Raw genomic sequence first — 115343 nt, 5'->3', positions numbered from 1 at the left:
GCAAGCTGGCTTTCGGCTACCTGCGCAAGGCGCGCGCGCTGGGCGCCAAGGTACATCCATCGAGTCCCGTGATGGGCTGGGAAACGCGCAACGGCGTGCATTATCTGCAAACGCCGGGCGGCGTGGTGCGTGCCCGATCCGTGGCCGTGGCCACGGGCGGCTACACCTCGCCCCATCTGCATCCGCAAGTGAAGAACCGCCTGCTGCCGATTTTGTCGAACTCGCTTGTCACGCGTCCATTGACCCCGGCGGAAATCGAGGCGTGCAACTTCCGCACCCATCAGGTGATCACGGATACGCGCATCCTGCGCCACTACTACCGCTTGATGCCGGATAAGCGCGTGCAGATCGGCAGCCGCAGCGCCATCACGGGCGCCGACGCACCGGAAGACAAATACAAACAGTCTTTGATCAACGATCTGCACCGCAAGTTCCCCGCGCTGACGGGCATCGCCATCGATTACTCGTGGTGGGGCTGGGTCGACGTCAGCCACGACATGATGCCGCGCATCGTGCAACCGGACCCCAAGCAATCGATTTTTTATTCACTCGGTTACGGCGGCAACGGCGTCATGTACTCGGCGCAGGCGGGGCGGCGCATGGCCGAGCGCATCGCCGGCAAGGCCAGCGACACGGGCTTGCCGATCTTCAATTCGCAACTGCCGTATCCCAACATGATGGAACTGGTCGAGTCGCAAGCGTTCGCGCCGTTCCGCCGCCTGGGCCAGCGCTTCCTGTACCGCTGGTATCACTTGAAGGATGAAGTTTTCTAAAAGCAGCACTGTAGTTCAAGTCGCCGCATGAGCTGGCATCAGACCGGCCAGCGGCGCCATCCGCAAGGATGTTACTGCCCGCACGTTCACACATAACAATAAATCTTGGAGTGAGACATGAACACAATTACGAGCAAAACCCCGAGCAAAAACGCGGTTTTTTCAACGATGCGCCGCGCCGTCCTCGGCACCCTGGTGCTGGGCGTTACCCTGGCCTTCAGCGCTACGGCTTTTGCGCAAAGCAAGGAAGTGACGATAGCCTACCAGGAAATCAACGGTCCCTTCCTGGTGGCGATTGCCAGCGGCGAAGTCGAGAAAACCACCGGTTATAAAATCAACTGGCGCAAGTTCGACTCGGGCGCCAAGGTGGCCACCGGCATGGCGTCCGGCGACGTGCAGATCGGCGTCATCGGGTCCAGCCCCCTGACGGCGGCCGTCAGCCGCGGCGTCGACCTGCAGCTGTTCTGGATCATCGACGACATCAATGAAGCCGAAGCGATGGTGGCCCGCAATGGCGCCGGCATCACCAAGCCCACCGACTTGCGCGGCAAGAAGATCGCCGTGCCTTTCGTTTCCACCACGCACTTCCACACCATGTTCGCGCTGGAAACGTGGGGCATCAAGCCCACGGAAGTGAAATTGCTGAACATGCAGCCGAACCAGATCGCCGCCGCCTGGGAGCGGGGCGATATCGATGCCGCCTTCGTTTGGGACCCGGCCTTGAGCAAACTCAAGCAAAACGGCAAGGTGCTGGTGACTTCCGGTGAACTGAGCAAGAAGGGCAAGGCCACGTTTGATGGCATGGCCGTCGAGCGCGCCTGGGGGGAAGCGAACGCGGACTTTATGGCCAAGTTCGTCAAGGTGATGGCCGCTGCCGACGCCGACTACCGCGCCAATCCCAAGGCCTGGACCGTCGATTCGCCGCAAGTGAAAGCCAACGTCAAGCATTCGGGTGCGGCCGCCAAGGACGTGGCCGCTTCCGTGGCCCTGTACGCCTATCCTTCCTTGCAGGAGCAGGCGTCGCCGGCCTGGCTCGGTGGCGGCGCGAAGGGCGGCGTGGCGCAAGCCTTGCTGGCCACGGCGCAATTTTTAAAGGGCGAAGGCAAGATCGACACCCTGGCAAGCGATTACGCCAAGTATGTGACACCCAGGTATGCACAGGCCGCTGGCCTGCTGAAGTAAACGTTGTGCGATGGCGCGCCTACGGGCGCGCTGACTGAACAGATGCGTTGAACTGAAGTACTACCTATGCGGGGACATCATGGAAAATCTGGACGTCAAGGATGTCAGCGTGATTTATCCGGGCAAGACGGCCGGTGAACGCGTACATGCCTTAAATAATATCAACCTGACCATCAATAGCGGCGACTTCGTCGTCGCGCTGGGCGCCTCTGGTTGCGGCAAGACAACCTTGCTGAGCCTGATGGCGGGCTTTATTGCCCCGTCCAAGGGCGAAATCATGCTCGGCGACAATAAAGTGGAAGGGCCGGGCGCCGACCGTGGCGTGGTGTTCCAGAAACATGCCTTACTGCCGTGGCTAAACGTGATGGAAAACGTGGAATTCGGCTTGAAGCTGCAAGGCGTGCCGAAAGCCGTGCGGCGCGAACAGGCGGCCAAGAATCTGGCGCTGGTCGGCTTGAAGGACTTTCACGACAATATGATTTATCAATTGTCGGGCGGCATGCAGCAAAGGGTCGGCATTGCCCGTGCCCTGACCAGCAATCCCGCCATGCTGCTGATGGATGAACCGATGGCGGCGCTCGATGCGCTGACCCGCGAAACCATCCAGGAATTGCTGCTCGATATCTGGGCCAAGTCCAGCACCATGTTCTTCTTCATTACCCACAGCGTCGACGAGGCGCTGTTCCTGGCGAACCGGCTGATCGTCATGTCGCCCCGTCCGGGCCGCATCACGCACACGTATGAACTCGATTTCAACAAGCGCTTCCTCGAGTGCCGCGATGCGCGCGCCGTGAAATCGAGCCCTGACTTCATCAAGATGCGCGAAACGGTGCTCAACATCATTTATGGCGACGAGCGCGCAATGAACCAAGAGCGCGCAGTCAATAAAGAGCTGGAGGTGTCCCATGCATAGCCCATCCATCGTGGGATTTCCTCCCACCACCGCCAAGCGCGCCGGCTTTTTTGCGCGCCTGTTCGCTCCCCGCTGCGCCATGCCCGGCGAAGCGTTCGGCGCGCCGGGACAGGGCAATTCCAGCCGCATCGCCACGGTCACCGTCATCGCCGTGCTCTTGCTGTGGTTAGCCGTGACGGCCAGCGGCATGGTCAAACCGCTGTTCCTGCCGTCGCCGCAAGCCGTGTACGAGAAATTCATCATGGCGGCCACGACCGGTTTCGGCGGCGCCACCCTGTGGGAACACACGGTGGCCAGCCTGGTGCGCGTGTTCGGCGCCTTTGGCCTGGCCTGCCTGTTGGCCATTCCCATCGGCGTGATGATGGGCGTCAATCGCGTGGCACGCGGCATCTTCGATCCCTTGATCGAGTTCTACCGCCCGTTGCCGCCGCTCGCTTACTTGCCACTGGTCATCATCTGGTTCGGCATCGGCGAATTTTCGAAGGTCTACCTGATCTTCCTGGCCATCTTCGCGCCGATGGCGATTGCCGCCCGCGCCGGCGTCAGCTCGGTGTCGCTGGAGCAAATCCACGCGGCCTATTCGATGGGCGCCACGCGCTTCCAGGTGATTGTGCACGTGATTCTGCGCGCCGCGATTCCGGAAATCCTCACCGGCATGCGCATCGGCATCGGCGTGGGCTGGACCACCCTGGTGGCTGGCGAAATGGTGGCGGCCACGCGCGGCCTCGGCTACATGGTGCTGAGCGCCTCCGAGTTCCTGGCCAGCGATGTGGTGATCATGGGCATCATCGTGATCGGCTTCTTTGCTTTCCTGTTTGATTTGATGATGCGCTACCTCGAACGTACCCTCGTGCCATGGAAGGGCAAGGTGTAAGACGTTCCCGGGAGTGGCGCCGGTGCCACAAGTGTTGCCGCCGCTCCTCTTTTTAACCGCCATACCCCGTACGTATCCTCCAGCGCGCTTGCCCCATGGCCGCCGCGCCGGGCCGCTGCATTTCCAGATTGACTTATGGCTTGCAGCCAACCAGACTGATTTGATGATGTATCGATGCTGCTTGACGGTGTTGCCCAAATAAAACAAAGCCGCGCGGCAGAAACCCGCCGCAGCAGGCCAGGGCGCACCGAGCTTCAGAGATTTTCAGGAGACAAAACATGATTAGCGAATCGCATAACAGTACCGGCTTGCAGCACTCGCTCAAGCAACGCCACATGAGCATGATCGCCATAGGCGGCGTGATCGGCGCCGGCCTCTTTGTCGGCAGCGGCGTCATCGCCAAGGCCGCCGGCCCTGCCGCCATCCTTTCCTTCTTGCTCACGGGCGGCCTGGTCGTTCTGATCATGCGCATGCTGGGCGAGCTGGCTTCATCCCTGCCCGTGGTCGGCTCCTTTTACGAATATGCGCGCCTGGCTTTCGACGACAAGCCGAAAGTATCGAAATTCCTCGGCTTCATGAGCGGCTGGATGTACTGGTATTTCTGGGTTGTCGTCGTGGCGCTGGAAGCCATCGCCGGCGCCAAGCTGGTCAACTTCTGGCTGCCCGACGTGCCGTCGTGGTCGATCAGCCTGGTGCTGCTCGTGTCGATGACCGTGCTCAATTTGTTCTCCGTCAAGGCCTTTGGTGAATTCGAATTCTGGTTCGCCTCGATCAAGGTGGTCGCCATCGTCGTTTTCCTGTTTGTGGGCGCCCTATTCATCACGGGCAGCTTGCCTAACAGCATCCCGACCCTGGGTTTCTTGACCAGCAACGGCGGCTTCATGCCGCACGGCTGGGGACCGGTACTGAGCGGCGCCGTCGCCGCCACGGCCTTTTATTCGGGCGCTGAAATCGTCACCATCGCGGCCGCCGAAACCTCGGACCCGGCCAAGGCCATTGCCCGCGCTACCAATTCCGTCATCACGCGCGTGCTGATGTTTTATGTGGGTTCCATGTTTGTCGTCGTCTGCATCGTGCCCTGGGATTCGCTGGCCATCGCCACGCCTTTCGTCAGCGCCTTGACCGTCATGAACATTCCGTACGCGGCCCACATCATGAACGCCATCATCCTGACGGCCGTGCTGTCGGCCTTGAATTCCAGCCTGTACGCCTCGTCGCGCATGATTTTTGCGCTGACGCGCCGCGGCGATGCCCCCACGGGCTTGGTCAAGTTGAGCAAGAACGGCGTGCCCATTCGCGCCATCCTGTTCAGCACCTTGTTCGCCTATTTCGCCATTGCCGTCTCGTATGTGTCGGCCGACCTGGTGTTCCCCTTCATCGTCAATTCCTACGGCATCCTGATCCTGTTTGTGTACTTGCTGATTGCGATATCTCAATTGCGCCTGCGCCGCCGCCTGGAACGCGAATGTCCGGAACGCATCAAGGTGCGCATGTGGCTATTCCCTTACCTGACGTATTTCACCATCATCGCCATGCTGGTGATCCTGGGTGCCATGAGTGTGTCGTCCGATACGGAGCAACGCGTGTCGTTCTGGTTCGGCCTGTTGAGCGTGGTCATCATGAGCGTCATGTACTACATCAAGAAGCTGGTCAACGATGACCGCAACGGCGGTGAAACGGCCGACACCAAAGTGGAGCTCAAACATGTCTGACACGATCTTCTTGCCCGCCGGTCGGCGCTGAGCGCCTCCATCACTTTGCCGGTTGAAAATGGCGAGCGCGAACTGGTGGCCTTTCCGCAAAAGCGCCCGCTGATCCTGCTGATCCTGCTGATCCTGCTGACCAGCGGAGCACGGGCTAGCGCATTCCCGACGCCGGCTCCGGTTTCATCGAGCCAGGCGCGTCTGTGGGCAAGACGACGCCCATCAGCCGCCTCAACGTGCGCTCCTTCATTGCCAGCGTGCAAGATGGCGCGCAGGTAAAAGCGGGGCGCGACCAGCGCTTGCGCGGCTTCGCCTTCGACAGCGGCCATGGCATCAGCGAAGTGACTGTGTCGTTTGACGGTGGGACAAGGGCAAGGACGGTGTCGCTGCCGTGGTAGCCAACATCCTGGCGGCGTCGGCAAATAAGCGCCCGTGCCCATGCCTCGGTTCAGCCAGCTCAGTGTCGCTGATGCGGCGACCCCGTAATACCACTTGCCACCGCGAGCCCTGTGCGGTATTGCCCGCTGCCATGCTGCAGCGGTCTTTTTTTTACTTCCCTCATTCGCCGCCGCATCGCTTGACTATGCAGTGATCGCCAGCACTGGTATTGTGAAAAACACCACTATATAAAACCACTTGACTACCAATTTTTAGCGTCGCATTCTCTGTGCAGAAAGCCGACGCTTCGCTGTGCTTTCTTTACGTACAACATAAAAAGCTACTTCGATAGTTTTCGTATAACGTTCAGGAGACAATGTGAAGACACGGCAATCAAGCCGGCTGGCTACGCCATTCATGGCTGGCCTGCTGGGCAGCGCGCTGCTCGCTTGCGGCGGCAATTCCACCACCGAACCCCCATCGACCCTGCTGGCCGCGATCACCGCAAGCGACAGTTGCGCGGCTTGGAGCGCCAGCGCCGTCTACACGGCAGGGCAGTGCGCCGTCTACGACGGCAAGGTCTACCGCGCCAAATGGTGGGTGCAGGGTACGGCGCCGAACCACGACCAGTGGGGACCGTGGAGCCTGGATACCACCACACCGACCCCAACACCGACCCCAACGCCGACACCCACGCCGACCCCAACCCCAACGCCCGGCATTCCCACCAAGGCCCAGGCCGAGGCGAACGAGGCGGCGCTGACGAACAATGATTTCTTCCGCAAGGTCAAGGCCTCGATCCGAACCCTGGGCAATACGGCCGTCGAGGCCGTGCAGCCTGGCCTGGCCAGCAATCCGCTCAACGTCAAGCGCGTCGAGCGCCTGTTGCCGGCGGCGAAGTGGGATTACTATTTTGCCGCGCGCGACGCCAGCTACACCTACCAGCGCTTCCTGCAAGCCGTGGCCAAGTTCCCCGCCGTGTGCGACGACTATGGCGATGGGCGCAATGCGGATGCCATCTGCCGCCACAGCCTGGCGACCATGTTTGCCCACTTCGGGCAAGAGACGGGCGACCATAACGCCAGCAGCCCGCTGCCGCAATGGCGCCAGGGCTTGAAGTATTTGCGCGAGCTGGGCTGCGACGAGACGGGCGCTGGCTGCGGCTATAACATCGAATGCGCCGACCCCGTCTTCAACAAGGTGTGGACGTGCGGCAAGAACGCCGATGGCAGCTTCAAGAAGTATTTCGGCCGCGGCGCCAAGCAACTGTCGTACAACTACAACTACGGTCCCTTCTCGCAAGCCATGCATGACGGCGACCAGTCCGTGCTGCTGAAGAATCCGGACCTGGTGGCATCGACCTGGCTGAACCTGGCGTCGGCCACGTTTTTCTTTGTCTATCCGCAACCGCCGAAACCGTCGATGTTGCATGTGCTCGACGGCACTTGGGTACCGAACGCGGCCGATACGACGGCCGGCGCGGGCAATAATTTTGCCACCACCATCATGATCATCAATGCCGAATGCGGGCAGGGCACGGAAAAACAGGCCGCGCAAAACCGCATCGATTACTACAAGCAATTTGCCGCCGACATGGGCTGGGATTATTCCGCCGAACAATTGTCGTGCGCCAATATGCAACGCTTCACCCCGGCCAGTTCCGCTTCCTACAACATCTATTGGGAAAAGAACTGGAGCGCCGGTGGCGACAATCAATGCCAGCTGGTCAGCTATCAAACCCCGTACAGTGCTTTGCAGGCGGGGAACTACGTGAAATGCGTGGAAGCCAACTGGAATGTGAAGTTGCAGTAGCAGTCAATGCAGGACTAGCCGGCCAGGGATAACAGTTGACAAGAGCCCCTCGAGGGGCCTGCAACAAGCTCACAATGTACAAGCTGTATAACCATAATGGAGACAGACACCACATGAAATCGAATGCATTATTGATGGCCTTGCTCAGCGGCGTGCTCGTCGCTTGCGGCGGCGGCCAGGAAGGCACGACCGCCACCCCAAACACCTTGCTCGCTGCCGTCGAGGCGTGCGCCGTCTGGGATGCCGCCACCGTCTACACGGGCGGCCAGTGCGTGCTTTACCAGGGCGTCACCTACAAGGCCAAATGGTGGACGCAGGGCAATGTCCCCAGCGCCACCGACCAATGGGGCCCGTGGGCCGTGACGGATACCCCGACACCGACCCCAACGCCGACGCCAACGCCAACGCCAACGCCAACACCGACGCCGACGCCGACGCCGACGCCGACGCCGACGCCGACGCCGACGCCAACGCCGACCCCGACACCAACACCAACGCCAACGCCCACGCCAACGGCCTGCCGTCCCGACGGCTTGATCTCGGCCGTGCCGAATGTGCCGTATTGCAAGGTGTATGACGCGAATGGCCGCGAAGTGCTGGGCAATGGCTTGAACCGGCGCATCGTCGGCTATTTCGCCAGCTGGCGCACGGGTGTCGATGGCAGTCCCACTTACCTGGTGAACAACTTGCCGTGGGATAAGATCACGCACCTGAACTATGCGTTTGCTTCCGTTGACCCGGCCACGTCAAAAATCGCCATCGGCAGCGGTGCGGCTAATCCTGACACAGGCCTCACGTGGCCGAACGTGCCGGCCGCCGCCATGGACCCGTCCCTGCCGTACAAGGGCCACTTCAACTTGCTGGCGCAATACAAGAAGAAGTATCCGGGCGTGAAACTGATGATTTCCGTGGGCGGCTGGGCCGGCAGCGGCGGCTTCTACACGGCCACGACGAATGCGGACGGCAGCATCAACACGGCCGGCATCAATACCCTGGCCGATTCCATGGTGGCGTTCGTGCGCCAGTACAACTTCTTCGATGGCGTCGATGTCGATTACGAACACCCGACCACCAACAATGAAGCGGGCAATCCGAACGACTTCGCCGTCTCGAAACCACGGCTGGCGGGCTTGATGACGAGCTACAACGTGCTGCTGAAAGTGCTGCGCCAGAAGCTCGACGAAGCGGCCGTGCAAGACAATAAATACTATCTGCTGACCATCGCCGGTTCCGCCTCGGGCTGGGTCTTGCGTGGCGAGGAAAACATGTCCGGGTTGAAATACCTCGATTACGCCAGCCTGATGAGTTACGACTTGCACGGTGCGTGGAACCAGTATGTGGGGCCGAACGCGGCGCTGTTTGACGACGGCAACGATGGCGAGCTGCGGGCCGGCAATGCTTACCAGTATCAGAACATCGGCTACCTGAATACGGACTGGGCCTATCGCTACTACCGTGGTGCCATGCAGGCGGGACGCATCAATATCGGCGTGCCGTTCTACACGCGGGGCTGGAAGGATGTGACGGGCGGCACCAACGGCTTGTGGGGCACGACGCCACTGATCAGCTCTACCGTCACCTGTGCCGGCACCAAGACGTGCGGCACGGGCGCCACCGGCATCGACAACGTGTGGTTCGACCTCGATTCGCAAGGCAAGCCCACGCCAGGCGGCGGCAACCCCATCTGGCATGCGCTGAACTTGCAGAACGGTATCGTGCCAAGCTACCTGGACGCGTATAAAGTCACGGACAAGACCCTGGTAGGCAGCTATGTGCCGTACTACAGCAGCACCATGGTGGCGCCGTGGCTGTGGAATGCGACCAAAAAAGTGTTCATTTCGACGGAAACCACGCAATCGATCGCGGCCAAGGCCCAGTACATCGTCAACAACAATATCGGCGGCGTGATGATCTGGGAAATGGCGGGCGACTATGCCTGGGATGCCACGCGCAATGGCGGCAAGGGCGAGTACTTCATGGGCACTACCCTGACGGACGTGCTGTACCAGGCCTTCCGCACGGCTGGTGTGTACGGCAACAAGCGCGCCGAAATCGCCATGCCAGGCACGGCGGCCAACGTCAGCATCAGCCTTGGTGGCTGGAAGCTGGGTGACAATAACTTCCCCATCAATCCCGTGATGACGGTGAAGAACAACACGGCGTCGACCTTGCCGGGCGGCACCGTGGTGGAGTTCGACTATCCCGTCTCGGCGCCATCGGACATGAGTGACCAGTCGGGCTTCGGCTTGACGGTGATCAATGCCGGCTACACGGGGCCGAACAATATCGGCGGCTTCACGAAGAATTACAACCGTGCCCGCTTTGCGATTCCCGCCTGGCAATCGCTGGCGCCGGGTGGCTCCGTGGCGCTGACCCTGAACTACCGCTTGCCGATCTCGGGGCCGGCCAACTATACGGTCACCGTGGGCGGCACCAAGTATGCATTGACGCAAGAGTACCCGGAATTGCCGGTGGCCTTGCCGTAAGGGATGACGCGTTAGTGTCAACAGCGAAGGGCGGAACCGCGGTTCCGCCCTTTTTAGTTTTTACCGCTGATCCCGTTTAAAACCAGGTTTCAACCTGGAATCCATACGATGTGCCGCTGGTATTGTTGTTGTAGATCGGGCCGCCGTTGTTCGACGCGTTGACCGAGGCGGTGGCCGCATCGTTCCATTTGCCGTAGGTCACAAAAGCGCGCAGTTCAGGACGCGACCACAGGCCGGGACCGGCGGAGATCGTCGGTGCGATGGTCAGCTTGGTCAAGCGCTTGGCCGGCAGGCCGCCCGCTTGCGTCACGCGGTCCGTGCCCAGTTCGCCCACCAGCTTGAAGTTGTCGGTGAATGCATATACAGGGCGCACGCCGACCGAGGTCCAGGTCGAGGAACCTTTGGCGTTCGACTCGTCTTTTTGCCACAGGGCGACGAATTCCATGCCGAAATTGGCCATCGGCTGGATCGCCATATCATTGAAGATGCGCGTGCGTTTCACGTCCGAACCGAAATTGGTGTCGCCCGAAGCGCCGAACTGCGCGCCCTTGCCTGTGCCAGGACCGACGCCGTATTGCACGCCGAAGGTATTGCCGCCGCCAAATACTTTACCTTGACGGTGGAAGGCCGACAGCTGCCAGCCGTTATTGCGCTTGCCAGTGGCGACGTCATCCTTGCCTTCGCCGATGATGTAGGTCGCGGCCAGGTCCAGGGTGCCGTTTTCATTGACGGGAATCTCGCCAAAGATGAAGTTCTGGCGCACGGCCGATTTGGTGTTGACGCCGCCGGTCGGCAACGCGATCTTGATGTCGTTGTCCTTGAAGAAGGCATACGAGAATTTACCGGGACCGGCAGGAATACGGTCCAGGCCGGCGCCCGTGCCGTTCATGTTGATGTATTGCAGATCCAGCATGTGGATGTCAGGACGGTAGTAGAAGCGTTTACCGATCCAGGCCGTGCCGCCGTTCAGGAAATCGAGTCCCTGCGCTTCGACATAGGCCTTGACGATGCCCAGTTTGTTGTCGCCGAAATCCGAATTTGGCGCGTAGGCGTTGACCCAGATGGTGGCCAGGTAGTTCACGCCGCCGGACTTGGCGACGGACTTGGTGTAGCCAAATTCCGTGTAGGCGTCGCACTCATTGCCCAGACGGTATTTCATGGTATTGCCACCCAGGCCGAAGCAGCCTTGCGAACCGCCGCCGCCCGATGTATTGCTGCCAGCGCCGGCGCGCAGGTAGCCGTGGAAGCCTTCGGCATCGCCTGGGTACATGGGGTCGGCAAGGGCGGAAGCGCTGGCGATGGCCAGGAGCAGGGCAGGTAAGGTTTTCAATGCAGTGCGATTCATGCGGTCTCCAGAAAGATGTAGGTGGTAGCGGCGGCGCCCCGGAGGACGGCCATCGCATACGGTCTAATGCCGAAAACCAAGTCTAGCAGCGCTTTTTTAAGCACCCTGATACAAAACGAACAAGTAGCGATACTTTCTTTCAAAGTGTTGTTTTTACTCAATATCGATACTCTGGTGCATAGAGGGGCTGCAAAAGAGTATTGAATTGCGGTTTTGGAGTATCAGAAAGTATCAAAGTCCGGTGATACATTGTGGTCGTGGTGCTAAGTACCTGAGCATTGCCAACGACAAAAAACACTGGAGACACACAATGAAACTTTCCGCCATTGCCGCGCTGTGCGCCGGCTGCCTCAGTTCGTCCGCCTTTGCCGCCACCGACCTGGTCATCGCGACCGTCAACAACGGCCACATGATCGAAATGCAAAAGCTCAGCAAGTTCTTCGAGCAAGCCAATCCCGACATCAAGCTCAAATGGGTGACCCTGGAAGAAGGTGTCTTGCGCCAGCGCATGACCACCGATATCGCCACCAAGGGCGGCCAGTTCGATGTGATGACCATCGGCCTGTATGAAACCCCCATTTGGGGCAAGAAAAACTGGCTGATCCCCATCAAGCCGGACGCCAAATACGATATCGACGACTTGCTGCCGGCCATCCGTGAAGGGCTCTCCGGCGATGGCAAGCTGTACGCGTCGCCATTCTATGGCGAAAGCTCGATGATCATGTACCGCAGCGACCTTGTCAAAAAAGCCGGCGTGATGATCGAAGACCGCCCCACCTGGAACCAGTTGCGCGATGTAGCGGCCAAGCTGCACGATCCGGCCAACGGCGTGTATGGCATCTGCCTGCGCGGCAAGCCGGGCTGGGGCGACAACATGGCCCTGATTACGACCATGGCCAATTCCTACGGCGGTCAGCTGTTCGACATGCAATGGAAGCCGCAATTTACCAGCAAGCCGTGGAAAGACGCGGTCACCATGTATGTCGATCTGATGAAGAAATACGGCCCGCCGGGCGCGGCCGCCAACAGCTTCAATGAAAACCTGGCGCTGTTCAACCAGGGCAAGTGCGGCATCTGGATCGACGCGACGATTGCCGCCTCCTTCATCACGGACCCCAAGCAAAGCAAGGTAGCCGACAAGGTGGCGTTCGCCCAATCACCCATCGGCGTGACGGAGCGGGGCGCCAACTGGTTGTGGATCTGGTCGCTCGCCATACCCGCGAGTTCGAAGCACCCGAATGAAGCGCAGCGCTTCATCAACTGGGCCACGTCGCCCGACTACGTGAAACTGGTGGCCAAAGAAACCAGCTGGGCCAACGTGCCGACGGGCACGCGCAAGTCGACGTATGCCAGCCCCGAATTCCAGAAAGCGGCGAAATTTGCCGCGGCCGAAGGCAAGGCCCTGGCCACCACGCGCGCCGTGCAAAGCACCATGCTGCCATCGCCCTACGTGGGCGTGCAATTCGCGTCCATCCCCGAATTCCAGGTGATCGGCGTGGCGGCAGGCCAGCAGATGGCGGCAGCGCTGCTGGGCAAGGTGACGGTGGACCAGGCGCTGGAATTGTCGCAGCAGACGGCGGAGCGCGAAATGCGCAAGGGCGGCTACTACAAATAAGGCAGCTACGTCTTAGTTGCACAGTTTGCTTACCCCAACGGCGTAAATCTGGGGTCGGACCTTCGGATCGGAATGCATCCCATTGGGACGCATTCCCCCTCAGGGTCCGACCCCGGTACTTTAGCTTTGCGGGTTATCGGTTCACCTGCCCCAAGAGAACATTATGAAACGCATTATCCCCCGGACTTTGCTGACGCCGGCCGTCGTCGCCGTCTCCGTCATTTCCGTGATTCCGTTGTTGATCACGCTGTATTACGCGTTCGTGCGCTATTCCATGCTCGATCCGAGCGGCCATCCTTTCCATGGCCTGGCCAATTTCCACTTTTTCTTTACCGATGCCTCTTTCCTGCCGGCATTGCAGAATACCTTCACCCTGCTGTTTTCCGTCATGCTGATCACAGTAGTGCTGGGCACGGCGCTGGGTTTGCTGATCAATGAAGCGTTCCCCGGGCGCGCCATCGTGCGCGTGCTCTTGATCTCGCCGTTTCTCGTCATGCCGGCCGTGAATGCCCTGATGTGGAAGAACATGCTGCTCAATCCGATCTACGGCCTGTTCGCGCAAATCAGTCTGTTCTTTGGCGCCACGCCCGTCGACTGGCTGTCGGCCCACCCCCTGTTTTCCATCATCATGATGGTCTCGTGGCAATGGTTGCCGTTTGCCTGCCTGATCTTCATGACGGCCCTGCAATCGATGGACCGCGAACAGCTGGAAGCGGCCCGCATGGATGGCGCCACCTATCTGCAGCAGTTGCGCTACCTCTATATTCCCCACCTGGGCCGCGCCGTTTCGGTGGTGCTGATGATCGAGATGATCTTCTTGCTATCGATCTTTGCGGAAATCTTTACCACCACAGGCGGCGGTCCCGGTTTCGACACGACCACCATCACCTTCATGATTTACCAGCAGGCACTGCTGTCGTATGACGTTGGAGCGGCCTCTGCCGGTGCCCTGTTCGCCGTGCTCATCGCCAACATCGCCGCCTTCTTTCTGATGCGCGTCATCGGCAAGAATTTGTCGAAATAAGGAGACCTTGATGCATAGCAAACTTAATTTATATAGCCGCACGGCCGCCGCCTGGCTGTGCGCGTTACTGCTGTTCTTTCCCATCTTCTGGCTGGGCCTGATGGCCTTCAAGACGGAAGGGCAAGCCATTTCCACGCCGCCCCTGCTGTTCTTCACACCCACGCTCGACAGCTTCCGCGAAGTGCTGGCGCGCGACAATTACTTTGGCTACGCGTGGAACTCGCTGTTTACCAGCGTGGTGTCGACGGCCATAGGCCTCCTGATCGCCATCCCTGCCGCGTATTCGATGGCCTTCTTTCCCACAAGCGGCACCATCGGCTTGCTGAAATTCATGCTCAGCTCGCGTTACATGCCCGGCGTGGGTGCGCTGATGCCGATCTATATCTGCTACCAGTATTTCGGCCTGCTCGACACGCGCATCGGCCTGACCATCATGTTCATGCTGATGAATCTGCCCATCATGATCTGGCTGCTGTACACCAGCATGAAGGAGTTGCCGCGTGAAATCCTGGAAGCGTCGCGCATGGATGGCGCCACCGTGTGGGATGAATTCCGCCACGTCGTGCTGCCCCTGTCCGTGGGCGGCATCGCTTCCACGGCCCTGGTGTGCATGGTGTGGTCGTGGAATGAATCGTTCTGGTCGCTGAACCTGGGCGCCTCCAACGCGGGCACCCTGGCCTGGCTCATCGCTTCGTATTCCAGCCCGGAAGGCTTGTTCTGGGCCAAATTGTCGGCCGCCTCCCTGATGGCCATCGCGCCCATCATGGCGCTGGGCTGGTTCTGTCAAAAACAATTGGTCCAAGGTATGACCTTTGGCGCTGTTAAGTAAAAACTATTGGATGACATCATGGCTTACCTTCAACTGAGCAATATCGAAAAATTCTTCGGCGAGCACCGCGCCATCAAGGGCATCGACCTGAACATTCAACAAGGCGAATTCGTCGTCTTCGTGGGGCCGTCAGGTTGCGGAAAATCAACCCTGCTACGCCTGATCGCGGGCCTGGAACCTATCGACGGCGGCAAGCTGTCGCTCGACGGGCGCGACATCACCGGCTTGCCCTCGTCCAAGCGCGACCTGGCGATGGTGTTCCAGTCGTATGCGTTGTATCCGCACATGACGGTGTTCCAGAACATGTCGTTCGCGCTGAAGCTGGCCGGCGTCGATCCCGCCATCATCCGCGAAAAAGTCGACAAGGCGGCCGCCATCCTCGACCTGGGGAAATACCTGGAGCGCACGCCGAAGGAGCTGTCGGGCGGCCAGCGCCAGAGGGTGGCCATCGGCCGCGCCATCGTGCGCGACCCGAAAGTGTTCCTGTTCGATGAACCGCTGTCGAACCTCGATGCGGCCCTGCGCGTGCAGACGCGCATCGAGATCGCCAAGCTGCACCGCGAGCTGGGCGCTACCACCATCTATGTGACGCACGACCAGGTGGAGGCGATGACCCTGGCCGACCGCGTGGTGGTGCTGCGCGACGGGCAGATCGAGCAGCATGGCTCGCCCCTAGAACTGTATGACCGTCCCGCCAACCGCTTTGTCGCGCAATTCATCGGCACGCCCAGCATGAACGTGGTGCCGGCCGACGCTGCGCCGCAGTTGCTGGCGCAGGCGGGCAGCGCGGCGCAGGCCGACGGTTTTGTCGGCATCCGTCCCGAGCACGTGCACCTGGGCGCGGCGCAGCCGGGCAGCGTGCCCGTCACCGTCGACCTGGTGGAATCGCTGGGCGTGGAAACGCTGACCTATGTGCGCTTGCCGAACAATGTGCAGGTAGTGTCGCGCGGCGCCGAACGCAGCAGCCTGCAGCCAGGCCAGCAGACGCATTTGACGTTCGAGCCGGGCTTCGTCCACTATTTTGACCGCGCCGGCAAGACTTACGCGGCCGCGAAAGGAGGGCTGTAATGGACGCCATCGCATTGAAGCAGGCGAACCTGGCGCAGCTGCCAGCCAACGTTGCCGTGCCCGCGTATGCGCGCGGCGCGCCCGTGGCCAGCATCGTGCATATCGGCGTGGGCGGCTTTTTCCGCGCCCACCAGGCCGTGTACCTTGACGATTTGCTAGCCTTGCCCGGAAATGAGCAATGGGGCTATTGCGGCGTGGGCTTGCTGCCGCATGACGCGGCCATGCGCGACGCCATGCAGGCGCAGGATGGCTTGTACACGGTGGTCGAGCGCAGCGCGGCTGGCGATACGGCGCGCATCATCGGCAGCATCGGCGAGTATCTGTATGCGCCCGACGAGCCGCAGGCCGTGCTGGAAAAGCTGGCCGATCCTGGCACGCGCATCGTCGCGCTGACCATCACCGAGGGCGGCTATTATGTGAACCAGGGCACGGGCGAATTCGATGCGCAACACCCCGACATCGTGCATGAACTGGCACACCCGCATGCGCCGCGCTGCTCTTTCGGCTACCTGGCCGCCGCCCTGGCCCTGCGCCACCAGCGTGGCCTGGCGCCGTTTACCATCATGTCCTGCGATAACCTGCAAAACAATGGCGATGTGACGCGCAAGATGCTGCTGGCTTTTGTCGCCTTGCGCGACGCGGAACTGGCGCGCTGGCTGGCCACGCATGGCAGCTTCCCCAACAGCATGGTCGACCGCATCACCCCGGCCACCACGGATGAACACCGGGCGCTGGTGCGCGAGTCCTTCGGCATCATCGACGCCTGGCCCGTGGTGTGCGAGCCGTTCCGCCAGTGGGTCATCGAAGACGAATTCCCGCAGGGCCGGCCGGCCTGGGAAAAGGTGGGCGCGCAGATGACGCACGACGTGCTGCCATATGAAAAGATGAAGCTGCGTCTGCTCAATGCCAGCCACCAGGCCCTGTGCTACATCGGCATGCAGCTCGGTTACACGTTTGCGCACGAAGCGATGAACGATCCTGGCATCCGCCTGCTCGTGCGGCGCATGATGGATGACGAGGTCACGCCTCTGCTCGACAAAGTGGACGGCATCGACCTGGAATTGTACAAGGACACCCTGATCGAGCGCTTTTCGAATCCTGCAGTGCGCGACCAACTGGCGCGCATCGGCACGGAAGGCTCGGCGCGCATCCCGAAATTCGTGCTGCCGTCCGTGCGCGAAGCGCTGGAGCAGGGCGGCGCCATCACGCTGCTGGCTTTCACGGTGGCGTGCTGGTTCCGTTACCTGGAAGGCCACGATGAGCAGGGGCGCGAGATGCCCTTGAGTGACCCTTATGCGGTGCGCCTGCGGGCGCTGGCGCTGCAGGGCGGGGCGGACGCCACGGCGCTGCTGTCCTTGCGCGAGCTGTTTGGCGACCTCTCCGACGCGCCCCCGTTCACGCAGGCGGTGGGCGAGGCGCTGGCCAGCCTGTACGGGCTGGGCGCGCGCGCGGCGCTGGAACAGAGCGTCGCCTGACGGGGAGGGCGCGCCATGCCACGCAAAGCCGATGTTTCGTTGCCGCAGATGGAGCTGGAACAGCAGCGAGACGCCACACCCGGTTTCGAGCCGAAAGGCAGTTTCGGCTTCATCCGCTACCTGCAGCACGGCTTTCCGAATGCGCTGGTGCGCTGGCACTATCACGACGAGTACGAACTGCACCTGATCGTCGAAAGCAGCGGCAAGGTCTTTGTCGGTGACTACATCGGCCAGTTTGCGCCCGGTCATCTGGTGCTGACGGGGCCGCGCGTGCCGCATAACTGGGTTTCGCTCGACACGCCACCCGAAGGCGTGGCCCTGCGCGACATGGTGATCCAGTTTTCGCATGTGCCGCTGGCCTCGATGGCCGCCGCCATTCCCGAATTGAAGGATATTTTCCCGCTGCTGCAGCGCGCTTTGCACGGCGTGGAATTTTTTGGCGTCAGCGAACAGTCTTTGCGGCGCTTCCAGTGCATCCGCGACAGCAGCGGCTTGCCGCGCTTTATCGAATTCTTGACACTGCTGGGCGAACTGGCGCAGATCAGCGACTACCAATTGCTGTCGACGGTGCCGATGCAGTCGAGCGACGACGACGTGGCTTTGGCGCGCATCAGTTCGGCCATCAACTTCATCGTGCACAATTACAGCAGCCAGTTCTCGCTGAAACAGCTGGCCGAGCAGGTGGACATGCCAGAGCGGACGTTTTCGCGCTTCTTCCGCAGCGCCACGGGCAATAGCTTCACGGACTTCGTCAACCGCCTGCGCATCAACAAGGCCTGCCAGCTGTTGATGGAGACGGAGCGTTATGTCAGCAACATCTGCTACGAAGCGGGATTCAATAACGTGGCCAACTTCAACCGGCGCTTCCTGGAGTTGAAAGGCATGACGCCGAAGGAGTTTCGCCAGCAGGCGTTGGGGCGTTTTGGCGCGTGAGGCTTTTTGAGGTACATTGGATGGCACAGGCGGGGACAGCCTGGGAGAGACGCGCATGGAACACCTGTGGCAAAAGGACAGCGAGCGCAAGGCGCCCGAACTGGAACGCGAAAGCTACGATGGCATCATCAATTACCTGGAACATGGCTATCCCAGCTCGCGCGTGCGCTGGCACTGCCATGAAGAGTATGAGCTGCACCTGATCGTCGCCACCAGCGGACGCCTGTTCGTGGGCGACTATATCGGCGAATTTTCGCCCGGCCACCTGGTGCTGACAGGCCCGCGCCTGCCGCACAACTGGATTTCCAACCTGGTGCCGGAAGGCGGCGTGGCACTGCGCGACATGATCGTGCAATTCGCCCATACGCCACTGGCCGGCGCCGCGCGCGTCATCCCCGAACTGCGCGAGCTGCTGCCCCTGCTCGAGCGCTCCAGCTACGGCGTGGAGTTTTTCGAGATGGGCCATGAGGCCGAGCAGCACCTGGCGCGCATCCGCACCACGCATGGCGCCGAGCGCTTCGCCGCATTCGTCCAGTTGATGAGCAAGCTGGCGCGCACGGCCAACTACCGCCTGCTGTCGAGCGCTTCGCTGCGCTCGTACGACGATGACGCCACCCTGGCCAAGGTCAACTCCGTCCTCAATTACATCACGGACAATTACCGCGAGCCGATTTCGGCGGAAATGCTGGCCGAGCAGGTGGGCATGTCGCTGAGTAAATTCTCGCGCTTCTTCCGCAAGGCGACGGGCAATAGCTTCACGGATTTCATCAGCCGTTTGCGCATCAACAAGGCGTGCCAGCTATTGATGGATACCGATCACTATGTGTCGAACGTCTGCTACGACGTGGGTTTCCAGAACGTGGCCAACTTCAACCGCCGCTTCCTGCAGGTGAAGGGCGTCACGCCGAAGGAATTCCGGCGCCAGGCCGATGGCCGCTTTGGCGGCATCGGCGGGCCTGTTGCGGATACGCCACTGGCGTGAAGGCTGTCATGGGCTTGTCACTTTGCCCAGTTACTCTCCACGGCTTCAATCCCACCTTAGCCGAGGAATGCATGAAGACTGCCGTAACGTCCACCCCGAAACTGACCCTGCTGGCCATCGCCGCCGGCCTGACCCTGGCCGCTTGCGGCGGCAGCGACAATACGCCGGCGGAGCCTTCCAAGCCCGTGGCGCAAACGGGCGTGTTCCTCGACGGCGCGGTGGAAGGTCTCGATTACGTGGCCGGCAGCGCGGCCAAGGCCAGCACCAATGCCAAGGGCGAATTCATGTGCAACCCGGGCGATACCGTGGCCTTCAGCGTGGGCGGTCTGGCCCTGGGCTCGGCGCCATGCGGCGCCGTCGTCACGCCGCTGGCGCTGGCCGCCAGCACGAATGTGGCAGACGACAAGGTCGTTAACCGCCTGCTGGCGCTGCAATTGCTCGATGAGGACAGCGATCCGTCGAACGGCATCAAGCTGACGACCGAAGTGAAGGCGGCGCTGGCCGGCAAGACGCTGGACTTTGCCGGTGCTCCGGCCGTCTTCAACGCGGCCCTGGCTGCACACTTGAGCAGCGTCGGCGGGAAATTTGCCAGTCGCACGGTCGATGCGGAGCGGCGCGCGCTGGTGCGCGAGCATTTCGAAGATACCCTCGCTTCCAAGGCGGGCGCGCCCGTCAACGAGGCCCTGACGCAGGCCAATCCGGTGGGCGAAGTGAAAGTTACCGTGACGCGCTACCAGATCCAGGCGGCGGACAAATACTATGTGCCGTACGAAGGCGCGAATGCGAAGATCAAGGGCGAATTTCCGAACGGCTTCTTGCCTTCCTACGGTTCGGGCCTGGCCTACAAGGGCAAGAATGCAAACGGCGACCTGGAATTTTATGGCTTGACGGACCGCGGCCCGAACGGCGACGGCCCGCTTGTGCCCGACCCATCGGGCAAGGGCACCAGCGGCAGCAAGATCTTCCCCTCGCCCAGTTTTACTCCCTCGTTCGGCGTGATCACGGTGGGCAAGAACGGCGCCGTGCTGGCATCGAGCACGCCGATCAAGGTGTCGGCCACGGTCAACAGCTCGGGCTTGCCCGTGCCTGTGGGCGCGGTGGGTAATTCGGCCGAGATTCCCGTCATGGATGCGATGAAGTTCGATGCCGCAGGCAAGGCTGTCTTCAATGCGGGCGGCCTCGATTCGGAAGCCATCGTCGTCGATGCCAAGCGAAATGCGCTGTGGGTGTCCGACGAATACGGCCCGTTCATCATCAAGATCGATGCGGCCACGGGCGTCATCCAGGCCAAGTATGAGCCGGGCAAAGGCTTGCCGGCGCTGTTTGCCAAGCGCCGCGCGAACCGCGGCATGGAAGGCATGACACTCGACACGAGCAACGACAAGCTGTACGCCTTCTTGCAAAGCCCCTTGTCCGACGGCAGCGCGCCATACACGGTGACGAAGAAGAATGAACAGGTCGAGCGCTTCGCCCGTTTCACGCGCTGGATCGAATTCGACCCGACGACGGGCAGCAGCGGCAAGATGTATGCGTATCCGCTGAATGCCGCCGACTACCAGGATGGCCGCACGGGCAACGCCAAGCTGGGCGACATGGTGGCGCTGGGCGGCGGCAAGTTCCTTGTCATCGAACAGGGCGCCGCGCCATCGGGCAAGGTCTTCAACAAGCTGATGCTGGTCGAATTGAAGGGGGCCACCGATATCGCGGCAGCCGCCTTCAATGCGACGACGTCCGACCTGGAAAAAAGCAGCATGGGCGGCGCAGCCGTGAATGGCGCTGACTGGGCGGCTGTCACGCCGCTGAAGAAAACCCTGCTGCTGGACTTGAACGCCATCGGCTGGGCGGCGGAAAAGGCCGAAGGCCTGACCCTGATCGACGACTCTACCATCGCGCTGGCCAACGACAACGACTTCGGCCTGAAGACGAAGATCTTTGACGCGAATGGCGTGGAAGTGGCGGACGCCGACGTGACCAAGTGCACGGTCGATGCCAACGGTACGATCGTCACCAGCGCTGCCGTCGGCTGCAATGCCGCCAACACCATCCGCGTGGCGCGCGGCGACGACCGCGAGCGCCCAAGCCGTTTGTGGATCGTGAAGTTCGCCAAGGCGCTCAATACGTATTGATGCAGCCGGACGGATGAAAAAAAGCCGCACAGTGTGAACTGTGCGGCTTTTTTACTGTGGGCCAGGCTTACTTTTTGGTGTAGGTGCTCAACCAGTCCAGCACCGTGTGATGCCACAGCAGCGAATTGGCCGGTTTCAGCACCCAGTGGTTCTCGTCCGGGAAGACCAGCAGCTTGCTCGGGATACCCTGGCGCTGCAGCGCCGTGAAGGTGCCCAGGCCTTGCGCCGTAGGGATGCGGAAGTCCAGGTCGCCCTGCACCACCAGCATCGGCGTCTTCCAGTTTTTCACGAAGTTCACGGGATTGAACTGTTCGTGCTTGGCTGGCGCGTCGTAGTACGGGCCGCCGTTTTCCCACTCCGTGAACCACAGTTCTTCCGTCGCGTAAGCCATGCCGCGGTTGTCAAACACGCCGTCGTGGTTGACCAGGCATTTGAAGCCGTCCGGCCAGTTGCCGGCGATCCAGTTCATCATGTAGCCACCGTACGAGGCGCCCAGCGCGCAGCTGCGTTCGCGGTCCAGCCATGGGAACTTCTTGGTGGCAGCTTCCAGGCCTTTCTGCAGGTCGACCAGTGGCTTGCCGCCCCAGTCGCCGCTGATGGAGTCCGTGAACTTCTGGCCATAGCCGGTGGAGCCGTGGAAGTCGATGAAGACGGTGGCGTAGCCGGCGCCCGCATACACTTGCGGATTCCAGCGGTAGCTCCAGCTATTGCCAAAGCTGCCTTGCGGGCCGCCGTGGACGAGGAAGGCGACCGGATACTTTTCACCGGCCTTGGCATTCCATGGCTTCATCACGTGGCCATACACGGTTTCGCCATTCGCGCCCGCGAACGAGAACTGTTCATATTCGCCGAAGCGCACGTCGGCCAGGGCCGCCGCATTCTGCTTCGTCAGTTGCTGCATCGGTGCGTTTTCCGACTTCGCGTCGAGTTTACGCGTGTACAACTGCGCGCCCGAAGCCAGGTTGGCTTGCGCCAGCACGATGGTATTGCCGCGCACGTCGAAGTCGCCCACGGCGCCTTTTCCCGTGAGCGCAGCGACCTTGCCGCTGGCCGCATCGATGTGGAACAAGCGGTGCTGGCCCACGTCATCGGCGGCGACCAGGAAAGCCTTGCTGTCCGGCGTCCAGCGGAAGTCGGCCACGGAACGGTCCCAGTCGTCGGCCAGGGTGCGCTTCTTGCCGGTGGCGACATCCATCAGCACCAAATGAAAGCGGTCCGCCTCGAAGCCAGGCTTGGTCATGGCGACATACGCCAGGGTACGGCCATCGGGCGAGTAGGTGGCTTTCGCATCCCAGGCCGGATTGTCGGCGGTGAGATTGCGCGGCGCCTGGCCACCGGTGGCAGGTATCGTGTAGACGTCGAAGTTGGTCGACCACGATTCCGTGCGGCCGGCCACGCGCACCGAGAAGGCCACGGTCTTGCCGTCCGGGCTGAAGTGGTATTCGCTATTGTCGCCGAACGGTTTGGAAGGCGCGTCGCCGTCCAGGGTGCCGCTCAGGCTGACAGGCGCGGCGCTGACCTTGCCGGTGGCGTCGATGGGCGCCGAGTACAGCGCGTTGCGGCGGCCATCGGCCCAGGTATCCCAGTGGCGCACGAACATCTGGTCGTAGACCATGCCGGTCGCCTTGTTTTTCGCTTTTTCATCGAGGCGTTTTTTGGTGCAGGCGAGGTCCGCGCAATCGAGGAAGACGCCCATGCTGAAGGCCAGGCGGTCGCCCTGCGGCGACAAGCGGTAGGTGTCGACGTCCAGCGCCAGGTCGGTGACCTTCGCCGCTTCGCCGCCGTTCAGGGGCAGTTGCCACACTTGCGAGGAGCCGGAACGGCCGGACAGGAAGTAGATGGCGTCGCCGTTCGGCGACCATTGCGGGTCGCTGGCGCTGGCATCACCGCGCGTGAGCTGGCGCGGCGCCGCGTTCGGTGCGCGCAGGTCGATCATCCACAGCTGCGTGTTGCCACGGTTTTTGTCCAGGTTGGTCGTGCGCACCGTGTAGACGACGCGCGTGGCGTCCGGCGACAGCACGGGGCTGCCTACGCGTTCCATGGCCACCATGTCTTCCACGGTGAAACCGCGTGGCGCGGCCAGCGCAGGTTCTGCAGCGGCGGCGGTGGTGGCCATGGCGGCACTGAATGCTCCCAAGAGCAGCAGACGTAAACTCATTCAAACTCCCGTTTTATATTGCGACGTTATCGATATGGTATTGACGTGGCCGGCTGTACCGCCGGCAGCCCGACATCATAGCAATAAAGACGTGCCTGCTGCGGGAGTTGACCGCCGGTTAGCCGGCCGGAGTTGCCAGTTGGTCGAGCGCCACGTGGCCCAGGAAACCTCGCTGGCTGGCCGCTGGCAAGCCTGCTTCGATGGCGTGGGCAAAGCGGATGCCGAGGTCTTGTTCCAGCGTCGCCAGCAGGCGCGCCACGTTCGGATAGTCGGCCAGGCTGGCCAGTTGCAGCGGTTCGGCCCAGCGCGCCGTGGCGGCCAGGTAGGCGTCGGCTACGCTTGGCGCGGCCTTGCTTGCCAGCCAGCGGCGCCCATCGAGCAGGCGCTCCAGGTGCGCCAGGCTTTTGTTGACCTTCTCGACGGCCATTTCGCGCCAGACGGACGCGCGCGCATCGTCAGGTGCCGCGCGCGATGCCTGGAAGGCGGGCATGAAGGCAGCGTGGAAGGTCGTGTGCAGGAACGACAGCGCGCTGTTCAGGCGGTCGTATTCCGGCGTGCCCTGTGCAAAACCCAGGCCGCTGTCCGGCGCGCGGGCGGCCAGGTGCAGCAGGATCGCCATGCTTTCCAGCAGCGGTGCGCCCGCGTGCGTGAGCAGGGCCGGCGTCTGGCCCAGCGGATTGATGGCGAGAAAGGCGGCATGCTGCTTGCTGGCCGGGTCGCGCGCTTCCACGCGGGCCAGGCGATAGGGCAAGCCGCTCCATTCGAGGGCGGCGATGGCGGCAAACGAGCAGCCGAACGGCACGCTGTAGATCAGGGTGGTTTCCAAGTCGAAACTCCAATGGGGTGAGGGAAGGGCAGTCTAAGGGCAATGATTACTATTTGGAAGAAGGCAGAATAATGTGGTATGGGTACATTTTTTATACCAGGTGGGAAGCGAACCATGAAAGACAATGTCTCCGGCTGCGCCGTGGAAGAAGCCATGCGCCTGCTGGGCGGGCGCTGGCGCATAGTGCTGCTCAGCTATCTGATGGCGGGGCCGAAGCGCTTCAGCGAAATCCGCCGCGCCGTGCCGAATATCTCGCAGCGCATGCTGACCCTGGACTTGCGCGCGCTGGAAGAGGCGGGCTTGCTGACACGCACCATCTACGCGCAAGTGCCAGTGAAGGTGGAATACCGGCTGACGGAGGAGGGCCTGCGCTTGCAGGAACTGGTGGAAATGCTGCGAGGCATCGGCCTGCGCCTGCGCGGACAGGCGGATGGGGGTGGCGCTTTTCTCTTGTCCGATGGCGAGGAACATTCTCAATAGAAACAGCTGTCTTTATGTAAAGTGCTAGACTGCCGGCCTTTCATCACTACTCTTGATACCCATGCGCCTGACTTCCTTCGCCCTGACCGCCGCCGCCCTGTTTGCCGCCTTGCCGGCCCAGGCGGCCACCATGCCGACGCTTGAACAAATCCACGCCGCCGTGCAGGTGGGCGTGGCCAAGACCCGAGCCAAGATGCAATCGACTATGCCGGTACCGATCGCCGTCAAGGTTACCAGCTTGACCGGCTGCCAGGATTCGCAGGAAGTGCCCGGCGAAGTGGTGTGCCTGGTCGCCATGAGCGCCGGCATGCGCGATGGTTTTATGGTGCTGCCGCTGCGTAACGAGAACGGTACATGGGTGGGCGTCGAGCGCAAGGATGCCAAGTTCGAGGGACCGTCGCCGGCCGAGGCGCAAGCGATGATACGCGCCTGGGCCAAGGAAGAATTGGCGCGCGATCCGGAGGCGGCCAAGGATGTGCAGATGCAGGAAGCGCAGAGCACCATGCAGGTCAAGGCCATCAACGAGTGCGACGTCAAGCGCAAGACGGGTTACCTGGAATGCGATACGGAATTGAGCATGCCAAGCCGTCCTGAAGGCATCAAGACGAAAATGACCTTCATGCTGGAAAGCGGTAACTGGCGTTACGTGCCACGTTAAACGCCACGCCCCTGCGCGCATTGAGCGCCGCGCTACAGCAGGCGCTCTGACAGCGCCTTGAAGGGAACCTCGGGCACAAGGAAGGCGAACGGGCTGGACACGGGGGGCAACTGCCCCAGCAAGGCGCAGTCGGCACGCAAGGCGGTCAGCGCTTGCACTTGATCTAGATCAACGGGCAGGTCGATTTCACCGAAAACCAGCTTGTCGTTGCGTGGCACGTGCGCGATGGCCGCATCCTGGCAAGCGAGGAAGGCGACGGCATCGTGCCAGTTGCCGAACAACTGCTGCCAATCGCCGTCGAGGGTCTGGCTACTGGCGATGTCCGCTTGCACGTCCAGTGCCGGGGCGCTACCGGCACCGCCAGCAATGCTGCAGTGGGCCTGCGTGGCACGGACCTCCAGCGTCATGCCGGCGGCCAGGTGGGTCGGCAAGATATCGCTGAACAACCGCGTGCCCAGCGCGTGGGGCAGGCTATCCATGATGTTTTTCAGGAAGTAGACGCAGGGCACGGCGGGCGCACCCGGAGGCGTGTGGTCCAGGTACAAACGCCAGTTGCTTTGCAGGGGCGATGGCAGCAGGCGGCGCAGGGGAGTGGGCAGGGCTGGGCCGAAATGCCCATGGCGGTAGGTCAGCACGGTAAACGGCGTCTTGCCCTCGCGCTGCCACAAGATGACGCCGGCAGGCAGCAATTTCTGCGCGGCAGCGGCGTCGACCAGCCAGCTCACATACACGACATCGCGCACGTCGCTGTGCAGGGTCAGGAAGGGCAGGCGCGACATGACGGCCTGGCGTAGGTTGGCAAAGTGCGTACAGTTGGCGAGCGCGGCAAACAGGCGCCCCGGCCAGCCCGCGCGCGGGTGGCGGTATGTGTTGTCGTGCAATTGGGAAGTCTTTCGGTTGCGGTGATGCAGGCGGACGGCGCCGCCTGCCGGATGCGTTACGTGTTTATTGCATGTGCCAGCCGTGGCTGACGACGATCGACTGGCCGCTCAGTGCCGTCGATGGGAAGGCTGCCAGGAAGACGGCCGTTTGCGCCACGTCCTGGGTGGTCGTGAATTCACCGTCGATGGTGTCTTTCAGCATCACTTTCTTGATCACGTCTTCTTCGCTGATGTTCAGCTGGGCCGCCTGTTCGGGGATTTGCTTGTCGACCAGCGGCGTGCGCACGAAGCCCGGGCAGATGACGTTGGCACGGATGCCATCCTTCGCGCCTTCCTTGGCCACCACCTTCGCCAGGCCCAGCAAGCCATGCTTGGCGGCCACGTAGGCGCTCTTGAAGGGCGAGCCTTCGTGCGAGTGCACGGAACCCATGTAGATGACGGCGCCGCCGCGGCCGGCCTTGATCATTTCGCGCATGCAGGCGCGCGTGGTGAGGAAGGCGCCGTCCATGTGGATGGCCAGCATCTTTTTCCATTGATCGAACGGGTAGTCGACGACGGGGCTGATGATCTGGATGCCCGCGTTGCTGATCAGGATATCGATGCCGCCGAAGTGTGCCGCAGCATCCGCCACGCCCTTGTCGACTTGTTCTTCGCTGGAGACATCCATGGCGACGGCAAACGCCTGGCCGCCCGATTGCTTGATTTCCTCGGCCGTCTTGCTGGCCGCTTCCAGGGCCAGGTCGGCGATGACGACCTTGGCGCCTTGTTTCGCGTATTCCATGGCCATTTCCTTGCCGATACCACTGGCGGCGCCGGTAATCAGTGCGACTTTGTCTTTGAGTTGCATATTAATCCTTTGCATTGCGGGTTGGAGTGATCGTGGGAAGTCAGACTATGCCAGTATAGCCAGAAAACGCGCCGGGCATGGCTTGCGCACGCCTACAAACCGGCTTGCCTCGCCTGCAATTCCTGCAGGCGCCAGGCGCCGGGATTGGTGCCCGCCCAGACGCGGAACGCGTGGTTGAACGCGCTTTGTTCCTGGTAGCCCAGCAGAAAGGCGATATCGACCAGCGACAAGTCTTGCTCGCGCAAATAGTCACGCGCCAGGCCGTAGCGGGCCTGGTCCAGCAGGGCCTGGAAGCTGGTACCCCCGTTGGCCAGCTTGCGCTGCAGGGTGCGCGGCGTGACGGCCAAGGTGGCGGCAACGGTGGCCAGCCGGGCCGAACCCTGGCGCAAGCCCGCCACGATGGCCGCGTGCACCTGCGCCTCGATGGCGCCGCCGCCCATCTCCGCTGCGGCTTGCCGTTGCGCCAGCAACTGTTCCGCATGCTGGCACAGCACGGGATACAGGCTGACGTCGGCGTTCGGCACGGGCCAGTCCAGCAATTGCGCATCGAAGGTGGCCGTGTTGGCGCTGGCGCCAAAGGCGGGCAGGCTGCCCAGCACGCGCACGTATTCGTCGCGGTGCGCCGCGTGGCGCAGCAAGTCGCCGCCGCCATCGTGGGTAAACGCCAGCCGGGCCGGCGGTAGCGGCAGGCCAGCCAGCCAGTCGCCGCAGACGCGGATGCCGGCAAAGACGCTGTCGACCAGGTGCCGGCTGGCGCCCGGGTAGTGGCTGGCCCAGCGGTAATGCGCGACGGCGCCATCGCGCTGCAGCGTTGAGCGGCCCAGGTCGTGCGCCAGCCGTTCATAGCGGGCCGTCTGTTCCAGCGCGTGGCCCACGTTCTTGCAACTGAGCAAAATCAAGCCATACGCGCTGTAAGTGCCCATGCGCACGCGCTGGCCCACGTGCAGGCCGAAATGCGCATCGCCCGCCAGTTGCGAACCCGCATCGAGCAGGCGCACGTAGTCGCGCGCGGCCAGGCTGGCCGCTGACGCTTCCAGGCTGTGCGGCGCCACGCCGGCCGCGTGCGCCAGGGTGGCGGCAGCGATGCCGTGCGCGCCTGCCGCTTCCAGCAGCGGCTGCAGATAGGCGCCCGCGACCCTGCCTTCCGCGTGGTGACTGTCAGTGCCTGGCATGATGGAACAATGCATTTGTCATGAAAAACCAATACCCTTCGTCTCTGGCGGCATATGCTATTGATCTAGCAAGAAAATCAGGTAAGGACAGTATAGCAAGCCGTCGTGGCGCGCAACTGGCCAAACACAGGGGATATCGATGCAACGCTGGAATGGCTGGGGGGACGAGAGCGTCACGTATGCGCTGAGCGCGGAGGCGCTGGCTTTTTTGGGCGATCGCCTGGGACCGGGCAGCGGCATGCTCGATGCCACATTTGACGAGGCCTGCGCGCTTGTTCCCGTCTCGCGCCTGGCGCCGCATCCGCTGATCGACACCACGCCTGCCACGCGCGTGCGCCATGCGCTAGGTCAAAGCCTGCCCGACTGGTTCAAGCTGCGCCATGGCCGCATCGGCGCGGTGCCCGATGGCGTGGCGTTTCCCGACAGCGCGCTGCAGGTGCGCCAGCTGCTCGCGCATGCGCGCCAGGCGTGCGTGGCCGTGATACCGCACGGTGGCGGCACCAGCGTGGCCGGGCACCTGACGGTGGCGGCGGGCTCGCGCCCCGTGCTGTCGCTCAGTCTCACGCGCCTATGTGCGCTGGGCAATCTGGACCGCGAGGCGCAGCTGGCCACGTTCGGTGCGGGCGTGTATGGCCCCGACCTGGAAGCGCAACTGCGCGCGCATGGCTATACCCTGGGTCACTATCCGCAGTCGTTCGAATATTCCACCCTGGGCGGCTGGATCGCCACGCGCTCGTCGGGCCAGCAATCGCTGCGCTATGGCCGCATCGAGCAGTTGTTTGCGGGCGGCGAAGTGGAAACGCCGTCCGGCACCCTGAGCATCCCAACGTTTCCGGCCTCGGCGGCCGGCATCGACCTGCGCGAAATGGTGCTCGGTTCCGAAGGGCGGCTGGGCATTCTGACGCAGGCAACCGTGCGCATCTCGCCGCTACCGCCCCATGAAGCATTCCACGCCGTGTTTTTCGCCGACTGGGGCCAGGCGCAAGCGGCTGTGCGGGCGCTGGCCCAGTCACGCCTGCCCCTGTGCATGCTGCGCCTGTCGAACGCGCTCGAAACGCAAACCATGCTGACTCTGGCCGGCCACAAGAAACTGGTGGGATTGCTGGAGCGCTACCTGTCCCTGCGCGGCTGCGCAGAAGAAAAATGCATGCTGATGGTGGGCGTCAGCGGAGACGCAAAACCGGCGCGCGCAGCCCTGCGCGGCGCCCTGGCGCTGGCGCGGCGGCACCAGGGCGTGCACGTGGGACGGCACATGGGCGACAAGTGGAAGCAGGGGCGCTTTCGCAACGTCTACCTGCGCAATGGCGCCTGGGAACATGGCTATGTCATCGACACGGTGGAAACTGCCGTCGACTGGCCGCGTGTCACGCTCATGATGGCGGCGCTGGAGCAGGCGGGCGCTAATGCGCTAGCCGCGCATGACGAACAGGTGCACGCCTACACGCATCTGTCGCATGTGTATGCGCAGGGCGCCAGCGTCTACACCACGTATGTGTACCGGCTGGCGCCCACGTATGAAGAAAACATGGCACGCTGGCGCAGCCTGAAGGACGCGGCCTGCGCCGCCATCGTGGCCAACGGCGGCACCATCAGCCACCAGCATGGCGTGGGCACGGACCACGCGCCGTGGCTGGCCGCCGAAAAGGGCGAGCTGGGTATTGCGGCCATGCGCGCGCTGCTGCGCCAGTTCGACCCGCAGGGCATGATGAACCCCGGCAAACTGCTACCCGAGGCTGGGGGCGGATTGTGAGCAGGGAGGATTTGCCTGGCGTCCTGGCGCGCGACTGGGATGTGCTGATCGTCGGCGGCGGCATCACGGGCGCCGGCATCCTGCTGGAAGCATCGCGGCGCGGCTTGACGGCGCTGCTGGTGGAACAGCGCGATTTCGCCTGGGGCACGTCGAGCCGTTCATCGAAGCTGGTGCATGGCGGCTTGCGCTACCTCAAACAGGGCCAGTTCGCGTTGACGCGCGAATCGGTGCATGAGCGGCAAGCCTTGCTGACGGATGCGGCCGGGCTGGTTGAGCCGCAAGGCTTTGCCTTTGGCGACTACGTCGGCAGGAAGCCGGGGCGGCGCCAATTCATGCTGGGGCTGGCCATCTATGACGTGATGGCGGGCCGGCGCGCGCGCCGCTATGTCGATGCGGCGGACTTTGCCATGCTGGCGCCGCACATCCAGCGCGAAGGCTTGCAGGGCGGTATGCTGTACCAGGACGCCAAGACGGACGATGCGCGCCTGGTGCTGCGCGTGCTGCAGGAGGCGCGCCGCCATGGCGGCGTGGCCGTCAATTACCTGGGCGTGGCATCGCTGCTGCGAGAGGGGCAGCGGGTCGTCGGTGCCACCTTGATCGATGGCGTCGGCGGCGAAACGCCAACGGTGCGCGCGCGCCTGGTGATCAGCGCCACGGGCGCCTGGGCCGACGGCTTGCGGGGGCAAGTGGGCGCGCCGCCGAAACTGCGGCCCCTGCGCGGCAGCCATCTGCTGCTGCCGGCTTGGCGTCTGCCGCTGGCGCAAGCCGTCAGCCTGATGCATCCGCACGATGGCCGGCCCGTGTTTGCCTATCCTTGGGAGGGCGTGACACTGGTGGGTACCACCGATGTCGACCACGGCGCCAGCCTGGACCTGGAACCGGCCATCACGCGCGGCGAACTCGATTACCTGCTGGTGGCGCTGCGCTGGCAGTTCCCGCAACTGGCGTTGGGCGAAGACGACGTAATGGCTACGTTTGCCGGTGTGCGCCCCGTGATCGACAGCGGGCAGCTTGACCCGTCGAAGGAAGCACGCGAACATGCGCTATGGTTGGAAAACGGCTTGCTGACGGTGGCGGGCGGCAAGCTGACGACGTTTCGCGCGATCGCCCTCGACGCATTGCGCCGCGCCGCGCCGCTGCTGCCGGGCTGGCAGGCGGATTTGCGCCCCTTGCCCATTTTTGACGCAACGCCGCCCTTGTCGGGCAAGGCCTTGCTGCTCGATGGCGAACAGCGCGTGCGCCTGCTGGGCCGTCATGGCGCGGCCGCGCAGGCACTGTGCGATACGGCGCAGGAGGGCGAACTGGCGCAGATTCCCGGCACGCAGACCCTGTGGGCGCAGCTGCGCTGGGGTGCGCGCATGGAGGACGTGCAGCACCTGGATGACCTGCTGCTGCGGCGCACGCGCCTCGGTTTGCAGCTGGCCGGCGGCGCGCTTGCTATCATGCCGCGCCTGCGCGCCATGTGCCAAAATGAACTGGGGTGGGACGATGCGCGCTGGGACGCGGAACAGGCGCGCTACCTGGCCCTGTGGCGCCGCCATTACAGCGTGCCGCAGGGCGAGTGAAACAAGCATAAGAATAAACAAGAGGAGAGTATTATCGAGACCACCCTGTTTGGCCAGCCCCTGACGCTGGGCGATGCCCGCATCACCTATGACAGCCTGTCGCCGCTGGACTTGCGCCAGCCCGTGGATACCCTCGTCGAGGACCTGGGGGAAGATTTGCTGCAAATCACGTGTGCGAATGGCGACATCGTCGACGTGGGCTGGTATCCGGCCTGGAATGCGCAGGGACGCTTGCGCGTGGTGGCCGTGCGCGGGCAGGACTGGCAAGCGCCCGTGTTCAGCGCGCAGCCGGAAAAAGATCCGCAAGCGCTGCTGCAGGCGCTGCGCGCCGCGCTGGCCAGTGTGGCATAAGTGATGGCCTCCGCAGCGGGCAATGGCCCCTATATCCTCTCCATCGACAATGGCACGCAAAGCGTGCGCGCGCTGCTGTTTGACAGGGACGGCAATCTGGCGGCCAAGGCGCAGGTGTTTCTCGAAGCGTATTACTCCGAGCACCCCGGCTGGGCCGAGCATGACGCCGACGGCTACTGGCAAGCCGTGTGCGAAGCGTGCCAGCAGTTGTGGCGTAGCACCGCCATTGAAAAATCGTCGGTCGTAGGCGTGGCCGTGACCACGCAGCGCGGCACGGTGGTCAACGTGGATGAACATGGCGCTACCCTGCGCCCCGCCATCACCTGGCTGGACCAGCGCAGCACGCGCCAGATTCCCCCACTGTCGCCATGGTGGCGCGCCGCTTTTCGCGTCATGCGCCTCGATGGCACGATGACGTACTTCCGCCGCGAGGCCGAGATTAACTGGATCAGCGCGCACCAGCCTGACATCTGGTGCCGCACGCACAAATTCCTGCTGCTGTCGGGTTTTTTGAACCACCGCCTGTGCGGGCGCTACGTCGATTCGACGGGATCGCAAGTGGCGTATATTCCGTTCGACTACAAGCGCCACGCCTGGGCCGGGCGCTTCGACTGGAAGTGGCAGGCGCTGGCGATTCAACGCTCCATGCTGCCCGAGCTGGTGACCCCGGGCACGCGCATGGGCGCCATCACGGCCGCGGCGGCGACGGCGACGGGTATCCCGGAGGGCACGCCCTTGCTGGCGGCGGCCGCCGACAAGGCGTGCGAAGTGCTGGGTGCCGGTTGCGTCGAGCCGCATGTGGCGTGCCTCAGTTACGGCACCACCGCCACCATCAATACGACCAACCGCAAGTATGTGGAGGTGACGCGCTTCATTCCGCCGTATCCGGCCGCCATGCCGGGGGCCTACAGCACGGAAGTGCAGATCTTCCGCGGCTACTGGATGGTCAACTGGTTCAAAGAGCAGTTCGGCGACCGTGAACGGGCGGCGGCGGCCGAAGATGGTGCGGGCTTGTCTGCCGAAGCGCTGTTCGACCGCCTGGTCGAGGCCGTGCCGCCCGGTTCCATGGGCCTGATGTTGCAGCCGTACTGGAGTCCAGGCATCAAGGTGCCGGGCCCGGAAGCGAAGGGCGCCATGATCGGTTTTGGCGACGTGCACACGCGCGCGCACATCTACCGCGCCATCCTCGAAGGGCTCGCGTATGCGCTGCGCGAAGGCAAGGAGCGCATCGAGCAGCGCAGCGGCATTGCGATTACGGAGCTGCGCATCGCGGGCGGTGGCTCGCAAAGCGACGCTGCCATGCAGCTGACGGCCGATATCTTCGGTTTGCCCGCCGCGCGCGCCCACGTGTATGAAAGTTCGGGCCTGGGCGCGGCCATCGCCGCTAGCGTGGGCCTGGGCTGGCATGCGGATTTCCCCACCGCCGTGCAAGCCATGACGCGCAAGGGCAAGGTATTCCAGCCGCACTCCGGGCACAGCAAGGTCTATGAGCAACTGTACCGGCGCGTGTACCAGAAAATGTATGCGCGGCTGCAGCCCCTGTACCGCGAGATCGCCGACATCACCGGCTATCCAGAATAGCCATCCCTTAAATCGTATTGCGAATCATTCGCATCCGATATATGATGTATTCCGCATTTCACTAAGGCAACTCATCCAGGTGACTGCAGTGCGCCGCCGGCCATGCGCCGGCGGCGTGTCCGCGCGGGCAGAGTTCCGCCGCAACGCTTCCTTCAACGCCGCCGCTTGATCGTGCACCGCCTATCCTCTGCCCCAGTGTTTTTTCATTCCAGAAGCATCAAATAGTAAGCAAACCCAGGCAAGGATAGCGATGAAGAGCAGCAGCAAAAAAGGATGGACCCCGCTGGCCGCCGCGCTGGCGCTGGCATTGGGCGGCGCGCATGGTCATGCGTGGGCGGCAGCGATGGCCGCCAAGGCCGCCAAGGCCGATGCGATGCAAATGCCCGCCATCAGCGTCTTTGGCGACGCCATCAGCGCCGGCACGGCCGGGCGCTCGTACATCAACAGCGCCGACATCGAGCGCCAGCAGGCCGACAATGTCGCCTCGCTGCTCGACACTTTGCCCGGCGTGGACCTGGCGGGCACGGCCCGTCCCAGTGGACAGAGCCTTAATATCTGGGGCTTCAATAAAGTGCAGGACGTGAAAGTCATTCTTGACGGCGTGCCCAAGGGCTTTGAAAAATACCGCCAGGGCTCCATCTTCATCGAGCCGGAATTGATCAAGCAGATCGAGGTGAACAAGGGCGCGCATACGAGCCTGTATGGTAATGGCGGCTTCGGCGGCGTCATCACGGTCGAGACCAAGGATGCGCAAGACTTGCTGGAAGGCGGCGAAAACGTGGGCGCCATGCTGAAGTATTCGCGTCATTCGAACAATGGAGAAAATGACGCCACCGTGGCCGTGTATGGTCGCAGCGCAGATGGTCGCTTCGATGCGATGGCATTTACCACCCAGCGCAAGTCGGATGATTTGCGCAAACCCGATGGCAAGCCATTCCGCTTCTCCGCCATCGATGCGCCATCGAGCCTGGTGAAGCTGAATATCCGCCTGACGCCGGAGCAGCTGCTGACCCTGACGGCCATGAAGAGCGGTAGCACGGGCTGGGGCCCGTTCGCCGCCATGGGCGAGGACGTGCCCACGCCGACCGAAGCGGAAATCAAAAAGTATGGCCTGGAAGAAGCGTGGCAGCGCAAGGCCGTTTACCGCGACCAGGACGACGATACCTATTCCGTAAAGTGGCAGTACGCACCGCAGAACAATCCATGGATCAAGCTGACGGCAAGCGCCGGCTATTCGCACACGGACCAGCATGACAAGCGCCTGCCGTCTGCTTCGCTGGGTTCCTACCTGGGATCGCTGGGCAACGAGAGTTGGGCTTCGTACGTGGACCGCATCGCGGAGGTGCGCAACGAAAGCGTGTTTATGACGGGCGCCATTTCGCACGTGCTGCAAACGGGCCTGCAATGGCACAAGAACGTGCGCGACACCCTGATGTATTACCCCTCGTCGACGGCACTGAAAGACCCCAGCTACAACTACGGCTACTTCCAGCCTTACTACATGCCGGCCGGGCGCCAGAAAACAACGGGCCTGTATTTGCAGGATGCGATGACGTATGGCGACCTGACGGTGACGGCGGCCCTGCGCCACGACCGGGTCGTCTCCGCAGGTGTGCCGAACAAGGCCTCGCGCTACAACAGCCCCTTGGCGGCGGCCGGCCACGACTTCAGCGAAAAGGCGCACGAAGACTGGTCGCCCCGCCTGGGCCTGTTCTGGAAGGCGTCGAGCAGCGTGGCGCTGTTCAGCGACTTGAGCCGCACCTGGCGTGCGCCAACGATCGACGAGATGTATTCGAACGAATACTATGTGTCGTCCAGGCTCGGTTCATCGACGCCGGGCACCAGCCGCGACTTGGCCGTCGAGCGCGTGACGGCCGTGCGCACGGGCGTCATGCTGCACCGGCAGAACGTGTTCATGGAGCGTGACGACGTGCAACTGCGCCTGACGGCGTACCGCAACCGCGTCAGCGACAATATCGGCCCGCGCCTGGGCATCTTGATCGAAGGCTATGTGCCTGGCTCGGGCAAGGTGCCGCCAGCCCTGTCGTCCTACCGCAACCTGGCCGGTTTCCGCACGCAGGGCGTGGAAATCGAGTCCTACTACAACTCGCCGCGCCTGTTTGCCAGCGCTTCGCTGTCGAAGCAGCGCGGCACGCGCACCGGTTCCCAGCGCGACCCATGGGGCCATGACGAACCCGTGTCGACCATCGCGCCGGATAAATTGATGGCTGGCCTGGGCTGGCGCATGCCCGACCTTGGGGCCAGCATCGGCTGGCAGGGCCGCTTCGTGGCGAAGCAGGACCGCGTCCTGCCGGTGGGGAGTGTTTACCGCCTGCCACCGTCAAAAGGCTATGCGCTGCACACCTTGTTCGCATCGTGGAATGGCAAGCAGGGCGTGTGGCGCGGCACAGAAGTGCGGCTGACGGTCGATAACGTCTTCAACCGCAACTACATGCCGTACCTGAGCGAAGCGGTGACAGGTGTGGGACGCAATGCGAAGCTGAGCGTGTCGAGGAAGTTTTAACGTAGTACGAGCGCCTTGACCGTTTCCCTGGCCGCGCTGCCCGAATGCGTGGCGCGCACCTGGTTGCGTCCCCCTTCCTTGGCCACGTACAGGGCGCGGTCGGCGGCGACGAACAGCGCTTCGCGGTCGTCCAGCTGGTGCGGGTGGATGGTCGCCACGCCGATGCTGACGGTGATCCACGGCGAGGTGGCGGAGCGCGGATGCGGCAGTTGCAGTGCTTCGATGTGCATGCGGATGGCTTCGGCCAGATGCAGGGCGCCGTCGGCGTCCGTGTCGGCGAAGAGCATGACGAATTCCTCGCCGCCGTAGCGGGCCGCCAGGTCGCCCGGGCGGGCGGCATGCGAGGCGATGGTTTGCGCCACCTGTTGCAGGCAGCTGTCGCCGGCCGGGTGACCCAGGCTGTCGTTGTACAGCTTGAAGTGGTCGACGTCGAGCACCACCAGCGACAGGGCGCCGCCGCCGCGCACGGCGCGCTGCCACTCTTTTTCCAGGAAGCTGTCGAAATGTCGGCGGTTGGCGATCTTTGTCAGCGGGTCGAGGTAGGCCGCGCGCTGCAAGGCGTCTTCCGACTGCTTGTGGTGCGTGATGTCGTGCAGCAGGCCGATATACAGGGGCTGGCGCAGATACATGGGCGTGAGCGTCATGTCCATGCTCAGCGCCGCGCCGTTGCGGTGGCGGATTGCCACTTCGCGCGTGCCGTGCTTGTGCGCCGTTTCCGGGTTGGCCGCGTACATGGCGAAGTAATCGAGGTATTCCTGCGTCACCAGGGGGCTGAGCAGTTCAGCGATCGAGCGTCCGGCGAGTTCGTTTTCGCGATAGCCCAGGTACTGGTCACAGGCGGGATTGGTGTACTGGATGCGTCCGTCCGCCTCGATGATCAGCAAGCCCTCGGCCATGTTGTTGACGATGGTGCGCAGGCGCTCGGCCTGTTCCTGCTGGCTTTCATTGCTGCTGCGGATGTGCAGCTGGGCGCGCACGCGCGCGCACACTTCGGCCATGCGCAGCGGCTTGCTGATGTAGTCGACGGCACCGCAGTCGAAGCCGGCCACCACGTCTTCCGTCTCCGTCTTGGCGCTCATGAAGATAACGGGAATGCGCTGCGTCAGCGGGTGCTGCTTGAGGCGGCGGCAGGTTTCTATGCCATCCATGTCCGGCATCAGCACGTCGAGCAGGATCAGGTCGGGATGGGCGCGCTGGGCGATCGCCAGTGCCCGTTCGCCGGACTTGGCGACATAGGTTTGATAGCCCTGTTCACTCATCAGCTTGCGCAGCAGCTCAAGGTTGGCCGGCGCATCATCGACAATCAAAATGGCGGCTTCATGCCGCTGGGAATGCCCCACACTGCCTGGACTCATTGCTTCCGGCCTTCTCCGATGTACTCTGCGATGCCAGCATTTGCTACACTTTCGGTGATGCCGAAGTCCCGCATGCCGTGGCCGCCGCAGATGGCGGCAGGCAAGGTGTTAGCGGGAGTGTTGCCCTGGCCGCAGACCGCGGACCGTGAGCGGATGTACACGTGTAGTTAAAGGCTGACCGGGTTCAAATCTGATACAGCAATCAAATCATACCGCTTTGCCAATTTTTTGGGTGAAAAAATCGATGCTCTGCGAGGTGGTAAAATATTATTTTTATGATACTTTTAAAAATAAATACACGAAGTTGCTATCGTGAAGGCAGGTTTTAGGCGGAAAAGACGCGTCTCCGTTGGCGCGGGGGCAGCTGGACACGCCCCGCGGCAGGCGGGGCGGGGAGGGTGAGTTACATTTTTGCGGCGATCAGTTTGCCCAGGATGGCGATGCCTACACGGATGCGTTCCGGCGGCACTGTCACGAACGACAGGCGCAAGGTGTGCGTTTCCGGCGTGTTTGCGTAGAACGGCGCGCCGGGCACGAAGGCGACCTTGTTGGCGATGGCTTCATCGAGCAGTTTCATGGCGTCGATGTGTTTCGGCAGCGTGACCCAGATGAACATGCCGCCTTCCGGTCTGGTCCAGGTGACGCCGGCCGGGAAGTGCTCTTCCAGCGCCGACAACATGGCCTGGCATTGGTTGCCGTACAGGCTGCGGATGCTGGGAATGTGCCGGTCCAGGAAGCCATCCTTGATCACTTCATGCACGACCATCTGCGTCAGCTGCGAGGTGTGCAGGTCGGCCGCCTGCTTGGCCAGTTCCAGACGGCGCACCAGTGGCATCGGCGCCACCACGTAGCCGAGGCGGATGCCGGGCGTGAGTACTTTGGAAAATGAACCCATGTAGATCACGCCGTCCGGATTCATGTTGATCATCTTCGGATAGGGCTCGCCGCTGTAGCTCAGGGCGCCGTACGGATCATCCTCGATCAGCGGCAGGCCGTGGCGGGCGCAGGTTTCCACCAGTTCCAGGCGGCGCGCCACGGACAGGCTGCGGCCCGTCGGGTTCTGGAAGTTCGGCAGCGCGTACAAGAGGCGCGCACCATCGGCGACGGGGTCGATCGACGACGGCACCAGGCCTTCGTCATCGGTATCAACGGAAACGAATTCGGGACGGTAGACGGAAAATGCCTGCAAGGCACCCAGGTAGCTGGGGGTTTCCACCAGCACGCGGCTGCCTTCGTCGATCAGGACCTTGCCCAGCAAGTCCAGCGCCTGCTGTGAGCCGGACGTCATCAACACTTGTTCTGGCAGGATGGTGCTGCCATTGCTGGATAAGGAGTCGGCGATCCATTGGCGCAGCGGCAGATAGCCATCGGTCGGGCCGTATTGCAGGGCCACCTTGCCATTGTTCGACAGGACCTTGTCGAAGGCGGTCTTCATTTCCTCCACGGGGAAGGTGGCGGGCGAGGGCAGGCCGCCGGCAAACGAGATGATCTCGGGACGCTGCGTGATCTTCAGGATTTCGCGGATGAACGAGCTTTGCAGCTGTTCCGCGCGTTCGGCAAAGCGCCATTGGATCGGATTCGGATTTTCAATTTTCATACGAGTCTCACAGAAGATGCCGAGCTGCGCCGGCTGGATTTGTTGGCCCGCTTGTGGCGGTGCGTGCGCAAGCGGCGCCGGATAGGCGTCGCCATGGTGCTGCGGTATTGTACGGCTTGCACGCCGCTCTGCCCATCCGCACGCGCAAGGGCGTTGCAAACGGGCGTCAAGCCGGTCTATTTCAGTTTGCGTCCGATGGCCACTACGGCGATCACGGCGCCGGCAAACAGCAGGCTTTCACCCGTCAATGGCTCGTGCAGCAGCACGGCGGCGCCCACCAGCGTGAGGAAAGGCTGCAGCAATTGCGTCTGGCCCACGCGCGCCACGCCGCCCAGCGCCATGCCCCGGTACCAGAAAAAGAAACCGATAAACATGGAAAACACGGAGATGTACGCAAAGCCCAGCCAAGCCGCGCTGCTGGCCTGCGCCATCAGTGCGCGCTGCGGCCAGGCGTTCCACAGCACCGCAGGCAGCGCGAAGGGCACGGCCAGCAGCAGCGCCCAGGAAATCACGTGCTGGCCGGGCATGGCTTGCGCCAGGCGTCCGCCCTCGGCATAGCCGAGTGCAGCCAGCAGCACGGCGGCAAACATCAGCCAATCGGCCATGTGGAAGCTGCCGCCGCCCTGGCGCAGCGCAAACGCCACTACCAGCGCCGTGCCGAGCACGGCCATCAGCCAGAATCCCGGCGAAGGGCGTTCCTTGCCGCGCAGCACGGCAAACACGGCGGTGGCCAGTGGCAAAATGCCCACCAGCACGGCGCCGTGCGAGGCGGGCAGACTGCGCATGGCGATCGACGTCAGCCAGGGGAAGCCCAGCACGCAGCCCAGCGACACGAGCGCCAGCGGCAACCATTGTTCGCGCCGCGGCAACGGTGCGCGCTGTTGCCATAGCCACAGGCCGGCCAGGCTGGCGGCCACCAGGGCGCGGCCCAGGGCGACAAAGGTGGGATCGAGTTCGGCCACCGCCAGGCGCGTAAAGGGCAGGGTCAGGCTGAAGAGGGCGACGGCGATCAGGCCCAGCAGCAACCCCTTACGGTCATCGCTGAGGCGGGGCGGGCGGGTGGTAGAGGTGGCGGTGCTGGTGAGTGAAGACATGGGTTTCCTGGTGCGTGCGGTAAGGGAAAGGCATGGATTTGTGTGATCCATGCTGCTATCCTAGGCTTGAATAGCAGTACGGTACAAATACACTTACACGCATAATTTCACATACTGTCATGGTCATATGAGCAATACACTCCCTTTGCTGTCGCGCGCCTCGGGCGAAACCCTGATCGACCAGATCGTACGCTCGCTGGTGGCGCGCATCGACGACAAGCTGCTGCGCGGCGGCGCGCGCATGCCCTCGATCCGCCAGTGCGCCGCCAGCTTGAGCGTATCGTGCGCCACGGTGGTGGCCAGCTACGACAAGCTGGTGGCGCGCGGCTACCTCGAATCGCGGCGTGGCGCCGGCTTTTTCGTGCGCGAGCGCTCGCCGCTGAACGCGCCGGTGCCGTCGGCTGGCGCGCAGGATGCGGCGGCGCAGACTATGGACGTGGTCTGGCTGATCCGAAACATGTTTCGCCGGACGCCGGCCATCCCCGCACCCGGCTCCGGCATGCTGCCCGCCGAGTGGCTCGACGGCGACCTGGTGGCGCGCGCCTTGCGCGACGTCAGTCGCCAGCCCGGCAATTTTCTGCTGGGCTATGGCGCGCCGCAGGGTTTCCTGCCGCTGCGCCAGCAGTTGCAGCTGAAACTGGCGGGGCTGGAAATCGCCTGCCCGCCCGAGCAGATCGTCACCACGGTGGGCGTGATGCAGGCGCTGGACCTGGTGGCGCGCGAGTTTGTTCGCCCTGGCGAAACCATTTTCGTCGACGATCCCGCGTATTGGCTGATGTTCGGCGCCTTTGCCGCCATGGGCATGAATGTCATCGGCATTCCGCGCTTGAAAGACGGCCCCGATATCGCCGTGCTGGCCGAGCTTGCGGCCTTGCACCGTCCCAAGCTGTACGTGATCAACTCGGTGCTGCACAACCCCAGCTCGACGTCGCTCTCGGCGGCCAAGGCTTTCCAGGTGCTGCGCCTGGCCGAACAGCACGATTTCCTGCTCGTCGAGGATGATATCTATTGCGACATGCACCCGGGAGCAGCCGGTCTGGTGCAGCCGGCCACGCGCCTGGCCGCGCTGGACCAGCTGCGCCGCGTGATTTACCTGGGCGGCTTTTCCAAGAGCCTGGCGGCGAACCTGCGCGTGGGCTTCATCGCCACGTCGCCGGAGCGGGCGCAGCGCCTGGCCGACCGCAAGATGCTTGCCACGCTCACCACCAGCGACATCGGCGAGCGCGTGGTGTATAAAATCCTCTCGCAGGGGCTGTACCGCAAGCATGCGGAGCGCCTGCGCACGCGGCTCGACAAGGTGCGCGAGGGTACTTACCGCAAGGTCGAACAGGCGGGCTTGCGCTTCGATCCTGCGCCGGCCGGCATGTTCGTGTGGGCGGACGCGGGTTGCGACACGAATCTGCTGGCTGAAAAGGCGCTGGCCGAGGGGCTGGTGCTGGCGCCGGGCAGCCTGTTTTCGCCGCGCCAGTTGCCGTCCACCCGCATGCGCCTGAACCTGGCCACCGTGCAGGACGAGCGCATATGGGCGTTTTTCGCCCGCGCACTGGGGTAAACTGGTCATTCCAGGACATTCGGCGGGGGCTCTTGAAATTGCTTGTACCATCCCCAACTCCGTAGCATCCGTCCCATCCACAAGACTATGAGGTAAAAATGGCTGTCTCCGAAAAGCAAACCCTGGGTTTTCAGACCGAAGTGAAGCAAATGCTGCACCTGATGATCCATTCCCTGTACTCGAACAAGGAAATCTTCCTGCGCGAATTGATCTCGAACGCGTCCGACGCGGCCGACAAATTGCGCTTCGAAGCGATCGATAACGACGCCCTGTACGGCAACGATCACGAATTGAAGATCAAGGTCAGCTTCGACAAGGATGCGCGCACCATCACCATTTCCGACAATGGCATCGGCATGACCCGTGACGAGGCGATCTCGCACCTGGGCACTATCGCCAAGTCGGGCACCAAGGAATTCTTCGGCAAGCTGTCGGGCGACCAGCAGCAGGACGCGGCCCTGATCGGCCAGTTCGGCGTGGGCTTCTATTCGGGCTTCATCGTTGCCGACAAGATCACCGTCGAAACCCGCCGCGCCGGCGCGGATGCGTCCGAAGGCGTGCGCTGGGAGTCGGCCGGCGAAGGCGATTACAGCATTGAATCGATCGACAAGCCGTCGCGCGGCACGGACATCATCCTGCACCTGCGCGAAGGCGAGGACGAATTGCTGTCGAGCTGGAAGATCAAGTCCATCATCCGCAAATACTCGGACCATATCTCGCTGCCGATCGTGATGCAGAAGGAAGAGTGGGACGAGGAGAAAAAAGAAACCGTCCTGAAAGACGAATTCGAAACCGTCAACCAGGCCAGCGCCCTGTGGGCCCGCAACAAGGCCGACATCACGCCGGAACAGTACGACGAATTCTACAAGCATGTCTCGCATGACTTCCAGTCGCCTTTGAGCCACACGCATAACCGCGTGGAAGGCCGCAGCGAGTACACGCAGCTGCTGTACATCCCTGCCAAGGCGCCGTTCGACATGTGGGACCGCAACAAGCGCGGCGGCATCAAACTGTACGTCAAGCGCGTCTTCATCATGGACGATGCCGAGCAGCTGATGCCGACCTACCTGCGCTTCGTGCGCGGGGTGATCGACTCGGCCGACCTGCCGCTGAACGTCTCGCGTGAAATCCTGCAGGAGTCGCGCGACGTCAAGGTGATCCGCGAAGGATCAACCAAGCGCGTGCTGGGCATGCTGGAAGAATTGGCGAACGCGGACGAGCAAGACAAGAAAGACAAGTACGCTGTCTTCTGGAAGGAATTCGGCCAGGTGCTGAAAGAAGGCATCGGCGAAGACGCGGCCAACAAGGAACGCCTGGCCAAGCTGCTGCGCTTTGCCTCGACGGCCAACGACAGCGACGAGCAAATCACGTCGTTCGCCGACTACGTGGCGCGCATGAAGGAAGGCCAGGACAAGATTTATTACGTCACGGCCGACAATTACGCCGCCGCCAAGAACAGCCCGCACCTGGAAATCTTCCGCAAGAAGGGCGTCGAAGTGCTGCTGCTGACGGACCGCGTCGATGAATGGATGCTGTCCTTCCTGCAGGACTTCGAAGGCAAGGAACTGGTCTCCGTTGCGAAGGGTGGCCTGGACCTGGGCGCGCTGGAAGACGAAGCGGAAAAGAAAGAGCACGAAGAAACGCAAACCTCGTACGCCGACCTGGTGGGCAAGATGAAGACCGTGTTGGCCGACAAGGCCAAGGATGTGCGCGTGACGTTCCGTTTGACCGATTCGCCAGCCTGCCTGGTGGCCGATGAAAACGAATTGTCGGGCAACCTGCTGCGCATGTTGAAGGCGGCTGGCCAGAGCGCGCCGGAATCGAAGCCGATTCTGGAAATCAACCCGAACCACCCGCTGGTGACGCGTCTGAAATATGAGGGTGTGGATGGCGCCGAAGGCGGCAAGTTCGGCGACTGGGCCAACATCCTGTTCGACCAGGCCATGCTGGCAGAAGGCGGTTCGCTGGCCGATCCTGCCAGTTTCGTCAAGCGCCTCAACGAATTGCTGCTCAATTCGGCGAAGTAAACGCCTCGCTGAAACGTCAGCAAGCCGGTCCTTTCTGCGTGAAAGGGCCGGCTTTTTCTTTAGGGAGCATCATGAAAATCCGCTTGATGGCGGCCTGGCCTTGCTGCTGGTGTTTTACGTGTATGCGGGCACGAACTTGCTGCTGGCGCTGCTGCCGCCTGGTAGGGTGAAACCCGTGCTGTGCGCCTTTGCTTGGCGCGGTGGTACTCGCGTATCTGTTGCCCCAGCATCCGCTGCGGGCCATTTACTTCGGCGTGCTGTCGGGTGGCTTGAGCTGGCTGGCCGTGCTGGCCAGCGCGCACCTAAGCAGGCGCCTGCGGGGTTGACAGGCCCGCGATAAAAGCGGCGACCGCCACTGCGGCCGCTGTCGGCGCAGCTTGCAGCAGCATGTGCGGCGCATCGATGTCGACCAGCCGCGTGCCTGGCGCCAGCCGCAGTATCTGCAAGGCGTTTGCCGGCGGTACCAGGCGGTCGTGGCGGGCGCGCAAATACAGCACGGGCAGGCTGCCGCGCGCGAAGCTGCGTAAGGTGTCCTTTTCCAGCATTGCCAGTACGGCGCGCAGGCGCTGGCGCAGCACGCTGGGTGGCACTTGTGCCAGCGTCGCTGCCAGTTCATCCTGCAACTGCGGCGTGGCATAGGGGGCCAGCAGCGCCTGGCGCAGGGCGAAGCCGGGCAGGGCGCCAAAGGGGACGAATTTCAGCAGGTGGCGCAGCGGCGACAGCACCGGGCGCGGATTGCGCACGAACGAACAGCACAGGATCAGGGCGCGCATGCCGGACGGCGGATCGGCGCGCAGGGCTGCGCCTAGCGGGCCGGAAAACGATTCGGCCAGCACGACGAAAGGCCTGCCCTGCGGCAAGCGCTCGCGCACGAACGCTTCCAGCGCCGCGTAATCGAGTGGCGCGGCCGCATAGGCGATGGCCTGGGTGTCGATGGCGGTCTGTGCGCGCAAGGCGGCGTCAAAACGCTGGAAGAGCCGTGCCGTGCCATCCATGCCGGGCAGCAGGACAAGCAGGGGCGAGGCATGGGTTGGTGTCGTCATTGCGGTCATCATAACAGCCGCACCGGCCACGCGCAGTCCGCCAGCCGCACCGCATGGGGGCTGGCGCCATGCTAGAATCGCCGGCGCGTCATGCGTGGCCGTCATGGCGGCCAAATCTCCGACAGACAGAATCATGCATATCATTTTTTCGAATTACCGCACCCTGGGCGTCTTGCTGGCAGCGGCCTGCGTCCTTTCCCAGCCAGCCCGCGCCACGGCGGCGCCCTCGGCGCCGGCCGGGAAAAGCCTGTCTTCCCTGCTGGCCGGTGGTCCCTTGCCGCGCCTGAGCGAGGATGCGCAGGTACGCTCGGCCCTGTTCGATTTCTTCGGTTACGCGCGTGGCAGCTACACGGAAGACGATGAATTGTTGCTGGCGCAGGCGCTCGAAGCGATCAGCGAAAAGCGCGACGCCACGCGCACCGTGCTGGCTGATGGCCGCCAGTTGCTGGCGTCGATGAATGAGCGCAAGCAAGGCCGCGAACGGGGCGCCATGCTGCTCGACAAGCGCGGTGCCATCATTGCCTTTGGCCTGGTCAACGGACATTGCCGCCTGGAGGGCCAACCACTGGCGAAAGTCTGCAATCCCGATCCGAATACGGTACTGACGGTGTTCCATCGCAAGGGTATGCTGGTCGGCGAAGCGGCGCCCTTGCTGGCATGGGCCAGGCAATTGCCGCCCATGCTGGCGCTGATCGCGGGCGACAAGGAAGCGGGCGCTGATGGGCAGAAGATCGCCAGTGTCGAATATGTGTTGGCGCAGCCGGCCCTGCCGGGCTGGAATCGCGCCCAGTTGCCGCCCGCGTATCCACCGGCGCTCTTGCCGCTGCTGCTCGATAAATCCACGGTGCTGACGTCGGCCGGTGCCGGCGTGTTTGCCTATCCGCTCACGCTCAAGGGCACGAAACAGCATAATGTGCTGGACCATGCCGAAGGGCGCCCGCCGCGCGACCTGGAAGTGGCGCTGCGCAGCTATGCCAGTTTCGATACGGTGGTCGAGCGCTACCGCCAGTTGGCCAAGGGCGCCAGGCTGCAGCGCAATGAGCGCACGGCCTACCTTGATGGCAACATGGGGCAGGGTAGCTACCGCGTCTACATCCGCAACACGGGCGCGGACGGCGTGATGATCGACGTGGCGCTGTGGCAGCGCAAGCTGGCCGCTGGCCGCTAGATTCAATAAAAGCGCGCCTTTTCGTAGCCCAGCGCTGCCAATTGCGCCTTGATCTCTTCATCGCGCTTTCTTTTCCCTGTCGTCAGGGTCAGGTGTTTCAGGGCAGCCGGCAAGCCGCCGGCCAGCAGCGCATCGATGTCGAGCTGCGTCAGGTACACGGCCAGATTGCCGAGCGCCGGCAGGGCCGCGACGCCGTGCAGCCGCGCCAGGGCCTTGCAGTTGCGCAAGATCAGCCACGCCAGTGCGGGATTTTCACCCAGCCGCACTTCCTGCACCTTGATCTGGTCTTCCACCGACAAGCGCTGCAGGCGGGGAAAACGGCCGATGTCGCCCAAGTCTTCCAATCCCCGCACGCGCACTACTTCCAGGTCTTCCAGTAGCGGCGCCGCAACGTGGGCGATCGACGTACGTCCGCCCAGGATGAAGCGCAGTTGCTTCAAGGCCGGCATGGTATCGATGAAGTCCACGTCATCTTTGCTCTTGACTTGCGACAGCGATAGCTGCGCCAGCGCGGGCAGGGCCGTGATGGCGGCGATGTTTTTCACGTGGCCCGTCGTGTGCAGCTGCGCCAGTTGCGGCCAGTGCCGTAGCGGCGCCAGGTCGATGTTCGCCTTGCGCGTCTCGCCCAGGCTCAGGTATTCCAGCGCGCGCAGATTCTCCAGCGCCAGGATATCGTGTTCCAGCATCTCGTAGACGCCCAGCTGCAATCGCTTCAGCTGCCGCAGTTCACCCAGGGTCTCCAGCTTGACGGCACTGGTGTGGCAGTCCAGCGAGAGGTTGGCAACATGTGGCAGCGCGCGCAGGATGGCGGCGTCGAACGGCGTGAAGTGGTAGCCGTAGAAGCGGATTTCCAGCGCCGCGCCGCAACTGGCCGCCAGCGCATCGAGCTCCGCCAGCAGCGGTGCCGCGTCAAAGTGTTCGCCAAACTGCACGATCACCTTGCCGTCGGCGGCGATGGCGGCGCACAGGGCGGCGGTATCGATGCTTGTTGGGTTGTGGATGCGCTGCGGCTGTCTTGTTTGCGTCATGGTCACAGTCCGATGGGGTAGTCCACCTGCCTGGGGGGTGGGCAGCCTTCCGGCCCGGGGAACGTCTGCTTGCCAGTGTCATCGTAGCGCTTGCCGCAATCGACGAGCACGCGTTTGCGGAAGGTGAAAATGCTGGCCACCTTGCCGTTCGGGTGGTAGCAGATATTGTCGCCATCGCGGTCGGCCGAGCCGTAGCTGATCATGCTCTCGCCGTTGACCGTGCGCGTGCTGTGGCCCCTGCGTGGCTCCGTGCATTTGAGCTGGCCGCTGTCGTAATAGGCGTTGACGACGGAGGTGTCGGCCACGCGGTCGACCAGCAGTTCGTCCTTGCGCTTGCCATTCGGGTAGTTCGAATAGCCTTCCTGGCGCTGGCCGTATTGGAAGGCGTAGTAATACTGCGGCTTGCCGTCGGGGTAGTACATGTGGTGGTATTCGCACACGTCGTCGCGCGTGCTGCCGTACTCTTTGAAGGTGCAGCGGTGGATGTCGTTGAGCAGCTGGCCGTCCTCATAGTATTCGCGCAGGTGCGTGAGCAGGCGGCCCTGATCGATGACGGCCAGGCGTTCCGGCTTGCCGTTCGGGTAGTAGCGCGCGTCCAGGCCCTGTTTCTTGCCGTTGTCCCACAGCGTATCGAGGCGCAGGATCTTGCCGCTGTCGTCGAACGCCTGTTCGCGCCCATCGAGCTGGCCGTTGCGGTAGGTGGCCGTGTAGACAGCGTATTCCTTGCCGGCCGGGCCAAGGTAGCGCGTGCGTGCGCCTTCGAGCACGCCCGCCTGGTAGTGGTCGCGCACGCGCAGCGCGCCTTGCGCATCCGTGTCGACCGCCTCGCCGTGTTTCTTGCCTTTCACAAAAGTGACGCTTTGCGTGACCCTGTCCTTGAGCTTGAGCTTCCACGGCCCATCGCGCAAGCCGTCGATAAAGCTGCCGTCGCCGTCTTCCGTGATCCATGCGCCATGGCGCGCGCCGTTGACGTAGTTGCCGCGCGTGCGCAGCTTGCCGCCCATGCGGCGTTCGTGCGGGCCGTTCAGTTGGCCGTCCGCATAGGTGTCGACACCCGTCACTTCCTCTTCATCGGCATAGTTGATGACGGTCCAGCGGCCTTCGCGCTTGCCGGCCCGGTACATGCCGCTCTCGCTCTGCTTGGAATAATTGAATTGCCACAGGCCTTCTTGCAGGCCGTTGACGTAATTGCCCTTTTCGCTGCCTTCATGCATGCCTTCGCGCACCCACAGTCCCTGGCGTTTGCCCTTCACGTACTGGCCCCGTTCGACCACCGAGCCGTCATCCCAGGCCAGGCTGTAGAGGACGGACGGGCCGTCTTGGCTGCCCGTGAATTGCCGCGGCGCCGTTTCCCACGTCACTTGCCACAGGCGGTAGTTGGGCAGGATGCCCGCGCCTGCATCGCTGTACCGGGTGTAGCTGGCGGTGAGAAAACGCTCGCCTTTTTTCTGGAAGGTTTTCTTGTAGGTGATGGCGTCATTGCCGCCGCCCGCCACAGGTTTGCCGTCATCGCTGTAGTAGCCGACGATGGTGCCTTGCGTATGGTCGATGGCGTCGAAATCGGCATTGCCGCTCTTGCCCCGCGCGACGCTGTAATCCATCGGCGCCAGTTTCGCCAGCGCCGCCTTGACCTGACCCGCATTGGGGGCGGCGCTTTGCGCCACGATGCGGTTCAGGGCCGGCTGGAGGCCGTCGAGGCGCCGGTATTTGCCGGAGCTGCGATGGTAGCGGTAGGCGCGCAGGCCGTTCTTGTCACCCTGGCGGAATAGCACCAGCATGGTTTGCACGCTGGTGTCCGATTCCTGGTCCAGCGCGGCGTAGAAGACGGAGCGGATGACGGCGTTGCCGAACTGGTCGAGCAGCAAGGGTTTCGTGCTGCCGCTCTTGCATTCGCAGTAGTAGCCGTTGACGCCCTCTTTTTCCTTGAGAAAGGCGACATCCAGCCCGCTATCCTGCGAGGCGCTGATGGCGGGATGGGCGAGGCTCTTGCCTTCGTAGAAGGGAGCGCCATGGGCGAGGGCGGAGCAGAGGAGCAAGGGCAAAAGCAGACGTTTCATCGTGGGGCTGGCGCCGCGGCGCCGCAATGGAAAGGCCACGATTCTGCCTGTGTTCTATGATGCGGGCAAATGCGCGCGCGTATCGTGTGCGGCGCGCCCTGCCGCTCAGGGCTGGTGCGCGGCGCAAAAATCCAGCAGCAGATGTTCGCCTTCCGGCCACGGGCCGTAGCCGGCATCGCCGTTGATATGGCCGGCGTCGCCGATCATGGTGAAATCGCTGCCCCAGGCGGCGGCAAAGGCGCGTGCTCGCGCGAAGCTGACGTAGGGATCATCGCCGCTGGCCACTACCAGGCTGGGAAAGGGCAAGGCTTGCAGCGGCATGGGCGCAAAGCCCGTCGTGCCGGCGGGGTAGGAGGGCGCTTCCACATCGCTGGGAGCAACGAGGAAGGCACCGGCGATCCTGTGCGGCGAGCCGCTGGCAGCCCAATGGGCCACCAGTGTGCAGGCCAGGCTGTGCGCGGCCAGCACGGGTGGGCGCTCGCAGGCGGCGATGGCGCGGTCGAGCTCCATCACCCATTCGTCCTTGTCCGGCGTCTGCCATTCCCCATGCGGCACGCGCGACCATTGCGGGTGGCGCGCTTCCCAGTGGGTTTGCCAGTGCTGCGGCCCGGAATTCCACAGGCCGGCCAGGGTCAGGACGAGAGGCGACATCATTTCTCCTTTTGAAATCAAAGCTCCGTGCGAAGGGCAAATAGCTCGGGGAACAATACCACGTCGAGCATCTTGCGCAAATAGCTGACGCCCGCCGTGCCGCCCGTGCCCGTTTTGAAACCGATGATGCGCTCCACCGTCGTCACATGGCGGAAGCGCCAGAAGCGGAAGGCCGTCTCTAGGTCCACCAGCTTTTCGGCCAGCTCGTACAGGGCCCAGTGTTTCGACGGGTCGCGGTAGACTTCCAGCCAGGCCGCTTTTACCGAGGCATCGGCGGCGGTCGGCTGCGTCCAGTCGGCGTTCAGCCGTTCGGGGGCGATGGGCAGGCCGCTGCGCGCCAGCAGCTTGACGGCTTCATCGTAGACGGACGGCGTGCGCAGGGCAGCGTCGAGCACCGCATAGGTGTCCGGCGCTGTCGTGTGCACGTTCAGCAGGGCGGCGTTCTTGTTCCCTAAAATGAATTCAATTTCGCGGTACTGGAAGGACTGGAAGCCGGACGAAGCGCCCAGGTAGGGGCGGATGGCCGTGTATTCGGGCGGCGTCATGGTGGCCAGCACGTCCCACGCATGCACCAGCTGGTCCATGATGCGCGCTACGCGGGCCAGCATCTTGAAGGCGGGCGCCAGGTCGCCGCTTTGCAGGTTGGCGCGCACGGCATGCATTTCGTGCAGCATCAGCTTCATCCACAATTCGCTGGTCTGGTGCTGCACGATGAACAGCATTTCGTTGTGGTTCGGCGACAGCGGATGCTGGGCCGTCAGGATGCGGTCCAGCGCCAGGTAGTTAGCGTAGCTCATCGATTCGCTGAAATCCATCTGCGCGCCATGCCACTGCGCCTCCTGGCCGCCGGCATGCATGGGGCAGCCGCTGGTGTTTTCCTTGTTCATATTCTTTTCGTCGCTCATGGGATGGTTCAGGTCACCGCGTCGCGTTTGGCGGCGATGTCGTAGGCTTGGTTATCGAGGATGTCGCGCAAGATGTCCACGGCATCCCATACGTCGGCAAAGCTCGTATACAGGGGCGTGAAACCGAAGCGCATGATGGCCGGCTCGCGGTAGTCGCCGATCACGCCGCGCGCGATCAGCGCCTGCATCACGGCGTAGCCGTGCGGGTGCGTGAAGCTGACCTGGCTGCCACGCCGTGCATGCTCGCGTGGGGTGACGAGGCCCAGCGGATGGCTGGCGCAGCGCTGTTCCACCAGGGCGATGAACAAATCGGTCAGGGCCAGCGACTTGCGGCGGATGGCTTCCATGCTCGTTTGCGCAAAGATATCCAGTCCGCATTCGACCAGGGCCAGCGAGAGAATCGGCTGCGTGCCGCACAGCGCGCGGGCGATGCCGTCGGCCGGGGTGTAGCCCGGGTCCATGGCGAACGGCGTGGCGTGACCCCACCAGCCGGACAAAGGCTGGCGGAAGCGCGCCTGGTGCTTTGCCGGCACCCAGATAAATGCGGGCGAACCGGGGCCGCCATTCAGATATTTATAGGTGCAGCCGACGGCCAGGTCGGCGCCGGCGCCGTTCAGGTCCAGCGGCACGGCGCCGGCCGAATGGGCCAGGTCCCACAGCGCCAGCGCGCCCTGCGCGTGGCAATGGCTGCTGATGGCGGCCATGTCGTGCTGATAGCCGGTACGGTAGTTGACGTGCGTGAGCATGGCGACGGCGCAATCGGCATCGATGGCTTGTGCCAGTTCCTCGGGACTGTCGACCAGGCGCAGCTGGTAGCCACGGTCGAGCCAGGCGGCCAGGCCTTGCGCCATGTAAAGGTCGGTGGGGAAGTTGCTGCGCTCGCTGACGATGATTCTGCGCGCGGCATGGGTGGGATCGCTGGCCTGCATCTGCAGGGCGGCGGCCAGAGCCTTGAACAGGTTGACGGAGGTGGTGTCGGTGATGACCACTTCGCCCGTGCCGGCACCCAGCAGCGGGGCCAGGTGGTCACCCAGGCGCTTGGGCAAGTCGAACCAGCCAGCCGTATTCCAGCTGCGGATTAGGTCCGTGCCCCATTCTGCCGTGATGACGTGCTGGGCGCGGGCCAGGGCCGCTTTCGGCCGTGCGCCCAAGGAATTGCCATCGAGGTAAATTACGCCTTGCGGCAAGTCGAATTGCTGGCGCAAGGGCGCCAGGGGATCATCGAGATCGCGCGCGCTGCAGTCATGTCGAGAAATCATGGTGGCTTTCATGTTAATTCTTGTCTTAATAGCACAATATTGTTTGAGGTCTAAAGTATTATGCGGAAGCAGCCAGTGTAGCAAATCCCCGCCAAAAAGCGGAATTTGCGCGCTGAACGGGGGCGGAAAGTACCTCCCTGTGGGGCGTCAACGAAAAAAATCACGATTTTTTAAAATATTTTCAAATCGCCCTAAAGTTTTGCCAGGCGCCGCCGTCAACAATAATGTGAACGATGCTAAACCGCTCAAAAAGAACGCGGGGCTTTTAAATATTTTTCGAAAAAGCCCTAAAGTTCCTGCCAAGGCAGCCGTTATCTAGGTAAGCAGACTTGATTCTGGTCAAGTTGTTGTAAAAAAGTGATATTTTTTACAGGCCTGAAGTCGGGTAAATTCTGCCCCGCGCCCACCTTCCACATCCGCGCCCTTACTGGCGTGCGACCATGATTGAGCAGTGTTTGTCAGACAAACACCTACGGTCCTGCCCGCCATTTCCCGACCAAAAATACAGTCCTTCGCCTCTGTTGCGTTTGATGTTGCTCCTGCAGAATGTATCTCACTGGCAACAAACAACGCCAGCTGAATTCAACGGATTGAGGAGATGGAAATGACTGCTAACGATATGATGGCTGAGATTCGCGACGCTAACCTGAGCTACCTGATGCTGGCCCAGCAAATGATTCGTGCGGACAAGGTAACGGCCATCTTCCGTTTGGGCATAGCCGCCGAAATCGCCGAATTGATCGAAGGCATGAGCAATGCGCAGATTCTGAAGCTCGCAGGCGGCAACATGATGCTGGCCCGCTTCCGCTTCGACGACGGCGCCATCCTGGGCATGTTGACGAACTACAATAAAGACCGCTCGCTGGCCCAGTCGCATGCCGCTATCCTGATGGCCGGCCAAGGCGTCGAAGAAATCGCCTAAGTTTTTAAATTTGTACTCGTCAGTCGCGGAGTAGTCAGCATGGCCAAGAAAAGTGTCGTATCGGAAGCGCAAGAAATCAAGCTGGCCATCGAGTTGATACAGCTGGGCGCGCGCCTGCAACTGCTGGAGACCGAAGTCTCGCTGTCGCGCGAACGCCTGCTGAACCTGTACAAGGAATTGAAGGGCGTCTCGCCGCCCAAGGGCATGCTGCCCTTTTCCACCGACTGGTTCCTCACCTGGCAGCCGAATATCCATTCCTCACTGTTCATCAATATCCACAAATTCCTCGTCGACCACGCCGGCGCCACCGGCATCGAAGCCGTGATGAAGGCGTATAAACTGTATCTGGAGCAAATGCCGCCAGAGGCCGGTGAAGAGCCGCAACTGTCGCTGACGCGGGCCTGGACCCTGGTGCGCTTTTTCAGCAGCAAGATGCTGAACATGGCGCCCTGCGGCAAGTGCGGCGGCAAGTTTGTCGTCAACTGCCTCGACCTGAACGCCGATTACGTCTGCGGCCTGTGCCACATGCCTTCGCGTGCAGGCAAGACCAAGAAGGCGCGCGATGAAGCGGCCGCAATCGCGTCGCCGAGTGTGATCGCCTGAGACTGCCCCCGCATCGTTCAAGCCGGAGCCGGTCGCCAGACCGGACTCCGGCTTTTTCATGGTGCTTTCGCTTACACTGGCGTTTTCCTCCGATGACTGTCCCATGCTGCAACAAATCCTGCGCGCGCCCGCGCTCAAGGCCATCCTGATCCAGGTGCTGGCCTTTCCCTTGATGTTGCTATTAGTATATGGCCTGGCGCGTGTGGGCCTGGCCATGTCGTTGCCGGTCGTCGCCTTGCTGCAGGGCGTGCTGGCGGCGCTTATTACCTGGCGCGCGGGCTTGGCGCGCTGGTGGTGCGCCATCGGCCTGCTGTTTGCGCCTGCGCTGCTGGCGGCCAGCTTGTTGCACTGGCCCCCGGCCGTGTTCCTGGCGGCCTTTGTCTTCCTGCTGAGCCTGTATTGGTCCACGTTTCGCACGCAAGTGCCGTTTTATCCGTCCGGGCCGCGCGTATGGCGTGCGGTTGCCGAGCTGATTGTGGACCGTCCCGGCGTGCGCCTGATCGATATAGGCAGCGGCCTGGGCGGCCTGGTGCTGGACTTGGCGCGGCGCCGGCCCGATGGGCAGTTTTCCGGCATTGAACTGGCGCCGCTGCCGTGGCTGGCAAGCCTCTTGCGCGCGCGGCTGTCGGGGAGCCGCGCGCGCTTCCTGCGCGGCGACTACGAAGCGCTCGATTTCAGCCGCTACGACGCGGTCTTTGCTTACCTGTCGCCAGCGGCGATGGCGGCCCTGTGGCGCAAGGCGGAAAGGGAGATGTTGCCCGGTAGCATGCTTCTTAGTTACGAATTCCAGATTGCGGCACGCGAACCCGATAAGACCATCGCCGCCACAGAGGGTGGCCCTTTGCTTTACATATGGTGCTTTTAAGCAATTGTCTGCGTTATTTGCTTGCCCGGAGGGCGATCTCACGTTATTGTAGTTCCACACGGCATTTTCTCGGAATTGCATTGAAAAGCGACGCATTTCAATTGACTTTCGGTCACTTTTTTTGCCGCTGTCTTCGTCGGCGGCACAGTCGCCAGAGGGCAGGAACGGGTTTGAACATGCCGGGCACACAGTCCCGGCCTTTATTGGGAGTCAGGGCACTTTGTTAGTCATAATCGGATACATCATCGTCTGCGCCTCGGTCTTTGGCGGCTTCGCAATGGCCGGCGGCCATCTGGCGGCGCTGTTCCAGCCGCTGGAGTTGCTGATGATCGGCGGCGCCGCCCTGGGCGCCTTCCTTGTTGGTAACAATAACAAGGCCATCAAGGCGACGATCGCCGCCTTGCCCAGCCTGTTCAAGGGTTCGCGCTATACCAAAGAGCTGTACATGGAACTGATGTCGCTGCTGTTCGAAGTGCTCAGCAAGGTGCGCAAGGAAGGCTTGATGTCGATCGAAGGCGATATCGACAAACCCGAAGAGAGCCCCCTGTTTTCCAAGTATCCGGCCGTGCTTGCCGATCACCACATCGTCGAATTCATGACCGACTACCTGCGCCTGATGGTATCAGGCAATATGGATGCCTTCCAGATCGAAAACCTGATGGACAACGAAATCGAGACGCACCATCACGAAGGCGCCGTGCCGGCCCACGTGATTGCCAAGGTGGGCGACGGCTTGCCCGCTTTCGGTATCGTCGCCGCCGTCATGGGCGTGGTGCACACGATGGAATCGGTGGGCATACCCCCAGCCGAGCTGGGCATGCTGATCGCGCACGCGCTGGTCGGCACCTTCCTCGGCATCTTGCTGGCCTACGGTTTCGTGGGGCCGCTGGCCAGCTTGCTGGAGCAGAAGCTGGATGAGTCGAGCAAGATGTTCCAGTGCGTCAAAGTGACCTTGCTGGCCAGCTTGAACGGCTATGCGCCGGCGCTGGCCGTGGAGTTCGGCCGCAAGGTCCTGTTCTCGACCGAGCGCCCGACGTTCAACGAGTTGGAAGACCACATCAAGAAATCGAAAACGAAGTAAGCAGTGAATATACGCCTGGACACCATGAGTCATTTGCAGCACACGGAAGGGGGACGCCATGGCCGATGAAGGCATGCGCCCGATTATCGTCAAGCGTATCAAGAAAACGGCTGGCGGCCACCATGGCGGGGCGTGGAAAATCGCTTACGCCGATTTTGTCACGGCCATGATGGCCTTCTTCCTGCTGATGTGGCTATTGGGTTCCACGTCGAAGGGCGACTTGAACGGCATTTCCGAATTCTTCAAGACGCCCCTGAAAGTGGCGATGGCGGGCGGTTCCGGCAGCGGCGAGAGCAATTCCGTGATCCAGGGCGGCGGCCAGGACCTGTCACGCCAGGATGGACAAGTGCGCAAGGCGCAGGAAGAGCAGCAGCGCAAGTCGTTTGACCTCAATTCCGCCAAGGCCGCGCTCGAACGCGAGGAAGGCCGGCGCCTGCAGGCGCTCAAGGCGCGCATTGAGGCGACCATCGATGCCAATCCCCTGCTGAAAAAATACAAGAACCAATTGCTGCTCGATATTACCAGCGAAGGTTTGCGCATCCAGATCGTCGACGAGCAAAATCGTCCGATGTTTGCGCTCGCCAATGCGAATCTGCAACCCTATACCAAGGAAATCCTGCACGCCATCGGCTTCGTGCTCAATGAAGTACCGAATCGCATCGGCCTGTCCGGGCACACGGATTCGACGCCCTACATGAGCGATGCCGGCTACAGCAACTGGGAATTGTCGGCTGACCGCGCAAATGCGTCGCGGCGCGAACTGGTGATTGGCGGCATGAAGGAAGAAAAAGTATTGCGCGTGGTGGGACTGGGCTCGGCCGCCCACCTGGACAAGCTCGATCCCTTCAATCCGATCAACCGGCGCATCAGCATCATTGTCATGAACAAACGCACGGAAGAAAATGTTCTGCGCGATGGGTCGGCGATCGAGCTGCCGGTGACCGATGCCGCTTCCGCCGCTATCGCTTCAGGGCTGGCGGCGGGTGCGCCGCCCGCTCCCATCCCGGCAGCGGCGAAAAAATGACATGCAAGGCTGTCTACGCGTGGTGTATTGAAACAATGAGACCTTTATGACAAGAAAGAAAATACTTGGCTCGCATGTAAAACGCCTGCTGTCTGGCGTGTCGGACCATGGCCGCAAGCACTTGACGGAGGTGGAAACCGACCTGGTGCAGACCGGCATCTTGCTGGAAGAGGCGATCGAGAAGCTGTCCTTCAATTTCATGGCGATACACGCAGCCGTCGCTGCGCAGCAAGATACCATCGCCATGCTGCTCGAAGGCGGTATTCCGGCCGAGCAGCAGCGGGAAAAACTGCTGGCGTTGCAGGACGAAGTGGGAGGCTACGTGAATGCCGCCATCACCAGCCTGCAGTTCCAGGACATGACCAGTCAGCTGATCGAGCGCACCTTGAAACGGGTGACGGGCTTGCGCGAGTTCCTCGGTACCTTGGGCTCGCATGGCGCGGAGATGTTGCCGGAGAGCGACAATGAAGAAATTGTCGCCTTGCTGGGACGGGTCAGCATGGCGCTGGCGATTCAAAGCCTGGAGTTGCGCAGCGTGCTGCGCAAGGCTGTCAGTCAACAGCATTTGGAAAGTGGCGACATCGAGCTGTTCTAGCATGCCAATACGGAACGCTTGCGGTTGCATGGATTGATTAATCAAATACTCGGGCAGGATGCCCGGAATAAGTGGGAGCAAAGATGGCCAAAACGATACTTGCAGTGGACGATTCCAGCTCATTGCGCCAGATGGTGGCGTTCAGTCTGAAAGCCGCCGGTTACCAGGTGGTGGAGGCCGTCGATGGCCAGGACGGACTGGAAAAAGCCAAGCTGCAAACCGTGGACCTGGTATTGACGGACCAGAACATGCCGCGCATGGATGGCCTGGAGCTGATCAAACTGCTGCGCGAACTGCCGACGTACCAGAAGGTGCCCATCCTGATGCTGACGACGGAGTCGTCGGACGAAATGAAGTCGAAAGGACGTGCCGCCGGCGCCAATGGCTGGCTGGTCAAGCCCTTCGATCCGCAACGCCTGATCGAAGTGGTCAAGAAGGTGATCGGCTGATGCCAGTCGCGCAGCGCAACGATGCAATTGACGGAGTCACCCTATGACCATCGATATTAGCCAGTTTTTTCAGGTCTTTTTCGATGAGGCCGAAGAACTGCTGGCTGAAAAAGAACGGCTGTTGCTGGCCGTTGATATTGCGGCGCCCGACGCCGAAGACCTGAATGCCATTTTCCGCACCGCCCATTCGATCAAGGGCGGCGCATCGACGTTCGGCCTGAGCGACATGAGCGAGGTGACGCACATCCTCGAGTCGCTGCTCGACCGCATCCGCCAGGGCCAGATGGCCCTGACGGCGGAACACGTCGACGCCTTTTTGGCCGCCAAGGACATCCTCAAGATGCAGCTCGACGGCCATCGCCTGGGCAGCGCCGTCGACCAGGATGCCGTGGCCAATGTGCGCATGATGCTGCAGTCGTTCTCGCAGGACGTACCCGTGGCCGCGCTCACGCCTGTCGCGCCGGCCTTCCATACGACGGAAAAGGCAGCCGTCAGCCACGCCGGTGGCCAGCGCTACCGCCTGGAACTGCCGAAGATGGAAGAGCGCGAAGTCGAGGCGCTGGCGGCCGAACTGGGCTTGCTGGGCGATGTCGCCGTGTCCACCCTGGCCGACGCACGCAAGGTGCTGGAAGTGACGACGCATGAAAGCCTGGACGATATCCTGGCCATCTGCTCGTTCGTGCTCAATCCCGACGACATGGTGATCACGCAGGCGCCGCCATTGGCGCCAGGCGAAGCCGAAGCGGCCCGCGCGGCGCAGGAAAAAGCCCAGGGCTATGGTTTCTTCGACCCCCTGCCAGGGGCGCCTGCCGCTCAGGGCGCGATGGACCCCGGCTATGGTTTCTTCCAGCCGCTCGAGGACATCCGCGCCGCCGCCGGTGTACAGAGCGACGCCGAACAGGGCTATGGTTTCTTCCAGCCTTTGGCCCAGATCCGCGCCGATGCCGCCAAGGCGGGCAACGCCGGCGCTGCCGGCGGGCCGGCCGTGGCGAGCGCCGCGACCGAGGTGGAGCCGGAAAAGAAACCGGCCAAAAAAGAGGGCGAGAAGGCCGGTACCGAATCGTCGTCGATCCGCGTCTCGATTGAAAAAGTCGACCAGCTGATCAACCTGGTGGGCGAGTTGGTGATCACGCAGGCGATGATCGAGCAGCGCGCCGGTGCGCTCGACCCGATGCTGCACGAGAAACTGCTCGACAGCGTCAGCCACCTGACGCGCAATACGCGCGACTTGCAGGAAGCGGTGATGTCGATCCGCATGATGCCGATGGATTTCGTCTTTTCGCGCTTCCCGCGCATGGTACGCGACCTGGCGACCAAGTTGGGCAAGAAGGTCGATTTCATCACCAATGGCGCCGCCACGGAACTGGACAAGGGCCTGATTGAGCGCATCGTCGATCCGCTGACGCACCTGGTGCGCAACAGCATCGACCACGGCGTGGAAATGCCGGCCGCCCGCGTGGCCGCCGGCAAGACTGAGGCCGGTCGTTTGTTCCTCTCGGCCAGCCACCAGGGCGGCAACATCATCATCGAAGTTTCCGATGATGGCGCGGGGCTGAACCGCGAGCGCATCCTGGCCAAGGCGCAGCAGCAGGGACTGGACGTGTCCGAGACGATGAGTGACGCCGACGTGTGGCAGCTTATCTTCGCGCCCGGCTTTTCCACCGCCGAAGCGGTCACCGACGTGTCGGGCCGCGGCGTGGGCATGGATGTCGTCAAGCGCAATATCAGCGCCATGGGCGGCGTGGTCGATATCCGTTCGGCGAAGGGTTTCGGCACGACGATTTCCATCTCGCTGCCGCTGACCCTGGCCATCCTGGACGGCATGTCGATCCGCGTCGGCGACGAAGTGTATATTTTACCGCTGGGCTTTGTCATCGAATCGTTGCAGCCAGCCGTTGAGGATATCAAGGACATCGCTGGCCGCGGGCAGGTGGTGAAAGTGCGTGGCGAATACCTGCCGCTGATTCCGCTGTACCAGATGTTCGATATCGTACCGCGCTTTACCAGTCCCTCGGAAGGTATCTGCGTGATTCTCGAGACGGAAGGGCGCAAGGCGGCCCTGTTTGTCGACGACCTGGTGGGACAACAGCAGGTCGTGGTGAAAAACCTCGAATCGAATTACCGCAAGGTGGTGGGCATTTCCGGCGCCACCATCCTGGGCGATGGCGGCGTGTCGCTGATTCTCGATGTCGCTGCCCTGATCCGTTCCTCTCGCCAGCTGGCCGACGAGTCCATTTTTTCGTAATACCGATAGATAAAGATAGGAAAACGCACCATGTCAGATACTCAACAAACATCCGGAAGCAATGCGGGCGACGGCAAGGACATCGCCGGCCGTGAATTCCTGGCCTTTACCCTGGGCTCCGAAGAGTACGGCATCGATATCCTGAAGGTCCAGGAAATCCGTGGGTATGAAGCGGTCACGCGCATCGCCAACGCGCCTGAATTCATCAAGGGCGTGATCAACCTGCGCGGCATCATCATTCCCGTGGTCGACATGCGCATCAAGTTCAACCTGGGCACGCCCGTGTACGACCAGTTCACGGTGGTGATTATCCTGAACATCGGCGGTCGTATCGTCGGCATGGTGGTCGACAGCGTCTCCGACGTCACGACCCTGACGCCGGAGCAGGTCAAGCCGGCGCCGGAAATGGGCACCGCCTTCTCGACCGACTACATGATCGGCCTGGGTACCATCGACGAGCGCATGCTGATCCTGGTCGATATCGACAAACTGATGTCGAGCAGCGAGATGGGCCTGATCGACAAGCTGGCGGCGTAAGCAGCCGGATGGCAGCAAGGCGGCGCCCGGTGCGCTGCCGTTTTGCCACGCAAAGTATCACTACAGATATGCATGTACCGGCGCGAGCAGAGGCGCGCCGGCAGGCTGCAAGGTCCGACAGAGACCAGGCCATAACACGGCGCCGTCCGGTTGAACGGGCGCCGTTCACATAAATATTGGAGACTGTAATGAGTTTGCGCGATTTCAAGATAGGCACCCGGCTGGGGATAGGTTTTGGCAGCATCCTCGCCATCCTGGTGGTGGTGATCGTTTCGGCGAATGCACTGAATTACCGTAACAAGGCCCAGTTGCTCACGGGCCTGGCACTGGCAAGCGAAAAGAATACGCAGGCGTCGCTGATGAAAAGTGCGATGCTGGAAACCGGTATCGCCATGCGCAATATCGGCCTGCAAGGCGATGTGGGCCTGATGCAGGTGGAAGAGGGCAAGGTGCGCGAGCAGCGCAAGCTGTACGACGGCGCGCGCGGCAAGCTGGCCAGCCTGGGCCTGTCCGAGGGCGAGAAGGCGCTGCTGGCCAATATCGCCAAGGTCGATGGCGAAGTCGATGCTGCTTTCAAGGAAGCGATGGGGCAGGTGCTGGCGTTTAACAGCGAGGGTGCGGCAAAGGTGATTGCCACCCGCATCGACCCCTTGAACAAGACGACCCTGGCCGATATCAACAAGCTGCTCGACTTGCAGCATGTGGCGCAGCAAAGCTTCATGGACGACTCGCTGGCGGCCGATGCGCGCCTGATGACAGTACTCTTCATCCTGGGCGGCGCGGCGGTGGCGATCGGCGCCTGGTGCGCCATCTTCATCACGCGCTCGATCACGGTGCCGCTGTCCGGTGCCGTGGCGGTAGCGCAAAAGGTGGCAGCCGGCGAGCTGACAGCGCGCGTGGTGGTCGAGGGCAAGGATGAAACGAGCGCGTTGCAACAGGCGCTCAAGGACATGAACGAGAGCCTGGTGCAAACGGTCAGCGACGTGCGCAATGGGACGGACACCATCACCGTGGCGTCGCGCGAGATCGCCAGCGGCAATGCGGACCTGTCGGCGCGCACGGAAACGCAAGCCAGTTCGCTCGAAGAGACGGCGTCGTCGATGGAAGAGCTGACGTCGACCGTGAAGCAGAATGCGGACAACGCGCGCCAGGCCAACCAGCTGGCCGTGTCGGCATCGTCGGTGGCGGAGCAGGGCGGCAAGGTAGTGGCGCAAGTGGTCGACACCATGGGTTCCATCAAGGACAGTTCGCGCAAGATTGTCGATATTATCGGCGTCATTGACGGCATTGCTTTCCAGACGAATATCCTGGCGTTGAATGCGGCCGTCGAAGCGGCGCGCGCAGGCGAGCAGGGACGCGGTTTTGCGGTGGTGGCGTCCGAAGTGCGTAATTTGGCCCAACGGTCCGCTGGCGCAGCGAAAGAGATCAAGGGCCTGATCGGCGACTCGGTCGACAGGGTTGATGCCGGCAGTCGCCTGGTGGATGAGGCGGGACAGACCATGGGGCTGATCGTCACGTCGATCCGGCAGGTGGCCGACATCATGGGCGAGATCACGGCGGCAACGCAGGAACAGAGCCATGGCATCGAGGAAGTCAACCAGGCCATCGCGCAGATGGACCAGATGACGCAGCAAAATGCGGCGCTGGTGGAGGAAGCGGCGGCCGCCGCCGAGAGCATGCAGGAGCAGGCGCAGAAACTGGCCGACGCCGTCAGCATCTTCAAGCTGGACGGCGAGAGCGCGGTGCAGGCGGCCATGCCCGCGCCCGCACCCGTGCCGGTGAAAGCGGCACGGCCGGCACCGGCAGTGGCGGCAACTACACGGCGGTTGGCAAAGGCGGCGCAAGCCGGCGCGCCACCGCCCGCGAAAAAGCTGGCGGCGGCCGGCGGCGACGATTGGGAAGAGTTCTGACGCCAACCCGGTCCCGCTAGTTATACTTGCAAAGGCATTGGTCAGAGTAGTCATAGAGAGGTAAAAACAAAATGCCGCAAACTAAAACGGATTCGGTCAAGGAATTTGATTTCACCGGCAAGGACTTCGAACGGGTCCGCGCCATGATTTACAAGCGGGCCGGCATTGCGCTGGCCGACAGCAAGCAGGAGATGGTCTACAGCCGCCTGGCGCGGCGCCTGCGCGCGACCGGCATCTCCTCGTTCGTCCGCTACCTGGACGACCTGGAAGCGGGTCGCATGGGCGACGAGTGGGAAGCGTTCACGAATGCGCTGACGACCAACTTGACGTCGTTCTTCCGCGAGGCGCATCACTTCCCGCTGCTGGCCGAGCATGTGAAAAAATTGAACGGGCCGATCACCATCTGGTGTTCGGCCAGTTCCACCGGCGAGGAGCCGTACTCGATCGCCATGACGGTGTGCGAGGCGTTCAATACGCTCACGCCGCCGGTGACCATCATCGCCACGGACATCGACACGAATGTGCTGGCCACGGCCGCCAATGGCGTCTACAACCTGGACCGGCTCGACAAGATGCCGGCCGACCGTGCGCGGCGCTTTTTCTTGCGCGGCAAGGGCGACCGCGAGGGGCAGGTGCGGGTGCGCCCGGAACTGCGCCAGATGATCACCTTCAAGCCGCTCAACCTGCTGGCCGACAGTTGGCCATTGACGGGCCAGTTCGACGTCATCTTTTGCCGTAACGTGATGATTTATTTTGACAAGGCGACGCAGCGCAAGATCCTGTCGCGCTTTGTGCCATTGATGAAGCCTGATGCCCTGCTGTTTGCGGGCCATTCGGAGAATTTCCTGTACGTGTCGGATTCATTGAAGCTGCGCGGTAAAACAGTCTATGAGCTCGACCAGCCTCGGGGCGCCGCGCCCAAGGCATCGTCGCATCGTACATGAGAGTGAAATATGAGCCTGGAATCCAAAGAGCAATTTGCCACTAACGTCTATTACGACAGGACGTTCAATTGTGACGCCGCCAAGATTTTGCCTGGCGAGTATTACTTTACCAACAAGGACATGCTGATCGTCACCGTGCTCGGCTCCTGCGTCTCGGCCTGCATCCGCGACCGTGTCACGGGCCTGGGCGGCATGAACCATTTCATGCTGCCCGACGGCGGCAGCGATCCGAATAGTCCGATCTCCGCATCGATGCGCTATGGCACTTACGCCATGGAGATACTAATCAACGATCTGTTGAAAGCTGGTGCGCGGCGCGAAAACATGGAAGCGAAAGTGTTTGGCGGCGGCGCCGTGCTGCGCGGCTTCACGGCGATCAACGTCGGTGAACGCAATGCGGCCTTCGTCATCAATTACCTGAAGGCGGAAAAGATGCGCGTGGTGGCCGAGGACTTGAATGACATCCACCCGCGCAAGGTGTATTTTTTCCCCCGCAGCGGCAAGGTCCTGGTGAAAAAGCTGATGCAGACGCACAACGACACTCTGGTGCGCCGCGAACTCGATTATGCAAGCCGTCTCAAGGTTGCCCCGGTGGGCGGCGAGATCGAATTGTTTTAAGCGCCGGACCAAACCTGCCGCGCGTCGCGCTTTGCGGCCTGCGACAGTTTTGTCGGACGTGTTAATTTGATAAAGAATAAGGGCCGCAAGGCCTGGAAGGGTATTTTATGAAGATCAAAGTATTGATCGTGGATGATTCGGCGCTGATTCGCAGCGTCATGACGGAAATCGTGAATAGTCAGCCCGATATGGAAGTGGTGGGGGCCGCGCCCGATCCGCTGGTGGCGCGCGAGATGATCAAGCAGACCAACCCTGACGTGCTGACCCTTGATGTCGAGATGCCGAAGATGGATGGCCTGGACTTCCTGGAAAAACTGATGCGCTTGCGTCCGATGCCGGTGCTGATGGTGTCGTCGCTGACCGAACGCGGTTCGGAAATCACCATGCGCGCGCTGGAACTGGGTGCCGTTGATTTCGTCACCAAGCCAAAAATTTCCATCCAGAGCGGCATGCGCGAGTACACCGACATGATCGCCGACAAGATCCGCGCCGCCTCGAAGGCGCGCATCCGCGCGCGCACTCTGCCGTCGGCTGGCGACAAGGTGACCGCACCGCTGCCTGCGCTGCGCAGTCCCTTGACGTCGAGCGAAAAGCTGATCATCGTGGGTGCTTCCACGGGCGGCACGGAAGCGATCCGCGAATTTTTGATGCAGATGCCGTCCGATTGCCCCGGCATCCTGATCACGCAGCACATGCCGGAAGGCTTTACGCGCTCGTTTGCGCGCCGCCTCGATTCGCTGTGCAAGATATCGGTGCAGGAAGCGGCAGGCGGCGAACGCGTGCTGCCCGGCCACGCCTACATCGCGCCCGGCCATTCTCACCTGACCCTGACGCGCAGCGGCGCCAACTACATGACCAAGATCGACCAGGGCGAACCGGTTAACCGTCACCGCCCCTCGGTCGATGTGCTGTTCCGTTCGGCCGCGCAATCGGCAGGCAAGAATGCCGTCGGCGTGATCCTGACCGGCATGGGCAAGGATGGCGCACAAGGCATGTTGGAGATGAAGGCCGCAGGAGCGTATAATTTTGCGCAGGATGAGGCCAGTTGCGTGGTATTCGGCATGCCGCGTGAGGCGATCGCCGTCGGTGCTACGCATGAGGTCGGCGCTTTGACGGCGCTGCCCGGCATGGTGCTGGGACACCTGGCTGCGCATGGCATGCGTGCTTTGCGCGTGTAAGCCACGTTTTGTATGATCTGGGGCAAGTTTGTTCGCCTAAAAGCAACGAAAATGCTATCCTACAACTTGCTGCCGTAGTGTCGACCATAATGTCGGCATTCATGTCGATATTATTAACAAACCGCTACAGAAACAACGGAGTTATTCATGGCTGATCCAAAGATGAAATTTTTAGTCGTTGACGATTTTTCGACGATGCGCCGCATTGTCCGGAATCTGTTGAAGGAACTGGGTTATGCCAACGTCGATGAGGCGGAAGACGGCGTGATGGGCCTGGCCAAGCTGCGCGCGGAATCTTACGATTTCGTCGTCTCGGACTGGAACATGCCTAATATGGATGGCCTGACGATGCTGCAGCATATCCGCGCCGATCCCGCACTGGCCAAGCTGCCCGTGCTGATGGTCACCGCCGAAGCGAAAAAAGAAAACATCATCGCCGCCGCGCAAGCTGGCGCCAGCGGTTATGTTGTCAAGCCGTTCACGGCCGCGACCCTCGATGAAAAGCTGAACAAGATTTTCGAGAAGCTGGAAAAAGCCGGCGCTTGATCACGGTTTGACCCACTTCAAAAAAACGCTGCCAGTTCGCACTGGCAGCGTTTTTTTTCGTCGGCTCGCAGCTTGCTTACACCAGGCCGCCGTTGGCGCGTAAAGTTTGTCCATTCACCCAGCGGCCATCGGGACCGGCCAAAAAGGCCACGGCGGCGGCGATGTCGTCAGGCGTACCCAGGCGCTCCAGGGGCGCCATCTTGCTCATGCGCTGTATCGTTTCTGCCGTCTTGCCGTTCAAGAACAGGGCCGTGGCCGTGGGGCCGGGGGCAATGGCGTTGACGGTGATGTTCTTGCCGCGCAATTCCTTGGCGAAGATATTCGTCATCGTCTCGATGGCGGCTTTGCTGGCGCCATACACGGAATAGCCGGGCAGGGCCAGGCCAATCACGCTGCTCGAGAAGTTGACCACGCTGCCGCCGTGGCGCAAGCGCGTCGCCGCCTGGCGCATGGTGTTGAAGCTGCCCTTGACGTTGACGGCGAACAGGCTGTTGAAGGTGGCGTCATCCGTGTCGGCCAGGGCAGGCAGCGCGGGCGGCATGATGCCGGCGTTGTTGATCAGCACGTCGATGCGGCCGAAGGCCGCTTCGGCCGCATCGAACAGTGCTTGCACGTCGCCCGCCTCGGCGACGTAGGCCTTGACCGCAATGGCGGTGCCGCCGTCGGCAAGAATGGTGGCCACCAGCTGTTCCGCCGCCTCCTTGCCGCTGGCGTAATTGACGACGACCTGCATGCCGTCGCGCGCCAGGCGGCAGGCGATGGCCGCGCCGATGCCGCGCGAGGCGCCTGTGACGATGGCGACCCTGGCTGGGGTGAGTATGGTATTCATCATGCTTCTCCTGTCGGGTGGGCGGCCCGTGCGGTGCTTCTGCGAGCCGGTATGGCGATTGTGATCTTTATTGTTGCGTGGATAAAGATGGGCGTCATGGTTTTAGTGTGCAATGAAGATTAACAATCCTGTTCAAGCCACTGTGCCGGTGGCCTGGCAAAAGCTGCCATGCAGCTAGTTGCGAAGTGGAATGAAATATTTCCCAAAGTTAACTTTACACGTCAACTAAAGTGGCTCATGATCGCTGCACTATTCCACCTCTGTCCCCGACCCCGACAAGAAGGAGCGCAACATGCGCCGAGCACCCGTATTATTCTTTGCCCTGAGCACGGCCTTGCTGGCAGCTTGCGGCGTGAGCCTTGAGCAAGCCAGCGTTGCACCCGCCGTCGTCGAGATGCAGCCCGGCGACGTCCAGGAGCCTGCCATACAGCCGGCAGCCGACGGCGATGGCCGGCATGCCTATCTGCACCGCGTGGGCGGTCATGATTATGTCAGCCTGAACCAGAATGGCCCGCAGGGCGGTTTACCGATACTCACAGGGGCGCAGCGCGGTGCGCACGCCATCCGCCTGCTGGCAGCCGATCCGGCGCAGGCACGGGCCATCCTGCGCAGCCTGAGGCTGCCCGCGAACCAGCGCAAGCTGTGGGCGGGACAGGAAATCGTGCTCGATTCAGCCAGCTATGACATGTTGCAAGCGGCACGCGGCCATCACAAGCCGCTGTTTGCCGAGCTCAAGCTGGTTGGAATCGAGAAGTAAGGGGAGAAACGGGGCCGAACGGCCCCGTTGTGCCTGCGTTTAAATTTCCAGGTTGTCGATCAGGCGCGTCTGCCCCAGTTTGGCAGCGGCCAGCACCACCAGCGGTTCGCCGGCGGCCAGTTCGGCGGCGCTCGGCGCCTGCAGGTTGGCGCGCTTGCGCACGGCGATGTAGTCCGATTTCCAGCTGCGGCCATCGAGCAGTTGCATGGCTGCCTGTTCCAGTTCGCCCACGGCCAAGTTACCCTTGCGCACTTCTTCGGCCACGAAATTAAGTCCCTTGTACAACTCCGGCGCTTCCGCGCGTTCGCTTTCCGACAAGTACATATTGCGCGAGGACAAAGCCAGGCCATCGTCGGCCCGATACGTTTCGGCGGCGATGATTTCTGTCGGCAGCGCGAATTGGCGCGCCATGTTGCGGATGATCATCAGTTGCTGGTAATCCTTCTTGCCGAACACGGCCACTCGTGGACCCACGCACGAAAACAGCTTGGTGACGACGGTGCACACGCCTTCGAAGAAGCCGGGGCGAAATTCCCCTTCCAGGGTATTGCCCAGGTCATCAGGCGGGCGTACGCGGTATTCCTGCGGCTCCGGATACAGTTCCTTTTCCGTCGGGGCGAACAGCACGTACACGCCTTCTTTTTCCAGCTTGGCGATATCGGCCGCCATGGTGCGCGGATATTTCTCGAAGTCTTCGTTCGGCCCGAATTGCAGGCGGTTCACGAAGATCGAGGCGACGACGGGGTCGCCATGCTTGCGCGCCAGGCGCATCAGCGACAGATGGCCTTCATGCAGGTTGCCCATGGTGGGGACGAACGCCGTGCGCAGCTGTCCGCTGAGCTGGTCGCGCAATTCTTCGATGTCGGAAATAATTTTCATGGATTGCTTTCGCTAAAACCCCGTTGTACGGTGGTCAGTGACAAAGGGAGGGGATCAGGCGGGCGAATACGCCAGCCGGACGTAGATGGGGGCAAACGGTTCTGCTTGCGTGATTTCGATCAGGGTTTCCTTGGCCAGTTCCAGCAGGGCCACGAAGTTGACCACCACCACGGGCACGCCGCCGGCAATGTCGAACAGCTCGCTGAACTCGACAAAGCGCGACGATTGCAAGTGGCGCAGGATGCTCGACATGTGCTCGCGCACGGACAGTTCCTGGCGGCTGATGCGGTGATGCTGGGTCAGCTTGGCGCGTTTCAGCACGTCGAGCCAGGCCTGCTGCAAGTCCACCGGCTCCACATCGGGCCAGGTAGGCGTCAGGCTTTGCTCGATGAAAATCTGCGTGCGCACGAAATCGCGCTCAAACTGCGGAATGGCGTTCAGGTCGTAGGCGGCCAGCTTGATTTGCTCGTACTCGAGCAGGCGGCGCACCAGTTCGGCTCGGGGATCGCCGCCATCTTCCTCAACGTCGCTCTTGCGCGATGGCAAGAGCATGCGCGACTTGATCTCGATCAACATGGCCGCCATCAACAGGTACTCGGCGGCCAGCTCCAGGTTGCGCACGCGGATCTGATCGACATACTTCAGATATTGCAGGGTGACCTGCGCCATCGGAATATCGAGAATGTTGAAGTTTTGCTTGCGGATCAGGTAGAGCAGCAAGTCGAGCGGGCCTTCGAAGGCTTCGAGGAAGATTTCCAGCGCGTCCGGCGGAATGTATAAATCCGTCGGCATGCGCAGCATGGGCTCGCCATACAGGCGGGCGATACCCAGGGGATCGGCGGCGGGCGCCGCGTCCGTGCTTGCAGATGTTGCAGGTTCGCCGCTGCCGTCGCCGTCAGCGACAGGTTCGGGCGACTCGATGACTGCGCCGGCACCGGAAGCGTCGGCTTCCGGCGTCACTGCAGACTCTTCAGGCAACATCGTGCCGGTTCCAGATCTTAGTTCTTGTTCTGGTAAACGTAGGCTTGTTGCTTGACAGCCGATGCCAGCTGACGTTCCTGCTCATCGATGCTGACGGCCGGCTTGTCCCACAGCAGGGCGCGACCCGCTTGCTGGCCCGCTTCCATGCCAGGGTTCTTGGCCTTCAGTTCGGCGATGAACAAGGTGTGGTCGGATACGTAGTTGTTGTGTTTTGCAGGCAGTTTCATATTCTCTTCTGAGTGTCTTATAGGTAAGGTCAGCCGGCCGTATTTTACCGCGCCGTGTTGCTTGGTGGGTTGTTGTATCGGCAAGTCCAGGGCGAAATTGCTAAAAATCAATAACGCAACAAACGCCGCATCACCATCGGCGCCGGTTCGGCGGGGTTGGCGTGCGAATATTCCAGTTCTTCGGCCAGGTCGAATTCGAAGGCCGCATAAAAATCGATCAACTTGCGCTGGTCGCGCCGCACCGCCAGGCGCAATTCCTCGGCCTGGCACGACAGACCGTGATGAATGATGGCTTCCAGCAAGTGCTGCGAGAGGTGGCTGCCCCGGTAGGCGGGCAGCACGCCCATGCGTGAAATCTTCCAGATGGCCGGATCGCTGTCGAGCGGCATCCAGCGCAGCGAACCGGCTGGAATGTCGTCGATCAACAACACAAAACCGCCGCCGTGGCGTAGCTGGGCTTGTACCTGCTGCGCCGTTTCGTGATGCCCGCTGGACGAGGCCGCGACCTTGCCGGCCCACGCAGCGCGGGTCAGATCGGCCATCAGTTGTGCATCGGCATTCGTTGCTTCGCGCACCACGATATTCATCATCGGTCCTTGTGGTGGCTTAACGGATGCGCATGCCAGGTTCGGCGCCTGGCCATGGGTTCAGGATGTAGATGCCCGGATTCGCCTTCTCGTCAGCGGCGGACGCGGCCATGACCATGCCCTCGGAAATGCCGAACTTCATCTTGCGCGGCGCCAGGTTGGCCACCAGTACCGTCAGCTTGCCGATCAGCTCTTCCGGTTGATACGCCGAACGAATGCCGGAGAACACATTGCGCAAGCGGCCTTCGCCCGCGTCCAGGGTCAGGCGCAGCAGCTTGTCGGAGCCGTCCACCAGTTCGCAGTTGACGATCTTCGCGATGCGCAGGTCGATCTTGAGGAAGTCGTCGATCTTGATCTCGGGCGCCAGCTCCTCGATGGCGGCCGCTTGCGCGGCAGGGATTGCGGCATCGTTGGCGGCGTCGCCGGCCGGTGCGGCAATGGCAGCGGCCGCTTGCGGTGCATCAAACAGCGCTTCGATCATCTTTGCATCCATGCGTGTCATCAAATGGCTGTAGGCGCCGATGGTACGGCCCAGCATGCTGTTCGACACTGCGTCGCCAAACACTTGCGTATCGGCCCAGGTGAATTGCTCGTCGTTGAGGAACGAGGCCACGTTCTTCGCCACGCCAGGCAGCACGGGCGACAGCAGAATCGTCAGCTGGCGGAACAGGATCAGCGCCGTGGTGCACACGTCGTGCAGCTCGGCCGTTTTTTCCGCATCCTTGGCCAAAATCCACGGTTTGTTTTCGTCGACATACTGGTTGGTGATATCGGCGATTTCCATGATTTCGCGCAAAGCCTTGCCGAATTCGCGGTTTTCAAAGTGTGCGGCGATGCTGGCCTGGCGCTCGACGATGACACCATTCATGTCCACCGTCAGTGCGCGGTTGATCCAGCTTTGCGCGCCTTCCGACAGCGACGCGGCCAGCTTGCCGTCGAAACGCTTGGCGATGAAGCCGGCGCAGCGGCTGGCGATGTTCACGTATTTGCCGATCAGGTCGCTGTTCACGCGGGCCACGAAGTCGTCGCCGTTGAAGTCCAGGTCTTCCACTTTCGAGTTCAGCTTGAAGGCGATGTAGTAACGCAGCCATTCCGGGTTCATGCCCAGGTCCAGGTAGCGCAGCGGCGAAATGCCCGTGCCGCGCGACTTCGACATTTTCTCGTTATTGACGGTCAGGAAGCCGTGAACATTGACTTTCAGTTTGTCGATTACGGGGTGGCCGGCAAATTTCAGCATGGCGGGCCAGAACAGCAAGTGGAAGGAAACGATGTCCTTGCCGATGAAGTGAATTTGTTCCGTGGCAGGATCGTTCAGCAGGGCGTCGAAATCGAGGCCTTTTTTGTCGCAATAATTTTTCAGGCTGGCCAGGTAGCCGACGGGCGCGTCCATCCACACATAGAAGAACTTGCCCGGCGCATCGGGAATCGGGATGCCGAAGTAAGGCGCGTCGCGCGAGATATCCCAGTCGGCGAGCTTTTCACCCGCTTCGCCCAGCCATTCGCTGACCTTGTTGACCATTTCCGGCTGCAAGCGGCCTGGCGTATTCAGCCAGCTTTTCAGGAATTCGAAACAGCGCGGGTCGGACAGCTTGAAGAAATACTGTTCCGACGGCTTCATCACGGGCGTCGCGTTGGTGAAGACCGAGAACGGGTTGACCAGGTCGGTTGGCTGGTAGGCCGCGCCGCATACTTCGCAATTGTCGCCGTACTGGTTCTTGGCGCCGCATTTCGGGCATTCGCCCTTGATGTTGCGGTCGGCCAGGAACATGCCCTTGACCGTATCGAAGAAGCGGTCGACGGTTTTCGTGACGATCAGACCCGTATCGCGCAGCTTGCGGTAGATCGATTGCGACAGGTCGACGTTTTCCGGCGAATCGGTCGAATACCAGTTATCGAAGGCGATATGGAAGCCATCGAGGTACTGGGCGCGGCCAGCGGCGATGTTGGCGACGAATTGCTGCGGCGTGATGCCTTCCTTTTCGGCTGCGATCATGATGGGCGTGCCATGCGTATCGTCGGCGCCCACAAAGTGCACTTCACGGCCGGCTGCGCCATCGCGTTGCATTCGCTGGAACCGGACCCAGATATCAGCCTGGATGTATTCCATGATGTGGCCAATGTGAAAAGCGGCGTTTGCGTAAGGCAGGGCAGTGGTGACGAACAGCTTGCGAGTCATGATTGATGCACTTTTGGGATGGATAATAGGACATTTTAACAGCGGAAAGGCAATATGAGCAGATGCAGCGCCGGCAAGTGACGCTTTTGTCTTGATCGCCCCTGGCGATTTTGCGCTAGACTGCGCGTATTGCACATATGTAGTACACACGGAGATTTACATGAGCATCACAGTAGAAGACGTCAAGGCCGCGCTGGCCCAGGTTATTGATCCAAATACACATAAAGATTTCGTTTCCAGCAAAACAGTCAAGAATCTGAAAGTCGACGGCAATGATATTTCGCTCGACATCGAGCTGGGCTATCCCGCCAAAAGCCAGATCGATCTGATCCGCAAATCCGTGCTGGCCGCCTTGCGCGTGCTACCGGGCGTGGGCAATGTCAGCGTGGGCGTGTCGTCGAAAATCATTTCACACACGGTGCAGCGCGGCTTGAAGCCGATGAGCAACGTGAAAAACATCATTGCGGTCGCTTCCGGCAAGGGCGGTGTTGGTAAATCGACCACGGCCGTCAACCTGGCCCTGGCCCTGGCCGCCGAAGGCGCCACCGTCGGCATGCTGGACGCCGATATTTATGGCCCGTCGCAGCCGATGATGCTGGGCATTATCGGCCAGCCGAAGACCCTGGATGGCAAGAGCATGGAGCCGATGGAAAACCACGGCCTGCAAGTGTCATCGATCGGCTTCATGATCGATCCGGACGAGCCGATGGTGTGGCGCGGCCCGATGGTTACGCAAGCGTTGCAGCAATTGCTGGACCAGACCAACTGGCGCGACCTCGATTACCTGATCGTCGACATGCCGCCAGGCACGGGCGACATTCAATTGACCCTGTCGCAGAAAGTGCCCGTTACGGGCGCCGTCATCGTTACCACGCCGCAGGACATCGCGCTGCTGGACGCGCGCAAGGGCCTCAAAATGTTCGAGAAAGTCGGCATTCCGATTTTGGGCGTGGTGGAGAACATGAGCACGCACATCTGCTCGAACTGCGGCCATGCGGAAGAAATCTTCGGCGCCGGCGGCGGCGCGAAAATGTGCACCGACTTTGGCGTGGAATTCCTCGGCGCCTTGCCCTTGACCATGGCGATTCGCCAGCAAACGGATTCGGGCACGCCTACCGTCGTGGCCGAGCCGGACGGCCCCGTCGCCGCGATCTACAAGCAGATCGCCCGCACCATCGCCATTAAAGTGGCGGAAAAGGCGAAGGATATGACGAGCAAGTTCCCGAGTATCGTCATCAAGAACGATTAAACGTTGGGTTTGGCGCTCCCATGCGCCATGGTCGCCAGGGATATGGTTTCATGCAGTCCGTGTTGTAACTAAACAAGAGGAGACATCATGCACCTGAACACTGTATTCCTGCGCCAAGCCGCAGCCGTGGTTGTTGGCAGCCTGCTGGCCGCCGGCGCTTTCGCCCAATCCGTTTCGTTCGTCGAGCCGGCTGACGGCGCCACCGTCAGCAGCCCGTTCAAGGTGAAATTTGCCGTCAGCGGCATGGACATCAAGCCGGCCGGCGACATGACGGCCAAGACGGGCCACCATCATCTGCTCATCAATATGGGACCGATGAAGGCGGGCGAGATGATACCCATGGATGACAAACATTTGCATTTCGGCAAAGGCCAGACGGAAACGGACGTCACCTTGCCACCGGGCCAGTACACGCTCACCATGCAGTTCGCCAACGGCGCGCACCAGTCATATGGGCCGGCGTTGAGCAAAAGCATCAAGGTGACGGTCAAGTAATCGCCTGCCTGTCTCTGCAGGGCTGCCAGGGCCGGGTTTCAGCAATGGAGCCTGGCCTTTTTCATATTGTTGCCTTTTGTCATCATTGCGTCATATAGTCGGCGTACGCTGCCCGGTGGCCTAACTTTGGATGAGTGCATATGAGCAAGAATTTCTCCCCTTCCCGGCAATTGGCGCAGGCGCTGCTGCTGGTGGCTAGTGTGGCGGCGTGCCAGGCGCATGCGGCCAAGGCAGCACCGACCACTGCGGCGCAGCCGAAGCTGGTAGTGGTATTGGTGGTGGACGGCTTGCCGCAGGATCAGGTGACGCGCTACCGCGACCAGTTCGGCCAGGGCGGTTTCCGCCGCCTGCTGGAGCAGGGCGCGTGGTTCAGCGATGCGCACCAGGCACATGGCATCACGGTCACGGCCATCGGCCACTCGGCCGTGCTGTCGGGCGCCTACCCTTACCAGCATGGCGTGATTGGCAATAACTGGATCGATCCCGTCACGAAAAAGTCCGTGTACTGTACCGAGGATGGCAATTTCCACTACATCGGCGAAGACACGCAGCCCGACGATGGCACGGCGCCGACCAAGCTGCGCGTGAGCACCCTGGGCGACGAGTTGCGCTATTCCACCGGCGACAAGGCCAAGGTCGTCACGGTGTCGGGCAAGGACCGCGGCGCCATCCTGCTGGCAGGGAAAACGGGCACGGCCTATATGTATATGGAAAAGACGGGCAACTTCGCCAGCAGCACCTATTATATGCAGCAGCATCCGCAATGGGTGCAGCGTTACCAGGCGGCCAGGCCGCAGGACCGCTACTACGGCAAGAGCTGGACGCCGCTGTTGGCCGATTCTGCCTATGCGCGCGACGCCCGTGATGATCTGGTGCCGGCCAAGCCGGGCGCGCGCAACACCTTTCCGTTTGCCTACTACAGCGACGGCGGCAAGCTCGATGGCGAGTACTACAGCCGTTTGAAGGCCGGTCCCTTCCTCGACGAGCTGACGCTGGAATTCGCGCGTGCCGCCATCGATGGCGAGAGCCTGGGACGCAATCCGGCCGGCGTGCCTGATATCCTGGGCGTGAGCCTGTCAGCGCATGACTATGTGAACCATGCCTACGGCCCGGAAAGCAAGATGTCGCACGATCACCTGCAGCGCCTGGACCGCATGCTGGCAGGCTTCTTTGCCGACCTCGATAAAAAAGTCGGCATGGACAATGTGCTGGTGGTGCTGACGGCCGACCATGGCTTTGCCAACGTGCCGGAATTCGCTGAAACACGCGGCTTTTCGGCCAAGCGCATCGACGGCGCCAAACTGGTCGATGCCTTGAACCAGCACCTGGCCACGACCTTGGGCGTGGACAAGCTGGTGACGACGTCGTCGCTGCCGAATATCTACCTCGATTACGCGCTGGCGGAAAAGAGCAGCGTCAATCGCGCCGCCTTGGAAGACGCGGCGGCCCGCTTTCTGCTACAGCAGGACGGTCTGGCGCAAGTCTACACGCGCACGCAGATGGAAACGGGAGCCGTTGCCACGCGCATGGACACCCTGATGCGCCGCGCCTGGAACCGCCAGTTGTCGGGCGACCTGATGGTGGTGACGAAGCCTGCCTGGTACTTCGGCAAGGGCGTTGGCGGCACCTCGCACGGCACGCCGTACACGTATGACACCAACGTGCCGCTGATGGTCTTCGGCCCCCGTTGGATCAAGCCGGGCGCCTATGGCCAGTACGCGGAAGTGGTCGATATCGCACCTACGCTTGCCCATTTGCTGCGCATACGCCAGCCGTCCGCGTCGGAAGGGCGGATTTTGACGGAAGCGGTGCGCTAGCCGCTCGTTACAGCAGCCAATCGATCGGCAGCACCGACAGAATCGCCACCCCCATGCGCTTCCACACGCTGGTGCCCGGCTCCGTGTCGTAGCGCGTGGCGCCGCCGCTGGCGTCGCGGGCGATCCAGTACAGCGCGCCGTCGTCGCCAAGCAGCACCTGGTAGGCGCGTTGCGGGATGGTGGTGCGCATGGCTTGCCCCAGCTGGCTGGCCAGCGCGGGGCTGTCGATGACGAGGCCCATTTCCGTGTTCAATTTGATCGAGCGCGGGTCGACATTGAATGAGCCGACAAAGATGCGCTGGTCATCGACGGCAAAGGTTTTCGCGTGCAGGCTCGAGGCGGAACTGCCGAAGCGGCCCGGCTGTTCGCGCGCATCGCCCCGTTCCCACGAACGGCGCGATTCATACAGCAGCACGCCCGCTTCGAGCAGCGGCTTCCTCCACTTCGCATAGCCCGCATGCACGGCCGCCACGTCGGTCGCTTCCAGCGCATTTGTCAGGATGCGCACACCCACGCCCTGTTTTGCCAGCTCGGCAAAGGCCTGCGTGCCGGATTTTCCGGGCACGAAATACGGCGACACCAGGTCCACTTCCTTCTTCGGCACGCCCAGCAGGTTTTGCAGGTTTTCCGCCACGCCCGTGCCTGGCCGTGCCTTGCCCAGCACCTTGGCGGGGTCGTCGCTGACCATGCGCGTGCGCGCCCATTCGAAGGGCAGGGTGCGTTCCATCATCTGCTTGACGAAGGGCGAGGTGCGCAGCGCCTGCACGTATTGCTCGGCCGCCTGGATATCGTCGATGCGATCCGCCTCGGCGGCGATGGTGGCCGCGTCGCCGTCGACATGGCTGGTCAGCAGCAGGCTGGCCGGGTAGGCCGAGGCGCTGTTCCAGTAGCGGTCGAATTCATGCGAGACCTCGTCGACGACGGGGCCGACGGCCAGCACGTCAAGGTCGGCAAACAGCACCTCGCCGGCCGCGCCAAAATATTCATCGCCCACATTGCGCCCGCCGACAATGGTGGCCTGGTTATCGGCCGTGAACGATTTGTTGTGCATGCGCCGGTTGAGGCGCGAAAAATCGGTGGCAAAGGCCAGAGCGCGCGGTGCGCGGGGCACGAAGGGATTGAACAGGCGGATTTCCAGATTCTGTTGCTTGCCCAGCATCGTCAAGGTCTGGTCCAGGCCCGCCGTGTTGTTATCGTCGAGCAGCAGGCGTACGCGCACACCCCGTTCGGCCGCTTGACGCAGGGCGTCGAACAGCAGGGTGCCGGTGATGTCCTTGTGCCAGATGTAGTACTGCACGTCCAGGCTGCGTTGGGCGGCGGCGGCCAGCAGGGCGCGCGCGGCAAAGGCATCGCGCCCGTCGACCAGCGGATAAATGCCGGACACGCCGGGATGCTGCGCCACCAGCGGTGCAATGGCGGTGGCCAGCTGGGTGCGCGCCGTATCGGTGATGACAGTGGAGGCGACGCGGCCTTCCAGCGAGGGCAGTGAGGCGCAGCCGGCAAGAACGGCGGACAGCAGCAGCGCCAGCAGCAAACCGGTGCTGCGGCGGGCAAGGGTGGTGGCGGGCATGGTGCACTTTCATCGAGTTGCCCCGATGTTAGCAGATGCGCATGCCCGCACGCGGCGGGGTTTTAGAACTGTTCCAGCGCGATCAGCTCGGCCACCGTCTGGCGGCGGCGGATCAAACGGGATTGTTCCCCATCGACCAGGTATTCGGCCGCATGCGGGCGGCTGTTGTAGTTCGACGACATCGACGCGCCATACGCGCCCGCGCCTTCGAAGACCACGTAGTCGCCCACCTGCGCGGCGGGCAACAAGCGGGTTTCCACCACGCCGCCATCGCGCTGGGTGAAGACGTCGCCCGATTCGCACAGGGGGCCGCCGACGACGGTGGCGCGCGGCACATCGAGAGCGCGGCCGTCATGCGCAATCACTGACATTTCATGGTAGCTGCCGTACATGGCGGGGCGCATCAGTTCATTGAAGCCCGTATCTAACAAGGTGAAGTGGTTGCCGCCCATTTGCTTGGTGGCGCGCACTTCGGCCACCAGCAGGCCCGCGTCGGCCACGAGGAAGCGGCCCGGTTCGATTTCCAGGTGCACGGCGTGGCCCAGGTTCGCCTCGATCTGCTTGCGCGCCGCATCCCACAGCTGGAAGTAGTGGTCCGTGTCGACCGGCTGCTCGCCATCGCGGTAAGGCACGGACAGGCCGCCGCCCGTGGAAATGGCTTCCAGGTCGTGGCCCATGTTCTTTACCAGGTCGACCATGGTGCCGCAGACGGTTTCCAGGTGGCTGTAGTCGACGCCCGAGCCGATGTGCATGTGCAGGCCCACCAGGTGCAGTCCATGTGCGCGGATGACGGCCAGCGCCTCTGGCAGCTCTTCGTGCCAGATACCGTGCTTGCTGTTTTCACCGCCCGTATTGGTCTTGTTGCTATGGCCATGGCCATAGCCGGGATTGATGCGCAGCCAGACGCGGTGGCCGGGCGACACAGGGCCCAGCTGGCGCAGCATGTCGACGGAACCGCAATTGACTTCGATCTTCGCTTCTGCCACGCGCGCCAGGGTGGCGCGGTCGAACAGATCGCAGGTGAATACCACACCGGCCGCGCCCTTGGTCTGTGCTGGCGTAAAGCCTGCCTGCAGGGCGCGTTCAATCTCGCCCAGCGAGACGGCATCCACGTGCACGCCCGCTTCGCGCATCAAGGTGAGCAGATGGATGTTCGAGTTGGCTTTTTGCGCGAAGCGCACGGTGTCGAACTGCGCCAGCTGCGCCGCGCGCGCGCGGATGGTGGCCGCGTCATACACCCACAGGGGCGTGCCGTGTTCCTGGGCGAGTTGGGCGAGGGTCTGGTCGGTGACAGGCTGCATCGTGTGCTTTCGGTGAAATAAGGAGATGACGGCATGATGGCCGATTGTAATTCGAATATAAAATATCCATTTAAGCCTACCTTATTCATTTATGATATGAGCATGACTATCTCCTTGCGCCATATCGAGGTCTTCCGCGCCATCATGACGACGGGCAGCGTGACGGCCGCCGCCGCTATGCTGCACACGTCGCAGCCTACCGTCAGCCGCGAGCTGGCGCGTCTTGAGCATTTGACGGGCCTCACGCTGTTCGAGCGCGAGCGGGGGCGGCTGCGCCCGACGGCCCAGGCGCTGCAACTGTTCGAGGAAGTGCAGCGCGCGTATTTCGGCCTGGAGCGCATCGTCAGCACGGCGGCAGCCTTGCGCCAGTTCGATCAGGGTCAGTTGTCGATCGCCTGCCTGCCCGTGTTTTCCCAGTCGCTGCTGCCGCAGGCGTGTAAACGCTTCGTCGCCGATTTTCCGAAGGTGAGCATCAGCATCACGCCGCAGGAGTCGCCGCTGCTGGAGGAGTGGCTGTCCGCGCAGCGCCACGATATCGGCCTGACGGAAGTGGGCAATGCGCCGCCGGGCACCGCGCTCGACACCCTGATGTCCGTCGATGAAGTGTGCGTGCTGCCCGACGGCCATGCGCTCGCCAGCAAAACCGTGCTGCAGCCGGCGGACTTCGCGGGCCAGCCTTTCATCAGCCTGGCCGCCGTCGACCCCTACCGCCAGCAGATCGACGCCATTTTCGCGCAGGCCGGGGTGGAACGGCGCATGGCGCTCGACACGCACAGCGCCGCCTCCGTGTGTGCCATGGTGCGCGAAGGCGTGGGCTTGGCCATCGTCAATCCGCTCACGGCGCTGGACTACGCGGGGCAGGGCTTGCAGATGCGCCGCTTTGCCGTTTCCTTGCCGTTCACCGTCAATCTGGTCAAGCCCCTGCACCGGCCCTTGTCGCAACTCGTCGCCCTGTTCGAGCAGGCGCTGCATGCGCAGGCGGACGAGGTGAAAAGGCGCTTGCTGCAACTGTGACGGCGCTTGTGGAGCGGCGGCGGTCAACAGAGTAAAATGGCGTTTTACTTCAAAGCCTGATTACTTCGATGACCACAACCGCTACTCCCGTCCGCACCCGTTTCGCTCCCAGCCCGACCGGCTATCTGCACCTGGGCGGCGCCCGCACCGCTTTATATAGCTGGGCGTATGCCCGCCACTTCGGTGGCACCTTCGTGCTGCGCATCGAAGACACGGACGTGGAGCGCTCCACGCCGGAAGCCGTGCAAGCCATCATCGAAGGCATGAAGTGGCTGGGCCTGGACCACGACGAAGGCCCGTTCTACCAGATGCAGCGCATGGACCGCTACCGCGAAGTGGTGGCGCAGATGCTGGCCGAAGGCACGGCGTATCACTGCTACTCGTCGCCGGAAGAAGTTGAAGCGATGCGCGAGCGCATGCGCGCCGCCGGTGAAAAACCGCGCTACGACGGCACCTGGCGCCCGGAGCCGGGCAAGACTCTGCCGGCCTTACCCTTTGATCGCAAGCCCGTCGTGCGCTTCAAGAACCCGCTCGATGGCGACGTGACGTGGGACGATGTTGTCAAAGGCTCGATCACGATTTCCAACCGCGAGCTGGACGACCTGGTGATCGCCCGCCCGGACGGCACGCCGACGTATAACTTCTGCGTGGCCGTCGATGACTGGGACATGCAGATCACCCACGTGATCCGCGGCGACGACCATGTCAATAACACCCCGCGTCAGATCAACATCCTGCGCGCCATCGGAGCACCGCTGCCGCTGTACGGCCACCTGCCGATGATTTTGGGGGCGGACGGCGAGAAGCTGTCGAAGCGCCACGGCGCCGTCAGCGTGATGGATTACCCGGCGCAAGGCTTTTTGCCGGAAGCGATGCTGAACTATCTGGCGCGCTTGGGCTGGAGCCATGGCGACGATGAAGTGTTCTCGACCGAGCAGTTCTGCGAGTGGTTCAACCTGAACCATCTGTCGAAATCGGCGGCCCAGTTCAACAATGAAAAACTGGCCTGGCTGAACAATCACTATATCAAGCAGGCCGACAATACCCGTCTGGCCGACCTGGCGCGCCCGCAAATGCTGGCCGCCGGCGCCGTCTTCGAAGGCGCGCCAGACCTGGCGCAAGTGCTGGGTATGATGAAAGAGCGCGCCAACACCGTCAACGAACTGGCTGCCGCCTCGATGCTATTCTTCCGCGCGCCGCAGCCGGAAGCGGAACTGGCGGCGCAGCACATCACGGATGCGATCAAGCCTGTGCTGGCACAGTTCGCCGAACGCATCGCCACGGTGGAATGGAGCAAGGAAGCCGTCGCCGCCATGATCAAGGAAGTGCTGGCTGCCAACACCATCAAGATGCCGCTGCTGGCCATGCCTTTGCGTTTGATTTTGACGGGCCAGTTGCAGACGCCGGCCATCGACCAGGTCGTGGTGATTTTCGGCCGCGACACCGTGTTGGCGCGCCTGGCAAAGTGGCTGTAATCGCCGCGCGGAATTGAACGTGTAAACGCAGTGCAGAAACCGCCCCTATGAAAAGTTGCTCATAGACGAAAAAGGGTATTTGCAGAGTGAAACTTCTTTGCTATACTCTTGTTTCTGCACCAACGGGGGTATAGCTCAGCTGGGAGAGCGCTTGCATGGCATGCAAGAGGTCAGCGGTTCGATCCCGCTTACCTCCACCAGCAGCAAAATCGCAGTCGGGTTTTGTTAGTCGTTGAAGTGGTGCAGTCGTTGTTTGGTAGTTCCGCGGTCCCCATCGTCTAGAGGCCTAGGACATCACCCTTTCACGGTGAGTACAGGGGTTCGAATCCCCTTGGGGACGCCAGGTTTTGTGGTATAGTAGTGGCAGTTGTTTGTACTGATTGTTGTAAGTTCAGGCCCGTAAAAAGCGGAATCTGGATGGAAAGCAAGTAGTGGAACAAAGTCGCCAAGTGCGGCTTTTATTATTTCTGCGCCCGGGGGGTATAGCTCAGCTGGGAGAGCGCTTGCATGGCATGCAAGAGGTCAGCGGTTCGATCCCGCTTACCTCCACCAACAGCGCAGAGGTAAAGCAGCAAACTATAGAAGTAAAAATGTAGTACCGAGGTCCCCATCGTCTAGAGGCCTAGGACATCACCCTTTCACGGTGAGTACAGGGGTTCGAATCCCCTTGGGGACGCCAGTTCAGTCTGGTGTTGTGGCAGTAAAGAAGTAGCAGTGTTTCTGCGCCCGGGGGGTATAGCTCAGCTGGGAGAGCGCTTGCATGGCATGCAAGAGGTCAGCGGTTCGATCCCGCTTACCTCCACCAATAGCGCAGAAGTCACATGATAATCAAAGTCGCCTTGAGCGGCTTTTTTTATTTGCGTCAGCGATTTCTTCGCTAGGGGGAATAGGGCTAAGCTGTTAGCGCGCTTGCATAGCATGCAAGAGGTCAGCGGTTCGATCCCGCTTACCTCCACCAATAGCGCAGAAATCACATAATAATCAAAGTCGCCTTGAGCGGCTTTTTTTATTTCTGCGACGCTTTCCGCCATACCCCTCTGGGGAATGTGGCTAAGCTGTTAGCGCGCTTGCATGGCATGCAAGAGGTCAGCGGTTAGCTCCCGCTTACCTCCACCAATAGCGCAGAAATCACATAATAATCAAAGTCGCCTTGGGCGGCTTTTTTTATTTCTGCGACGCTTTCCGCCATACCCCTCTGGGGAATGTGGCTAAGCTGTTAGTGCGCATGCATGGCATGCAAGAGGTCAGCGCTTAGCTCCCGCAAACCTCCACCAATAGCGCAGAAATCACATGATAATAAAAGTCGCCTTGGGCGGCTTTTTTTATTTGCGTCAGCGATTTCTTCGCTAGGGGGAATAGGGCTAAGCTGTTAGCGCGCTTGCATGGCATGCAAGAGGTCAGCGCTTAGCTCCCGCAAGCCTCCACCAACAGCGCAGAAATCACATGATAATCAAAGTCGCCTTGGGCGGCTTTTTTTATTTCTGCGACGCTTTCCGCCATACCCCTCTGGGGAATGTGGCTAAGCTGTTAGTGCGCATGCATGGCATGCAAGAGGTCAGCGCTTAGCTCCCGCAAACCTCCACCAATAGCGCAGAAATCACATAATAATCAAAGTCGCCTTGAGCGGCTTTTTTTATTTCCGCTACACTTTCCGCCATACCCCTCTGGGGAATGTGGCTAAGCTGTTAGTGCGCATGCATGGCATCCAAGAGGTCAGCGCTTAGCTCCCGCAAGCCTCCACCAATAGCGCAGAAGTCACATGATAATCAAAGTCGCCTTGAGCGGCTTTTTTTCGCCATTACTCTCTGCTTTCCTTGCTGCTTGCGCGCGGCATATCCGCATCATTTGCGTTTCGGAATATCATTTTTACCATTCATCGCTTTTGGGTGGAGATTGTAGTGCCGGATGTTTAAGATTTCTGGCGTTGAAGCTGCCGATGGCCAAGTTTGCGCATGCGGCAGTTTTTTGTGCCTGTCAGTTTTCATGGAATTACTCAAATCCGGAGGTGGAATGTCCCGCTTATTTGCCAGCATTTTGTTTGCCGCTTTCTTTCCCGCTCCGGCTTTCGCTGCCGCAGCATCTGCCGCTCCCTTCGATCCTGCCGCGCACAAGTTGCAATCGGGGCGTATCAATGAAGTAATGGTGCTGGGCACGCCGCACCTGTCGCAGTTGCCGAAGTCGTTTGATCCCGCGCATCTGAGCGCCTTGAACGCGCGCTTGCTGGGCTGGAAGCCGCAAGCCATTGCCATCGAGGCTTTATCCGGCCTGCAATGCGCATACTTGCGCAGCTACCCGCAGCGCTATGCGGACACGATCAAGTCTTATTGCTGGGACCCCGCTCCCGCGCGGGCAGTGACCGGTCTGGAGGTGGTGGCGGCCACCGTGCAGGCGCAGCGCTTGCTGGCCGCTTGGCCGGAGGTGCCATCCGCCGCGCAGCGGCGCACCCTGGCGTCGCTGTTCCTGGCGGGTGGCGAGCGGGCGTCCGCGCTGGTGCAATGGCTGCGCCTTCCGGTGGAGGAGCGACGGGTGGGAGGCGGGCTCGATGAGAGTCTGGTGGCGATGCTCAATGACAGGATGCAGCGGCGTGGCGAAGATGTCTTGATCGCTGCCGTGGTAGCGGCGAAGAGCGGGCACGAGCTGGTGTATGCCATGGATGATCACACGGCGGACGCACCCGCCGACAATGCGCAGGACGAAAAGGCTGCCGGCGAGGCGATCGTGAGGGCGTGGGACAACCCGCATACGGCACAGCGCAAGCGTATCAGTGCAGAGCTGGAAGCGGCATTGGCGACGCCGTCAGGTGTGCTGGCCATGTACCGTGCCTACAATCAGCCTGGCCAGGCCGAGATGGTCTTCCGCAGCGATTTCGGCGCGGCGCTCGAAGAGCCGTCGCCCCGCCATTATGGCCGTAACTACGTGGCCTACTGGGAGACGCGCAATTTGCGCATGGCATCGAATATCCGCGAAGTCATGATGGCCCGGCCCGGCCCGGCCCGGCATGCGCGTGCTGGTGGTGGTGGGGGCGTCGCATAAGGCTTACCTGGAAGCCTATTTGAACCAGATGCATGATGTGCGCATCGTCGGCACGGACGCTGTCCTGCGTCAGGAAGACTGATGGCTCGTTTGCTTGCCTTCCTGCCATCATCGCCTTTTCATGGGGGCGGGAAGTGCAATAAGATGGAAAATAAGAGGTCAGCAGTTGATTTCGTGAATCGCTTCGTGTTAAACTTCGCGCACGCTTTTTTGAGGGGCTAAGCAAAGCCTTCAGCGAAGAGTCCGCTGAGAGTAAAGCCAGCACAGGTCCCCATCGTCTAGAGGCCTAGGACATCACCCTTTCACGGTGAGTACAGGGGTTCGAATCCCCTTGGGGACGCCATGATTCAGTTGTAAAGTAAGAGTGCAGTGCTGAACGGGCCTGACAAGTCAGGCTTTTTTTGTTTCTGCGATTGCTGCAGTACCGGGTCGGGATGCAAAGTAATGCATTCAGGACAGATTTCTGTCCCCATCGTCTAGAGGCCTAGGACATCACCCTTTCACGGTGAGTACAGGGGTTCGAATCCCCTTGGGGACGCCAGATTCGCAAGTAGTGACAGGTCGGGATGCAGGGCAGCGCATTCAGGACAGATTTTCTGTCCCCATCGTCTAGAGGCCTAGGACATCACCCTTTCACGGTGAGTACAGGGGTTCGAATCCCCTTGGGGACGCCAAGACCGGCTGAATCAGCCAACAACAAAGCCGCCTGGTAACAGTGCGGCTTTTTTGTTATTTGCCGGCATGCCAACGTTTTTCCCTTCATTTCTTTGCCTGCTCATGCCATTATCTAGCGTTCGCGCACCATCTCTGGCTATCTTCTGCAAAGTCGTCGACAACTACGGCGATATCGGCATTTGCTGGCGCCTGGCGCGGCAGTTGAGCGGCGAGCACGGCGTGGCAGTTACCCTGTGGGTTGACGATTTATTGAGTTTTCAGCGCATCTGCCCCGCCATTGTCGTGGCTGCTGAAGCGCAGAAAGTATCCGGCGTTGCCGTGCGCCACTGGCGCGACCAGGAAGGCGTGTTTACGCCCGCCGATATCGCTGACATCGTCATCGAGTTTTTTGCCTGCGACATTCCGCCCGGCTACATCGCCGCCATGGCGCAGTGCGCGCCGCACCCTGTGTGGCTGAACCTGGAAGGCTTGACGGCGGAAGAGTGGGTCGAGGGCTGCCATGCATTGACGTCGCCGCGCCATGGCATGATCAAGCATTTTTTCTTTCCCGGTTTCACCAATAAAACGGGCGGCTTGCTGCGCGAAGCGGCGCTCGATGAGCAGCGGCTGGCGTTCCAGGCCGATGCGGCCGCCATGGCGGCATTCCTGGGGCAATTCGGCGTGACGGCGGCAGAAATGTCTGCTTTAAAGGTATCGCTGTTCTGCTACCCGTCCGCCCCGGTCGCCCAGTTGTTTGGCGTGTGGCAGGCGGGTAGCGAACCCGTGACATGCCTGGTGCCGGAAGGCGTCGCGTTTGATGCCGTTCAAGCGTTTATCGGCGACGATGCGGCGGTGGCTGGTGTGACGCGTACGCGCGGCGCGCTTACCTTGCGCGTGCTGCCTTTTGTGCCGCAAGACGTTTACGACCGCCTGCTGTGGGCCTGCGACGTCAATCTCGTGCGCGGCGAGGATTCTTTTGTGCGGGCGCAATGGGCCGGCCGGCCTTTTCTCTGGCATATCTACCTGCAGGACGAAAACTTGCACCACGTGAAATTGCGCGCCTTCTTGCAGCGCTATGCGACCGATGCGGATGGGGCCATCGACAGCTTGGTGCAAGCGGCACTGGCCTGGAATGGCGCCAGCGCGGACGCCTTCCCGTGGACGCAGCTGTGGCTCGCCTTGCAGGCCGATTTGCCGCGCATCAGCGCGCGCGCGCAGGCTTGGCAGCTGCAGATGCAGTCCAATGGCGATCTGGCAAGTAACTTGCTGGCGTTCGCCGGCGCGACGAGATAGGCGCTTGCCAAAAATTAAGGTAAAATGCCCGGTTATTTCTAACGTATTTTTAACCGATCAAACGCAAGCTTGCGGCGCTGATGGCGCACAGGCGGCAGATGGTCTTCATGCAACCCACTTTTTACGTACATTCCTATGAAACCCGCAAAAGAAATTCGTGTTGGCAATATCATCATGGTCGACAGCAAGCCAATGATCGTGTTGCGTTCTGATGTCAACGGTTCGAGCCGCACGGGCTTCACCTACAAATGGAAGATGAAAAATCTTCTGACGAACACCCCGATGGAAAACGTGTTCCGCGGCGACGACAAGTTTGACGTTGTTGTTCTGGATAAAAAGCCAGTGACGTATTCGTACTTCGCCGACCCGCTGTTCGTCTTTATGGACACCGAGTACAACCAGTATGAAATCGAAGAAGAAAACCTGGGCGATGCATTGCATTACCTGAAAGATGGCATGGAATGCGAAGCCATTTTCTACGACGGCAAAGCCATCTCCGTTGAACTGCCTACGACCATCGCCCGTCAAGTGGTGTACTCGGAGCCTGCAGTCAAGGGCAACACTTCGGGCAACGTCCTGAAAGAAGCCAAGATCGAAAACGCCATCGACGCGCACCGCCACATCGTGCAAGTGCCGCTGTTCGTGGCACAAGACGACGTCATCGAAATCGACACCCGTACCAACGAATACAAGCGTGTCGTACGCAACTGATAAATCGTCACGCTGCGGTGCTCGCAGTGCCAGGCAAACGCCGGCCAGGCTTGCCCCAGTGCTTGACCATCAAGAAACGCTGCCTTCGGGCGGCGTTTTTTTTTGCTTGAAAAATAATTCCCTTCGACAACAATTGAGTTGCAAGGACTGCTATGCTGTGGTTAGCACACTATTGCGTTAGAAACATTGAGGTTTCCTGGAGATACCATGCAGCGTAGTCATATGTCGCGCAATAGCGCCTATCGGGGCGCGACGCCTGCCGCGGCGGCAGTGTCGGCGCGCGTGTCGCGTCCCGTACTGACCCGTGCCACGGCGCCCGCCAGCCCCATGGCCCATCTGCTCGATGCGGGCGTCTTGCCGCAACAGCAGATGATGCAGGCAGGCAAACTCAGTTCGCATGCGCTGACGTCGCAGTACCTGGGGCGCATCCGCTCTCTGTGCAGCATCGGCGCGCGTGCCTATCCCGGCATTGAAATCAATCCCGATGCGCTGAAAATTGCCCTGGAAATGGACCGTGAGCGGCAAGTGCACAAGGTGCGCGGCCCCTTGCATGGCATCCCCATCGTCTTGCGCGACAATATTGCCACGGGCGACCGCATGAAGACGCGCACGCAGTCGCCCCTGGCTACGCATGCCAGCTGCGATTCCTTTGTGGCGGCGCGCTTGCGCGCGGCCGGCGCCGTCATCATCGGCAAAAGCAATTTGCGCGAGTGGGCCGCCGTCAGCGTGCCGCATGCCAGTGCCAGCTGGGCCGGTCTGACTATCCTGGCCGTGGACAGCGCGGCGGACGGCTCCATCGTCGCGCCAGCATCAACGTGCGGCCTGGTCGCCATCAAGCCCACGGGCAGCGCTGCCAGCGGGCAGGGCAGCGAGTCAGCCACGGCAGGACCGATGGCGCCCAGCGTGCGCGAGGCGGCCTGGCTGCTCGCCGCCCTGACTGGCGAGCGCCTGGCCGATGGCATGGTGCTCGATGTCGCCGGCTTGCAGGGACGCCGCATCGGCGTGGCGCGCCACCTGTTCGGCCAGTGTGGCGGGACCGATGCCGTGATCGAGCAGGCACTGCTGGTGCTGCGCGAACAGGGGGCGGAACTGATCGAGCCGCCGCTCGCGTCCGAGCCTGGCGGCATCGCAGCGTTGCTGTGCGCGCATCGGCTCGATGCGCTGGTGGGGCCCACATGCCATGGCGTAGCGCAGGCGCAGTCCGCCTTGCCGCATATCACGGTGCCGGCCGGCGTGGTAAAGGGCTTGCCCATCGGTTTGTCCTTCATCGGCCCTGCCCACGCCGAAATGCCGCTCATTGCGATGGCCTATGCCTACGAGCAGGCGACGTTGCACCGGCGCACACCTGCATTGCCGTCCAGCATCACGCAGGCGCTGCGTTGACCATGATGATACTTTTCGCTTTCCTTCGATAAACTATGCTTGTAACCTTGCTGCTGAGTGCGGCCGTGGCCGCCACCCCGACTCCTTTTGATGCCGCGCAACTGTCTGGCAGCTGGTCCGACAGCGTAAATACCAGTAGTGTTTGCGAAGAAGCGCGGCACTTTACGCGCATGCAGTTGTCTGACGACCATCAGCGGCTGGCGATCTTTAGCGACCGTACCTGGAAAAGCAAGCTGGGTGAAACCAACCGCTTTGCCGCGACGGTGGTGGCGGAAACGGAGCATAGCCTGACTTTGCGCTATGACAATGAAACCCGCCTCAATGCCGCTGGCAAGCTGGTGGAATGGCAGATGATCATCGTCGCGCCCGGCGTGTACCGCTGGCGCGAGACGGGCTGGCCGGAAGGCAAGGTCAACGGGGTCGTCGGCATACGCTGCTCTCCTTGATGCCGGTGTGCAAGCATGGCATTCTGCTATGCTACCCGCATTAGCCGATGTTTTTAGGAGATTGCATGTCCGCACGTTTGCTGTTCCCCCTGTTCCTGGCCGCCGCCGTGGCGCTGGCCGCCATGCCGGCGCAAGCGCGAACGCCCAAGCTGTCGCTCATTGAGCAAGCGCAAAGCTGCGATGGTGGCCACACCTGCCCGTATTTTCCCGACGTCTACAAGGCGGACTACGCCTTTCGCAATGCCTTCAACGTGGGCTTGAAAAAAGCCGGCCTGAAACGGCAGCGCTGGGTGCCTGATGGCGTTGCCAGTCCGCTCAAGCCCGTCGAGATCGACGGCAAGGCGCGCCTGCTCAGCAGCGTCTGCGAACCGCACAATTGCGGCCACCACTACACCATCCTGTACGACCCGGTCGAGCACAGCATGACGGGCGTGTATATGGGCAGCGATGCCAAGGGCGGCGTGCGCACCGTGTACTTCGGCGAGCCCAGCATCGCCGAAGCCGACTTGCTGTTGAAGAACTGATGCACGCGCCACTGCGCATCTCCAGCGAGCGCGACGAACTCGACGTGCCCATGATTCACCGCTACCTGAGCGAACAGTCTTACTGGAAGCGTGGCGTGGCGATCGAAACGGTGCGCAAGGGGATCGCCAACGCGCTGTGTTTCGGCGGCTATGTAGATGGTCAGCAAGTAGCGTTCGCCAGAGTCATCACCGATTACACGGATTTTGCCTACCTGCGCGACGTGTTTGTGCTGCCGCAATACCAGGGGCGCGGATATGGCAAGCAGATGGTGGCCGCCGTGCTCGGCGATGCACGGTTGCGCGATGTCGTTTGGATGCTGGGGACCGATGACGCGCATGGCCTGTATGCGGGCTTTGGTTTTGCGCCATTGGAGGCGCCACAAAAATACATGCGCCGACCCGCGCTATAGAATTATCAAAAAAACCTTTAAATAGCAAGAGAACTATTGGCATTATTATACGAAATAATGTTGCAATGATAATGGCATCATGTCATTATTCGCGCTTTGCAGCGTGCGGTGCGGTGCGTTGCTGGTGCTGTGCTTTGTCGTCGCCCCGGGCGCAGGCAAAGTTGGTGAGCGGTCCGATTGGTCGTCCCTGGCACGTTTTCTCTTTACTTTAAAGGAATACATCATGAAACAATATGGCGCCGAATTTCTCGGCACGTTCTGGCTGGTGCTGGGCGGTTGCGGCAGTGCAGTACTCGCCGCCGCCTTTCCCGGCCTTGGCATCGGTTTTGCTGGCGTGGCGCTGGCGTTTGGTCTGACGGTGCTGACCATGGCCTACGCCATCGGCCACATCTCGGGTTGCCATTTGAATCCTGCCGTGTCGATCGGCCTGTGGGCCGGTGGCCGCTTTCCGGCCAATCAACTGTTGCCATACATCATCGCGCAAGTGCTGGGCGCCATCGTGGCTGGCGGCGTGCTGTACGTGATCGCCAGCGGGCAGGCCGGTTTCGATGTCAGCAAGGGCTTTGCTTCGAATGGCTATGGCGCGCATTCGCCGGGCGGCTATTCGATGCTGTCGGCGCTGGTGATTGAAATCGTGCTGACGATGTTCTTCCTGATCGTCATTCTGGGCGCCACCGACAAGCGCGCCCCGGCCGGCTTCGCCCCGCTGCCGATCGGCCTGGCACTGACCCTGATTCACCTGATCAGCATCCCCGTCACCAATACCTCCGTCAACCCAGCCCGTAGCACGGGCGTGGCCCTGTACGTGGGCGACTGGGCTACCAGTCAGCTGTGGCTGTTCTGGTTGGCACCCATCATCGGCGCCTTGCTGGGTGCGCTGGCCTATCGATTGATTGCGGGTGAAAAAGAGTAAGTTCAACATGTAGAAAAGCAGCCTGCGGGCTGCTTTCTTCGTTTACTCGGCGGCGCGCCACTCGCTCAAGTAGTGCTGCGGCGTGCGGCCCAGGATGCGGCGGAACATGGCGCTGAAGGCGCTGGGGCTGGCGTAGCCCAGCGCATAGGCAATGGCCGCCACGCCTTCGCCCCGGTCCAGGCGGCAGAATGCCTCGGCCAGGTGGACTTGCTGCAGCCATTGGCGGTAGTGCAAGCCCGTTTCCTTGGGGAATAAACGGATCAGGGTGCGCGCGCTGGCGCCCGCATCCTGCGCCCATTCCTCGATGCTGCGCCGGCTGCCGGGCGCGCTCATGATGGCCGTGCAGACGGCCACCAGGCGACGGTCGCGGGGCCAGGGTATGGCGAGGGGTACCGTATCGGCCGCCGTCAGTTCCGACAGGATCAGGTGCGCCAGCCAGTCGCCGCGCCCCGCCAGCGCATATTCGATCGGTTCGGCCAGCAAGGCCAGGATCAGCTCGCGCAGCAGCCGGCTTACTTCCAATACCTTGCAACCGGCGCCATGGGGGGCCGCCACCTGCGCATCGATATACACGGTGCGCATGCTCAGTTCGCTCAAGATGTGGACTTCATGCACGACGCCCACGGGGATCAGCAGGGCGCGCCGGGGCGGCAAGATCCACACGCCATGTTCGGTGGAGACGCGCATCACACCTTGCGTCGCATACAGCAGCTGCGCCCGCACATGGCTGTGCGGCGCCGTGTAGTCGCCAGCCGCATATTGCCTGGACATGGCCGTCACGGGCCGCGGCACGTGCTGGTAATCGTGCGAGCTGGTGCTGCGGCTGAACGGCACGCCATCGGGATGGGTCTGGGTGGGGTGGTGGGTGTACATGTGGGCCGTTGGATTGTCACTCAGTTGTCACTTGGGCGACGATTATTGGAAGTTATCAGTTCAGTGACCATACTATACTGGCTTCTTTGCCGGGCCGCCGCCGTGCCCGATCATTGCGGAAGACACATGCACACAACCACACCTGCCCCAGCATTGGCCAAGTCCGTGCCGGCGGCCCCCTCGCTTCTTCGTCCCCAACAACAATCCGGTCTGGCCATGCACATCCTGGGCGCCGTCGCCTTCGTGCATTTGCTCAATGACTTGATCCAGGCCTTGTTGCCGTCGATTTATCCGATGCTGAAAGCAGAGTTTTCACTCAGTTTTACCCAGGTCGGCCTCATAACCCTGACGTTCCAGTGCACGGCATCGTTGCTGCAACCCTGGATCGGCTTGTACACGGACCGCCGTCCATTGCCATTCCTGTTGCCGGTCGGCATGTGTTTTACCCTGGCCGGCGTGCTAATGCTGTCCATCGTCTCGACCTTTCCGACCCTCTTGATCGCTGCGGGCCTGATCGGTGTCGGTTCCTCGACTTTCCACCCGGAAGCGTCGCGCGTGGCGCGCATGGCGTCGGGCGGACGCTACGGTTTTGCCCAATCGCTGTTCCAGGTGGGCGGCAACGTGGGCTCCGCGCTGGGGCCGCTGCTGGCGGCCGCCGTCATCGTGAACCGGGGACAGGGCAATATCGCCTGGTTCAGTCTGTTGGCCGTGCTGGCCATCGGCGTGCTGTACAAGGTCAGCCACTGGTACAGCGGCCACCTGGCCAGCTTCAAGCCGAAAGCGGGCGGCCATGGGCCAAACTTGTCGCGCAACAAGGTGATAGGTGCGCTGGGCGTGCTGGCCCTGCTGGTGTTCTCGAAGTACATCTACATGGCCAGCCTGTCGAGCTACTACACCTTTTACCTGATGGACAAGTTCCACCTGTCCATCGGCGCGGCCCAGCTGTACCTGTTCCTCTTCCTCGCCGCCGTGGCCGCCGGCACTTTCATGGGCGGCCCCATCGGCGACCGCATCGGCCGCAAGCGCGTGATCTGGATTTCCATCCTGGGCGCCGCGCCGTTTACCTTGTTGCTGCCGTATGTCGATCTGTTCTGGACGGCCGTGCTGACGGTGATCATCGGCTTCGTTATTTCCTCCGCCTTTTCCGCCATCGTCGTCTTTGCGCAGGAACTGGTGCCGGGCAAGGTGGGCATGATCGCGGGGATTTTCTTTGGCCTGATGTTCGGCGTGTCCGGCATCGCCGCCGCCGCCATGGGCCACCTGGCCGACGTGTCGGGCGTCGCCTATGTGTACAAAGTCTGCTCCTACTTGCCGTTGCTGGGCATCCTGACGGTGCTGCTGCCGCATATCGAGCAGGCGAAAAAGTAAGACAGTGGCGCCGGCGGGCTTGACGGCCTGCCGGCGCGCATGCGATATTCTTCCCATGATCTCTTCCATCCTCCTTCCAGCTCTTGCATCCGGCGCCGCTGCTGCGCTGTGTCCGTGTACCTGGCTTCGTGAGGATGCGGCCCGGCGCCGTTAAACTTTTTACTCCTCATTCCGATGGCCACAGTGTTGAAAAACCTGTGGCCATTTTCTTTTTCCGCAACGCGCATGAAAGTTCCGCATGACACTCCATTTGTACGACACGTATAGCCGCAGCCTGCGGCCGTTTGAACCCATCGCTCCGGGCCAGGCGGGCCTGTACGCCTGCGGCCCCACCGTCTACGATTACGCGCACATCGGCAACCTGCGCACCTATCTGTTCGTCGACGGCTTGCGCCGCGCGCTCGCGTTCAACGGCTTGCAGGTGCGCCATGTGATGAATATCACGGACGTGGGTCATTTGACGTCGGACGCGGACAGCGGCGACGACAAGGTCGAAGCGCGCAGCCGGCGCAGCGGCGAGTCGGCCTGGGACATCGCCGCCGCATTCACGCGCGCGTTTGAAGAGGATTTGCGCCAGCTCAATATACTACCGCCCACCGTCTGGTGCCGCGCCACCGACCACATCGAGGAACAGATCGCGTTCATCGGCGACCTGGAAGCCAAGGGCTATACCTACCGCACCGACGACGGCATTTACTTCGACACCACGCGCCAGGATGATTATGGCAAGCTGGCGCGCCTGAAGCGCGATGGCCTGCAGGCGGGCAAGCGGGTGGACCTGGGAGAGAAGCGCGATATCTGCGACTTCGCGCTGTGGAAGTTCAGCGGCGTGCCGGGCCAGCGCCAGATGGAGTGGGACAGCCCCTGGGGTCTGGGTTTCCCCGGCTGGCACATCGAATGCTCGGCCATGGCGGAAAAGCACCTGGGCACGTATTTCGACATCCATTGCGGCGGCGAAGACCACGTGGCTGTCCACCATAGCAACGAGATCGCGCAAACGCAGGCGCGCCATGGCACGCGCCTGGCCAATTTCTGGCTGCACGGTGCTTTCCTCAAGACCCAGGATGCGAAGATGTCGAAATCCTCGGGTGACTTTTTGCGCCTGCAAAGCCTGCTGGAGCAGGGCATCGATCCGCTGGCCTACCGCTACCTGTGCCTGGGCGCCCATTACCGCAGCAGCCTCAATTTTACGGATGATGCCCTGCGCGCCGCCGCCAGCGGTCTGGCGCGCCTGCGCGTGGCCATGCATGGCTTGGGTGATGCGGACGACGATGCCGATCCGGCGTGGCTGGCGCGTTTTACGGCGTGCATCAACGATGACCTGAATTATCCGCGCGCGCTGGCCGTGGCCTGGGAACTGCTGAAAAGCGAGCTGCCGGACGCTGTGAAGAAAGCCACCATGGCCCGCTTCGATGCAGCCCTGGGGCTCGATCTGCTGGCTTGGCAGCCGGCGCAGCTGGCGGTGCCGCAGCAGGTGCAGGCATGGATGGCGGAAAGGGCCATCGCCCGCGCGCAGCGCCAGTGGGTCGAGGCGGACCGCTTGCGCGCACTGGCGCGCGCGGCCGGCTATGACATCGACGATACGCCGCAGGGCCAGCAGGCGCGCGCCTTGTGAGTGGCTTATGCGTACCGTCGGGGCATAATGGTTGCCTGATGAACGCGGGAGATGCCGTGAAGCGTAGCGTGTTGTTATTGAGTTGCTGTCTTGCCTTCTCGTCTGCCCAGGCGGCCAGCGAGTGTCCCGGCTTTCCCTCCCTGGCCACGTCGGGCGAGGCGCTGCTGGCGCAGCTGCGCGCCTTGCCGCCCGTCGGCATCGAGCGCGAGCTACAGGCGTGCGCGCCGAAAACCATCATCGATTTTGCCTACAGCGGTGGGGTGCTGTGCCGCTTTGGCGTTGACAAGGAGAGCGTGGAGGCGGCGACGGCCGCCGTCACGCGCCTGGCGGATGGCGGTGAACTGGTCGAGTATCTGTACCTGTTTCCGTATGCGCCGGACTCGCACGCGCGCTTGCTGGCGCTGCTGGCCGCGCATTTTAGCCGGCTCGACAAGGCGGCTTATCCGGCCTTCCTGCAGGCCGCCAGGCCGGGCAAGGAAACCACGGCCCTGTTTGCGCATGGCGGCTACTATATCTCGCTGGGCAAGCCCGCCGCAGGCGATTCCGCCGAATGGTATTCGAATGTGATCTTTGAAAAGATGGATCGACCTGCGCTGGGCGTGCGCAAAATCTGCCAGGACGCTGCCGATGACTGAAACTGAGGTCTTTCCGGCGGCATTGGCGGGCACCTTGGCGCGGCTGCTGCCCGCGCTGTCCGCAAGCCAGCTGCACGCGCCGTCGGCACCGTTTGAAGTGCATCAGGATGGCCGCCTGCTGCGCATTCCCGTGCGCACCTATTACCAGCGCGAGCAGCTGTTGGCCTGCACCCAGCTGGCAGGCGACGCGGGCGTGATCGCCCTGTGCCTGGGCACGCGCCATCATGACGGTCATCTGCGCGAAGCCTGTTTAAGACAGTTGCTGCTGCAGGAGCGTGCGTGGACGGTGCCGTTTGTCGTGCACCTGTGCGGCGAATACGTGCTGGAGATTGTCGAGGTGATTGGCGCGGCGCTGCCGGACTGGAATGGAGCGGCGCTGGCGCGCTATCTGCGGGAAAACCCCGCGTATGTGGCTACCCTGGAGCGGCGCAGCATCAGTTACTGGAACTGCTACTACCGCGGGCATTATCCCGTGTGGGAAGATTACCCGGGACGCAGGGCCATGGCGGCCCTGCGTGCATTGCAGCAGCTTACGCCTCGATAAAGCGCATCTTGAAGCTGCGGCCTTTGATGTTGCCAAAGTCGCGGCCCAAGGAGTTACCGGCGTTGAGGCGCTTGAAGGCTGCTTCGGCGACCTTGCGGTCGAGTGCCACGTAGGTCATGAACTCGAATACGTTGATCTTGCCCACTTGCTCCTTGGTCAGGCCCGCATCGCCCGTCAGCGCGCCCAGCAAGTCGCCCGGGCGCAGCTTGTCCTTCTTGCCGCCCATGATGCACAAGGTGACCATCGGCGCCGGCAGCGCCTCGATCCCGTCATCTTCAGCCAGTTCCTTCAGGTCGTGCCATTCGGCGGCGCTGTTCTGGTACTGCTCGATCAGCTTGACCCATTTTTTCTCGTTCGGCGCGCACAGCGACAGGGCCAGGCCCTTCTTGCTGCCGCGGCCCGTGCGGCCGATGCGGTGGATATGTACTTCCGTGTCTTTCGAGACGTCGACGTTGATCACGGCGCCCAGGTCGGAAATATCGAGCCCGCGCGCGGCGACGTCGGTGGCGACCAGCACGGAGCAGCTGCGGTTGGCGAACAGCACCAGGATTTCATCGCGCTCGCGCTGTTCCAGCTCGCCGTACAGTGCCAGCGCGGAAAAGCCTTGCTGGCGCAGTTCTTCAGCCAGTTCGCGGCAATGCACCTTGGTGTTGCAGAAAGCCAGCGTGGATTCCGGCTTGAAGTGTTTCAATAGCTTGCCGACGGCGCTATTGCGTTCGTCGAAGCCGATTTCATAGAAGCGCTGTTCAATCTTGTCGTTGTCGTGCTGCGCCTCGACCGTTACTTCCAGGGGATTGACGAGGAACGATGCCGTGGCGCGGCGGATGTCTTCCGGATACGTGGCTGAGAACAGCAAGGTCTGGCGGCGCGCCGGGCAGGCGCTGACGATGCCGGCGATTTCCTCGTAAAAGCCCATGTCCGTCATGCGGTCCGCTTCATCGAGCACCAGCGTTTGTACGTGATTCAGGTTGATGGTGCCGCGGCCCAGATGGTCGCGCATGCGGCCCGGCGTGCCCACCACGATGTGGGCGCCGTGTTCCAACGAGGCGATTTGCGGGCGCATCGGCGCGCCGCCCGTCAGGGTCAGGATCTTGATGTTGCCGGCCGCGCGGGCCAGGCGGCGCAGTTCATTGGCCACCTGGTCGGCCAGTTCGCGCGTGGGGCACAGCACCAGGCCTTGCACGGCAAACCAGGCCGGATTGAGCTTGTGCAGGATGCCGATGCCGAAGGCGGCCGTCTTGCCGCTACCCGTCTTGGCCTGGGCGATCAGGTCGCGGCCATCGAGTACCGCCGGCAGGCTTTGTGCCTGGATGGTGGTCATCTCGTGGTAGCCGAGCGAATCCAGATTGGCCAAAAAGGCGGGCGTCAGCGGCAGGCTGGAAAAAGAAGTGGTGGCGGAGGTGGTGTTCATAGGGGGCGGAGCCGGTAAAAAGCGGGTGGATGGGCACAGTCTACAGGCTTACGCCCTTGTGCGGTGGTGTGGAAGCCGGCGGCAAACGGCCGCCCGCGTGTTGTATTAATTATCGGGCGCCCAGATGGGCAAACCGGTGAGGTCAAGGCCGGCGTCGCGCGTCCATACGGGCAGGCCGGTGGCATCGGTCGGCTCCAGCAATTCGAGCTGCACCTGCTTCAAAGCCAACTTGCGCGCGCGCGCGCGGCGCTGTGGCTCCGGCGCCGGCGCTGGCGCCTCGTGCGCTGGCAGCGGGCCGAAACCGGGCAAGTCGATGGTGGCGTTGTCTTTTTTATCTCTCATTTGATAACCTCTGTCCTTGGCCTGCGACGGCCAAGGGGCGGGCAACATGCTGTCCGCCTATGTCCATACGCTTTAACTTCATCCACAAAACAAAAGCCCGGCTACAGGAGTCGGGCTCATTGTGAATATCACCGGCAGGAAAAGCAGACCTGTGGATTAAAGTGCGGCACGCAGTGTATCACAGGCATGCCGCATTGTGGGAGGCTTAGCGGAAGCTCAAGGCGCCAGTCAAGTCACCCGGTGGCAGCGCGCCGCGCGCCGCGAATGCGTCGTTGCGCACTTTCAGACCTTCGAGCAGCGGCAAGTCGTGCAGGCGCGTGATCAGGCGCAGGATAGACGTGGTGTCGTAGAAACTGTGGTCGACGGCGCCTTTCTTCGCGTAGGGCGAGACGACGATGGCGGGAATGCGCGTGCCCGGCCCCCAGCGATCGCCTTTTGGCGGCGCCACGTGATCCCACCAGCCGCCGTTTTCATCGAACGTGATCACCACGATCATGTCTTTCCACTGCGGCGATTCCTTCAGATGCTGGATGATGTTGGCAACGTGCTGGTCGCCCGACTCGATATCCGAGTAGCCGGCGTGCAGGTTCAGGTTCCCTTGCGGTTTGTAGAAGGTCACGGCGGGCAGCTTGCCCGCCACCGCGGCGGCCAGGAATTTGTTTGAAATCGGGCTGTCGCCCGTGCCACCATCGCGCAGGTGCTCGGCGCGCGCGGCAGTGCCAGGCGCGAACTGCTTGAAGTAGTTCAGCGGCTGGTGGTGGAACTGGAAGTTCGGCTTGCTGCCGCCACCCTTCTGATCGAGCGCCGCTTGCCAGCCGCCGCCATACCACGCCCAGCTGACGCCCTTGCGCGACAGCAGGTCGCCGATGGTGTCGTAGGTTTGCGGCGGCAGGGTATTCGCGTCCGCCGGGTCGGCATGCAGCGGATCGCCGTCAAAGGCGGGGCGGACATAGCTGGGCTGGTATGGCGGCGCCATGGTGTTGACGGCGTAGCCGTCCGGCGTGAGGGCGCCGTCGTTCACGTACTTCGGCTTGCCGTCCAGTGCGGAGGCGGGGCATTCGGGCGAGATCGCCAGGCGCACGCCTTGCGGGCCGTCGGACAGCACGGCGATCTTTTTCTTCGCCGCCGTATCAAACGCGTTGAAGTATTCGTTGGCGCGCCCCGTGACGAGGAACTGGTGGTTCATGTAAGAGCCGCCGAAAGCCGCCATGAAGAAGTTGTCGCACAGGGTGTACTGTTCGGCGATCTGCCACAGGTTCAGGTTTTTCGACGTTTCGCCGTAGTGGCCCATCACCAGGCCGCCGCTGTCGGCCCACGCGGCAAAGCCGTCGTTCTTGCCGCCGTTGATCTGCATCTGGTTGTTATAGAAGCGGTGTACCAGGTCGCGCGTGATGATGCTCTCGGGCAGTGGCTTGCCGGCCGCGTCGCTCAGTTTGTAGGGCGCGTTGGGCAGGCCGGAAATCTGCCCTTCCTTGATCAGGTAATCGATGCCGCCGATATTTTGCTGGTTTGGCACCAGGCCGCCCCAGATTTTCGGCAGGGTGGCCAGCGGCTTGCCGTCGCGGTCCAGCTGCTGCACCTGTTCGGCCGTGACGGCGGACAGGGGCGCGCTGGTGCCGGGGAAGTTGGCGAACAGGTTGTTGAAGCTGCGGTTTTCCAGGTAGATCACCACCACGTTCCTGACATGCGCTTTCAGTTTCGCGTCGAGCGAACCCTTGGCGATGGTTTTCTTGGCGGGCGCGGCATCGGCCAGCGCCGGCAGGCTGGCGGCCAGGCCGACTGCGGAAGCGGCCTGAAAAATGCGTCGGCGCGAGGGATTGGCGGGTTGGTCGGCCGGATCGGCTGGCAGGGCGGGGGCGAGGTCCTTCACACATTCTCCTTGGGTGTCTCTATGGGCACGGGCGTTGGCGGCAATGGCCGGCAACGCCCGTGAAGCGGGAAAATTGTATCACCGGCCCTGTGCCGATATGAAACATTCAGCCCAGCCCTGGCGCTAGAACTGATACCGCACGGTCAACGCCACCTTGCGCGCCGGGCCATACATGCCCGAGTACCACCAGTCCGATACGGACGCCGTGTACTGCTTGTCGAACAGGTTGGCCACGTTCACGGTGGCAGACAGCCTGTCGTTGACGTCGTAGCGCGCCATCAGGCTGGCCACCGAATACGCTTTCTGTTTCCAGTGCAGGGTGCTGTTGATCTGCCAGGCGTCGATGTCGGAATACACGCGGCTCTGCCAGTTCATGCCGCCGCCCACCGTCAGGTGGTTCAGCTCGCCAGGCAGCCGATAAGTGGTCCACAGCTTCACCAGGTGGCGTGGGAAGGTGGTCAGGATGGCCTTGCCGGCATTGTTTTCCGTCTGGCTGTACGACCACGAGCCCGAGATGTTCCAGCTTGGGGTGAGGGCGCCCGTCGCTTCCAGGTCCACACCCTGGGTTTTGGCGCCCTTGATGGTGCGGTTGGCGGAATTTTGGGTGCCGGGCACGGTGTAGCCCGGGTCCGATTCGGCCAGGTTGCTCTGGCGGATCTGGTACAGCGCGGCAGCCGTGTTCAGACGGCCATCGAGCCAGCCGCTCTTGATGCCCGCTTCAAAGGTCTTGCCTTCGCGCGGCGCCAGCAGCTTGCCGTGGCGGTCTTGTAATGCTTGCGGCTGATAGATGGTGGAATAACTGGCGTAGGCGCTGTGCGTGCCGTCGATGTCGAACACCAGGCCGCCATACGGCGTGAAGACGCGGCTTTCCGAGGCAGGCGACGCGCTATAAAATGGCACGGAAGGCGCGTCCGAGATGTAATTCTCGCTGTAGCGCAGCACCTTCGCGCCGGCGATCAATTTCAGGCGCTCGGAGAGATTGAAGCGCGTGGCGGCATACGCGCTAGCCTGGCGGCGCGTGCTGTCGTAGGTGACGAAGGTATCGCCAAACACGGGTGTGGCCGTGCGATTCCAGCGGTACAGGTTGGCGGGCGTGCGCTGGATGCTCTTGTCGAAGCGGCCATCCGTCGTGCTTTGAAATTCGCTGTAGTCCATGCCCAGCACCAGTTCGTGCTGGCGGCCGAACGCGCTGAAGGGGCCGCGCACATTGATGTCCACGCTGTTGATCTGAAGCTGGTAATCGCGGTAATCGGCGCTCAAGCGCAGGCCATCGCCCGTGGCTTGGTTGGCGAAGCCGTCGCTCACGTTCAGGTAGACGGCGCGCTCTTCCTGCGACGACTGCACGCGGTTGGCCGAGATTTTCAGCTTCCAGTCGTTTGCCAGCGCATGTTCCACGGTGACGAATAGGTCGGTCGAATTGGTGTCGAAGCGATTCGACGTGGCCGCCGGGCTGAAAGAGCGGGGCAGGTCCGTCATGGCGCCGTTGCTGTAGAACAGGGGAAAGCCCAGGTAGGACAGGGATCCGTTCGAGCGCTTGCGCTGGTGCGTGACGCCGGCTGTCAGCCTCGTATCGGCGGACAGGTCCGCCTCGACCACGCCGTAGACCACTTTCTTGTCGCGGCTGTAGCCGTCGACGATGCTGTCGCCTTCCTCGTACACCGTCACCAGGCGGCCGCGCACCGTGCGCGCTTCGTTGAGTGGGCCGGCAACGTCGGCCAGGATGCGCCGTTCATCATAGGAACCCAGCTCGCCCTCGACGGACGCCTGGAACTGCGGCGTCGGCTTTTTGCGCAGCATATTGATGGCGCCCGAGGCGTCACCCGCGCCCGTCATCAGGCCCGAGGCGCCGCGCAGCACTTCGATGCGGTCATACAGCGCCATGTCGGCCAGGCTTTGCGACGGGATGGCATTGAGGCCCAGGTTTTCCGAATGCGTGCTGACACCATCGAGCTGGTAATTGGTGATCGAATAGCCGCGCGAAGTAAAGCCCGTGCGCTCGCTGCCCAGCGAGAACAGGGTGATGCCCGGCGTTTGCGCCATCACTTGCGCGATGGTGCTCAAGCCCTGGTCCTGCATGCGCTGCTGCGTGATGACGCTGACCGACTGCGGCGTTTCCCGAATCGACAGGCCCAGCGGCGTGGCCGTGGCGATCGGCAGGGTGGAAACATACGCACCCGAGCCTTCCGTGGCATCCTGCCGCGCCTTGACCGACACTTCCGGCATCATCGACAGCGCTTCGCCGCCCGCCGCCGTATCGGCCGGGCGCAGCACATAGCTGCCGTTGGCGCTGCGCTCGGCCTTCAGGCCCGTGTCGCGCAGCACGCCGTTCAGGGCCGCCAGCACGTCGTGGCGGCCCGTGAGGCCAGAGGAAGTCTTGCCGCGCGTCTGTTCCGGCGTAAAACTGAGGATGACCCTGGACTGGCTGGCGACCTGGCGCAGCGCCGCTGCCAGGTCGCCGGCCGGCACCTGGAAATTCTGGCTGGCCGCTGGCGCTGCGGCGCTTTCCTGCGCCAGGGCTGGCGCCTGGGCGTTCAGGAGCAGGGCCGAACCGATGAAGACGAATTGGAGGGCATGCGCCATGCGCGTGCGCCGTGGGCGCGGCCGGGATGGGGAAGACAAAACTGGAGACATGGTTACCTTGTGGTGTAGTCGTCAAAAAGAACGTTGCCTACACAGGTCACGCGAAAAGCGAAAGCGGGTACTGTTTTTTGCGCTGGCGTCAAAATAAATCTTCAACGCTGCTGGCGCGCCTCCACCTGCACCCAGTAGCGCGTGCGCAGGCGCACGTCCACCGGTAGGGAGTCGGGCAGCGACAGCAGCACGGCGTCCAGGTCGGCCAGCGGGAAGACGCCAGAAATGCGCAGCGCGGCGACGCCATCGTCGCAGCCCAGCAAGCCGTGGCGGTAGCGGCTCAATTCATTCAGGAAGTCGCGCAGCGGCATGGCGTCGGCCAGCAGCAAGCCCTGGCGCCAGGCCCAGATGTCGGGCGAGACGGCGTGCGCAGGCAGGATGTGTTGCGCCGTCATGCCGCCGCCCTGGCCCGCCTGGATCACGTGGTTGCCGTCGCCATGGCGCGGTGTCAGCCGCACGGCGCCTTCTTCGACGGCAACCAGGGTGCTGCCTTCCGCCTGGCGCACCGAGTACCGCGTGCCGAGCGCCTGCGCGTGGCCTTGCGCGGTGTCGACGAGGAAGGGGCGGTAGGGCAGGCCCGTTTCGCGGGCGGTGGCGATGAAGACTTCGCCCTGCACCAGTTGCAACAGGCGCTGCGTGCCCGTGTAGCGGATGTTCACGGCGCTGCCGCTGTTCAAATGCAAACGGCTGCCGTCGGACAGGATCAGCTCGCGGCGTTCGCCCACGCCGGTGGACAGGTCGGCCAGCGCGGCGCGGGCAAAGCCGGGCGCATATTCCGAGCGCGCGCCGAACCAGCCCGTGATGCCGATGGTGGAGATCCACGCCAGCAGCTGCAAGCTGTTGCGCCGTGAGATAGAACGCGAGATGGGACTTGGCAGCAGCGCCTTGCGGCTGGCTTGGGCATCGAGTTGCCGCAGGCCGCCGCTGGCGCTTTCGATGTGTTTCCACGCCCGTTCATGGTCGGGGTGCGCCTGGCGCCACGCTTGCCAGGCCGCTTTTTCCGCCGGCGTGGTTGCACCACTCATCAGGGTGGCCAGCCATTCGGCGGCCTGCATGGCGATGGCCAGGTCGATGGGCTGGCCCAGTACATAGACGGTGGCGGCGCGCATGTCAGGCGGCGGCAAAATCGGGCACGGCAAAAAAGCACAGCAGATTGGCCTTGCTCAGGTATTTTTTGACGCAATGCGTGGTGGTGCCCAGTTCGGCGGCGATCTCGGCGTAGCTCATGCCGTCCAGGTGGGCCAGCAGGAAGGCGGCCTTGGCCTTGGCGGAGAGCTGGTCCAGCGCGCGGTCGATCAGCTGCAGCGATTCAAGCAGGATGGACATCGTTTCCGGCGAGGGCGCGCAGGCTTGCGGCTGGTGCCGCAGGGCGTCGAGGTAGGCCCGTTCGAGCTCTTCGCGCCGGCAGTGATTGGCCAGCAGGCGCTTGGCGATGGTGGCCAGGAAGGGGCGTGGCTGCACGATCCCGGCACTGCTGCGCGCAAGGAAAATCTTGATGAAGGTATCCTGCGCCAAATCGCCCGCCAGCCCCGCATCGTGCAGGCGGCGCTTCAGCCAGTGCAGCAGCCACGCGTGGTGCTCGGCATACAGGGCCTGGAAGTCGGACGACGGGGAAGAGGTGGACAGCATGCGGACAGGATGGGATATCTTAATCTAAATGAGAATTGTTCTCATAATAACGCAGCGGCGCACTCCATGCAATCAGGAAAACGCGGCGTTGCTGAAATGCGACTGTGCGCCCGGGCCGCGCGAGGTGGTAGCTTTGCGCTGCCGCACGGCAGATGTAAAAGTTTCCTTGGCGCAAGCTTTCATGTGAGAAAATGCGGGTTGTCGATGTGGTGCGGAGCGCAATATGATGTGGATGGTTGGCGGTGTCCTGGTTCTTTTGGTCGCCAGATTTTTATGGTTGGCCTTTTTTCATCGGGTCAACGCGATGTCGCGCCAGGCGGAATTGATGAACTGGCTCGACATCGGCCGGGTGTCGAATGCCGATGGCGGCAAGGATATTTTGTTGGCGAGAAATGAGCGCGGCGCCCGGATCGACTGGCGCACGGGCGAGGTCTGGCTGATGAATCCCAAGGTGGAGGAGTCGTTTGCCGATTTTCTCGCCGTCGAACGCTGGCTGACTTTGCGCGACATGCCGACGGCGGGCAAGCCGGCGCATGCCGCTCCTGCGCCAGCGGAGCCGGAACCGGAACCAGCGCCTGAGCCCGGGCCGGCGCGCGATACCTTGCCGGCCTTCCAGCAAAAGGTCGACGATTGCCTGGCGAAGGCGGAAGGTGGTCAGGAATTACTGGAAACGAAGCAAGCCTTCGAGGCGGGCAGCGAGTCTTACCTCGAGGCGTCGACGGAACTAAGCAAGACCGCGCTGGAGCTCGATGTCTCACCGGCGATGGTGGCCACCTTTCATATCAGCGCCTTTGCCGCGCTGGCCGAAACGGCGGGCGCCGACAAGCTGGAAAGAGTGGCGGCCAGCCTGCATGCCGCAGCCAGGCAGATCAGGGCCAGCGTCAGCGCGTAAAAGTATGGGTCAGGCCAGGCCAGGCCCGGAATGAAAAAACCGCTGAATCCCTTGCAGGAATCAGCGGTTTTTATGTATTGGTTGCGGGGACAGGATTTGAACCTGTGACCTTCGGGTTATGAGCCCGACGAGCTGCCAGACTGCTCCACCCCGCAGTCGAATTATAACCGAGTTTGTTGCATTGCGAAAGAGCGGATGCAAATAGAGGGTATTTGGCTTGCAAGATGGTCATTGACATACTGCGACGCAATGGAAAAAGCCGCTGATCCCTTTGCAAGAATCAGCGGCTTTCATGTATCTGGTTGCGGGGACAGGATTTGAACCTGTGACCTTCGGGTTATGAGCCCGACGAGCTGCCAGACTGCTCCACCCCGCAGGCGAATTATAGCGGGGTTTGCTGCAATGCGCAATGGCTCTGTATTTGGCCCGGCATTTCGCCCTTTGTCAGATCGCCGCCAGGCGCCACAGCGACGTGATTTCCTTCGAACGGGCCGCATGCAGGCTGTCCGTGGCATCCTGTGCGCGCGGGTGCGTGGGTTTCACGTCCAGGCGGTCGATGACTTTCAAGCCCGCTTGCGCTATCCATTCGAGCAATTGCGCGCGCGGCCGCAGGTCCAGATGCTCGGCCAGGTCGGACAGGATCAGCCAGCCTTCGCCGTTTGGTTCCAGATGGTCGGCCAGGCCGGCGAGGAAACCGCGCAGCATGCGGCTGTCCGGATCGTAGACGGCGTACTCGATGGGCGAGCTGGGACGTGCGGGCAGCCACGGCGGATTGCACACGACCAGCGGCGCGCGGCCGGCGGGGAACAGGTCGGCCTGCACCACGTCGACTTTGTCGAGCAAGTCGAGGCGGGCCAGGTTTTCGCGCGCGCAGGACAGGGCGCGCGGGTCCTGGTCGGTGGCGACGATGCGTTCGATGCCGCGCTGCGCCAGCACGGCGGCCAGCACGCCCGTGCCGGTGCCGATGTCGAAGGCCAGGCTGGCGCGCGGCGGCAGCGGCGCGTCAGCCACCAGGCCCACGTATTCGCCGCGGATGGGCGCAAACACGCCGTAATGCGGGTGGATGCGCTGGCCCAGGGCCGGCAGTTCCACGCCCGTGCGGCGCCATTCGTGCGCGCCGATCAGGCCCAGCAGCTCGCGCAGCGAGGCGACGAAGGCTACTTCGCCGCGGCCATACGCTTCATTGCAAGCCAGTTTCACGTCCGGCGCGCGGCGCAGCGGGATCGTGTAGTCGGCATCGAAGGGCAGCAGCAGCATGGCCAGGGTGCGGGCGCGTTGCGACTGGGCCTGGCGGTGCAGATGGAAGGCTTGCGTGGCGGATGGTTCGGGTTGCGCCAGCTTGGCGGCCTTGGCTTTTTTGCTCGGTTTGTCGTTCTTGTGGTCGGCGCGCCGCGCCAGCGCCTGCAGCAGCTGGCGCGCGTTCTGGAAGTCGCCGCGCCACAGCATGGCCGTGCCTTCGCAGGCCAGGCGGTAAGCCTGATCGGCCGTCGTGCGGTCATCGGCCATGACGACGCGCTTGGGCGGCGGCATGCCGCTTTCCGAGCGCCAGCGGGCCGAATGCTCGGCGCCGTTTTCGCTCCAGTGGATCTGCGGATGAACGGTAGGTGAAGAAGTGTCGGACATGGGATTCAATCGATAGAAGGGGGCGCGCGGCATGGTCGCCTGCGCAGGCCGTCTTCCATTATACGTCGCTGGCCGTGCTGTCTGCGGTGTCCGTGCCATAGGCGAGTGCCAGCGCACGGGCGCGCGCCTGCTCTTCCGGCGTGGATTCCGCAGCTTTCTTGCCGGCCTCGGCGGACTCGGCGGCATGGTCAGGCTGCAGCAGCTTGAGCAAACGCAAGCTCAGGTTGCCCGCCAGATCGCCATCCTTGCCGCTGGCGCTGGCGCCATCGGATTGCTGACTGAATATACTGCTGTGCAATTGCTGGTCGAGCAGCTTGAACAGGTCGTGCAGATTGCCGGCAAAGGCCGTGGCGGGCAACTCTTTGGCGGGCGGGGCGGCGTCATCGGATGGTGGGACTTCCTGCGCATCGTCTTGCGTTTGCGTCAATGCGCCCGCGCTGATGTTTGATTGATATTGCACTTCCACTTCGAAATCGAAGGTTTGCCCATCGGCCGTGGTGATCTTGCCCTTGCCGATGAAATGCGCGTTCTCATCGAGGCTGAAGGCGGCTGCGCGGCTGCTGCCTTTGGTGCCCGAGACGCTGTCGTTGCTACTGCTGAAGCTGGAACCGGCCTGCAGGTCGACCGAATCGAAGGTGATGCTGGCGCCGTCGCCGAACAACTGGCGCGTCATGCTGGTCAGAAAATCCTGCGCCACGTCGACGGTGGCGTTGCCCAGCGCATCGGTCCGTTGCGAGAGTCCCTTGGCCGACAGGTCCAGGCCATTTTTCGACAGGGCCACCACGTCTTGCGTGGTGCGTTGCATCAGGGGCGAGGCGGCCAGGCCGGACGTGCCGGCGCCCGTTTTTTGCGGCGCTTGCCCTGCCAGGGTAGTGGCGGCAGGCTGGCGCGAGCCGGAAGGGAGGGCGGGAAGGGGGGACATGAACAAATTCCGAATGAGCAAGTACTCAGTTAACGGCAGCCATGCCCCATTCTTTAACCATTAGTGGTGGTGCGACCAGCTACCGTCTGCCGACTCCAGGTAGGATTTGACGGTATCGGCCTGGCCCGTGGCGTGGCGCTTGAGTTCGCCGCATGCGCAAATGCCCTGGTAGGGCTGGATATGCGAGCAGGCGGAGACTTTTTGCAGGTAGACCTGCATCGATTTGTGACATTTTACGCACTTGAAGGTGAGGCTGCGGGCGGCTTTCATGGGGTTCCTTGAACTGTTGCGGGGCGTAGAGCTCATCTACGCGAAGGCGGCGATTTTAACGTACTCCGGCCATCGTTACACGTTGTTGCATCTGCGCCACGTACACGTCAACTGAATCCGCGCCATGACGTTGAACGTATATAGGAGGTCGTCTGACCGCCATTGAAGAGGTAGTGCCATGGACAAGCATGACAAGGAAAAGCCTGTACAGCCCGCCAAGGAGCTGGTCAGGAAGTGGCTGAAAGCGGAGCTGGCACAGCGCCGGCCCCCGCCCGACCCCGAGCAGATCCGCCGCGAACTGGGTTGGGATTTGCTCTGGCTGGGACGGGCACCTCTACCGCGATGACGCCTTTGCCACTCCGTTAGTGCACCGTCACCACGCTCTTGCCGCCGGGCCCAGGCTGCACGAGGATGCGGGTGGCGATGCGCTCCGTCATTTCCTGCACATGCGAGATGACGCCCACCTTGCGGCCCATCGCCTGCAAACCGTCGAGCGCATCCATGGCCACGCGCAGGGTTTCCGTGTCGAGGCTGCCGAAGCCCTCGTCGATGAACAGCGATTCGACGCGCACGCGGTTCGAGGACAGTGAGGCCAGGCCCAGCGCCAGGGCCAGCGAGACGAGGAACGATTCTCCGCCAGACAGCGAATGCACGGAACGCAGTTCGCCGCCCATGTCCTGGTCGCGCACCATCAGGCCCAGCGACGGATTGTTCGGGTTGTCGATGCGTTCGAGCTGGTAGCGGCGCGCCAGGTGAGTCAGATGCGCATTGGCATAGCCGAGCAGCACTTCCAGCGTGAATTGCTGCGCGTAGTTGCGAAATTTCTTGCCGTCAGCCGAACCGATCAATTCATTCAGGCTGGCCCAGCGCCGCTCGATGACGGCTTGCGCCTCGATCTGCGCCAGCATTGCCTGCGCGCTGTGGCGCCGCGCGTCGTCCTGCGCGATGGCCAGGCGCAACCGCGTCGCTTCCTGGTTGGCTGCCTGGCGTTCCTGCACCAGTGCATCGAGTGCCGAATGCAGCACGGCCACGTCCATTTCCAGTGCCTGCGGCGGCTGCTGCACATGGGCCGCCAGTTGCTGCCGGCGTTCGGCCAGCACAGAGAGCGCCGCCGTATGGCGGTCGGCGATCACTTGCAGGGCGTCGCGTTCGGCGCGCATGGCTTCCGGCGCGATGGACAGGCGCGCGCGCAGCTCTTCAAGCGTGGCGGGCGCCTGGCCGGCATGGACCTGCTGGAACTGGCGCAGCCAATCGCGCAGGGAGGCGGCGGCGCTATTTTCCTGTGCATGCAGGGCGGCCAGGCGCTGCGCCAGCTGCGCGCACGCTTCGTCGAGGCGCGTGCGTTCCTGGCTGGCCGCATGGGCTGCCGCTTGCTGCTGTACCAGCCGGTCTTTGGCCTGCGCGATGGTTGCTGCCAGGCTGCGTTCCACTTCGGCCACGCCCTGGCCTTGCCATAGTGCGTTGCGCTCCGCTTGCAGTGTCGTGAGCTGCTTGTCGACGGCGGCAAAGGCGGCGTAGGTCTCCTGCGCCGTTTGCTGTGCCTTGCCAGCGGCCAGCAGCGCCGCTTCCAGCTGCGCGGCCAGGGTCGCCTGCGCGTGGCCGCGCTTGTCCTGGTCTGCCTGTTGTTTCAGCCATTGCCTGCTTTCCGTGTCGCGCGCCGCGCGGAAGGCGGCGGGGCCGGCGCGCCAGTTATCTTTCCAGCCTTCGGCGCCTTCCACGTCGTCAAACGCGGCATCGAGCTGCGCCAGCAAGCCGTCAAGCATGCTGCGCGACGTCTCCGCCTTGTCCTGGCTGGCCGCCTGCTGCGCCTGCAACTGCGCCAGCCGTGTCTGCGTTTCGGCGACGGCGGCCGTCAGGCGCGCATGTTCGGCGCCGGCCAGTTCGTGCGCCGCCTGCGCTTGCTCGCGCCGCGCGCTGGCCTGGCGCAGCGCCGCCTCCTGCTGCGCCAGCGCCTGCAGGGCCGCCGCATTGGCCGCCAGCTGCTGCATGAGCCAGTCCGCGCGCTGGTTTTCCGGCGGCAGAGGCAGGGTGTCGGCATGCGGCTGCCATTGCGCGTGCAAGCTGTCGATGGCGGGCGGCAGGGCTGCCAGTTCCGCATCCGTTTGCGCCTGTTCGCGTGCAATCGCTGCCAGCGCCGCCCTGTGCGTGGCCAACTGCTCCAGATTGCTGCGTGCCCGCGTGCGGCAGGCCAAGACTTCATCCTGCAAGCTGGCCAGCATCGCCTGCAAATGATGGTCGGCGTCGCCAGCGTGGAGATACGGGTGTTCCAGCGCTCCGCAGACGGGGCAGGGCTGCTCGTCCTGCAAGGTGGCGCGCAGCTGCTCTACGCTGGCCGCGCATGCCGCTTCCGCGCCTTTCAATGACTTTTCCGCCTGCGCCAGACTCGCTTCCAGCAATGCCGTTTGTGCCGCTGTCGCCGCCAGCGCCGTGTTTTCCGTGTGCGTGGCTTGCGCCAGCTGGGCAGCCCTGGCTTGCCAATGCGCCAGCGCCTGCTGCTGGCGCGCCAGCTCCGTCCACGTCTTTTCCGCCGCATTCAGCTGGCGTGCATGGTCTTCCAGTTGGCCGCGCTGTTCCTGCAGCAGCTGTCCGTCAATGGCTTGCACGGCGCCAGCCGCTTCGCGCCGCTGCGCATCGTGCGCGGCGAGCGTGGCGGCGGCGGCCGTCAACGCGGCTTGTGCCTCGTGGCCCGCCTTGCCTGCCGCGCGCACCAGCTGCGCCGCTTCGGCCACTTTGGCATCGGCGGCATCGGCTTGCGCGGCGGCCTGGCCAGCCTGGGCAAATAGTTGGTCCGACAATTGCCACGATGTGGCCAGCGCCTGCCAGTGCTGGTGCGATGCCAGCCACAGTCGGCCCGTTTCCTGTTCCGCCTGCATGGCGTGCTGGCGCTGGTGCAGATCGTGCAGTGCGCTGCGCGCCGTCTCGTTGGCCTGGTCGGCGGCCAGGGCGCCATCTTGCGCCTGGCGGTGCGCCGGCAAGTAGGCTGCGATGCCCGCGTCTAGCGCCTTGGCTTGATCGAGCAGGGGCGCCGCGTCACGCTGCGCTGCTTCACTGGTCTGCAAGGCCGCCGCCGCCAGCTGCACGGCTTGCGCCAGTTGCGCCTCGCTGGCGACGGCGTGCGCCGCCTGCAGGCGCGACGTTTCCAGCGCGGCGCCGGTGCCGGCGATATCGCTGGCCAGGCGCGCCACATCATCGATGAGGGGCCGCGCCGGCTGCAGCAATTCCCACTGCGCCAGCGCCGCGCGGCGCTCTTCGGCAGCGGCCCGTTCGGCATCCGCGCGATCGAGCGCCTCTTGCGCCGTCACTACCTGGCTTTGCAGCTTGTTCGTCTCCTGGTGCCAGCGCTGCTGCAGTTCCAGCACGGCCTTGCGCAAGTCGAGGTGTTGCAGCGTGGTCTCGGCCGCACTGCACAGCGCCTCGGTCTCGGTGCGTTCTTCCGGCGACAAGGGGCGCTGGTCGGCCAGTTTTTCGCCCAGGCGTTCGAGCGCCTGTTTTTCCTTTTTCGCCCGCTCGAAGGCGCGCACGGAAATATCGGTATAGATGCTGCTGCCTGTCAGGGTTTCCAGCAATTCGCCCCGTTCATTGTCTTCCGTCTTGAGGAAGGTAGAGAATTCGTTTTGCGCCAGCAGCACGGCGCGCGTAAACTGGTCGAAGGACAGACCGATGCGTTTTTCGATCTCGTCCTTGACTTCCGTCTTGGTGCCGCCGATGGGTTGCAGCGCGGGCAACTGATGCAAGCTCATGGCGGTCGCTTGCAGCGCCCCTTCGGCCCGCGTGCGCGAGCGGCGCACGCTCCAGCGCGCGCGGTAGCTTGCGCCGTCGTTGCCGACGAAATCGACTTGCGCGTAACCGTCCGGCGTGCCGCGGCGCAGCAGTGTGCGCGTATCCTGGGCATTGACCGTTTCCTTGCCCACGTCGGGCAGGGCGCTGCCCCGGCCCAGCACCTTCAGCAGCCGCGGCGTGGCGTCGTACAGGGCCAGGCAGAGCGCGTCGAGCAGAGTGCTCTTGCCCGCGCCCGTAGGGCCGCTGATGGCGAACAGGCCGGAAGACGCCAGCGGCTCTTGCTGGAAGTCGACTTCAAATTCGCCGGCCAGCGAAGCCAGGTTCTTACCGCAGATTTTCAGGATTTTCATGGTTTTTCCGGTACAGTCAGGCGCCGGGCAGCAGCAGTTCGGCCAGGGCCGAGAGGAGTTCGGGCGGCGCGGGCCGGCCGTATTTTTGCAGGTACAGGCGGCGCAAGATGTCGTCCGGCTGCAGCTGGCCTAATTGATCGAGCGTCATGTTCTCGGGCGCACTGCTGCGCGCGGCGCTCGATGTTTCGATCTTCGCCAGGCGCACGCGCTTGCCGTCGAGCGCCGTTTCGATGCGCGTGCGCAGGCCCGGCTCGGGCGCGTCCAGGCGCACGCGCACTTCCAGGAAGGGCTGCGCTTCCGTGGGCGCATCGGGCACGTCGAGGGCGGCCAGTTGTGCCAGTACTTCGTCTATCGGTGCCGGCGTGGCCGGTACGCGCAGCAGGGGAACGGCGCGCGGCACTTCGATGGCGCGTACTTCGCGTAACTGCTCGCCGTCGATATCGAGGCACAGCACCTGGTGGCGGTAGTTCACTTCGGCGAAGGACAGGGGAATCGGGCTGCCGCAGTAGCGGATATGTTCCTGGCCGCCCACGGCCTGCGCCTTGTGCAGGTGGCCCAGCGCCGCATACGCGATGGATGCGTTGAAGATCCCCGATGGCAGCATCTCGGTGCCGCCGATGACGATGCGGCGTTCGGAATCGTTCGACATTTCGCCGCCCACCATGTGGCAATGGCCCATGGCAAGGATGGCTTGCCCGGGCTGGCGGCGCGCCAGCGCCAGGTCCGCCAGTTGGCGGTACAACAGGGCGATGCCGCCCAGGTAGGCATCCTGGGTATCGCCGGCCGGCAGCTTCGGCACGTCGCCGGGGCGCAGGAAAGGCACGGCCAGGCACCAGGCCTGCACCTGGCCATCGGCGCCCGACAAGGGCAGCAGCAAGCGTTCCAGGTCGATCTCGCCATCCTCGTCGCGCAGCAAATGGCCGATGACGTGCGTGCCATGCGCGGCCAGCAAGGGGCCGGGCGCTTCGAGCCGTCCGGCCGAATCGTGGTTGCCGGCGACGACGAGCAGTTGCAGTGCGGGCAGGCGCGCGCGCGCCTGCTGCAGGAACACGTACAACTGCTTTTGCGAGGCGGCCGACGGGTTGGCGTTGTCGAACACGTCGCCCGCCACCAGCAACACGTCGACGTGTTCGGTCACGAGCGTGTCGAGCAGCCAGTCGAGGAAGCGCTGGTGTTCGTAGCCCCTTTCAAAATTGTGCAGGGTCTGGCCCAGATGCCAGTCGGAAGTGTGCAGCAGGCGCATGGTGTGGCAAGGGTAGGGAAGACAGGCGCCAATATAGCAGGTATGGCGCCAGGCGCCAGCGGCTGGATCAAAGCACTGCGGCACCCGCGCGATAAGTGTTCCTGCCATCCTGCTTGGCCTGGTACAGCAGCACGTCGGCGCGCTGCAGCAGCACGGCGGGGGAAATATCTTCGTCACGGTAGAAGGCCAGGCCGATGCTGGCGGAAATGCGCACGGTGATGCCATCGAGTTCGAACGGCTGCTGCATGAAGGCGACGATCTTTTCCGCCAGCAGTGCCGCGTCGTCGGGCCTGCTGATCTGTTCCATGATGATGGTGAATTCGTCGCCGCCCAGGCGGGCGATGATGTCGGTGACGCGCATGGTCTGCGTCAGACGCTGGGCAAAGGCGCGCAGCAGGGCGTCGCCGGTGCCGTGGCCATGCGTGTCGTTGACAGGCTTGAAACGGTCGATATCCATGTACATGACGGCCATCAGGTGCTGTTGCTGGCGGCTGGCGTGCATGGCGTCGCTGAGTTTTTGCTGGAAGCCGGCGCGGTTCGACAAGCCGGTCAGCGCATCGACCTGGGCCAGTTTCAGCAAGCGCTGTTTTTCGCGCTTTTGCACGGTGATATCCTGGCGCATCACGTGAAAACCCGCCACCTGAAGCTTGTCTTCGCCGAGCTGCGGAATGTAGATCACTTCCATGCAGCGCTCGATGCCGTCCTTTTCATCTTCTTCCTCGAAGCTCAGGGTTTCGCCCGCCAGCACGCGTTCGATATATGGCGCCACCGTGCGGTAGCGCGCCTCGCCCACCGTATCGCGCACGCTGCTGCCCAGCGCCTGCCGGCCCGTCAGGCCGAATTCGCGCTCATAGGCGATATTCAGGAAGCGGTAGACCTGGTCGGCGTCGATATACGCAATCATGGCCGGCAAGGTGTCGGCAATGGTGCGCAGGCGCGCTTCGCTTTCCAGCAGCGCCACTTCCGATTCGCGCAAGGTGGTGATGTCGTCCAGGCTGCCCACGTAGCCTTCGATCTGGCCGTCGATGAGGATGGGAGCGATCTTCACGGAGACCCAGACCAGCCTGCCGTCGCGTTGCAGGCAGCGCAAGGTGGACTGGAACGGCGTGTGGCTGCGCATGAGCTGCTCCAGCGCCACATGCATCAGCGGGTAGTCGTCCGGGTGCACGGCGCTGGTCCAGCCGGCGCCCAGGGCGGCGGCGCGCGGCAGGCCCGTAATCGATTCGAAGGTGCGGTTGACGTAGGTGCAGCGGCGCTGGCGGTCCAGGCGCACCAGGCCGAGTGGCGAGGCGTCGTTGACAGCGGCCAGCTCGGCCTGTTTCTGGCGCAGTTCAAGCTCCTGCTGGCGGCGCTGCGAGATATCTTCGGCGATGCACAGGATATGTTCGATCTGCTGGCGCTCGTCGAACACGGGCACGGAGACGGCGCGCAGGTAGCGCAGGCTGCCATCTTGCAGTCGCAACGGTTTTTCCATATGGTCGACGACGCCGCGCTCGGCCAGGATGGCGCGGTCGTCTTCGGCATCGTGCAGGCCGAAGTCGGGTGGGAAGGCCTGGCAATCGGTCTTGCCGATGACGTCGGCGGCCAGGTGGCCGGTAATATCCTCGGCCGCCTTGTTCCACACTTCCATCTGGCCGAAATTCTCCGGGCGTGCGCTTTTCACGTAAACCAGCACGGGCAAATGGTCGATCAGCGACTGCAGGAAGCTGCGGTTATCCTGCAGCGCCAGTTCGTCGTGCTTGCGCGCGCTGATGTCGCGCGAGGTGACGGCCACGCCGTCGGTGATGGGCACCACCTGGTGGCGCAGCCAGCGCGTGCCGCCCGAGGCCAGCGTCAGCTCGAATTCATCTTCCAGCGGCTGGCCCGTTTCCATCACCCGCACGAAGCGCTTGAAAAAACGCTCGCCGCGCAGCAGCGGCACCCGCGGCAGCACACGCTGGCCCAGCAGTTCGGAGCGTGGCTTGCCCAACATGTCGGCGGCCCGCTCGTTGACGTCGGCGAAAATGAAATCTTCCACCGGCTTGTCCGGCGCGGGGCGCCAAGCCTTCAGCAGCAGCACAGCGTCGAGGCTGCCCTGATGCGCTGCGCGCAGCAAGGCTTGCGTTTCCTTGGCCTGGCGGATGCTGCGGCGCAGGCGTGCGCTCTGGCGCGTCAGCAGAGTCGTAAAGCCGGCAATGAGCACGCTGGCAGCGAGCAGCGTGCCGATATACACCAGGCGGCGGTGTTCGAAGCGCGTCAGGGCGACGGCACGGCTCACGCCCACCACGGCCAGCAGCGGGTAGCGCGGCAGCTCGCGGTAGCTGTAGATGCGTGACGTCGCGTCGATGGGCGGTTCGATCAGCAGTTCTTCGGCGGCATGCTGGGGCGGTCCGGGCATGCGGAAGTCGATGCGGTCGCTGAGGATCAATTGCTCGCCGATGCGCCCGACCGTCAGGCCGCTGTCGCGCGCCACCAGCATCAGGGCGCCATGCTCATCGAGATCCAGGCGGTCGTAATCGTCGATAAAATAAGTGGGGTCGACGAGGATAATGATGGCGCCGGCGAAGCGGCCTTGTTCATCGTTCAGGCGGCGCGCCAGGCGGATGGTCCAGTGCTTGCTGTCTGCGTCGAGCATCGGCGTGTCGACCAGGGCCGTGTCGGATGAATTGGCGGCCAGCGCCCTGAAAAATGCCTGCTTGGCCAGATTTTCCGGCAAATAGGCGTTGGCGCTGTCGATCACATTGCCCTGCGCGTCGGCCAGCGCGATCGGCAGTGCCAGCTTCGATGGCAGCACGCTGTCGAGCAGGCCCTGGCGGCGCGTGAATTCATTCAGGCGCAGGCCGCCGCTTGACTCCTCGTATTTGAGCTTGAACAACTGGGTGGCATGGTCGGTCTGGCGCAGGGTGAAACTGGTATGGTCGGCCAGGGTGCGCGCCAGCGACTGGCTGACGGCCACGGCATCGCGCACGGCACTGGCGCGCTCCTGGCCCACCTGGTAAAAGACGGCCGCCCACAGCGCCAGCAGCAATATGAGCGCAAACAGGGGCACCAAGCTGAGTCGGTACAGGCGGCGGGCAA

General features: G+C 62.4%; 97 protein-coding genes and 11 tRNA genes (1 of these 108 only partly in view). 70 read left to right on the top strand and 38 right to left on the bottom strand.

Annotated elements, in window-relative coordinates; all coding sequences use genetic code 11:
- The 8 genes from ACP7DE_RS12315 to ACP7DE_RS12280 all read left to right on the top strand — a co-directional run.
- A protein-coding gene (locus tag ACP7DE_RS12315; protein WP_426072550.1) for an NAD(P)/FAD-dependent oxidoreductase crosses the window boundary here: on the top strand, nt 1-773 show its 3' portion. The gene continues 637 nt to the left of window position 1, outside the view; only the last 773 of its 1410 coding nucleotides appear in the window; its start codon lies off the left edge, out of view; it ends in the stop codon at nt 771-773.
- A 117-nt stretch (nt 774-890) separates the two neighbouring features.
- On the top strand, nt 891-1955 hold the full coding sequence (gene tauA, locus ACP7DE_RS12310) for a taurine ABC transporter substrate-binding protein (RefSeq protein WP_426072361.1): 1065 nt from the start codon (nt 891-893) through the stop codon (nt 1953-1955).
- Nucleotides 1956-2034: 79 nt separating this feature from the next.
- Nucleotides 2035-2868, top strand: a complete 834-nt coding sequence (locus ACP7DE_RS12305) for a taurine ABC transporter ATP-binding protein (protein WP_426072360.1) — start codon at nt 2035-2037, stop codon at nt 2866-2868.
- Between the two features lie 79 nt (nt 2869-2947).
- Nucleotides 2948-3742, top strand: coding sequence for an ABC transporter permease subunit (locus ACP7DE_RS12300; protein WP_426072549.1), 795 nt, complete (start codon nt 2948-2950; stop codon nt 3740-3742).
- Nucleotides 3743-4020: 278 nt separating this feature from the next.
- Nucleotides 4021-5454, top strand: coding sequence for an amino acid permease (locus ACP7DE_RS12295; protein WP_426072359.1), 1434 nt, complete (start codon nt 4021-4023; stop codon nt 5452-5454).
- A gap of 194 nt (nt 5455-5648) precedes the next feature.
- Complete coding sequence (locus ACP7DE_RS12290) at nt 5649-5843, top strand: hypothetical protein (protein WP_426072358.1); 195 nt, start codon at nt 5649-5651, stop codon at nt 5841-5843.
- A gap of 358 nt (nt 5844-6201) precedes the next feature.
- Nucleotides 6202-7635, top strand: coding sequence for a glycoside hydrolase family 19 protein (locus ACP7DE_RS12285; protein ID WP_426072357.1), 1434 nt, complete (start codon nt 6202-6204; stop codon nt 7633-7635).
- Nucleotides 7636-7748: 113 nt separating this feature from the next.
- Nucleotides 7749-10121, top strand: a complete 2373-nt coding sequence (locus ACP7DE_RS12280; RefSeq protein WP_426072356.1) for a chitinase C-terminal domain-containing protein — start codon at nt 7749-7751, stop codon at nt 10119-10121.
- A 76-nt stretch (nt 10122-10197) separates the two neighbouring features.
- On the opposite strand, the gene ACP7DE_RS12275 is transcribed toward ACP7DE_RS12280, so the two are convergent.
- A complete protein-coding gene (locus ACP7DE_RS12275; RefSeq protein WP_426072355.1) occupies nt 10198-11466 on the bottom strand; it encodes a maltoporin in 1269 nt (422 codons plus the stop codon).
- Between the two features lie 310 nt (nt 11467-11776).
- Between ACP7DE_RS12275 and ACP7DE_RS12270 the strand changes: the two genes are divergently transcribed.
- The 8 genes from ACP7DE_RS12270 to ACP7DE_RS12235 all read left to right on the top strand — a co-directional run bounded on the left by ACP7DE_RS12270 (nt 11777) and on the right by ACP7DE_RS12235 (nt 21518).
- On the top strand, nt 11777-13081 hold the full coding sequence (locus ACP7DE_RS12270; protein WP_426072354.1) for an ABC transporter substrate-binding protein: 1305 nt from the start codon (nt 11777-11779) through the stop codon (nt 13079-13081).
- A gap of 163 nt (nt 13082-13244) precedes the next feature.
- On the top strand, nt 13245-14105 hold the full coding sequence (locus ACP7DE_RS12265; RefSeq protein WP_099402681.1) for a carbohydrate ABC transporter permease: 861 nt from the start codon (nt 13245-13247) through the stop codon (nt 14103-14105).
- A 10-nt stretch (nt 14106-14115) separates the two neighbouring features.
- Nucleotides 14116-14934: a carbohydrate ABC transporter permease gene (locus ACP7DE_RS12260; RefSeq protein ID WP_426072353.1), complete on the top strand. Its 819-nt coding sequence runs from the start codon at nt 14116-14118 to the stop codon at nt 14932-14934.
- 18 nt (nt 14935-14952) lie between these two features.
- Nucleotides 14953-16002, top strand: a complete 1050-nt coding sequence (locus tag ACP7DE_RS12255; protein WP_426072352.1) for an ABC transporter ATP-binding protein — start codon at nt 14953-14955, stop codon at nt 16000-16002.
- Complete coding sequence (locus ACP7DE_RS12250; protein WP_426072351.1) at nt 16002-17477, top strand: mannitol dehydrogenase family protein; 1476 nt, start codon at nt 16002-16004, stop codon at nt 17475-17477. The genes ACP7DE_RS12255 and ACP7DE_RS12250 overlap by 1 nt, the downstream gene beginning before the upstream one ends.
- 15 nt (nt 17478-17492) lie before the next feature.
- Nucleotides 17493-18410 carry a helix-turn-helix domain-containing protein gene (locus ACP7DE_RS12245; protein ID WP_426072350.1) on the top strand — a complete coding sequence of 306 codons (918 nt, stop codon included), beginning with the start codon at nt 17493-17495 and terminating at the stop codon, nt 18408-18410.
- A 55-nt stretch (nt 18411-18465) separates the two neighbouring features.
- A complete protein-coding gene (locus tag ACP7DE_RS12240; RefSeq protein WP_426072349.1) occupies nt 18466-19392 on the top strand; it encodes a helix-turn-helix domain-containing protein in 927 nt (308 codons plus the stop codon).
- A 71-nt stretch (nt 19393-19463) separates the two neighbouring features.
- Nucleotides 19464-21518 (top strand): esterase-like activity of phytase family protein, encoded by a 2055-nt coding sequence (locus tag ACP7DE_RS12235; RefSeq protein ID WP_426072348.1) that lies wholly within the window; start codon nt 19464-19466, stop codon nt 21516-21518.
- A 67-nt stretch (nt 21519-21585) separates the two neighbouring features.
- Here the strand turns inward: ACP7DE_RS12235 and ACP7DE_RS12230 are convergent, their stop codons facing one another.
- The gene (locus ACP7DE_RS12230; protein ID WP_426072347.1) at nt 21586-23676 is read right to left on the bottom strand and encodes a prolyl oligopeptidase family serine peptidase; all 2091 of its coding nucleotides are present in this window, start codon (nt 23674-23676) and stop codon (nt 21586-21588) included.
- 118 nt (nt 23677-23794) lie between these two features.
- Nucleotides 23795-24502 (bottom strand): glutathione S-transferase family protein, encoded by a 708-nt coding sequence (locus tag ACP7DE_RS12225; RefSeq protein WP_426072346.1) that lies wholly within the window; start codon nt 24500-24502, stop codon nt 23795-23797.
- 114 nt (nt 24503-24616) lie between these two features.
- On the opposite strand from ACP7DE_RS12225, the gene ACP7DE_RS12220 reads away from it, so the two are divergent.
- Both ACP7DE_RS12220 and ACP7DE_RS12215 read left to right on the top strand, forming a co-directional pair.
- Nucleotides 24617-24982, top strand: coding sequence for a winged helix-turn-helix transcriptional regulator (locus ACP7DE_RS12220; RefSeq protein ID WP_426072345.1), 366 nt, complete (start codon nt 24617-24619; stop codon nt 24980-24982).
- A gap of 61 nt (nt 24983-25043) precedes the next feature.
- The gene (locus ACP7DE_RS12215; protein ID WP_426072344.1) at nt 25044-25640 is read left to right on the top strand and encodes a hypothetical protein; all 597 of its coding nucleotides are present in this window, start codon (nt 25044-25046) and stop codon (nt 25638-25640) included.
- 32 nt (nt 25641-25672) lie between these two features.
- Here the strand turns inward: ACP7DE_RS12215 and ACP7DE_RS12210 are convergent, their stop codons facing one another.
- The 3 genes from ACP7DE_RS12210 to ACP7DE_RS12200 form a co-directional block, all read right to left on the bottom strand.
- A complete protein-coding gene (locus ACP7DE_RS12210; RefSeq protein WP_426072343.1) occupies nt 25673-26521 on the bottom strand; it encodes a DUF2071 domain-containing protein in 849 nt (282 codons plus the stop codon).
- Nucleotides 26522-26585: 64 nt separating this feature from the next.
- Complete coding sequence (locus ACP7DE_RS12205) at nt 26586-27368, bottom strand: 3-hydroxybutyrate dehydrogenase (protein ID WP_426072342.1); 783 nt, start codon at nt 27366-27368, stop codon at nt 26586-26588.
- Nucleotides 27369-27460: 92 nt separating this feature from the next.
- A complete protein-coding gene (locus ACP7DE_RS12200) occupies nt 27461-28540 on the bottom strand; it encodes an AraC family transcriptional regulator ligand-binding domain-containing protein (protein WP_426072341.1) in 1080 nt (359 codons plus the stop codon).
- Between the two features lie 139 nt (nt 28541-28679).
- Between ACP7DE_RS12200 and ACP7DE_RS12195 the strand changes: the two genes are divergently transcribed.
- From ACP7DE_RS12195 to ACP7DE_RS12175, 5 genes are all read left to right on the top strand, one after another.
- Nucleotides 28680-30290 (top strand): FAD-binding oxidoreductase, encoded by a 1611-nt coding sequence (locus tag ACP7DE_RS12195; RefSeq protein ID WP_426072340.1) that lies wholly within the window; start codon nt 28680-28682, stop codon nt 30288-30290.
- An 11-nt stretch (nt 30291-30301) separates the two neighbouring features.
- The gene (locus ACP7DE_RS12190; RefSeq protein WP_426072339.1) at nt 30302-31855 is read left to right on the top strand and encodes a glycerol-3-phosphate dehydrogenase/oxidase; all 1554 of its coding nucleotides are present in this window, start codon (nt 30302-30304) and stop codon (nt 31853-31855) included.
- Nucleotides 31856-31978: 123 nt separating this feature from the next.
- A complete protein-coding gene (locus ACP7DE_RS12185) occupies nt 31979-32206 on the top strand; it encodes a hypothetical protein (RefSeq protein ID WP_426072338.1) in 228 nt (75 codons plus the stop codon).
- 3 nt (nt 32207-32209) lie between these two features.
- Nucleotides 32210-33787, top strand: coding sequence for an FGGY-family carbohydrate kinase (locus ACP7DE_RS12180; protein WP_426072337.1), 1578 nt, complete (start codon nt 32210-32212; stop codon nt 33785-33787).
- A gap of 250 nt (nt 33788-34037) precedes the next feature.
- Nucleotides 34038-36311, top strand: coding sequence for a TonB-dependent hemoglobin/transferrin/lactoferrin family receptor (locus ACP7DE_RS12175; protein ID WP_426072336.1), 2274 nt, complete (start codon nt 34038-34040; stop codon nt 36309-36311).
- Here ACP7DE_RS12175 and ACP7DE_RS12170 read toward each other — a convergent pair.
- The 3 genes from ACP7DE_RS12170 to ACP7DE_RS12160 all read right to left on the bottom strand — a co-directional run bounded on the left by ACP7DE_RS12170 (nt 36308) and on the right by ACP7DE_RS12160 (nt 40357).
- The gene (locus ACP7DE_RS12170) at nt 36308-37666 is read right to left on the bottom strand and encodes a diguanylate cyclase domain-containing protein (protein ID WP_426072335.1); all 1359 of its coding nucleotides are present in this window, start codon (nt 37664-37666) and stop codon (nt 36308-36310) included. The two genes, ACP7DE_RS12175 and ACP7DE_RS12170, sit on opposite strands and share 4 nt — an antisense overlap.
- Before the next feature lie 403 nt (nt 37667-38069).
- The gene (locus ACP7DE_RS12165; protein ID WP_426072334.1) at nt 38070-39263 is read right to left on the bottom strand and encodes a PLP-dependent aminotransferase family protein; all 1194 of its coding nucleotides are present in this window, start codon (nt 39261-39263) and stop codon (nt 38070-38072) included.
- Between the two features lie 176 nt (nt 39264-39439).
- Nucleotides 39440-40357, bottom strand: coding sequence for a DMT family transporter (locus tag ACP7DE_RS12160; RefSeq protein ID WP_426072333.1), 918 nt, complete (start codon nt 40355-40357; stop codon nt 39440-39442).
- A 127-nt stretch (nt 40358-40484) separates the two neighbouring features.
- On the opposite strand from ACP7DE_RS12160, the gene ACP7DE_RS12155 reads away from it, so the two are divergent.
- Nucleotides 40485-41909, top strand: a complete 1425-nt coding sequence (locus ACP7DE_RS12155; RefSeq protein ID WP_426072332.1) for a PLP-dependent aminotransferase family protein — start codon at nt 40485-40487, stop codon at nt 41907-41909.
- A 98-nt stretch (nt 41910-42007) separates the two neighbouring features.
- A complete protein-coding gene (gene htpG, locus ACP7DE_RS12150) occupies nt 42008-43936 on the top strand; it encodes a molecular chaperone HtpG (RefSeq protein WP_426072331.1) in 1929 nt (642 codons plus the stop codon).
- Nucleotides 43937-44238: 302 nt separating this feature from the next.
- On the opposite strand, the gene ACP7DE_RS12145 is transcribed toward htpG, so the two are convergent.
- Nucleotides 44239-44979 (bottom strand): alpha/beta fold hydrolase, encoded by a 741-nt coding sequence (locus ACP7DE_RS12145; RefSeq protein WP_426072330.1) that lies wholly within the window; start codon nt 44977-44979, stop codon nt 44239-44241.
- 133 nt (nt 44980-45112) lie between these two features.
- On the opposite strand from ACP7DE_RS12145, the gene ACP7DE_RS12140 reads away from it, so the two are divergent.
- Nucleotides 45113-46147 carry a hypothetical protein gene (locus tag ACP7DE_RS12140; RefSeq protein ID WP_426072329.1) on the top strand — a complete coding sequence of 345 codons (1035 nt, stop codon included), beginning with the start codon at nt 45113-45115 and terminating at the stop codon, nt 46145-46147.
- Nucleotides 46148-46149: 2 nt separating this feature from the next.
- On the opposite strand, the gene ACP7DE_RS12135 is transcribed toward ACP7DE_RS12140, so the two are convergent.
- The 5 genes from ACP7DE_RS12135 to kynU form a co-directional block, all read right to left on the bottom strand.
- A complete protein-coding gene (locus ACP7DE_RS12135) occupies nt 46150-47175 on the bottom strand; it encodes a hypothetical protein (protein ID WP_426072328.1) in 1026 nt (341 codons plus the stop codon).
- Nucleotides 47176-47177: 2 nt separating this feature from the next.
- On the bottom strand, nt 47178-49232 hold the full coding sequence (locus tag ACP7DE_RS12130) for a hypothetical protein (RefSeq protein ID WP_426072327.1): 2055 nt from the start codon (nt 49230-49232) through the stop codon (nt 47178-47180).
- Nucleotides 49233-49337: 105 nt separating this feature from the next.
- Nucleotides 49338-49886 (bottom strand): RBBP9/YdeN family alpha/beta hydrolase, encoded by a 549-nt coding sequence (locus ACP7DE_RS12125; protein ID WP_426072326.1) that lies wholly within the window; start codon nt 49884-49886, stop codon nt 49338-49340.
- Between the two features lie 14 nt (nt 49887-49900).
- A complete protein-coding gene (gene kynA, locus ACP7DE_RS12120; RefSeq protein WP_426072325.1) occupies nt 49901-50788 on the bottom strand; it encodes a tryptophan 2,3-dioxygenase in 888 nt (295 codons plus the stop codon).
- Between the two features lie 8 nt (nt 50789-50796).
- On the bottom strand, nt 50797-52047 hold the full coding sequence (kynU, locus tag ACP7DE_RS12115; RefSeq protein ID WP_426072324.1) for a kynureninase: 1251 nt from the start codon (nt 52045-52047) through the stop codon (nt 50797-50799).
- Here kynU and ACP7DE_RS12110 point away from each other — a divergent pair.
- The 15 genes from ACP7DE_RS12110 to cheY all read left to right on the top strand — a co-directional run bounded on the left by ACP7DE_RS12110 (nt 52046) and on the right by cheY (nt 65564).
- Entirely contained in the window at nt 52046-52366 is a 321-nt protein-coding gene (locus ACP7DE_RS12110) for a hypothetical protein (RefSeq protein ID WP_426072323.1), read from the top strand. The two genes, kynU and ACP7DE_RS12110, sit on opposite strands and share 2 nt — an antisense overlap.
- A 285-nt stretch (nt 52367-52651) precedes the next feature.
- Complete coding sequence (gene flhD, locus ACP7DE_RS12105) at nt 52652-52969, top strand: flagellar transcriptional regulator FlhD (protein WP_353658013.1); 318 nt, start codon at nt 52652-52654, stop codon at nt 52967-52969.
- Nucleotides 52970-53008: 39 nt separating this feature from the next.
- A complete protein-coding gene (gene flhC, locus ACP7DE_RS12100) occupies nt 53009-53572 on the top strand; it encodes a flagellar transcriptional regulator FlhC (RefSeq protein ID WP_426072322.1) in 564 nt (187 codons plus the stop codon).
- 103 nt (nt 53573-53675) lie between these two features.
- Nucleotides 53676-54437 (top strand): class I SAM-dependent methyltransferase, encoded by a 762-nt coding sequence (locus ACP7DE_RS12095; protein WP_426072321.1) that lies wholly within the window; start codon nt 53676-53678, stop codon nt 54435-54437.
- A gap of 220 nt (nt 54438-54657) precedes the next feature.
- Nucleotides 54658-55518 carry a flagellar motor stator protein MotA gene (gene motA, locus ACP7DE_RS12090; protein ID WP_426072320.1) on the top strand — a complete coding sequence of 287 codons (861 nt, stop codon included), beginning with the start codon at nt 54658-54660 and terminating at the stop codon, nt 55516-55518.
- A gap of 58 nt (nt 55519-55576) precedes the next feature.
- Nucleotides 55577-56542, top strand: coding sequence for a flagellar motor protein MotB (gene motB / locus ACP7DE_RS12085; RefSeq protein ID WP_426072319.1), 966 nt, complete (start codon nt 55577-55579; stop codon nt 56540-56542).
- Nucleotides 56543-56588: 46 nt separating this feature from the next.
- Nucleotides 56589-57137 carry a chemotaxis protein gene (locus tag ACP7DE_RS12080; RefSeq protein WP_101480496.1) on the top strand — a complete coding sequence of 183 codons (549 nt, stop codon included), beginning with the start codon at nt 56589-56591 and terminating at the stop codon, nt 57135-57137.
- Between the two features lie 83 nt (nt 57138-57220).
- Complete coding sequence (locus tag ACP7DE_RS12075) at nt 57221-57586, top strand: response regulator (protein ID WP_034758362.1); 366 nt, start codon at nt 57221-57223, stop codon at nt 57584-57586.
- Between the two features lie 43 nt (nt 57587-57629).
- The gene (gene cheA / locus ACP7DE_RS12070) at nt 57630-59831 is read left to right on the top strand and encodes a chemotaxis protein CheA (protein WP_426072318.1); all 2202 of its coding nucleotides are present in this window, start codon (nt 57630-57632) and stop codon (nt 59829-59831) included.
- 30 nt (nt 59832-59861) lie between these two features.
- Nucleotides 59862-60368 (top strand): chemotaxis protein CheW, encoded by a 507-nt coding sequence (locus ACP7DE_RS12065; protein WP_034758356.1) that lies wholly within the window; start codon nt 59862-59864, stop codon nt 60366-60368.
- Between the two features lie 188 nt (nt 60369-60556).
- Nucleotides 60557-62278, top strand: coding sequence for a methyl-accepting chemotaxis protein (locus ACP7DE_RS12060; protein WP_426072317.1), 1722 nt, complete (start codon nt 60557-60559; stop codon nt 62276-62278).
- Nucleotides 62279-62349: 71 nt separating this feature from the next.
- On the top strand, nt 62350-63222 hold the full coding sequence (locus tag ACP7DE_RS12055) for a CheR family methyltransferase (RefSeq protein WP_131687379.1): 873 nt from the start codon (nt 62350-62352) through the stop codon (nt 63220-63222).
- Between the two features lie 9 nt (nt 63223-63231).
- Entirely contained in the window at nt 63232-63840 is a 609-nt protein-coding gene (gene cheD / locus ACP7DE_RS12050; protein ID WP_071078257.1) for a chemoreceptor glutamine deamidase CheD, read from the top strand.
- Nucleotides 63841-63947: 107 nt separating this feature from the next.
- Nucleotides 63948-65018, top strand: coding sequence for a protein-glutamate methylesterase/protein-glutamine glutaminase (locus ACP7DE_RS12045; protein WP_426072316.1), 1071 nt, complete (start codon nt 63948-63950; stop codon nt 65016-65018).
- Nucleotides 65019-65165: 147 nt separating this feature from the next.
- Entirely contained in the window at nt 65166-65564 is a 399-nt protein-coding gene (cheY, locus tag ACP7DE_RS12040; RefSeq protein ID WP_010396677.1) for a chemotaxis response regulator CheY, read from the top strand.
- 76 nt (nt 65565-65640) lie between these two features.
- Here cheY and ACP7DE_RS12035 read toward each other — a convergent pair whose 3' ends face one another.
- Nucleotides 65641-66393: an SDR family oxidoreductase gene (locus ACP7DE_RS12035; protein WP_426072548.1), complete on the bottom strand. Its 753-nt coding sequence runs from the start codon at nt 66391-66393 to the stop codon at nt 65641-65643.
- 292 nt (nt 66394-66685) lie between these two features.
- Here ACP7DE_RS12035 and ACP7DE_RS12030 point away from each other — a divergent pair, with 292 nt between their 5' ends.
- A complete protein-coding gene (locus ACP7DE_RS12030; RefSeq protein ID WP_426072315.1) occupies nt 66686-67150 on the top strand; it encodes a hypothetical protein in 465 nt (154 codons plus the stop codon).
- Between the two features lie 39 nt (nt 67151-67189).
- On the opposite strand, the gene panC is transcribed toward ACP7DE_RS12030, so the two are convergent.
- From panC to metG, 5 genes are all read right to left on the bottom strand, one after another.
- Nucleotides 67190-68029: a pantoate--beta-alanine ligase gene (gene panC / locus ACP7DE_RS12025; RefSeq protein ID WP_426072314.1), complete on the bottom strand. Its 840-nt coding sequence runs from the start codon at nt 68027-68029 to the stop codon at nt 67190-67192.
- A 54-nt stretch (nt 68030-68083) separates the two neighbouring features.
- Nucleotides 68084-69010, bottom strand: a complete 927-nt coding sequence (locus ACP7DE_RS12020; protein WP_426072313.1) for a segregation and condensation protein A — start codon at nt 69008-69010, stop codon at nt 68084-68086.
- Between the two features lie 17 nt (nt 69011-69027).
- Nucleotides 69028-69237, bottom strand: a complete 210-nt coding sequence (locus ACP7DE_RS12015; RefSeq protein ID WP_034778041.1) for a DUF3460 family protein — start codon at nt 69235-69237, stop codon at nt 69028-69030.
- Nucleotides 69238-69344: 107 nt separating this feature from the next.
- The gene (locus ACP7DE_RS12010; RefSeq protein WP_426072547.1) at nt 69345-69824 is read right to left on the bottom strand and encodes a GNAT family N-acetyltransferase; all 480 of its coding nucleotides are present in this window, start codon (nt 69822-69824) and stop codon (nt 69345-69347) included.
- Nucleotides 69825-69843: 19 nt separating this feature from the next.
- Complete coding sequence (gene metG, locus ACP7DE_RS12005; RefSeq protein ID WP_426072312.1) at nt 69844-72000, bottom strand: methionine--tRNA ligase; 2157 nt, start codon at nt 71998-72000, stop codon at nt 69844-69846.
- A gap of 160 nt (nt 72001-72160) precedes the next feature.
- On the opposite strand from metG, the gene apbC reads away from it, so the two are divergent.
- The 3 genes from apbC to ACP7DE_RS11990 all read left to right on the top strand — a co-directional run bounded on the left by apbC (nt 72161) and on the right by ACP7DE_RS11990 (nt 75561).
- Complete coding sequence (gene apbC / locus ACP7DE_RS12000) at nt 72161-73249, top strand: iron-sulfur cluster carrier protein ApbC (RefSeq protein WP_426072311.1); 1089 nt, start codon at nt 72161-72163, stop codon at nt 73247-73249.
- A gap of 87 nt (nt 73250-73336) precedes the next feature.
- Nucleotides 73337-73744 carry a DUF4399 domain-containing protein gene (locus ACP7DE_RS11995; RefSeq protein ID WP_426072310.1) on the top strand — a complete coding sequence of 136 codons (408 nt, stop codon included), beginning with the start codon at nt 73337-73339 and terminating at the stop codon, nt 73742-73744.
- Nucleotides 73745-73884: 140 nt separating this feature from the next.
- Entirely contained in the window at nt 73885-75561 is a 1677-nt protein-coding gene (locus ACP7DE_RS11990) for an alkaline phosphatase family protein (protein WP_426072309.1), read from the top strand.
- 7 nt (nt 75562-75568) lie between these two features.
- Here ACP7DE_RS11990 and ACP7DE_RS11985 read toward each other — a convergent pair whose 3' ends face one another.
- Complete coding sequence (locus ACP7DE_RS11985) at nt 75569-77131, bottom strand: phospholipase D family protein (protein WP_426072308.1); 1563 nt, start codon at nt 77129-77131, stop codon at nt 75569-75571.
- Between the two features lie 62 nt (nt 77132-77193).
- Complete coding sequence (gene lysA / locus ACP7DE_RS11980) at nt 77194-78432, bottom strand: diaminopimelate decarboxylase (protein WP_426072307.1); 1239 nt, start codon at nt 78430-78432, stop codon at nt 77194-77196.
- 102 nt (nt 78433-78534) lie between these two features.
- On the opposite strand from lysA, the gene ACP7DE_RS11975 reads away from it, so the two are divergent.
- From ACP7DE_RS11975 to aqpZ, 19 genes are all read left to right on the top strand, one after another.
- The gene (locus tag ACP7DE_RS11975; RefSeq protein WP_426072306.1) at nt 78535-79446 is read left to right on the top strand and encodes a LysR family transcriptional regulator; all 912 of its coding nucleotides are present in this window, start codon (nt 78535-78537) and stop codon (nt 79444-79446) included.
- A gap of 68 nt (nt 79447-79514) precedes the next feature.
- Nucleotides 79515-80921: a glutamate--tRNA ligase gene (gene gltX, locus ACP7DE_RS11970; protein ID WP_426072305.1), complete on the top strand. Its 1407-nt coding sequence runs from the start codon at nt 79515-79517 to the stop codon at nt 80919-80921.
- Between the two features lie 124 nt (nt 80922-81045).
- Nucleotides 81046-81121 (top strand) — tRNA-Ala (locus tag ACP7DE_RS11965).
- 67 nt (nt 81122-81188) lie between these two features.
- Nucleotides 81189-81264: transfer RNA gene (locus ACP7DE_RS11960), tRNA-Glu, on the top strand.
- A gap of 133 nt (nt 81265-81397) precedes the next feature.
- Nucleotides 81398-81473 (top strand) — tRNA-Ala (locus tag ACP7DE_RS11955).
- Nucleotides 81474-81524: 51 nt separating this feature from the next.
- Nucleotides 81525-81600 (top strand) — tRNA-Glu (locus tag ACP7DE_RS11950).
- A 50-nt stretch (nt 81601-81650) separates the two neighbouring features.
- A tRNA-Ala gene (locus ACP7DE_RS11945) sits at nt 81651-81726 on the top strand.
- A gap of 75 nt (nt 81727-81801) precedes the next feature.
- Nucleotides 81802-81879, top strand: a tRNA-Ala gene (locus tag ACP7DE_RS11940).
- A gap of 1052 nt (nt 81880-82931) precedes the next feature.
- Nucleotides 82932-83954 (top strand): DUF5694 domain-containing protein, encoded by a 1023-nt coding sequence (locus ACP7DE_RS11935; protein WP_426072304.1) that lies wholly within the window; start codon nt 82932-82934, stop codon nt 83952-83954.
- 267 nt (nt 83955-84221) lie between these two features.
- Nucleotides 84222-84297: transfer RNA gene (locus ACP7DE_RS11930), tRNA-Glu, on the top strand.
- 122 nt (nt 84298-84419) lie between these two features.
- A tRNA-Glu gene (locus ACP7DE_RS11925) sits at nt 84420-84495 on the top strand.
- A gap of 57 nt (nt 84496-84552) precedes the next feature.
- Nucleotides 84553-84628, top strand: a tRNA-Glu gene (locus ACP7DE_RS11920).
- A 103-nt stretch (nt 84629-84731) separates the two neighbouring features.
- Complete coding sequence (gene earP / locus ACP7DE_RS11915) at nt 84732-85901, top strand: elongation factor P maturation arginine rhamnosyltransferase EarP (protein ID WP_426072303.1); 1170 nt, start codon at nt 84732-84734, stop codon at nt 85899-85901.
- A 135-nt stretch (nt 85902-86036) separates the two neighbouring features.
- Complete coding sequence (locus ACP7DE_RS11910) at nt 86037-86612, top strand: elongation factor P (protein WP_100876390.1); 576 nt, start codon at nt 86037-86039, stop codon at nt 86610-86612.
- A gap of 207 nt (nt 86613-86819) precedes the next feature.
- Nucleotides 86820-87995, top strand: a complete 1176-nt coding sequence (locus tag ACP7DE_RS11905) for an amidase family protein (RefSeq protein ID WP_426072302.1) — start codon at nt 86820-86822, stop codon at nt 87993-87995.
- 35 nt (nt 87996-88030) lie between these two features.
- Nucleotides 88031-88441 carry a hypothetical protein gene (locus tag ACP7DE_RS11900; RefSeq protein WP_426072301.1) on the top strand — a complete coding sequence of 137 codons (411 nt, stop codon included), beginning with the start codon at nt 88031-88033 and terminating at the stop codon, nt 88439-88441.
- Between the two features lie 65 nt (nt 88442-88506).
- Complete coding sequence (locus tag ACP7DE_RS11895) at nt 88507-88965, top strand: Ivy family c-type lysozyme inhibitor (RefSeq protein ID WP_426072300.1); 459 nt, start codon at nt 88507-88509, stop codon at nt 88963-88965.
- The gene (locus tag ACP7DE_RS11890) at nt 88965-89375 is read left to right on the top strand and encodes a GNAT family N-acetyltransferase (protein WP_426072299.1); all 411 of its coding nucleotides are present in this window, start codon (nt 88965-88967) and stop codon (nt 89373-89375) included. The genes ACP7DE_RS11895 and ACP7DE_RS11890 overlap by 1 nt, the downstream gene beginning before the upstream one ends.
- A gap of 223 nt (nt 89376-89598) precedes the next feature.
- Nucleotides 89599-90288: an aquaporin Z gene (gene aqpZ, locus ACP7DE_RS11885; protein ID WP_102121034.1), complete on the top strand. Its 690-nt coding sequence runs from the start codon at nt 89599-89601 to the stop codon at nt 90286-90288.
- A 42-nt stretch (nt 90289-90330) separates the two neighbouring features.
- On the opposite strand, the gene ACP7DE_RS11880 is transcribed toward aqpZ, so the two are convergent.
- On the bottom strand, nt 90331-91161 hold the full coding sequence (locus ACP7DE_RS11880; protein WP_426072298.1) for an AraC family transcriptional regulator: 831 nt from the start codon (nt 91159-91161) through the stop codon (nt 90331-90333).
- Nucleotides 91162-91287: 126 nt separating this feature from the next.
- On the opposite strand from ACP7DE_RS11880, the gene ACP7DE_RS11875 reads away from it, so the two are divergent.
- The 4 genes from ACP7DE_RS11875 to ACP7DE_RS11860 all read left to right on the top strand — a co-directional run bounded on the left by ACP7DE_RS11875 (nt 91288) and on the right by ACP7DE_RS11860 (nt 95323).
- Nucleotides 91288-92529: an MFS transporter gene (locus ACP7DE_RS11875; protein WP_426072297.1), complete on the top strand. Its 1242-nt coding sequence runs from the start codon at nt 91288-91290 to the stop codon at nt 92527-92529.
- Between the two features lie 238 nt (nt 92530-92767).
- On the top strand, nt 92768-94144 hold the full coding sequence (gene cysS / locus ACP7DE_RS11870) for a cysteine--tRNA ligase (RefSeq protein WP_426072296.1): 1377 nt from the start codon (nt 92768-92770) through the stop codon (nt 94142-94144).
- A 56-nt stretch (nt 94145-94200) separates the two neighbouring features.
- Nucleotides 94201-94779, top strand: coding sequence for a hypothetical protein (locus ACP7DE_RS11865; RefSeq protein ID WP_426072295.1), 579 nt, complete (start codon nt 94201-94203; stop codon nt 94777-94779).
- Nucleotides 94772-95323 carry a hypothetical protein gene (locus tag ACP7DE_RS11860; RefSeq protein WP_426072294.1) on the top strand — a complete coding sequence of 184 codons (552 nt, stop codon included), beginning with the start codon at nt 94772-94774 and terminating at the stop codon, nt 95321-95323. The genes ACP7DE_RS11865 and ACP7DE_RS11860 overlap by 8 nt, the downstream gene beginning before the upstream one ends.
- Here the strand turns inward: ACP7DE_RS11860 and dbpA are convergent.
- The 6 genes from dbpA to ACP7DE_RS11830 form a co-directional block, all read right to left on the bottom strand.
- Nucleotides 95310-96734 carry an ATP-dependent RNA helicase DbpA gene (gene dbpA, locus ACP7DE_RS11855; protein ID WP_426072293.1) on the bottom strand — a complete coding sequence of 475 codons (1425 nt, stop codon included), beginning with the start codon at nt 96732-96734 and terminating at the stop codon, nt 95310-95312. The genes ACP7DE_RS11860 and dbpA overlap by 14 nt on opposite strands.
- A gap of 105 nt (nt 96735-96839) precedes the next feature.
- Nucleotides 96840-97076 (bottom strand): hypothetical protein, encoded by a 237-nt coding sequence (locus ACP7DE_RS11850; RefSeq protein WP_426072292.1) that lies wholly within the window; start codon nt 97074-97076, stop codon nt 96840-96842.
- A 205-nt stretch (nt 97077-97281) separates the two neighbouring features.
- Nucleotides 97282-98946 (bottom strand): acid phosphatase, encoded by a 1665-nt coding sequence (locus ACP7DE_RS11845; RefSeq protein ID WP_426072291.1) that lies wholly within the window; start codon nt 98944-98946, stop codon nt 97282-97284.
- Nucleotides 98947-99069: 123 nt separating this feature from the next.
- Nucleotides 99070-101526 (bottom strand): TonB-dependent siderophore receptor, encoded by a 2457-nt coding sequence (locus ACP7DE_RS11840; protein ID WP_426072290.1) that lies wholly within the window; start codon nt 101524-101526, stop codon nt 99070-99072.
- A 152-nt stretch (nt 101527-101678) separates the two neighbouring features.
- Entirely contained in the window at nt 101679-102686 is a 1008-nt protein-coding gene (locus ACP7DE_RS11835) for a FecR domain-containing protein (protein WP_426072289.1), read from the bottom strand.
- 1 nt (nt 102687) lies between these two features.
- The gene (locus ACP7DE_RS11830) at nt 102688-103206 is read right to left on the bottom strand and encodes a sigma-70 family RNA polymerase sigma factor (RefSeq protein ID WP_426072288.1); all 519 of its coding nucleotides are present in this window, start codon (nt 103204-103206) and stop codon (nt 102688-102690) included.
- A 325-nt stretch (nt 103207-103531) separates the two neighbouring features.
- On the opposite strand from ACP7DE_RS11830, the gene ACP7DE_RS11825 reads away from it, so the two are divergent.
- Entirely contained in the window at nt 103532-104098 is a 567-nt protein-coding gene (locus ACP7DE_RS11825; protein WP_426072287.1) for a hypothetical protein, read from the top strand.
- A 78-nt stretch (nt 104099-104176) separates the two neighbouring features.
- Here ACP7DE_RS11825 and ACP7DE_RS11820 read toward each other — a convergent pair.
- From ACP7DE_RS11820 to ACP7DE_RS11800, 5 genes are all read right to left on the bottom strand, one after another.
- A tRNA-Met gene (locus ACP7DE_RS11820) sits at nt 104177-104253 on the bottom strand.
- A gap of 144 nt (nt 104254-104397) precedes the next feature.
- A tRNA-Met gene (locus tag ACP7DE_RS11815) sits at nt 104398-104474 on the bottom strand.
- 68 nt (nt 104475-104542) lie between these two features.
- Entirely contained in the window at nt 104543-105721 is a 1179-nt protein-coding gene (locus tag ACP7DE_RS11810) for a methyltransferase (protein WP_426072286.1), read from the bottom strand.
- Between the two features lie 58 nt (nt 105722-105779).
- Nucleotides 105780-106643, bottom strand: a complete 864-nt coding sequence (locus ACP7DE_RS11805; RefSeq protein ID WP_426072285.1) for a hypothetical protein — start codon at nt 106641-106643, stop codon at nt 105780-105782.
- A 60-nt stretch (nt 106644-106703) separates the two neighbouring features.
- On the bottom strand, nt 106704-106913 hold the full coding sequence (locus ACP7DE_RS11800) for a hypothetical protein (RefSeq protein WP_426072284.1): 210 nt from the start codon (nt 106911-106913) through the stop codon (nt 106704-106706).
- Nucleotides 106914-107091: 178 nt separating this feature from the next.
- Here ACP7DE_RS11800 and ACP7DE_RS11795 point away from each other — a divergent pair, with 178 nt between their 5' ends.
- Entirely contained in the window at nt 107092-107259 is a 168-nt protein-coding gene (locus ACP7DE_RS11795; protein WP_426072283.1) for a hypothetical protein, read from the top strand.
- 16 nt (nt 107260-107275) lie between these two features.
- Here ACP7DE_RS11795 and ACP7DE_RS11790 read toward each other — a convergent pair whose 3' ends face one another.
- From ACP7DE_RS11790 to ACP7DE_RS11780, 3 genes are all read right to left on the bottom strand, one after another.
- Complete coding sequence (locus ACP7DE_RS11790) at nt 107276-111043, bottom strand: AAA family ATPase (protein ID WP_426072282.1); 3768 nt, start codon at nt 111041-111043, stop codon at nt 107276-107278.
- 16 nt (nt 111044-111059) lie between these two features.
- Nucleotides 111060-112286 carry an exonuclease SbcCD subunit D C-terminal domain-containing protein gene (locus ACP7DE_RS11785; RefSeq protein WP_426072281.1) on the bottom strand — a complete coding sequence of 409 codons (1227 nt, stop codon included), beginning with the start codon at nt 112284-112286 and terminating at the stop codon, nt 111060-111062.
- 67 nt (nt 112287-112353) lie between these two features.
- The gene (locus tag ACP7DE_RS11780; RefSeq protein ID WP_426072546.1) at nt 112354-115314 is read right to left on the bottom strand and encodes a PAS domain-containing protein; all 2961 of its coding nucleotides are present in this window, start codon (nt 115312-115314) and stop codon (nt 112354-112356) included.
- Between the last annotated feature and the right edge of the window lie 29 nt (nt 115315-115343).

The sequence above is a fragment of the Janthinobacterium sp. DSP2-3-3 genome (assembly GCF_049897325.1).
In the GTDB taxonomy this organism is placed as follows: Bacteria; Pseudomonadota; Gammaproteobacteria; order Burkholderiales; family Burkholderiaceae_D; genus Janthinobacterium.
This window is presented reverse-complemented; position numbering and strand designations above follow the sequence as displayed.

Coding starts and splice junctions, on each gene's coding strand:
- tauA (WP_426072361.1), top strand. CDS start 891: ATGAACACAATTACGAGCAAAACCCCGAGCAAAAACGCGGTTTTTTCA.
- ACP7DE_RS12305 (WP_426072360.1), top strand. CDS start 2,035: ATGGAAAATCTGGACGTCAAGGATGTCAGCGTGATTTATCCGGGCAAG.
- ACP7DE_RS12300 (WP_426072549.1), top strand. CDS start 2,948: ATGCCCGGCGAAGCGTTCGGCGCGCCGGGACAGGGCAATTCCAGCCGC.
- ACP7DE_RS12295 (WP_426072359.1), top strand. CDS start 4,021: ATGATTAGCGAATCGCATAACAGTACCGGCTTGCAGCACTCGCTCAAG.
- ACP7DE_RS12280 (WP_426072356.1), top strand. CDS start 7,749: ATGAAATCGAATGCATTATTGATGGCCTTGCTCAGCGGCGTGCTCGTC.
- ACP7DE_RS12275 (WP_426072355.1), bottom strand. CDS start 11,466: ATGAATCGCACTGCATTGAAAACCTTACCTGCCCTGCTCCTGGCCATC.
- ACP7DE_RS12270 (WP_426072354.1), top strand. CDS start 11,777: ATGAAACTTTCCGCCATTGCCGCGCTGTGCGCCGGCTGCCTCAGTTCG.
- ACP7DE_RS12265 (WP_099402681.1), top strand. CDS start 13,245: ATGAAACGCATTATCCCCCGGACTTTGCTGACGCCGGCCGTCGTCGCC.
- ACP7DE_RS12260 (WP_426072353.1), top strand. CDS start 14,116: ATGCATAGCAAACTTAATTTATATAGCCGCACGGCCGCCGCCTGGCTG.
- ACP7DE_RS12255 (WP_426072352.1), top strand. CDS start 14,953: ATGGCTTACCTTCAACTGAGCAATATCGAAAAATTCTTCGGCGAGCAC.
- ACP7DE_RS12250 (WP_426072351.1), top strand. CDS start 16,002: ATGGACGCCATCGCATTGAAGCAGGCGAACCTGGCGCAGCTGCCAGCC.
- ACP7DE_RS12245 (WP_426072350.1), top strand. CDS start 17,493: ATGCCACGCAAAGCCGATGTTTCGTTGCCGCAGATGGAGCTGGAACAG.
- ACP7DE_RS12240 (WP_426072349.1), top strand. CDS start 18,466: ATGGAACACCTGTGGCAAAAGGACAGCGAGCGCAAGGCGCCCGAACTG.
- ACP7DE_RS12235 (WP_426072348.1), top strand. CDS start 19,464: ATGAAGACTGCCGTAACGTCCACCCCGAAACTGACCCTGCTGGCCATC.
- ACP7DE_RS12230 (WP_426072347.1), bottom strand. CDS start 23,676: ATGAGTTTACGTCTGCTGCTCTTGGGAGCATTCAGTGCCGCCATGGCC.
- ACP7DE_RS12220 (WP_426072345.1), top strand. CDS start 24,617: ATGAAAGACAATGTCTCCGGCTGCGCCGTGGAAGAAGCCATGCGCCTG.
- ACP7DE_RS12215 (WP_426072344.1), top strand. CDS start 25,044: ATGCGCCTGACTTCCTTCGCCCTGACCGCCGCCGCCCTGTTTGCCGCC.
- ACP7DE_RS12205 (WP_426072342.1), bottom strand. CDS start 27,368: ATGCAACTCAAAGACAAAGTCGCACTGATTACCGGCGCCGCCAGTGGT.
- ACP7DE_RS12200 (WP_426072341.1), bottom strand. CDS start 28,540: ATGCCAGGCACTGACAGTCACCACGCGGAAGGCAGGGTCGCGGGCGCC.
- ACP7DE_RS12195 (WP_426072340.1), top strand. CDS start 28,680: ATGCAACGCTGGAATGGCTGGGGGGACGAGAGCGTCACGTATGCGCTG.
- ACP7DE_RS12180 (WP_426072337.1), top strand. CDS start 32,210: ATGGCCTCCGCAGCGGGCAATGGCCCCTATATCCTCTCCATCGACAAT.
- ACP7DE_RS12175 (WP_426072336.1), top strand. CDS start 34,038: ATGAAGAGCAGCAGCAAAAAAGGATGGACCCCGCTGGCCGCCGCGCTG.
- ACP7DE_RS12170 (WP_426072335.1), bottom strand. CDS start 37,666: ATGAGTCCAGGCAGTGTGGGGCATTCCCAGCGGCATGAAGCCGCCATT.
- ACP7DE_RS12165 (WP_426072334.1), bottom strand. CDS start 39,263: ATGAAAATTGAAAATCCGAATCCGATCCAATGGCGCTTTGCCGAACGC.
- ACP7DE_RS12160 (WP_426072333.1), bottom strand. CDS start 40,357: ATGTCTTCACTCACCAGCACCGCCACCTCTACCACCCGCCCGCCCCGC.
- ACP7DE_RS12155 (WP_426072332.1), top strand. CDS start 40,485: ATGAGCAATACACTCCCTTTGCTGTCGCGCGCCTCGGGCGAAACCCTG.
- htpG (WP_426072331.1), top strand. CDS start 42,008: ATGGCTGTCTCCGAAAAGCAAACCCTGGGTTTTCAGACCGAAGTGAAG.
- ACP7DE_RS12145 (WP_426072330.1), bottom strand. CDS start 44,979: ATGACGACACCAACCCATGCCTCGCCCCTGCTTGTCCTGCTGCCCGGC.
- ACP7DE_RS12140 (WP_426072329.1), top strand. CDS start 45,113: ATGCATATCATTTTTTCGAATTACCGCACCCTGGGCGTCTTGCTGGCA.
- ACP7DE_RS12135 (WP_426072328.1), bottom strand. CDS start 47,175: ATGACGCAAACAAGACAGCCGCAGCGCATCCACAACCCAACAAGCATC.
- ACP7DE_RS12130 (WP_426072327.1), bottom strand. CDS start 49,232: ATGAAACGTCTGCTTTTGCCCTTGCTCCTCTGCTCCGCCCTCGCCCAT.
- ACP7DE_RS12125 (WP_426072326.1), bottom strand. CDS start 49,886: ATGATGTCGCCTCTCGTCCTGACCCTGGCCGGCCTGTGGAATTCCGGG.
- kynA (WP_426072325.1), bottom strand. CDS start 50,788: ATGAGCGACGAAAAGAATATGAACAAGGAAAACACCAGCGGCTGCCCC.
- ACP7DE_RS12110 (WP_426072323.1), top strand. CDS start 52,046: ATGGTGGCTTTCATGTTAATTCTTGTCTTAATAGCACAATATTGTTTG.
- kynU (WP_426072324.1), bottom strand. CDS start 52,047: ATGATTTCTCGACATGACTGCAGCGCGCGCGATCTCGATGATCCCCTG.
- flhD (WP_353658013.1), top strand. CDS start 52,652: ATGACTGCTAACGATATGATGGCTGAGATTCGCGACGCTAACCTGAGC.
- flhC (WP_426072322.1), top strand. CDS start 53,009: ATGGCCAAGAAAAGTGTCGTATCGGAAGCGCAAGAAATCAAGCTGGCC.
- ACP7DE_RS12095 (WP_426072321.1), top strand. CDS start 53,676: ATGCTGCAACAAATCCTGCGCGCGCCCGCGCTCAAGGCCATCCTGATC.
- motB (WP_426072319.1), top strand. CDS start 55,577: ATGGCCGATGAAGGCATGCGCCCGATTATCGTCAAGCGTATCAAGAAA.
- ACP7DE_RS12080 (WP_101480496.1), top strand. CDS start 56,589: ATGACAAGAAAGAAAATACTTGGCTCGCATGTAAAACGCCTGCTGTCT.
- ACP7DE_RS12075 (WP_034758362.1), top strand. CDS start 57,221: ATGGCCAAAACGATACTTGCAGTGGACGATTCCAGCTCATTGCGCCAG.
- cheA (WP_426072318.1), top strand. CDS start 57,630: ATGACCATCGATATTAGCCAGTTTTTTCAGGTCTTTTTCGATGAGGCC.
- ACP7DE_RS12065 (WP_034758356.1), top strand. CDS start 59,862: ATGTCAGATACTCAACAAACATCCGGAAGCAATGCGGGCGACGGCAAG.
- ACP7DE_RS12060 (WP_426072317.1), top strand. CDS start 60,557: ATGAGTTTGCGCGATTTCAAGATAGGCACCCGGCTGGGGATAGGTTTT.
- ACP7DE_RS12055 (WP_131687379.1), top strand. CDS start 62,350: ATGCCGCAAACTAAAACGGATTCGGTCAAGGAATTTGATTTCACCGGC.
- cheD (WP_071078257.1), top strand. CDS start 63,232: ATGAGCCTGGAATCCAAAGAGCAATTTGCCACTAACGTCTATTACGAC.
- ACP7DE_RS12045 (WP_426072316.1), top strand. CDS start 63,948: ATGAAGATCAAAGTATTGATCGTGGATGATTCGGCGCTGATTCGCAGC.
- cheY (WP_010396677.1), top strand. CDS start 65,166: ATGGCTGATCCAAAGATGAAATTTTTAGTCGTTGACGATTTTTCGACG.
- ACP7DE_RS12035 (WP_426072548.1), bottom strand. CDS start 66,393: ATGAATACCATACTCACCCCAGCCAGGGTCGCCATCGTCACAGGCGCC.
- ACP7DE_RS12030 (WP_426072315.1), top strand. CDS start 66,686: ATGCGCCGAGCACCCGTATTATTCTTTGCCCTGAGCACGGCCTTGCTG.
- panC (WP_426072314.1), bottom strand. CDS start 68,029: ATGAAAATTATTTCCGACATCGAAGAATTGCGCGACCAGCTCAGCGGA.
- ACP7DE_RS12020 (WP_426072313.1), bottom strand. CDS start 69,010: ATGTTGCCTGAAGAGTCTGCAGTGACGCCGGAAGCCGACGCTTCCGGT.
- ACP7DE_RS12015 (WP_034778041.1), bottom strand. CDS start 69,237: ATGAAACTGCCTGCAAAACACAACAACTACGTATCCGACCACACCTTG.
- ACP7DE_RS12010 (WP_426072547.1), bottom strand. CDS start 69,824: ATGAATATCGTGGTGCGCGAAGCAACGAATGCCGATGCACAACTGATG.
- metG (WP_426072312.1), bottom strand. CDS start 72,000: ATGACTCGCAAGCTGTTCGTCACCACTGCCCTGCCTTACGCAAACGCC.
- apbC (WP_426072311.1), top strand. CDS start 72,161: ATGAGCATCACAGTAGAAGACGTCAAGGCCGCGCTGGCCCAGGTTATT.
- ACP7DE_RS11995 (WP_426072310.1), top strand. CDS start 73,337: ATGCACCTGAACACTGTATTCCTGCGCCAAGCCGCAGCCGTGGTTGTT.
- ACP7DE_RS11990 (WP_426072309.1), top strand. CDS start 73,885: ATGAGCAAGAATTTCTCCCCTTCCCGGCAATTGGCGCAGGCGCTGCTG.
- ACP7DE_RS11985 (WP_426072308.1), bottom strand. CDS start 77,131: ATGCCCGCCACCACCCTTGCCCGCCGCAGCACCGGTTTGCTGCTGGCG.
- lysA (WP_426072307.1), bottom strand. CDS start 78,432: ATGCAGCCTGTCACCGACCAGACCCTCGCCCAACTCGCCCAGGAACAC.
- ACP7DE_RS11975 (WP_426072306.1), top strand. CDS start 78,535: ATGACTATCTCCTTGCGCCATATCGAGGTCTTCCGCGCCATCATGACG.
- gltX (WP_426072305.1), top strand. CDS start 79,515: ATGACCACAACCGCTACTCCCGTCCGCACCCGTTTCGCTCCCAGCCCG.
- ACP7DE_RS11935 (WP_426072304.1), top strand. CDS start 82,932: ATGTCCCGCTTATTTGCCAGCATTTTGTTTGCCGCTTTCTTTCCCGCT.
- earP (WP_426072303.1), top strand. CDS start 84,732: ATGCCATTATCTAGCGTTCGCGCACCATCTCTGGCTATCTTCTGCAAA.
- ACP7DE_RS11910 (WP_100876390.1), top strand. CDS start 86,037: ATGAAACCCGCAAAAGAAATTCGTGTTGGCAATATCATCATGGTCGAC.
- ACP7DE_RS11905 (WP_426072302.1), top strand. CDS start 86,820: ATGCAGCGTAGTCATATGTCGCGCAATAGCGCCTATCGGGGCGCGACG.
- ACP7DE_RS11900 (WP_426072301.1), top strand. CDS start 88,031: ATGCTTGTAACCTTGCTGCTGAGTGCGGCCGTGGCCGCCACCCCGACT.
- ACP7DE_RS11895 (WP_426072300.1), top strand. CDS start 88,507: ATGTCCGCACGTTTGCTGTTCCCCCTGTTCCTGGCCGCCGCCGTGGCG.
- ACP7DE_RS11890 (WP_426072299.1), top strand. CDS start 88,965: ATGCACGCGCCACTGCGCATCTCCAGCGAGCGCGACGAACTCGACGTG.
- aqpZ (WP_102121034.1), top strand. CDS start 89,599: ATGAAACAATATGGCGCCGAATTTCTCGGCACGTTCTGGCTGGTGCTG.
- ACP7DE_RS11880 (WP_426072298.1), bottom strand. CDS start 91,161: ATGTACACCCACCACCCCACCCAGACCCATCCCGATGGCGTGCCGTTC.
- ACP7DE_RS11875 (WP_426072297.1), top strand. CDS start 91,288: ATGCACACAACCACACCTGCCCCAGCATTGGCCAAGTCCGTGCCGGCG.
- cysS (WP_426072296.1), top strand. CDS start 92,768: ATGACACTCCATTTGTACGACACGTATAGCCGCAGCCTGCGGCCGTTT.
- ACP7DE_RS11860 (WP_426072294.1), top strand. CDS start 94,772: ATGACTGAAACTGAGGTCTTTCCGGCGGCATTGGCGGGCACCTTGGCG.
- dbpA (WP_426072293.1), bottom strand. CDS start 96,734: ATGAACACCACCTCCGCCACCACTTCTTTTTCCAGCCTGCCGCTGACG.
- ACP7DE_RS11850 (WP_426072292.1), bottom strand. CDS start 97,076: ATGAGAGATAAAAAAGACAACGCCACCATCGACTTGCCCGGTTTCGGC.
- ACP7DE_RS11840 (WP_426072290.1), bottom strand. CDS start 101,526: ATGGCGCATGCCCTCCAATTCGTCTTCATCGGTTCGGCCCTGCTCCTG.
- ACP7DE_RS11835 (WP_426072289.1), bottom strand. CDS start 102,686: ATGCGCGCCGCCACCGTCTATGTACTGGGCCAGCCCATCGACCTGGCC.
- ACP7DE_RS11830 (WP_426072288.1), bottom strand. CDS start 103,206: ATGCTGTCCACCTCTTCCCCGTCGTCCGACTTCCAGGCCCTGTATGCC.
- ACP7DE_RS11825 (WP_426072287.1), top strand. CDS start 103,532: ATGAACTGGCTCGACATCGGCCGGGTGTCGAATGCCGATGGCGGCAAG.
- ACP7DE_RS11810 (WP_426072286.1), bottom strand. CDS start 105,721: ATGTCCGACACTTCTTCACCTACCGTTCATCCGCAGATCCACTGGAGC.
- ACP7DE_RS11805 (WP_426072285.1), bottom strand. CDS start 106,643: ATGTCCCCCCTTCCCGCCCTCCCTTCCGGCTCGCGCCAGCCTGCCGCC.
- ACP7DE_RS11800 (WP_426072284.1), bottom strand. CDS start 106,913: ATGAAAGCCGCCCGCAGCCTCACCTTCAAGTGCGTAAAATGTCACAAA.
- ACP7DE_RS11795 (WP_426072283.1), top strand. CDS start 107,092: ATGGACAAGCATGACAAGGAAAAGCCTGTACAGCCCGCCAAGGAGCTG.
- ACP7DE_RS11790 (WP_426072282.1), bottom strand. CDS start 111,043: ATGAAAATCCTGAAAATCTGCGGTAAGAACCTGGCTTCGCTGGCCGGC.
- ACP7DE_RS11785 (WP_426072281.1), bottom strand. CDS start 112,286: ATGCGCCTGCTGCACACTTCCGACTGGCATCTGGGCCAGACCCTGCAC.